The organism is Agarivorans sp. DSG3-1 (assembly GCF_046774965.1).
GTDB lineage: Bacteria > Pseudomonadota > Gammaproteobacteria > Enterobacterales > Celerinatantimonadaceae > Agarivorans.
Window position 1 is genome coordinate 2,820,110 of record NZ_CP177241.1, and the last position, 115,343, is coordinate 2,935,452.

104 protein-coding genes (2 of these 104 running past the window's edge) are annotated in these 115,343 nt (G+C 44.1%); 58 read left to right on the plus strand and 46 right to left on the minus strand.

Features of this window, described 5'->3' with window-relative positions; translation table 11 throughout:
• Positions 1 to 6,540, plus strand: the 3' portion of a protein-coding gene (locus tag ACLD71_RS13150) for a VCBS domain-containing protein (RefSeq protein ID WP_411990976.1). 6,327 nt of this gene lie to the left of the window's left edge; the window shows 6,540 of its 12,867 coding nt (coding positions 6,328-12,867); the start codon falls outside the window, past its left edge; its stop codon occupies positions 6,538 to 6,540.
• 187 nt (positions 6,541 to 6,727) lie between these two features.
• Positions 6,728 to 7,336, plus strand: a complete 609-nt coding sequence (locus ACLD71_RS13155; protein WP_411990977.1) for a hypothetical protein — start codon at positions 6,728 to 6,730, stop codon at positions 7,334 to 7,336.
• On the opposite strand, the gene ACLD71_RS13160 is transcribed toward ACLD71_RS13155, so the two are convergent.
• The 17 genes from ACLD71_RS13160 to yidA all read right to left on the minus strand — a co-directional run bounded on the left by ACLD71_RS13160 (position 7,309) and on the right by yidA (position 21,606).
• Entirely contained in the window at positions 7,309 to 8,547 is a 1,239-nt protein-coding gene (locus tag ACLD71_RS13160) for an MFS transporter (RefSeq protein WP_411990978.1), read from the minus strand. The two genes, ACLD71_RS13155 and ACLD71_RS13160, sit on opposite strands and share 28 nt — an antisense overlap.
• Positions 8,547 to 9,200, minus strand: coding sequence for a DapH/DapD/GlmU-related protein (locus ACLD71_RS13165; RefSeq protein ID WP_411990979.1), 654 nt, complete (start codon positions 9,198 to 9,200; stop codon positions 8,547 to 8,549). Before ACLD71_RS13165 ends, ACLD71_RS13160 begins: the two co-directional genes overlap by 1 nt.
• Positions 9,201 to 9,216: 16 nt before the next feature.
• Positions 9,217 to 9,969, minus strand: a complete 753-nt coding sequence (gene phnP / locus ACLD71_RS13170; RefSeq protein ID WP_411990980.1) for a phosphonate metabolism protein PhnP — start codon at positions 9,967 to 9,969, stop codon at positions 9,217 to 9,219.
• Complete coding sequence (gene phnN / locus ACLD71_RS13175) at positions 9,966 to 10,568, minus strand: ribose 1,5-bisphosphokinase (RefSeq protein ID WP_411990981.1); 603 nt, start codon at positions 10,566 to 10,568, stop codon at positions 9,966 to 9,968. The genes phnP and phnN overlap by 4 nt, the downstream gene beginning before the upstream one ends.
• A complete protein-coding gene (phnM, locus tag ACLD71_RS13180) occupies positions 10,568 to 11,704 on the minus strand; it encodes an alpha-D-ribose 1-methylphosphonate 5-triphosphate diphosphatase (RefSeq protein ID WP_338621741.1) in 1,137 nt (378 codons plus the stop codon). Before phnM ends, phnN begins: the two co-directional genes overlap by 1 nt.
• A 4-nt stretch (positions 11,705 to 11,708) precedes the next feature.
• A complete protein-coding gene (gene phnL / locus ACLD71_RS13185; protein WP_411990982.1) occupies positions 11,709 to 12,410 on the minus strand; it encodes a phosphonate C-P lyase system protein PhnL in 702 nt (233 codons plus the stop codon).
• Between the two features lie 24 nt (positions 12,411 to 12,434).
• Positions 12,435 to 13,259 carry a phosphonate C-P lyase system protein PhnK gene (gene phnK / locus ACLD71_RS13190; RefSeq protein ID WP_411990983.1) on the minus strand — a complete coding sequence of 275 codons (825 nt, stop codon included), beginning with the start codon at positions 13,257 to 13,259 and terminating at the stop codon, positions 12,435 to 12,437.
• Positions 13,243 to 14,142, minus strand: coding sequence for an alpha-D-ribose 1-methylphosphonate 5-phosphate C-P-lyase PhnJ (locus tag ACLD71_RS13195; protein WP_411990984.1), 900 nt, complete (start codon positions 14,140 to 14,142; stop codon positions 13,243 to 13,245). The genes phnK and ACLD71_RS13195 overlap by 17 nt, the downstream gene beginning before the upstream one ends.
• Entirely contained in the window at positions 14,129 to 15,250 is a 1,122-nt protein-coding gene (locus tag ACLD71_RS13200) for a carbon-phosphorus lyase complex subunit PhnI (RefSeq protein ID WP_411990985.1), read from the minus strand. The genes ACLD71_RS13195 and ACLD71_RS13200 overlap by 14 nt, the downstream gene beginning before the upstream one ends.
• Positions 15,250 to 15,849: a phosphonate C-P lyase system protein PhnH gene (gene phnH, locus ACLD71_RS13205; protein WP_411990986.1), complete on the minus strand. Its 600-nt coding sequence runs from the start codon at positions 15,847 to 15,849 to the stop codon at positions 15,250 to 15,252. The genes ACLD71_RS13200 and phnH overlap by 1 nt, the downstream gene beginning before the upstream one ends.
• The gene (phnG, locus tag ACLD71_RS13210) at positions 15,849 to 16,319 is read right to left on the minus strand and encodes a phosphonate C-P lyase system protein PhnG (RefSeq protein WP_338621736.1); all 471 of its coding nucleotides are present in this window, start codon (positions 16,317 to 16,319) and stop codon (positions 15,849 to 15,851) included. The genes phnH and phnG overlap by 1 nt, the downstream gene beginning before the upstream one ends.
• Positions 16,316 to 17,014, minus strand: coding sequence for a phosphonate metabolism transcriptional regulator PhnF (gene phnF / locus ACLD71_RS13215; protein WP_220720870.1), 699 nt, complete (start codon positions 17,012 to 17,014; stop codon positions 16,316 to 16,318). The genes phnG and phnF overlap by 4 nt, the downstream gene beginning before the upstream one ends.
• A gap of 11 nt (positions 17,015 to 17,025) precedes the next feature.
• Positions 17,026 to 17,814: a phosphonate ABC transporter, permease protein PhnE gene (gene phnE / locus ACLD71_RS13220; protein WP_016401278.1), complete on the minus strand. Its 789-nt coding sequence runs from the start codon at positions 17,812 to 17,814 to the stop codon at positions 17,026 to 17,028.
• A gap of 69 nt (positions 17,815 to 17,883) precedes the next feature.
• On the minus strand, positions 17,884 to 18,891 hold the full coding sequence (gene phnD, locus ACLD71_RS13225) for a phosphonate ABC transporter substrate-binding protein (RefSeq protein WP_016401277.1): 1,008 nt from the start codon (positions 18,889 to 18,891) through the stop codon (positions 17,884 to 17,886).
• A gap of 26 nt (positions 18,892 to 18,917) precedes the next feature.
• Positions 18,918 to 19,742: a phosphonate ABC transporter ATP-binding protein gene (gene phnC / locus ACLD71_RS13230; protein ID WP_411990987.1), complete on the minus strand. Its 825-nt coding sequence runs from the start codon at positions 19,740 to 19,742 to the stop codon at positions 18,918 to 18,920.
• Between the two features lie 414 nt (positions 19,743 to 20,156).
• A complete protein-coding gene (locus ACLD71_RS13235) occupies positions 20,157 to 20,447 on the minus strand; it encodes a hypothetical protein (RefSeq protein WP_411990988.1) in 291 nt (96 codons plus the stop codon).
• Between the two features lie 334 nt (positions 20,448 to 20,781).
• Positions 20,782 to 21,606: a sugar-phosphatase gene (gene yidA, locus ACLD71_RS13240; RefSeq protein ID WP_411990989.1), complete on the minus strand. Its 825-nt coding sequence runs from the start codon at positions 21,604 to 21,606 to the stop codon at positions 20,782 to 20,784.
• 300 nt (positions 21,607 to 21,906) lie between these two features.
• On the opposite strand from yidA, the gene ACLD71_RS13245 reads away from it, so the two are divergent.
• The 4 genes from ACLD71_RS13245 (at position 21,907) to ACLD71_RS13260 (ending at position 25,164) form a co-directional block, all read left to right on the plus strand.
• Entirely contained in the window at positions 21,907 to 22,446 is a 540-nt protein-coding gene (locus tag ACLD71_RS13245) for a DUF2059 domain-containing protein (protein ID WP_411990990.1), read from the plus strand.
• Between the two features lie 94 nt (positions 22,447 to 22,540).
• Positions 22,541 to 23,116 carry a YdeI/OmpD-associated family protein gene (locus ACLD71_RS13250; RefSeq protein ID WP_411990991.1) on the plus strand — a complete coding sequence of 192 codons (576 nt, stop codon included), beginning with the start codon at positions 22,541 to 22,543 and terminating at the stop codon, positions 23,114 to 23,116.
• A gap of 149 nt (positions 23,117 to 23,265) precedes the next feature.
• Positions 23,266 to 23,763, plus strand: coding sequence for a GNAT family N-acetyltransferase (locus ACLD71_RS13255; RefSeq protein ID WP_137672771.1), 498 nt, complete (start codon positions 23,266 to 23,268; stop codon positions 23,761 to 23,763).
• A gap of 66 nt (positions 23,764 to 23,829) precedes the next feature.
• Positions 23,830 to 25,164 carry a GNAT family N-acetyltransferase gene (locus tag ACLD71_RS13260; RefSeq protein WP_411990992.1) on the plus strand — a complete coding sequence of 445 codons (1,335 nt, stop codon included), beginning with the start codon at positions 23,830 to 23,832 and terminating at the stop codon, positions 25,162 to 25,164.
• Positions 25,165 to 25,260: 96 nt separating this feature from the next.
• Here ACLD71_RS13260 and ACLD71_RS13265 read toward each other — a convergent pair whose 3' ends face one another.
• Together ACLD71_RS13265 and ACLD71_RS13270 are read right to left on the minus strand one after the other, a co-directional pair.
• A complete protein-coding gene (locus ACLD71_RS13265; protein WP_411990993.1) occupies positions 25,261 to 27,984 on the minus strand; it encodes a glycoside hydrolase family 9 protein in 2,724 nt (907 codons plus the stop codon).
• Positions 27,985 to 28,292: 308 nt separating this feature from the next.
• Complete coding sequence (locus ACLD71_RS13270; protein WP_411990994.1) at positions 28,293 to 29,717, minus strand: YadA-like family protein; 1,425 nt, start codon at positions 29,715 to 29,717, stop codon at positions 28,293 to 28,295.
• 229 nt (positions 29,718 to 29,946) lie between these two features.
• Between ACLD71_RS13270 and ACLD71_RS13275 the strand changes: the two genes are divergently transcribed.
• Positions 29,947 to 30,825, plus strand: coding sequence for a LysR family transcriptional regulator (locus ACLD71_RS13275; protein WP_411990995.1), 879 nt, complete (start codon positions 29,947 to 29,949; stop codon positions 30,823 to 30,825).
• 17 nt (positions 30,826 to 30,842) lie between these two features.
• On the opposite strand, the gene ACLD71_RS13280 is transcribed toward ACLD71_RS13275, so the two are convergent.
• Positions 30,843 to 31,865: a YcjF family protein gene (locus ACLD71_RS13280; RefSeq protein WP_137672775.1), complete on the minus strand. Its 1,023-nt coding sequence runs from the start codon at positions 31,863 to 31,865 to the stop codon at positions 30,843 to 30,845.
• Positions 31,862 to 33,277 (minus strand): YcjX family protein, encoded by a 1,416-nt coding sequence (locus ACLD71_RS13285; protein ID WP_411990996.1) that lies wholly within the window; start codon positions 33,275 to 33,277, stop codon positions 31,862 to 31,864. The genes ACLD71_RS13280 and ACLD71_RS13285 overlap by 4 nt, the downstream gene beginning before the upstream one ends.
• A 353-nt stretch (positions 33,278 to 33,630) precedes the next feature.
• Here ACLD71_RS13285 and ACLD71_RS13290 point away from each other — a divergent pair, with 353 nt between their 5' ends.
• Together ACLD71_RS13290 and ACLD71_RS13295 are read left to right on the plus strand one after the other, a co-directional pair.
• Positions 33,631 to 34,863 carry a MalY/PatB family protein gene (locus ACLD71_RS13290; protein ID WP_137672777.1) on the plus strand — a complete coding sequence of 411 codons (1,233 nt, stop codon included), beginning with the start codon at positions 33,631 to 33,633 and terminating at the stop codon, positions 34,861 to 34,863.
• A 689-nt stretch (positions 34,864 to 35,552) separates the two neighbouring features.
• Positions 35,553 to 37,271, plus strand: coding sequence for a carbohydrate-binding module family 20 domain-containing protein (locus tag ACLD71_RS13295; RefSeq protein WP_411990997.1), 1,719 nt, complete (start codon positions 35,553 to 35,555; stop codon positions 37,269 to 37,271).
• Positions 37,272 to 37,498: 227 nt separating this feature from the next.
• On the opposite strand, the gene ACLD71_RS13300 is transcribed toward ACLD71_RS13295, so the two are convergent.
• Positions 37,499 to 38,659: a 3-phenylpropionate MFS transporter gene (locus tag ACLD71_RS13300; protein WP_411990998.1), complete on the minus strand. Its 1,161-nt coding sequence runs from the start codon at positions 38,657 to 38,659 to the stop codon at positions 37,499 to 37,501.
• Between the two features lie 298 nt (positions 38,660 to 38,957).
• Here ACLD71_RS13300 and ACLD71_RS13305 point away from each other — a divergent pair, with 298 nt between their 5' ends.
• From ACLD71_RS13305 to ACLD71_RS13320, 4 genes are all read left to right on the plus strand, one after another.
• Positions 38,958 to 41,129, plus strand: a complete 2,172-nt coding sequence (locus ACLD71_RS13305; protein WP_411990999.1) for a bifunctional 2',3'-cyclic-nucleotide 2'-phosphodiesterase/3'-nucleotidase — start codon at positions 38,958 to 38,960, stop codon at positions 41,127 to 41,129.
• A 242-nt stretch (positions 41,130 to 41,371) separates the two neighbouring features.
• Positions 41,372 to 41,992 (plus strand): substrate-binding periplasmic protein, encoded by a 621-nt coding sequence (locus ACLD71_RS13310; RefSeq protein ID WP_411991000.1) that lies wholly within the window; start codon positions 41,372 to 41,374, stop codon positions 41,990 to 41,992.
• Between the two features lie 160 nt (positions 41,993 to 42,152).
• On the plus strand, positions 42,153 to 43,025 hold the full coding sequence (locus ACLD71_RS13315; RefSeq protein WP_411994862.1) for a methylated-DNA--[protein]-cysteine S-methyltransferase: 873 nt from the start codon (positions 42,153 to 42,155) through the stop codon (positions 43,023 to 43,025).
• The gene (locus tag ACLD71_RS13320; RefSeq protein ID WP_411991001.1) at positions 43,009 to 43,485 is read left to right on the plus strand and encodes a GNAT family N-acetyltransferase; all 477 of its coding nucleotides are present in this window, start codon (positions 43,009 to 43,011) and stop codon (positions 43,483 to 43,485) included. Before ACLD71_RS13315 ends, ACLD71_RS13320 begins: the two co-directional genes overlap by 17 nt.
• 68 nt (positions 43,486 to 43,553) lie before the next feature.
• On the opposite strand, the gene ACLD71_RS13325 is transcribed toward ACLD71_RS13320, so the two are convergent.
• The 4 genes from ACLD71_RS13325 to ACLD71_RS13340 form a co-directional block, all read right to left on the minus strand.
• Positions 43,554 to 43,760: a cold-shock protein gene (locus ACLD71_RS13325; RefSeq protein ID WP_137672783.1), complete on the minus strand. Its 207-nt coding sequence runs from the start codon at positions 43,758 to 43,760 to the stop codon at positions 43,554 to 43,556.
• Between the two features lie 256 nt (positions 43,761 to 44,016).
• Positions 44,017 to 44,673, minus strand: coding sequence for a tRNA-uridine aminocarboxypropyltransferase (locus ACLD71_RS13330; RefSeq protein ID WP_411991002.1), 657 nt, complete (start codon positions 44,671 to 44,673; stop codon positions 44,017 to 44,019).
• Between the two features lie 105 nt (positions 44,674 to 44,778).
• Complete coding sequence (locus ACLD71_RS13335; protein WP_137672785.1) at positions 44,779 to 45,144, minus strand: hypothetical protein; 366 nt, start codon at positions 45,142 to 45,144, stop codon at positions 44,779 to 44,781.
• Between the two features lie 177 nt (positions 45,145 to 45,321).
• Positions 45,322 to 46,932, minus strand: a complete 1,611-nt coding sequence (locus ACLD71_RS13340) for a glycoside hydrolase family 43 protein (protein WP_411991003.1) — start codon at positions 46,930 to 46,932, stop codon at positions 45,322 to 45,324.
• 169 nt (positions 46,933 to 47,101) lie between these two features.
• Between ACLD71_RS13340 and ACLD71_RS13345 the strand changes: the two genes are divergently transcribed.
• Both ACLD71_RS13345 and ACLD71_RS13350 read left to right on the plus strand, forming a co-directional pair.
• Positions 47,102 to 47,899 (plus strand): helix-turn-helix transcriptional regulator, encoded by a 798-nt coding sequence (locus tag ACLD71_RS13345; RefSeq protein WP_411991004.1) that lies wholly within the window; start codon positions 47,102 to 47,104, stop codon positions 47,897 to 47,899.
• A gap of 125 nt (positions 47,900 to 48,024) precedes the next feature.
• Positions 48,025 to 49,464, plus strand: coding sequence for a DUF2867 domain-containing protein (locus ACLD71_RS13350; RefSeq protein ID WP_411991005.1), 1,440 nt, complete (start codon positions 48,025 to 48,027; stop codon positions 49,462 to 49,464).
• 58 nt (positions 49,465 to 49,522) lie between these two features.
• Here the strand turns inward: ACLD71_RS13350 and ACLD71_RS13355 are convergent, their stop codons facing one another.
• Together ACLD71_RS13355 and ACLD71_RS13360 are read right to left on the minus strand one after the other, a co-directional pair.
• Entirely contained in the window at positions 49,523 to 50,575 is a 1,053-nt protein-coding gene (locus ACLD71_RS13355) for an aldo/keto reductase (protein WP_411991006.1), read from the minus strand.
• 108 nt (positions 50,576 to 50,683) lie between these two features.
• Positions 50,684 to 52,030, minus strand: coding sequence for a hypothetical protein (locus ACLD71_RS13360; RefSeq protein ID WP_411991007.1), 1,347 nt, complete (start codon positions 52,028 to 52,030; stop codon positions 50,684 to 50,686).
• Between the two features lie 192 nt (positions 52,031 to 52,222).
• Here ACLD71_RS13360 and ACLD71_RS13365 point away from each other — a divergent pair, with 192 nt between their 5' ends.
• A complete protein-coding gene (locus ACLD71_RS13365; protein ID WP_411991008.1) occupies positions 52,223 to 54,586 on the plus strand; it encodes a helicase-related protein in 2,364 nt (787 codons plus the stop codon).
• A gap of 20 nt (positions 54,587 to 54,606) precedes the next feature.
• Here the strand turns inward: ACLD71_RS13365 and ACLD71_RS13370 are convergent, their stop codons facing one another.
• Complete coding sequence (locus tag ACLD71_RS13370; RefSeq protein WP_411991009.1) at positions 54,607 to 55,143, minus strand: cytochrome b; 537 nt, start codon at positions 55,141 to 55,143, stop codon at positions 54,607 to 54,609.
• Between the two features lie 206 nt (positions 55,144 to 55,349).
• Between ACLD71_RS13370 and ACLD71_RS13375 the strand changes: the two genes are divergently transcribed.
• The 9 genes from ACLD71_RS13375 to ACLD71_RS13415 all read left to right on the plus strand — a co-directional run bounded on the left by ACLD71_RS13375 (position 55,350) and on the right by ACLD71_RS13415 (position 63,281).
• Positions 55,350 to 56,006: a vancomycin high temperature exclusion protein gene (locus ACLD71_RS13375; protein WP_411991010.1), complete on the plus strand. Its 657-nt coding sequence runs from the start codon at positions 55,350 to 55,352 to the stop codon at positions 56,004 to 56,006.
• Positions 56,007 to 56,013: 7 nt separating this feature from the next.
• Positions 56,014 to 56,961, plus strand: coding sequence for a S1 family serine peptidase (locus ACLD71_RS13380; RefSeq protein WP_411991011.1), 948 nt, complete (start codon positions 56,014 to 56,016; stop codon positions 56,959 to 56,961).
• A 77-nt stretch (positions 56,962 to 57,038) separates the two neighbouring features.
• The gene (queA, locus tag ACLD71_RS13385; RefSeq protein ID WP_411991012.1) at positions 57,039 to 58,085 is read left to right on the plus strand and encodes a tRNA preQ1(34) S-adenosylmethionine ribosyltransferase-isomerase QueA; all 1,047 of its coding nucleotides are present in this window, start codon (positions 57,039 to 57,041) and stop codon (positions 58,083 to 58,085) included.
• A gap of 92 nt (positions 58,086 to 58,177) precedes the next feature.
• Positions 58,178 to 59,302 carry a tRNA guanosine(34) transglycosylase Tgt gene (gene tgt / locus ACLD71_RS13390; RefSeq protein ID WP_303514958.1) on the plus strand — a complete coding sequence of 375 codons (1,125 nt, stop codon included), beginning with the start codon at positions 58,178 to 58,180 and terminating at the stop codon, positions 59,300 to 59,302.
• A 105-nt stretch (positions 59,303 to 59,407) separates the two neighbouring features.
• On the plus strand, positions 59,408 to 59,746 hold the full coding sequence (gene yajC, locus ACLD71_RS13395) for a preprotein translocase subunit YajC (protein WP_137672795.1): 339 nt from the start codon (positions 59,408 to 59,410) through the stop codon (positions 59,744 to 59,746).
• Between the two features lie 28 nt (positions 59,747 to 59,774).
• Positions 59,775 to 61,628, plus strand: a complete 1,854-nt coding sequence (gene secD / locus ACLD71_RS13400) for a protein translocase subunit SecD (protein ID WP_137672796.1) — start codon at positions 59,775 to 59,777, stop codon at positions 61,626 to 61,628.
• A 10-nt stretch (positions 61,629 to 61,638) separates the two neighbouring features.
• Positions 61,639 to 62,589: a protein translocase subunit SecF gene (gene secF / locus ACLD71_RS13405; RefSeq protein ID WP_411991013.1), complete on the plus strand. Its 951-nt coding sequence runs from the start codon at positions 61,639 to 61,641 to the stop codon at positions 62,587 to 62,589.
• Positions 62,590 to 62,638: 49 nt separating this feature from the next.
• A complete protein-coding gene (locus tag ACLD71_RS13410; protein WP_411991014.1) occupies positions 62,639 to 63,010 on the plus strand; it encodes a rhodanese-like domain-containing protein in 372 nt (123 codons plus the stop codon).
• A 1-nt stretch (position 63,011) separates the two neighbouring features.
• A complete protein-coding gene (locus ACLD71_RS13415; protein WP_411991015.1) occupies positions 63,012 to 63,281 on the plus strand; it encodes a hypothetical protein in 270 nt (89 codons plus the stop codon).
• On the opposite strand, the gene ACLD71_RS13420 is transcribed toward ACLD71_RS13415, so the two are convergent.
• Positions 63,278 to 63,811, minus strand: coding sequence for a hypothetical protein (locus ACLD71_RS13420; protein WP_411991016.1), 534 nt, complete (start codon positions 63,809 to 63,811; stop codon positions 63,278 to 63,280). The two genes, ACLD71_RS13415 and ACLD71_RS13420, sit on opposite strands and share 4 nt — an antisense overlap.
• 99 nt (positions 63,812 to 63,910) lie before the next feature.
• On the minus strand, positions 63,911 to 64,714 hold the full coding sequence (suhB, locus tag ACLD71_RS13425) for an inositol-1-monophosphatase (RefSeq protein WP_137672801.1): 804 nt from the start codon (positions 64,712 to 64,714) through the stop codon (positions 63,911 to 63,913).
• A 173-nt stretch (positions 64,715 to 64,887) separates the two neighbouring features.
• Between suhB and trmJ the strand changes: the two genes are divergently transcribed.
• The 20 genes from trmJ to ACLD71_RS13525 all read left to right on the plus strand — a co-directional run bounded on the left by trmJ (position 64,888) and on the right by ACLD71_RS13525 (position 82,154).
• The gene (trmJ, locus tag ACLD71_RS13430) at positions 64,888 to 65,619 is read left to right on the plus strand and encodes a tRNA (cytosine(32)/uridine(32)-2'-O)-methyltransferase TrmJ (protein ID WP_411991017.1); all 732 of its coding nucleotides are present in this window, start codon (positions 64,888 to 64,890) and stop codon (positions 65,617 to 65,619) included.
• Between the two features lie 89 nt (positions 65,620 to 65,708).
• Positions 65,709 to 66,182, plus strand: a complete 474-nt coding sequence (gene iscR / locus ACLD71_RS13435) for a Fe-S cluster assembly transcriptional regulator IscR (RefSeq protein ID WP_137672803.1) — start codon at positions 65,709 to 65,711, stop codon at positions 66,180 to 66,182.
• A 35-nt stretch (positions 66,183 to 66,217) separates the two neighbouring features.
• On the plus strand, positions 66,218 to 67,432 hold the full coding sequence (locus ACLD71_RS13440) for an IscS subfamily cysteine desulfurase (RefSeq protein WP_137672804.1): 1,215 nt from the start codon (positions 66,218 to 66,220) through the stop codon (positions 67,430 to 67,432).
• 31 nt (positions 67,433 to 67,463) lie between these two features.
• The gene (gene iscU / locus ACLD71_RS13445; protein WP_137672805.1) at positions 67,464 to 67,847 is read left to right on the plus strand and encodes a Fe-S cluster assembly scaffold IscU; all 384 of its coding nucleotides are present in this window, start codon (positions 67,464 to 67,466) and stop codon (positions 67,845 to 67,847) included.
• 17 nt (positions 67,848 to 67,864) lie between these two features.
• A complete protein-coding gene (iscA, locus tag ACLD71_RS13450) occupies positions 67,865 to 68,188 on the plus strand; it encodes an iron-sulfur cluster assembly protein IscA (RefSeq protein WP_137672806.1) in 324 nt (107 codons plus the stop codon).
• Positions 68,189 to 68,200: 12 nt separating this feature from the next.
• Positions 68,201 to 68,719: a co-chaperone HscB gene (gene hscB / locus ACLD71_RS13455; protein ID WP_137672807.1), complete on the plus strand. Its 519-nt coding sequence runs from the start codon at positions 68,201 to 68,203 to the stop codon at positions 68,717 to 68,719.
• Between the two features lie 5 nt (positions 68,720 to 68,724).
• Positions 68,725 to 70,578, plus strand: a complete 1,854-nt coding sequence (gene hscA / locus ACLD71_RS13460; protein ID WP_411991018.1) for a Fe-S protein assembly chaperone HscA — start codon at positions 68,725 to 68,727, stop codon at positions 70,576 to 70,578.
• Between the two features lies 1 nt (position 70,579).
• A complete protein-coding gene (fdx, locus tag ACLD71_RS13465) occupies positions 70,580 to 70,918 on the plus strand; it encodes an ISC system 2Fe-2S type ferredoxin (protein WP_137672809.1) in 339 nt (112 codons plus the stop codon).
• A gap of 12 nt (positions 70,919 to 70,930) precedes the next feature.
• Positions 70,931 to 71,131 carry a Fe-S cluster assembly protein IscX gene (gene iscX, locus ACLD71_RS13470; protein WP_137672810.1) on the plus strand — a complete coding sequence of 67 codons (201 nt, stop codon included), beginning with the start codon at positions 70,931 to 70,933 and terminating at the stop codon, positions 71,129 to 71,131.
• Positions 71,132 to 71,174: 43 nt separating this feature from the next.
• Entirely contained in the window at positions 71,175 to 72,464 is a 1,290-nt protein-coding gene (pepB, locus tag ACLD71_RS13475) for an aminopeptidase PepB (RefSeq protein WP_411991019.1), read from the plus strand.
• 67 nt (positions 72,465 to 72,531) lie between these two features.
• Complete coding sequence (gene ndk / locus ACLD71_RS13480; protein WP_411991020.1) at positions 72,532 to 72,957, plus strand: nucleoside-diphosphate kinase; 426 nt, start codon at positions 72,532 to 72,534, stop codon at positions 72,955 to 72,957.
• 156 nt (positions 72,958 to 73,113) lie between these two features.
• Complete coding sequence (locus tag ACLD71_RS13485; RefSeq protein ID WP_137672813.1) at positions 73,114 to 74,232, plus strand: bifunctional tRNA (adenosine(37)-C2)-methyltransferase TrmG/ribosomal RNA large subunit methyltransferase RlmN; 1,119 nt, start codon at positions 73,114 to 73,116, stop codon at positions 74,230 to 74,232.
• Between the two features lie 22 nt (positions 74,233 to 74,254).
• Positions 74,255 to 75,028, plus strand: coding sequence for a type IV pilus biogenesis/stability protein PilW (pilW, locus tag ACLD71_RS13490; RefSeq protein WP_161985121.1), 774 nt, complete (start codon positions 74,255 to 74,257; stop codon positions 75,026 to 75,028).
• Entirely contained in the window at positions 75,018 to 76,049 is a 1,032-nt protein-coding gene (gene rodZ / locus ACLD71_RS13495) for a cytoskeleton protein RodZ (RefSeq protein WP_411991021.1), read from the plus strand. Before pilW ends, rodZ begins: the two co-directional genes overlap by 11 nt.
• Positions 76,050 to 76,064: 15 nt before the next feature.
• Positions 76,065 to 77,156: a flavodoxin-dependent (E)-4-hydroxy-3-methylbut-2-enyl-diphosphate synthase gene (ispG, locus tag ACLD71_RS13500; RefSeq protein WP_137672885.1), complete on the plus strand. Its 1,092-nt coding sequence runs from the start codon at positions 76,065 to 76,067 to the stop codon at positions 77,154 to 77,156.
• A gap of 91 nt (positions 77,157 to 77,247) precedes the next feature.
• The gene (gene hisS / locus ACLD71_RS13505; RefSeq protein ID WP_137672816.1) at positions 77,248 to 78,525 is read left to right on the plus strand and encodes a histidine--tRNA ligase; all 1,278 of its coding nucleotides are present in this window, start codon (positions 77,248 to 77,250) and stop codon (positions 78,523 to 78,525) included.
• 13 nt (positions 78,526 to 78,538) lie between these two features.
• Entirely contained in the window at positions 78,539 to 79,174 is a 636-nt protein-coding gene (locus ACLD71_RS13510; protein WP_137672817.1) for a YfgM family protein, read from the plus strand.
• Positions 79,167 to 80,357 carry an outer membrane protein assembly factor BamB gene (gene bamB, locus ACLD71_RS13515; RefSeq protein WP_137672818.1) on the plus strand — a complete coding sequence of 397 codons (1,191 nt, stop codon included), beginning with the start codon at positions 79,167 to 79,169 and terminating at the stop codon, positions 80,355 to 80,357. The genes ACLD71_RS13510 and bamB overlap by 8 nt, the downstream gene beginning before the upstream one ends.
• Before the next feature lie 84 nt (positions 80,358 to 80,441).
• A complete protein-coding gene (der, locus tag ACLD71_RS13520; protein ID WP_137672819.1) occupies positions 80,442 to 81,911 on the plus strand; it encodes a ribosome biogenesis GTPase Der in 1,470 nt (489 codons plus the stop codon).
• 12 nt (positions 81,912 to 81,923) lie between these two features.
• On the plus strand, positions 81,924 to 82,154 hold the full coding sequence (locus ACLD71_RS13525) for a zinc ribbon domain-containing protein (RefSeq protein WP_137672820.1): 231 nt from the start codon (positions 81,924 to 81,926) through the stop codon (positions 82,152 to 82,154).
• A 44-nt stretch (positions 82,155 to 82,198) separates the two neighbouring features.
• On the opposite strand, the gene ACLD71_RS13530 is transcribed toward ACLD71_RS13525, so the two are convergent.
• Together ACLD71_RS13530 and xseA are read right to left on the minus strand one after the other, a co-directional pair.
• Positions 82,199 to 84,034 carry an alpha/beta fold hydrolase gene (locus ACLD71_RS13530; RefSeq protein ID WP_411991022.1) on the minus strand — a complete coding sequence of 612 codons (1,836 nt, stop codon included), beginning with the start codon at positions 84,032 to 84,034 and terminating at the stop codon, positions 82,199 to 82,201.
• Between the two features lie 214 nt (positions 84,035 to 84,248).
• Complete coding sequence (xseA, locus tag ACLD71_RS13535) at positions 84,249 to 85,583, minus strand: exodeoxyribonuclease VII large subunit (RefSeq protein WP_411991023.1); 1,335 nt, start codon at positions 85,581 to 85,583, stop codon at positions 84,249 to 84,251.
• A gap of 131 nt (positions 85,584 to 85,714) precedes the next feature.
• Between xseA and guaB the strand changes: the two genes are divergently transcribed.
• The 6 genes from guaB (at position 85,715) to rlmM (ending at position 92,948) form a co-directional block, all read left to right on the plus strand.
• Positions 85,715 to 87,175 carry an IMP dehydrogenase gene (gene guaB, locus ACLD71_RS13540; protein WP_137672823.1) on the plus strand — a complete coding sequence of 487 codons (1,461 nt, stop codon included), beginning with the start codon at positions 85,715 to 85,717 and terminating at the stop codon, positions 87,173 to 87,175.
• Positions 87,176 to 87,249: 74 nt separating this feature from the next.
• Entirely contained in the window at positions 87,250 to 88,830 is a 1,581-nt protein-coding gene (gene guaA / locus ACLD71_RS13545) for a glutamine-hydrolyzing GMP synthase (RefSeq protein ID WP_411991024.1), read from the plus strand.
• A 166-nt stretch (positions 88,831 to 88,996) separates the two neighbouring features.
• Positions 88,997 to 90,163, plus strand: a complete 1,167-nt coding sequence (locus ACLD71_RS13550) for an MFS transporter (RefSeq protein ID WP_411991025.1) — start codon at positions 88,997 to 88,999, stop codon at positions 90,161 to 90,163.
• 436 nt (positions 90,164 to 90,599) lie between these two features.
• Entirely contained in the window at positions 90,600 to 91,526 is a 927-nt protein-coding gene (locus ACLD71_RS13555; RefSeq protein ID WP_137672826.1) for a transcriptional regulator GcvA, read from the plus strand.
• Positions 91,523 to 91,894, plus strand: a complete 372-nt coding sequence (locus ACLD71_RS13560) for a DUF423 domain-containing protein (RefSeq protein WP_411991026.1) — start codon at positions 91,523 to 91,525, stop codon at positions 91,892 to 91,894. The genes ACLD71_RS13555 and ACLD71_RS13560 overlap by 4 nt, the downstream gene beginning before the upstream one ends.
• A complete protein-coding gene (gene rlmM, locus ACLD71_RS13565) occupies positions 91,887 to 92,948 on the plus strand; it encodes a 23S rRNA (cytidine(2498)-2'-O)-methyltransferase RlmM (protein WP_411991027.1) in 1,062 nt (353 codons plus the stop codon). The genes ACLD71_RS13560 and rlmM overlap by 8 nt, the downstream gene beginning before the upstream one ends.
• A gap of 70 nt (positions 92,949 to 93,018) precedes the next feature.
• Here rlmM and ACLD71_RS13570 read toward each other — a convergent pair whose 3' ends face one another.
• Together ACLD71_RS13570 and ACLD71_RS13575 are read right to left on the minus strand one after the other, a co-directional pair.
• Positions 93,019 to 94,026 carry an isocitrate dehydrogenase gene (locus tag ACLD71_RS13570; RefSeq protein ID WP_137672829.1) on the minus strand — a complete coding sequence of 336 codons (1,008 nt, stop codon included), beginning with the start codon at positions 94,024 to 94,026 and terminating at the stop codon, positions 93,019 to 93,021.
• A 193-nt stretch (positions 94,027 to 94,219) separates the two neighbouring features.
• Positions 94,220 to 96,106: a methyl-accepting chemotaxis protein gene (locus ACLD71_RS13575; RefSeq protein WP_411991028.1), complete on the minus strand. Its 1,887-nt coding sequence runs from the start codon at positions 96,104 to 96,106 to the stop codon at positions 94,220 to 94,222.
• Positions 96,107 to 96,278: 172 nt separating this feature from the next.
• Between ACLD71_RS13575 and ACLD71_RS13580 the strand changes: the two genes are divergently transcribed.
• Positions 96,279 to 97,100, plus strand: a complete 822-nt coding sequence (locus ACLD71_RS13580; RefSeq protein ID WP_137672831.1) for a LysR family transcriptional regulator — start codon at positions 96,279 to 96,281, stop codon at positions 97,098 to 97,100.
• A gap of 42 nt (positions 97,101 to 97,142) precedes the next feature.
• Here the strand turns inward: ACLD71_RS13580 and ACLD71_RS13585 are convergent, their stop codons facing one another.
• The 7 genes from ACLD71_RS13585 to queF form a co-directional block, all read right to left on the minus strand.
• The gene (locus tag ACLD71_RS13585; protein WP_137672832.1) at positions 97,143 to 98,174 is read right to left on the minus strand and encodes an HlyD family secretion protein; all 1,032 of its coding nucleotides are present in this window, start codon (positions 98,172 to 98,174) and stop codon (positions 97,143 to 97,145) included.
• Between the two features lie 3 nt (positions 98,175 to 98,177).
• Positions 98,178 to 98,684, minus strand: coding sequence for a magnesium transporter (locus ACLD71_RS13590; RefSeq protein WP_411991029.1), 507 nt, complete (start codon positions 98,682 to 98,684; stop codon positions 98,178 to 98,180).
• A 128-nt stretch (positions 98,685 to 98,812) separates the two neighbouring features.
• On the minus strand, positions 98,813 to 99,592 hold the full coding sequence (xni, locus tag ACLD71_RS13595) for a flap endonuclease Xni (RefSeq protein ID WP_411991030.1): 780 nt from the start codon (positions 99,590 to 99,592) through the stop codon (positions 98,813 to 98,815).
• A 27-nt stretch (positions 99,593 to 99,619) separates the two neighbouring features.
• Positions 99,620 to 100,981, minus strand: a complete 1,362-nt coding sequence (gene ppnN, locus ACLD71_RS13600; protein ID WP_137672835.1) for a nucleotide 5'-monophosphate nucleosidase PpnN — start codon at positions 100,979 to 100,981, stop codon at positions 99,620 to 99,622.
• A 93-nt stretch (positions 100,982 to 101,074) separates the two neighbouring features.
• On the minus strand, positions 101,075 to 102,670 hold the full coding sequence (locus ACLD71_RS13605; RefSeq protein WP_303514889.1) for a GGDEF domain-containing protein: 1,596 nt from the start codon (positions 102,668 to 102,670) through the stop codon (positions 101,075 to 101,077).
• A gap of 114 nt (positions 102,671 to 102,784) precedes the next feature.
• Positions 102,785 to 104,962 (minus strand): hypothetical protein, encoded by a 2,178-nt coding sequence (locus tag ACLD71_RS13610; protein ID WP_411991031.1) that lies wholly within the window; start codon positions 104,960 to 104,962, stop codon positions 102,785 to 102,787.
• A 14-nt stretch (positions 104,963 to 104,976) separates the two neighbouring features.
• Complete coding sequence (gene queF, locus ACLD71_RS13615; protein WP_411991032.1) at positions 104,977 to 105,840, minus strand: NADPH-dependent 7-cyano-7-deazaguanine reductase QueF; 864 nt, start codon at positions 105,838 to 105,840, stop codon at positions 104,977 to 104,979.
• 60 nt (positions 105,841 to 105,900) lie between these two features.
• Between queF and syd the strand changes: the two genes are divergently transcribed.
• Entirely contained in the window at positions 105,901 to 106,443 is a 543-nt protein-coding gene (gene syd / locus ACLD71_RS13620; RefSeq protein ID WP_137672839.1) for a SecY-interacting protein, read from the plus strand.
• Here the strand turns inward: syd and ACLD71_RS13625 are convergent.
• From ACLD71_RS13625 to ACLD71_RS13635, 3 genes are read right to left on the minus strand one after another with little or no spacing between them, the layout of a single operon-like run.
• On the minus strand, positions 106,440 to 107,213 hold the full coding sequence (locus tag ACLD71_RS13625; RefSeq protein ID WP_411991033.1) for a Zn-ribbon-containing protein: 774 nt from the start codon (positions 107,211 to 107,213) through the stop codon (positions 106,440 to 106,442). The two genes, syd and ACLD71_RS13625, sit on opposite strands and share 4 nt — an antisense overlap.
• A gap of 2 nt (positions 107,214 to 107,215) precedes the next feature.
• On the minus strand, positions 107,216 to 107,506 hold the full coding sequence (locus ACLD71_RS13630) for a hypothetical protein (RefSeq protein ID WP_411991034.1): 291 nt from the start codon (positions 107,504 to 107,506) through the stop codon (positions 107,216 to 107,218).
• 10 nt (positions 107,507 to 107,516) lie between these two features.
• On the minus strand, positions 107,517 to 108,563 hold the full coding sequence (locus tag ACLD71_RS13635; RefSeq protein ID WP_411991035.1) for a DUF3549 family protein: 1,047 nt from the start codon (positions 108,561 to 108,563) through the stop codon (positions 107,517 to 107,519).
• A gap of 202 nt (positions 108,564 to 108,765) precedes the next feature.
• Between ACLD71_RS13635 and ACLD71_RS13640 the strand changes: the two genes are divergently transcribed.
• The 4 genes from ACLD71_RS13640 (at position 108,766) to ACLD71_RS13655 (ending at position 112,575) form a co-directional block, all read left to right on the plus strand.
• Entirely contained in the window at positions 108,766 to 109,011 is a 246-nt protein-coding gene (locus tag ACLD71_RS13640) for a YqcC family protein (protein ID WP_235836178.1), read from the plus strand.
• Positions 109,008 to 109,769, plus strand: a complete 762-nt coding sequence (gene truC / locus ACLD71_RS13645) for a tRNA pseudouridine(65) synthase TruC (protein ID WP_137672844.1) — start codon at positions 109,008 to 109,010, stop codon at positions 109,767 to 109,769. Before ACLD71_RS13640 ends, truC begins: the two co-directional genes overlap by 4 nt.
• A gap of 420 nt (positions 109,770 to 110,189) precedes the next feature.
• On the plus strand, positions 110,190 to 111,476 hold the full coding sequence (locus tag ACLD71_RS13650; protein ID WP_411991036.1) for a maltoporin: 1,287 nt from the start codon (positions 110,190 to 110,192) through the stop codon (positions 111,474 to 111,476).
• Between the two features lie 91 nt (positions 111,477 to 111,567).
• Positions 111,568 to 112,575, plus strand: coding sequence for a MalM family protein (locus ACLD71_RS13655; RefSeq protein ID WP_411991037.1), 1,008 nt, complete (start codon positions 111,568 to 111,570; stop codon positions 112,573 to 112,575).
• Between the two features lie 118 nt (positions 112,576 to 112,693).
• Here ACLD71_RS13655 and lamB read toward each other — a convergent pair whose 3' ends face one another.
• The gene (gene lamB, locus ACLD71_RS13660) at positions 112,694 to 113,989 is read right to left on the minus strand and encodes a maltoporin LamB (protein ID WP_411991038.1); all 1,296 of its coding nucleotides are present in this window, start codon (positions 113,987 to 113,989) and stop codon (positions 112,694 to 112,696) included.
• A 553-nt stretch (positions 113,990 to 114,542) separates the two neighbouring features.
• Here lamB and ptsG point away from each other — a divergent pair.
• Positions 114,543 to 115,343, plus strand: partial view of a PTS glucose transporter subunit IIBC gene (ptsG, locus tag ACLD71_RS13665; protein ID WP_411991039.1) — the 5' portion only. 633 nt of this gene lie beyond the right edge of the window; only the first 801 of its 1,434 coding nucleotides appear in the window; the start codon lies at positions 114,543 to 114,545; the stop codon falls past the right edge of the window.

Here is a 115,343-nt window from a genome sequence, read left to right on the forward strand (position 1 = left end):
GTGGTTCATGGTCAGAAATTTGTGCTTGAGGATGGCTCACATCAATCTCATGGTTTTGGTGTTAATGACGCATTTCATGGTCAGATTTTTAGTACATCAATGGTGACGAATCACTCTGTAGCCCCCGCTTCTCTTCAACATGCTCCTCTAGCGAATACGGTTGATAAAGATAATGGTCTTGTTATTGATATGAGAATGTCAGCTTCAGGGCAGTTAGTTGATATGACTGGGCACCATCAGCTAACCTCTTTTGGATCGTTAACCTCACATACTGTGTCAGTTGATACAGGAGTCGCTATTCCTAATAGTGATTCTTTACTGAATCTTAGCCCTCATATTGTCGACCCCATTGATCCCGATGACCATATTTCTAAGGTAGAATTACTAGGATTGATTTCAGGCACAGTCATCACCGATGGTACTCCTGGGCACAATCATGTTGTTTCATCAATGACGGATGCTCTCAATATTCAGGGCTGGGATTTGGATCATCTTACCGCGCAGTTACCTGGAGGCAATAATCATAACATGGACATTATTGTCCGTGTGGAGACTACCGGACCAGATGGCGCCACCTCAACCACAGAAGCACACCAGCCTTTAGTGCTTGATCCTACTAAACCGATTCCAAATGCCGTAATTAGCGGCGATGATAATAAGACAACCGATGAAGATACGTCGATATCAGGACAGCTATTAATTACCGATACCGATGCCGCACAAGCGTATTTTGATACTACGCCTATTGATGGCAAGTATGGCCATTTAACGATTGATACAGACGGCCATTGGACTTATGCACCAAATGCTACAGCCAATGCCTTAAATAAAACTGATCATGTACAAGATGCGTTAATTGTTACCTCACTTGATGGCACCCAGCATCAAATTGTCGTTAACATTGATGGCCGTGACGATAACCCAATCGTTACTGAACTTGCAGCACCTAAAACCGTTATAGAAGACGGTGGACATGATCATGTTCGCACTTCAGGAATGCTAAGTATCAGCGATCCAGATACTGGCGACACCCATAGCATTACTGAACAAACCGATGTATTGGGCACCTATGGACATTTTTCAATTGCGGCAAATGGCAGCTGGCATTATGAACTTGATAATGCTTTACCTGCAACTCAAGCCTTAACCGAAGGGCAACACGTTACCGAAACATTCAATGTAGTCGTTAGCGATAATGAAGGTGGCCAAACAACTCACACGATGCACTTTGACGTGCAAGGTAGCAATGAAGCGCCAACAATTACAGCAAGCACAATTTCAGCTTATGAAGATACCGACTATCACTTTACAAAGGCGGATTTTGGGTTTACTGACAGTGATGGTGGCTCATTAGAGCACTTAACGATTACGGAGCTACCACCTAAATCTCAGGGAGAATTAAGCTTAAATGGTCACGCTATAACGGCTAACCAACAAATCAGTAATGCGGACATTCCTAATTTAGTGTTTACGCCAAATCTTAACTTTAATGGAAATGTAAACTTTAAATATAGTGTTAGCGATGGCCATGATAGTTCAGCAGAAGCTCAGGCAACTATTGATGTTGCTTCTAGAAATGATGCACCAACGATAACGCCAAACTCACTGAGCGGTACAGAAGATAATACTTATAGCTTCAACGAAGCTGATTTTGGTTTTACCGATGTCGATAATGGCGATACCCTAAATCACATTACTATTACCGATTTACCAGATATTGCAGACGGTAAACTTACTTTAAATGGTGTAGAAGTTACAACCAATCAACAAATTTCAGCCACTGACATAGGTCAACTTAAGTTTGAACCAAGCGCCAACTTCCATGGTGATGTAGACTTTGCTTATTCAGTCAATGATGGTCATGTGGACTCAGCACCAGCCAGAGCATCAATACATATCGCTTCAGTTGACGATCCATTAATCGATAGCGGTATGCGTGATTTAGGTACAACGGATGAAGATACCACCACACATTTTACAGACGCGCAATTACTCGCAAACTTATCAGATGCCGATGGTGCGTTACATATAAGCGGCGTGCCGACATCAACTCATGGCACAGTAACAGCGAATGCATCAGGAGGGTATGACTTTACCCCGAATGCAAATTACCATGGACCAGCTGAAATTGACTATAAAGTCAGTGACGGAACGACCGAGTACGCCCAAACGGCTCATTTAAGTGTGAGCTCAGTTACCGATACAGCAACGACTTCCTTGTCTGCAGAAGTTCAACGTACAGCATTTGGCCTAACCTCATCAGCTGACCATGGATATATAAAGCCACATGGCGATCAAATTGAATCGGGTGGTGATTTACACGCTTTTACGGCTGAATTCACTTATATCCACGATCCAAAAATCACCATTGGTACTTATCAGGATTTTGTTATGTTTCATGGGGTTAAACCTGATGGCACGCCTGATATGGATGGCGTTAATTTCGGCATGTGGACCTTTGGCGGTAATTTGAAGTTTACCAGTTCACATATCAGTGGTGATAACGGCAACCCTGGAGTCAATTTTAACGATGGGCAAGACCATCGTATAACCATGACATGGGATGGTAAAACGGATACCGCTCTACTTTATGATAACGGTGTTTTAAAAGTCACAGTTCACGGTTTTGCAGGAAGTGATCATATTGCGGCAAATCCATTTTTAAATGTTGGCAGTAAATACGTTCCTGGGCATTTTGCAGGACAAGATAAATTTCCAGGACGATTGCTCTCAACTAGTTTTGCCTCGCAAGCACTTACACCAGAACAAATTCAACATGGCCCAGTCTATGAGTCTGTTAGTAAAAATAATGGCCTATTAATCGACATTCGATCCGACAGTCATGGGGTTATATCTGACCAAACAGGTCACCATCAGCTTGATATTGCTGACTTACATACGTTTACAGGTGAAATGGTCAATATTGGCTCAACGGCTTTAGCACCTGGCGATGTATTACATATGCACCTGTCAGTAGCCGCTCCTATAGATCATGACGATGTTCTCAGCAAAATAGAGGTACTGGGACTTGCGAAAGGCACGATTCTTAGCGATGGCCATCATAGTTTAACTATTGGCTCAGCGGTGCAACATGCGGATGTTACCGGCTGGGATTTAGATAAAGTGACCGCAACATTACCTGCTCATGGCGATCAGAACATGTTAATGCAATTAGTCGCTACCACAACAGGGCCTGATGGAGTAAGTGCAACCGATAATGCAAAACTGCCAATAATATTAGATGTTAATTCCCCGGTTCCTGATGCTGTTATTACCGGAGATGAACACCTAGTAACAGATGAAACCTCTACTGTTTCTGGCCAACTAATTATTACAGATACAGATCCATCGCAAGCACATTTTATTGCTGAAGTGATACCAAGTGCTCATGGTCAATTTACGGTTAAAGCAGACGGAAGCTGGGAGTTCACCCCAAGCAAGGTTGCAGAAACATTGACTCAAAACCATAACGCCACCGATATCGTTACCGTAAAAACTCTTGATGGAACAGAGCAACAATTGAGTGTAACACTCATTGGTAGCGACACCGCGCCAACCACCGTCACCACCGATTTAGGCAAGGTTGAATCTGGCCACTCCCACGACTTTCAAGCAACTGATTTACTTGCGAATGTTACCGATGTTGATACCAGCACCGCGGGATTATCGATTGTGGCAGGTTCACTGCTCTCTCCCCATGGAACGGTAGTAACCAATCCTGACGGCAGCTATAGCTTTACTGTAACCCCAGGCTTTGTTGGTAACGATTTAGCCATTAGTTTCAAAATCAGCGATGGTCATAACACTATTGATGCCAACGCAATAATTGATGTCACGCCGCCTCTGGCAATTACCCGATTAGAATATGATACCGGTGTCAGTGACAGTGACTTTGTTACTAGCGACGGCCACATAATCTTATACGGAACTGGCGAGCCCGGTAGCACTATCATGGGCAGTGGGATTCTCAGCGGTCCTAAAGCAATTGTCGATGCAAATGGTCATTGGAAAATGGATGTCAGCGCAACAGATCGCGCCGATGGTACCTATACGCTGACCGTATTTGAAGTAAAAGCTGATGGCAGCTATGCCCAAGCCCATCATAAAATCACTATAGATACTGCTAAACCAACGCTGTCTATCGACCCTATCTCCAATGACGATTGGGTAAATCATCATGACCATCAGCAGGATTTAACTATTACAGGTGCCACAACCCATGTGGCTGATGGCAATTCGGTTGATGTGATTGTCGCAGGTACACACTATAGCGCCAACGTTAACAATAACCATTGGCAATTGGTCATTCCGGCAAATCAAGTTGCCAATATTAGCGACAGTGCCTATCAAGTCCATGCAGAGGTTATCGCGACCGCAACTGGCGACACAGCTCAAGTTCAACGCCAGCTAGTGGTATCTGCCGATTTAAGCACTCTGGTACAAACTCAGGCAGTAGAAGAGGACAGTAAAACCACAGCCACAGGGACTTTATTTGCTGTAGGCGCGAGTGAAACTGTTACCACTACAGGCGTATTACAAGGCAACTACGGCACTTTACAAATGAATGTCGATGGTAGTTACCAATACACATTGGACAATAACGCAGCCGCTATTCAGCAAATGGGGCAAACCGATAGCCATGCAGATAACTTTTTCATCAGTTACACCAATAACCATGGCGACACCAAGCATGCCGTGGTCAATATTGGTATTCATGGCACCAACGATGCCCCCCTATTAACGGGCACTTTTGAAATATCTCGTTCAATTACGACGGGCTCAATGACCAATACCCATTCCTTTGGCTATATCAATATTGATGACATCGATGCTGGTGATAAACTCAATATTGAATACATTGATAGTCAGGGTGGACACCATCTATTAGATTTTACGCCAGGCAACAGTAATAAAATTGATGTACAAGGCATCGGTCATTTTAGTATCGATGCCGATGGACGATGGGATTTTACCTTCAGTCACAGTGGTCCTGAGCGTGACAAGCTTGATCAAGAAGTGGCCGCAGGTAAGATTCACTCCGAAACAGTCACCCTTAAAGTAACCGATGGCAGTGGGCAGAGTCGGGAAGAACACCTAACAGTACACATTGGCGATGGTAAGACCGGACCACAGATTTTCGGAGCGTCCGAGTCTGTGGTTACCGAAGACAAAGTGACTCAATCCCACGGCTTGCTCGATTTATTGGTCGGTGACGTCAAGGTGGCCAGCGGTGTCACGTGGGAGTTGCAACCTGGGGCTCACCCTCAATACGGTGATTTAACATTAAACCCCGATGGTAGTTGGCAGTATCAAGCTAATAATGGTTCGGCTCGTGTACAAGCCCTAGCTGAAGGTGAGCGACTTGAAGAAACAATAATGGTGACCGCTACTGACTCCCTTGGTCACAGCGTAGATCAAGCAATGAAATTGGTGATCATCGGTACCAATGACGTACCTGTTGTTGGACATGCCCTTGCTAATACGGTTGTTGAAGATCATCTGCTCACTCTGAGTAAAGCTGATTTACTTGCTAATGTTCACGATACAGACGCTAAAGATGTGCTTGATGTAAGCCATTTATCAATAGTCGGTGGTGGTACTATTACCCAACAAGGTGACCATTGGGTTATCAATCCTGGGGTAAATTATAATGGAGAATTACGCTTAAACTATACGGTGACCGATGGTCATGTAGCGATAGATAACAGTATGGCGATTCATGTGTCGCCTGACGCCGATACTCCTACCATGATATTTACTAAGCATGTCGGTGATTTAGCTTCGCCACTCGATACAATGGCGATTTCGGGTAATGAAAATTCTGATTTAGCACTTAATATTAACGTATCCAGTCCAGATACAAATGAAACGCTCACAGTTGAAATTACAGGCGTTCCACCAGGGGCTTCGCTATCTGCGGGGACTGAAAATAACGGCATATGGACACTACAACAAAGCGAGTTAACTAACCTCAAAGTTATTCCTGAAGCTGACTTTCATGGCCATTTTGATTTAAGTGTTTCAGCAATTAGTCATGATGGCAGTGAACAGACTTCGGTTAGTCAAACTATTGGAGTTGATGTACTAGCGGCACCTGTACTCGCTGGAATAGGGCAATCAGATGCTCCACAAAGTGACACTGAAACAGATACGCTGACCTTTAGCTCAAGTGTTGATGCGGATTTCTCCAACGTGGCAAGCACTGGAGTTCTCAATGATCCTATTGCTCCGGTAGACCACTACTTTCAAATGCTGGGAATGAGCAAAGATGATGTACCCACGGAGTCTTTAGCTGGCAGCCAAACAGAATTACTACCGGAAGTTAACGTAGATAACCCGTTAGCTGATGAAGGTGATTTGGCTGGGCAATCGTCGGAGCTGTTTGACAATCCATTGGCTGAAGGTGAGGAACAACATCACCAACTTGATGATGTCCAAGAGCACAATCATAACCAACTCGTTGATAATAGTACTGCTATGGATAGTCATGATGATGAGTTATTACATTCGGCGCTCAATAATATGCATAATCAATGGTAAGTATGGAGAGTGTTTTGTTAGCTAAAGATATTATCTATATATTGCAGTAATATACGGCTATTAGTTAATTTTCAGCAAATTAAACTAAATAGACCTGCTTGATTAGCTTTTTCTCTTGGCGTTAAACAATGCTCATGGCAGAATGCCGCCTTACCCTCATAGATGTTGTTTAGTTAAAGGACTCACCATGAAATTTCGCCTAGCGATTGGCGCTGCAATGTTCGCTGCACTTCCCGTTCAAGCTGATTTACTTGGCCTGACTGTTGCCAGCCACTTAGCTCAAACCAATACCGACCCTAAAGCCTCTTCGGCATGGCAAGGTGATATTGAAGTACGCTTTAAGCATCCTATCCCGTTAATTCCAAATGTTGCTGTTGGCGCTAACAAGCGTAAACAAGGCGATGCGGCTGACGGGTCTAGCTACCAAGGTGAGCTTTACTACAACTTATTTGATACTGCCGGTTTGTACTTAGACTTAGGTGCGGGTTACGAGAGTTGGGACAGTGCTGATTCGTTTTTAGCAGGCACCGACTCTGGCGAGCAAGTATATGCAGTGGGCCGTGTAGCATGGCGTTTCCCTGGTTCAAATCTTGGCTTAGAGAGCGATCTTAAATTGTCGCTAACTGACGAAGATTACAAAGCAAACCGTTTTCGTGCGGGTGTTAACTACGAATTGTTTGATTTAGTGGCGAGCACTATCGACATTTCAGCCGGTTATCAATACGAAGACATTGCAACACGTAGCTACAGCACAAGCGACAGCGGTGCTTACCTAGGTTTAGCAGTTAACTTCTGATAACTGTTGGCAGTGTGTTGGAAACAACATGCTGCCATTGCCATAAATCCTAGGCCTGCACTAAGGCCGACTAAACCAAAAATACCCTGCTGCTGATTTAACTGCCAAGCAAAAGCACCAAGAAATGGGGCACTTGCGCTGGCGAGTAAATAGGGCACGGCCAACATTCCCGATATCGCTCCAAAGCCTTGTTCACCGAGTAATTGTTTGGTTAACACTGGCCGCAAAATACTAGTCACGCCATAAGCACTCCCTTGTAATACGACAAACAGCCAAATAAGGTGCTGGAGATGTTCGAGCTGCCACAACAAACCGGCGGCAATCAGCAAACTGCCAAAACACATCATGGTAATAAGGGTATTCGATAGCCGTTTATCTACACTGAGCATTGCGATGCGCCCAAGCACTTGCATTGGGCCAATCATCGCCATGACTAACACGGCATTATCTGCGCTAAAGTTGAGAGCGTGCATGCTTGGTAGTAAAAAGTTGACCAGTACCGTGTGGTTAAGTGCGCTAAGAGAAAAGGCTAAGGCAATAAACCAGAACACTGCGTTTTTAAGTTGAGCATTTGGCGCGCTCGATTGCTGAGTGCCTGCGATGGCTTTCTTTTTGCGAAGCTCTGAGCTTTGGGCCCCTTGAATTAACTTGGCGCTAATAAACAGCAATGGTGTAGCGATGAGCAAAACAATCAAGGCCAAACTCATGGATGTCATTCGCCAGCCTAAGAGGTCGATAAGGTAATGGCAAAGTGGAAAGCTTAGGGTACCTGCAAAGCCAGCATGTAAGGTGACTTTGGTGATCGCCGATTTAGCGTTGTCCCCGCGATAACGGGTAAGAAAAGCAAAACAAGGTTCGTATAAACACCCAGCGCTAGCGCAGCCTAGCACTAACCAAGCAGCATAAAACTGCCATAAGCTCTGCACTTGGCTAACGGCCAGCAAAGCCATTCCGCCCAGCATAGCGCTGCAGCTTAAAACCCGTGGGCCAAACCCTTTGTCGATTAAACGGCCAATAAATGGCGAGCAAAGCGCAGAAGCGACTAAGCAAATCGTGAATGCTAACGAGACATCGGCAATCGACCAAGCAAGCTGCTGATGCCAAGTGAGCAGCGTGGCAGGAAAGCTATAGTAAAGGCATGCCCAAAGCAGTGTTTGGGCAATGGCCATTCCATGAGTGGCTAAGCGAACTTTCGTTGGGGCTAGTGCCACTAAACGCTTCCGCTTAGCAGTTGTTTCTCATAATGTTCCAGAAAGCTTAAGCAGTCTTCTTGGAACAAGGGAAGGGCCTCGGCAAGCTTTTCATGCGACCAATCCCACCAGGCGAGTTTTTCTAGGCGCTCGCCAGTGCTAGGTTCATCAAAGCGCGGCCTTAATACCTTGGCAGGATTACCCACCACGATGTGCCAAGCGGGTACATCTTTAGTGACAATACTGCCAGAGCCAACAATGGCGCCATTACCAATGTTTACACCCGGCATAATAATCGCGCCGTGACCAATCCATACATCGTGACCAATCTGCACTTTGTTATCTGCACGCCAATCAAATACCTGGTTGTCTACCTTTGCTGCCATTCCATACTTTTGCGGGCGGTAGCTAAAGTGGTGCAGGCTTGGCCGCCACCACGGGTGGTTGCTGGGATTTACCCTTACGCTTGAAGCAATAGAGACAAATTTTCCTACTTCGCATAAAGCAATATCTACGTCATTTTGAGCGTAGCTGTAATCACCAAATTGCACGTTGTCTAATAGGCAGCGCTCGCCGATTTCAGTCCAGCTGCCTAGCTCAGAGCTGGTTACCTTACTGCTATTAGCTACGCTGGGCTGGCTGTTTAAATTTGCGCCGGGGTCTACTATCGCCATGGTTATTCCTTTGAAGTTATAGGCTTAGGCATAATTCATCATGCCCAACCAGCACATTGCTGGGTAAGCAGTTGGGGTGTTGCATGAGGTATTCGTCTAAATCGTGGCCAATGTGGGTGAGCACCCAAGTGCTGTCGGGCAGTGCATGTGCTAACTCAAGCACGTCGCTAAGATTATTGTGATTGCCTGAACGATGCAGGGGAGAGTTACTGCAATCAATCACTACATACTTTGGCGGTTGGCGCAGCAATTGTTGCCAGCTTTGGTCTGGGATCCCTAAGGTATCGGTTAGGTAGGCAATCCGGCCATTTTCGCTGGTAAACAAGTAGCCTAGAGTTGGTTTTGAGTGATTTAACGCTAGCGGAGTTATATTGATACCTGCTAACGAAAAGCTATGCAAGGCCTGCCTAGCTGGCTGAAAATCTAGTAAACCAGGGTGCTTAAACAGGTCATCACAACCTAAGGGATCATCTGGGTGATAAACCGGAATTGGCTCGGCCACTCCCCAGCGTAATTCAAATAAAGCTTGTACATGATCCATGTGAAAGTGGGTGAGTATCATGGCATCAATAGACCCAGCCGGAAAGCGGGTTTGTAACTGCGGATGATTGGCGTCGATAAGTATTCGTTGGCCGTTTACCTCTAGCACCGCTGAGCAAAGTAATCTTGCTTTGCTGGGGTCTAAGCTCGCTCGCTGGCAGGCGAGGCAATCGCAGCCGTACACTGGGCAGCCTGTTACATTACCAGTGCCAAGTAGGGTTAGTTTCATTGGATATATAACTCGGTCGTTTCGGCTTCGATGTATTTGAGCAGCTTGCTCACGGTGCTGTCTAGATTGCGGTTGTTGTCTAAGCGCCAACACTCTTCTGGTAGAGAAGCCTGATATTGTTCGCTGCGGCGCAGCCGTGCTGAGATATCGTGTTCAGATTCACGACCGCGCTTGCGCAGGCGTTCGGCCAATATGCTGGGGTCTACCTCTAAGGCGATTATTCGCAAGCGCTCCCCAAATAACTCTTCAGCTAAGGGGATCTGTTGGCGAGAACCGTTGAAAAGCACCGAGAACCCCATGCTCAACCAAGTATTTACTTCGTTACCCACTGCGTAATTGCAGCCGTTGGCCTGCCAGTCCATCGCAAATAAGCCGCTGTGTTTACGATGGGTGAACTCTGGCACGCTTAAGGCAATGTGATTTTCACCGCTATCATCTACCGCGCGAGTGATGTAGCGATGAGCAATCAGCAGGTTGCTGTCCGCTTGCAACTGGCTACGTAAGCCATTAATTATGCTGTCTTTACCTGAGCCAGAAGGCCCCACCAAGTAAAACAACTTGGCTTCGCCGTTTAGTTCACTGGCAGTTAGCGAAGTCATCAAAATACTCGCTCTCCTTCGCGCCATACTTGCATTACTTGCAAGCGCTCATCATTGGGTTTGGCTAATACCAAGTCGGCCCGTTTACCCTCGCAAATACTGCCTCGGTCGTCCATGCCTAAGGTATGTGCTGGAGTTAGGCTAACCATTTGAATGGCCTGACAAAGATCGTAGTTGTTATCTTCCATGTTAGCCACCATATATGCGGCATCAAGTAAACTGGCTGGATAGTAATCAGACGACAAAATATCCAGCACACCTTCACGAGCCAGCTCCGCCGCGGCAACGTTGCCAGAGTGGGAGCCGCCACGCACAATATTTGGCCCACCCATCATTACCTGCAAACCCGCTTCGTGCGAGGCTTTAGCCGCAGCAACAGTGGTAGGGAACTCGGCAACGGCACAACCTAATGATGCAGACTCAAGGGCGTGTTCAAGTGTGGCGTCGTCATGGCTGGCTAAGGCAATGCCTCGCTCGCGGGCAGAGGCCGCAATGTGTTTACGATTAGCGTCTGACCACTGCTCGGACGCGGCAGTTTGCTCGGCTTCAAAAGCTGCCATTTCTTTATCGTTTAAACCGTATTTACCCATGTAGTAAGTGCGATACTTTTCGCTGTCTACAAACTGGCGTTGGCCAGGTGTATGATCCATTAACGACACCATGGCTACTGGCCCTTGCTCAACCAAGGTTTCGAATATATTGGCGGTATCGGCATTCGGCAGTTCGCAGCGCAAGTGCAGCATGTGCTCGGCGCGATTAACGCCACGTTGCTGGCTATTAACAATGGTGTGTAGCATCCGCTCAAGGTTGGCGAGGCGAGTGCCGTGGTCGTTAATGTAACCTAATGCAATGGCATCAAGCACGGTGGTGATACCGCTGGAAATCATTAAGGCGTCGTGGCTGGCCATGGCCGACCCACTGGGCCAGCTAACCTTAGGCCGTGGGGTGAAAAACTTTTCTAAGTTGTCGGTATGCAATTCAATAAGGCCCGGCAGCAGGTAAGCACCGTCGCCATTTATGGCACTGCTGTGCTGGCTTTGAGTATCACTAAGCGCCACGATGCGGCCTTCACGAACTTCTAGTGACCCTGTTACTACTTCATGTTCCAGAACCATATTTACATTGGTAATAATCATCACACTATCCTGCTAATTGTGCTGGTTGTTGCATGTTGTGTAAGCGGTCTGCGACTAAATCGCGCACCCAAACATCGTGAAATATGCCCACAATGGCTGCGCCGCGTTGCTTGGCGGCCAAAATTAATTCAACCACTTGCTGGGCATTATGCTTGTCTAATGAAGCGGTTGGTTCGTCTAGCAACAATATTGGGTAATCGAGGGCGAAACCGCGGGCAATGTTGACCCGTTGTTGCTCACCACCAGAGAAGGTAGCGGGTGCTAGGCTCCATAAGCGCTCAGGCACGTTTAGGTGGCTTAATAAGGTTTCGGCTTTAGTTTTAGCTTGGCTATCGCTAATGCCATTTTCTAACATCGGTTGCATTACGATATCTAAGGCTGATAAACGTGGAATAACCCTTAGAAACTGGCTTACCCAACCAATGGTATTGCGGCGTAAAGCAATAATTTCTCTTGCTTGAGCGGTCGCTAAATCAAGCCACTGCTCACCTTGGCTAATCAGCAATTCACCTTCATCAACTTGATAGTTGCCGTAAAGGGAACGTAATAAGCTAGATTTACCAGAGCCAGAGCTGCCGTTAAGCACCACACACTCTCCGGCAAAAATCTCTAGATTTTGCTGGCGTAAAACCGGTAAACGCGCAGCCCCTTGATTGTGTAATACAAAGGTTTTATTGATGTTTTTAGCGATCATGATGGGTTTCATGAGGAATCCTTGTAAGCTAGGCGTTTATTGTTGAAGAACCGATGAAACCAACAATTGCGTGTAGGGGTGACTAGGGTCATCCAACACTCGGTCGGTGAGGCCGCTTTCTACCACCTGGCCTTGCTTCATCACCATGATTCGGTGCGCCAACAACCTTGCTACCGCTAGGTCGTGAGTAACAATAACCACTGCGAGTTGCAGTTCGGTGACGAGATTACGAATTAAATCTAATAATCGCGCTTGCACCGATACATCTAAGCCGCCAGTGGGTTCATCCATAAATACCAAACGCGGATGGGTAACTAAATTGCGGGCAATTTGCAGACGTTGCTGCATGCCGCCGGAGAAGGTAAGAGGCATATCGTCAATTCGGCTTTGATCTATTTCTACCGCTTTTAGCCAAGTGAGTGCTTGCTGGCGGATCTCGGCGTAATTGCGCCAACCGTTTTCCATTAAACGCTCGCCAATGTTGCCGCCCGCCGACACCCTTGGGCGAAGCCCATCTAGCGGATGTTGATGCACAATGCCAAAGTTTTGCCTGATTAAGCTGCGACGTTCCGCTTCACTAATTTTGTATAGCTCTGCGGTGTTGCTATCGCTTTGAAAACTAATGCTACCGGTTTGTGGAGCAAGGCGACCCGATAAGGTTTTGAGCAAGGTAGTTTTACCAGAGCCCGATTCACCCACAATGGCTAACACTTCACCGGGATAAAGGCTTAAGTTAACGTCTTCAAAGCCTTTGCCTGGCGCGTACAGCATGCTCAAGTTTTGGGCTTGGAGTAGGGCCGGCTCGGCTTGGTTCGCGGCGTTTGCGCGAGGTTCTTCAAGTTGCTTAGCTAACTGAGTCATGTTCAGCTCCTAGTTGCGCGGCTTGTTGCTTTTGGCAGTAGTCGGTGTCTGAGCAAATGAACATGCGTTGCCCTTGGTCGTCGATCAGCACTTCATCAAGAAAGGTGTCGTGGCTACCACATAGGCTGCAAGGCTCATCCCACTGCTGAATGCTAAAGGGGTGGTCGTCGAAATCGAGGCTGTGCACATCGGTGTAGGGAGGAATGCAGTAAATGCGTTTTTCTCGCCCAGCACCAAAAATCATTAAGGCTTCCGATTGATGTAGCTTCGGATTGTCGAATTTGGGAATTGGCGATGGGTCCATAAGGTAGCGCCCATGCACCGTTACCGGATAAGCGTAGCTGGTGGCGATGTAGCCATACTTCACAATGTCTTCGTACAGTTTTACTTGCATCGAACCGTACTCTTCCAAAGCGTGCATTTTTTTTGTCTCGGTTTCACGCGGTTCAATAAAGCGCAGCGGCTCGGGAATAGGCACCTGAAAAACCAGAATTTGGTTGTTGCTTAGAGCTTGCTCTGGAATGCGGTGGCGGGTTTGAATAACACTGGCTTGTTCGGTTTTTTCGGTAGTAGCAATGTCGCAAACTTTGCTGAAAAAATGACGAATAGATACCGCATTGGTGGTGTCGTCGGCGCCTTGGTCAATCACTTTAAGTACGTCTTGCTGGCCGAGAATCGAGGCACTAAGCATAATGCCGCCGGTTCCCCAGCCGTAAGGCATTGGCATTTCGCGTCCACCAAAGGGAACTTGATAACCTGGAATGGCGACACCTTTTAAGATGGCGCGGCGGATCATGCGTTTGGTTTGCTCGTCTAAGTAAGCAAAATTGTATTGCTGGCTACTATTATCTAGTGCAGTAGCCTGTTGGCTAAAGCTGGTCATGGCTGGCTCCTTGCTGGCGCATTTTTCGTAGCAGTTCTAGTTCGGATTGGAAGTCGACGTAATGGGGTAATTTAAGGTGAGAAACAAAGCCGGCGGCTTCTACGTTGTCGGCATGGGCTAGCACAAACTCTTCATCTTGCGCTGGGCTGCTTACCGGCTCGTTATAGCGCTCGGTTTGCAAAGAGCGGTCGAGCAGGGCAACCGCCATAGCTTTGCGTTCGCTAAAGCCAAAGGCTAAGCCATAACCTCGGGTGAAGTGAGCGTCTTTATCTTGTGGGCTAACAAAGCCATTGACCATTTCACATTCGGTGAGGGTAATGCTGCCTATCTCAACCTCAAACCCTAACTCTTCTGGGCAGATTGCGATGGCTACTTCGCCGCTACGAATCTCGCCAGCAAAGGGGTGGTTTCGCCCATATCCACGTTGGGTGGAGTAGGCCATAGAGAGTAAAAAGCCTTCGTCGCCGCGGCTTAGCTGTTGTAAACGTGCAGCCCGTGAGCAAGGGTAACTAATCGCTTGCTGGGTAATATCGGCGGGCTCTGCGCCACTGTCTGATTCAGGCTCGGCTAAACCTTGTTGTTCTAGTAACGAAAACACCTTGCTAAACGCTTGCTGCTTGTTGCTTGTTAAGGCTTCATCTTCGTTTGGTGTTGGTTGCGAGGTTGAGTGTTGGCTTGGTTGACTGTGCTCCGTTTGTTGCTCGGCCAATAAGCTGAAATCTAATAGGCGGTGGCTATAGTCGTAGGTTGGGCCTAACTGCTGACCGCCCGGTAAATCTTTATAGGTGGCCGAAATTCGCCGTTGCACCTGCATGTTGCCGGTGTTTAAAGGGAGGCAAGTGGCTAACAGCGGTAACGTAGTGCGATAGGCGCGAAGTAAAAAAATGGCTTCTATTTGATCACCGCTGGCTTGTTTGATTGCCAGGGCCGCCAACTCACGGTCAAAAATGCCGCCTTCGGTCATAACTCGCTCTACCGCTAAGCTAAGTTGTTGGCTAATTTGCTCAACGCTAAGCTCGGCAACATTGTTGTCGCCGCGGCGACGTTTAGCTTGCAGTTTATGTGCTGCGGCAATGGCTTTTTCGCCACCTTTTACTGCTACGTACATTAGCGTAACTCCAGCTTGGTGGTGCGACTAATCGCCACCAGTGATTGTTGATGACAAAACATGAAATCGAGACCTAGCGGAAAGCGGTGGCTCGGCTTTAGCAGGTAATTAACGATGCTGGTGCTTAGGTTGCCTAACTGCAGGTTAAGCTTATGTTTGATACCCGGCCCAGATAGTTGAAAGACTGGCCCGGTGCGCAAACTGTTGGTTTGAACTAACACGGTTGCGCTTTGTTCTGGGCTGGAATCCGTACCGGCTTTTAGCTGGCTTAAATCCAGCTCTTCTTGGGCGTCTACTACAACAAAATCGGCTTGATTAATGGGCGCCGAGCTAAGGCCGTTATGAAAGGCTAAGTTGTGTAAGGCTTGTTCGATTGGCTGCTCTGCGTTTTTTGCTAAAGCTGGGCTTAGGTAAAGCGCAGTTTGCTGGTCACATAAACTCATAATAACTTGGCTAGCAGCGGCATTAAGCGGCGCAAAACCTAAGTGGTGTTCAAGTGTTACTTGGCTGCCTGGTTCACTAAGCGCTTTAAGTATTTGTCTAAAACACTGTTGAGCGTTGTGTACGCTGTTAGGAAAGCCCGCTTCAATTGTTTGCATTAGTCTTCTCCTCGAACCACAGTGAAGAAATCTACTTTTGATTCTGCTGCTTGAGCGGCAGTTTTTGCTTGTTCCGCTTGTTGTTGCTCAGCCAAAGGTTGAATCACCGCTTCGTGTAAGCTGGGCGCATGCTCGCCGTTTTGCATTAAGGCATCAATTAAGGCTGAAAGCAGGGCGTGTTGTTTAGCCCGCCCGCGTAAATAGCCGTAACCTAAAGTGCCATCGCTTAAGCGCACAGCAGCGCGAGTGATGGTGGTATCGCCTAGGTTAAAGCGTTCGCCCTTGCCACCGACCCGGCCTTGCAATTTGGCTAAACCGATCTCTGGTTGGCGAATAATTTCACATTCTGGGTCTAGCTTTAGCTGTTGCCAGCGACTAGATAAGTCTTGATAAGAAGCCTTGGCGAGTACTGCCATCCAGTGTTGGCGCGCGGCTACATCTGCCGCTTGGGTAGATTGTTGGGTAGTCATTGGGGGTGCTCCAAGCTGAGCTCTACGAGCTCGGCTCTAATATGGGAGATTGAAAATTCGAAAGGCTGTTGCTGTTGGTCTACGTTAACCGTTTGTAGGGTTAACAAGGGTGTACTGCCATCAATTTGCAAACAGGCGCAGTCTTCTCGATTAGCCATTTGCGCACCCACTACCGTGTGGTGTCGGCGCAATTCAAGCTGGCAATGCTGTTGTAAAAAACCGTGCAGTGAGCCCTGCTGATACTGGCTTAAGTGATTTTCATGCTCGCCCATGCGCAAGTGGTGAAAAACAATACTAATGGGCATTTGGTCGATAAAACGCAATGTTTTGAGCTGCAAAATGGGGCTGGCTAATTCAATGTTTAACCCTTTAGCCACCTGCTGATTGGCGTTGGCGCGGCCAAAGCTTAGTACTCGGCTAATCGGTTTTGCTCCGGCATTTAGCAAGTTGTCGGTAAACTTGGATCCGGCATGAAGTGGGTAGCGAACCGGTTTGCTTAATACCATTACCCCTTTACCTTGCTGGCGCAGTAACCAACCTTTAAGCACTAGTTCGTCGATGGCGCGACGCAAGGTGTGGCGATTTACTTGGTAGCGTTCTGCCAAGCGTTGCTCGGGCGGCAAGTATTGGCCTGCTTGGTAAGCGTGGCTAATTTCTTTTTCTAGGCTTAGCGCGATTTCTTGGTAACGGGGCATCTTAAGCTCGCTTAAATAAACAGTTTTCTAACGCGTTGAGAGATAAAGTCGAGCAGACTTACGGTGACTACAATGATGATCATCACTGCGCAGGTTTGGGGAAACATAAAGCCGCGAATGCTTTCCCACAGAATTACCCCAATGCCGCCAGCGCCTACCATGCCTACAACGGTAGCCGAGCGAACATTCGATTCGAAGCGATATAAGGAGAATGAAATCCACAGTGGCAGTACTTGCGGAATGACCCCATAAACAATTTCTTCCAGCTTGTTTGCGCCAGTAGCTCTTACCCCTTCTACTTGGCCGGGATCGATGGCTTCTACTGCTTCGGAAAACAGTTTAGCCAGCACGCCCGTAGTATGGATGAATAAGGCCATTACGCCGGCAAATGGCCCTAAGCCAACGGTAACCACAAACAGCATGGCAAATACCATTTCGTTAATTGCTCTGGCTGCATCCATTAGTCGACGCATAGGCTGATACACCCATGCTGGAACCATGTTTTCGGCACACATCAAACCAAAAGGAACGGATAAAAAAATTGAGAAAATGGTGCCCCAAATGGCGATGTGCAGGGTCACTAACATTTCTTCGAGGTAGTAATTGATGTCGGTAAAATCTGGTGGAAAGAAATCACTGGCTAACTCGGCCATGTTGCCGGCATCGTTATAGATCTTCATCGGGGCAATTTCGGCGCCTTGCCAGCTCCAAGTTAAACCGGCGATGGCGATGGCCCAAAAAAGTAGGCTTAACCAAGATGGTTTGGAGTTTTGGTTAAGAATTGCGGCTTCGGTAGTCATTTAAAGTTCTCAACATGTCTAGATAAGTTGCCTAAAGAAAAGCTGGGTTTGCACCCAGCTTGTCGTTCGCTATTGGGCCATTGCGGTAATGGCGCTTTGCTGGCGATTTAAATCAGCAAGTTGGGCGTCAATTACTGCTAGCTCAGCGGCTTTTTCGGCTTTCGACAACTTGGTGTCGTTTTCTGTAACAATGCGGTTTTTGAACAATACCAATTGACGAATAGGTAGTAGTTGAAGGTCGCTAGAGGCTTTGAACGGGGCCCACTGTAGCGCTTCTAATACTGCTAGCTCTTGAGCATCACCAGTGGTGCCGTATTCCATGAAGAAGTCATATACTTCGCCTTTCACACTTTCTGGTAGGTTTTTACGCCATACAATTGGGTCTGAAGGAATAAGTGGTGACTTCCAAATAACTTTTAACTGCTCAAACTTTTTAGGTGCAGTAATTTTTAAGCGGTCCATGTTTTCGGTGTTGCCGGTTGCTACATCTACTTGTTTCGCTGCAGCGGCTAAAGCGTTCGCTTCGTGGCCAGAGTTCATGCTGCGTTTGAAGTCAGACACTGAAATGTTGTTTTGCGCAAACACGTAGTACGAAGGTACTAAGAAGCCAGAGGTTGAGTTTGGATCGCCGTTACCAAAAGTAAGGTCACCACGTTTGGCGATAACATCTTCAAGGCTGTTAAGCGGGCTATCTTTATGCGTAACTAATACACTCCAATAACCTGGGTTACCTGTAGCATCAACCGTTTGTGCGAAGATTTCGCCACCGGCGCGGTCTACTGCTTCCATGGCTGATTTGTTGCCATACCAAGCTACGTCTACTTTATCGAAACGCATTCCTTGAATGATGCCTGCGTAATCTGGAGCAAAAAATGCTTTTACCTTGTAACCAGTTTTCTCTTCCATCGCTTTTAAAAACGGCGTCCAAGTGGTTTTTAAGTTTTGCTGAGACTCAGTAGAAATAATCCCAAAGTTGATGGTGTCCATCGCTTTTTCAGCAGCTGAAACCATGGTTGAACTTAACGCTGTCGCAACAACTGCGGTTGCAAAGGCTGTCTGCTTGATTAGCTTTAACATGCCATCTATCTCCTTGTTAGTTGGGTTTAGGCCATCTGTGGCCAAAGTTGTGGTACTGCTTGGTCTTGGTCTTCGGTTGTATCAAGGTTGTCTTTTGAACCGTATAAAGCCGCTAACTGGGCTTCATCTAATTGTTCACTGGGGCCGTCGTAAAATACTTCGCCCAGTTTTAAGGCCACTACTCGTGGGCAATAACGCTTGGCGTAGTCAACTTGGTGTAAGGTCACCACTACTGCGATGCCTTCTTGTTTATTGATGTCGGTGAGTATTTCCATCACGATGCGCGACGACTCTGGATCTAAGGAAGCAATCGGCTCATCGGCTAAAATGATCTTGGCGCGTTGCATTAAGGCGCGGGCAATCGCTACGCGTTGCTGTTGACCGCCCGATAGGGTTGAAACGCGCTGTAAAGCAAATTGCTCAAGGCCTACGCGTTTTAAAGCTGCTAAAGCTTGGCGCTTTTGCTCAAAAGTAAAACGGCCAGTAAGGCTGCGCCAGCTGGGAGTAGCGCTTAGTGCGCCAATCAAAACATTTTGCAAAACGCTAAGGCGTGAAACCAAATTAAACTGCTGGAAGATATAACCTGTTTGGCTGCGGCTTTTACGTACGGTGTTACAAAACTTGCCGTCACGTTGCACTGGCATGCCAAGAACTTCGATGTAGCCTTTGCTGTTTTTGTCACTGCTAACCAAGCCATTTAAGTGGCGCAAAAGGGTTGATTTTCCTGAGCCTGACGGCCCAAGTAATGCCACCATTTCACCTTGCTGAACACTTAAATCTACGCTTTTAAGGGCGTGGTTGTTTTCAAAGTGTTTGTTCAGCTGCTTGACTGTGATTACTTGATTGTTCATTACAGGATCCTGCCGTTGTTTTGAACAATAACTTAGGCTTGTAATGTGACAGTTAGCTTATCTAGACATGTCAGTTGGGTGACTTATTTGTGGCGATTTGGTTGCAAAGTGTTCAGAATTTAGTTGGCTAAGTAGGCTGGAAGATTTTTCTGGGAACTTGCTTATAAGCAATAAAAAACTGTTTGATGGTGTTATACCAATGAGGAAGTTGCAGCTTTAGGGTTAAACAATGACGGGTTAGTTCCTCAATGCTTCTACTAAATATCGAGGGCTTGTTTATAAGCACCAAAAGAAAGGTCTTTTTTGAATTTATTGAATAATCCGAGTAGGCATACTCACTCGGATTTATTATTGAGTTTACTTAATCGAATGCTCTCTAGATAAATGGAATTAAGTGAGCATTGTTGATTTAAATTAAGCTGCTTTAGTGTTTTCTTCAGTGGCGGTTTTTAGCATGTAAACACCACCTACAATGGCTGCAATACCAAATACAACAAACCCATAAGCTTTGTTTTTTTGTGCTTCTAATGCCGCATCTAAACCTAGCCCGCCCAGTAAATCATTCCCAGCACCACCAAATAAACCGCCTAAGGCTTGCGCTTGTTGCTCTGCGACTGCGATGTCATTAAGGCTAAAGCCACCAATAGCAATTAGAATCACACCAATTACTGCCACAACGATACCTACGGTTTTCTTAGTGCTCATTTTAGAATTTCCTTATTAATCAGTTATCTGAGCGCGAAATATAGCATGGGTAAAACTAATAACAATATGCCGAGAATCGGATGCTTGTTTGCTGTTCGTATAGCTGAAATAACTAAAAAAATTCGTTGGATTTTGTAAGGCTTGTGACTTATTTGTCTTGTGTGATGGTGTTTATTTGCTGTTGTTTTTATAAAGCTTATAAATTAACCAAGCTGATTTTGAATGGAAAGTTTAGGGTTTGTTTTTACCAGGAATGAGAACGGTATTTTAATAGATAAAGGCGAAACTAAGGGTTTTAGTTTCGCCTTTGTTACTGTTTGCTTACCAGTTTAGCTTAATTGGTTGGGCAAAGCGTATTTAGTACGTTTTCTTCAATGGCTACAGCAACCCCATCTTCTTTATTGCTTGGGGCTAGGTAGTTAGCCATTGCTTTAATTTCAGGATCAGCGTTCGCCATCGCAACTGCTAAACCCGCGTATTGCAGCATGTGGCGGTCGTTGTCGGCGTCACCAGCACACATTACCTGAGACGCATTTAAACCTAAGATATTGGCTAGCTGTTCTACACCCACACCTTTGTTGCTGTCACGGTGTAAAAACTCTAAGAAAAACGGCGCACTGCGCACTACTGTGTATTGTTCGCGTAACTCAGCAGGCAAGTTGGCAATAGCCTTGTCTAATACGCTTTCTTCAGCAACAAACATAATTTTGGTAAGTTCATCGTTGGCATCTAAACTAGCAAAATCAATTTCTTTTACGTCCATGCCATTAATTGATGATTCAATGTCTGTCCATGGGTTGTGTTGCTGGGTAATGAGGCCGTGTTCAGCCGAAAAGGCATGAACAAAAACGCCCAACTGTTCAGCAATGCGAGCTAAAGAAATACCGTCGGAACCGAGTAACGTGGTTTTATGAATCACTTCGCCACTGCCCACTCGCTGCACTAATGAGCCATTGTAAGAGATTACAAAGTCTTCATCACTGGTCAGTTCTAGTTGCTCAAGGTAAGGGCGCAAGCCTTGTAGTGGGCGGCCAGAGGCAAGCACTACTTTTACACCCGCTTGTTTAGCTTGTTGAATAGCTTGATAAGTACGAGGGGTAATTTTTTTCTCGTCATTGAGAAGTGTGCCGTCCATATCTAGGGCAATAAGTTTAATCATATTTGGGGCAAACCTTTGGTAAGAGCTAAACCAGACAGCGTTAGCTAACAGCGAACATTACATAAACGAGCGGCGATTTTACACTAAAAATATGACGACTGTATAAACTAGATCAATGCTTAATAATTCAGTATTGGTAACTGCTGTATTCTCTCTTAACTTTCATTGTTCAATAGATTCGCAGTTGATAGTTTTCCGAAAATTAAGATACCCTAAACCTTATTGATTTTTCTACTTTATCTTTAATTCTAATCAGATTATTTTTTCTTGGAAATGAGGCTTCATGCTTAAGGAAAGAACGTGAGTAAACTACTCGCCATTGGATTGGCATTTGCTGTGGTCAGTTCGTGTGTTAACGCAACTGAAACAAATAGAAAATCGGACGAGTTAATACAAGTCCTTCAATATGATGTCCAGATTCAAATGTTTATAGATAGCTGTTTTGAAGGAGCTGTTCATACTTCGCCAGAAGACTTGTTGAAGAGCAACCCGTATTATTTTGGTGGCTATAATCCTGATTCGCCCGAGTGGCCGCGGGTTGTAGATATTTACAATCAGTATTACGAGAGAGCTTGTGAGTATGTGGATGGTGAATTGTTCAAAAAAACCGCCTCAGATGAGTTTGCCTTGGCTCTAAGTAATGCCGAGCTAAATGAGGCTATAGCGTTTTATTCTACTCCTGTAGGGCAAAAAATTGTTAAAGCTTCAGCTAGAGCTTCAAAAGCATTTAATGAAGTTGCTCAGATGCAGTATTCGAAGTACTTTCGTAGGGCCACTATCTTGTTTCAGCAGGAGTTAGCTGATTTGGTTCGCGAATCTCAGTTAAAAGATCTAGAGTGAAAAATTAATACTTTTGCTCACTAGCTCGTTGTTGGGTATTTATGGAAAACATGTCGCAACTGCGTAAACAACTATCCCAAAGAGACCTTCATTTATGCCTGAGGCAGATTCATTGAACACTATGTCATTTGCTACACCCCAAGAACTTGGCGACTGGCTGCGACTTAACCACGATTTCAAAACCGAACTTTGGGTGAAGATATTCAAGAAAAATAGCGGAATTGAGAGCGTGACATGGAATGATGTTGTTATTGAGGCGCTATGTTGGGGATGGATTGATGGTATTAAGAAGTCCATCGATGAGCAGGCTTATATTCAACGCATTACACCTAGAAAGAAACGCAGTAACTGGTCTAAAAGAAACACCGAGCATGCAGAACGCTTGATTGCGGAAAACCGCATGATGGAAGCTGGGCTTGCGCATATTCGGGATGCTAAAGCTGACGGGCGCTGGAAAAGCGCTTATGTGGTAAGTGAAATGGAAGTGCCAATAGATTTTCTCGAAGCACTAGAGGACAAGCCTCAAGCGAAAGCGTTTTTTGATACCCTTACTAAATCGAGTCGTTATGTTATCGCTTATGGATTAATCAGTGCCAAGAAATCTGACACCAGATTAAAACAGTTTACTAAGTACATGGACATGCTTGTTCACAAAGAAAAGCCCAAGTAACCGTTATTCGACTTACCAAGTGTCGAACGGATGTTGTTGCAAAAAACCGCATGCCTATTCTTAGTTATCGACACCGAATGACTTCACCATCGTGATTCAACTCATCTCTACCAAGTTAGCGAGAAATCCGCATTGCAAAAGGAAATATCATGACCTTATTCCCAATTAGCACTTCGCAAGATATTCAAACAGTGGCTGCGCTGGCCAGAGAGATTTGGCTAGAGCACTTCACGCCGATTATTGGGAAAGACCAAGTGGAGTATATGCTGGCCAACTATCATTCTTTAGACAGAATTAGTGAGCAAATTAAATCTGAGAATTACCACTATTACTTATTGCAACATAATGGCGATACCGCGGGGTATCTGGGTATTCAACTGACAGGAAGTGGTTTATTTTTGAGTAAGCTGTATGTGCGTCATTCGGCGCGTGGTTTAGGTGTGGGAAAAGCGGCAATGGCGTTTGCTCAGCAGTTTGCCAAAGACAATGGTGCTTCAAACGTAAATCTTACAGTAAACCGACATAATCACGACTCAATTGCTGCTTACTTAAAAATGGGCTTTGTTAAAGTAAGAGAAGAATGTGCAGATATTGGTCAAGGTTACGTGATGGATGATTGGATTATGGAACTGAGTATTAAGCCATAGCGTTGTTTTGTGTAGTTGTTTAGCCACGTAAAAGTATTACTGCTTAGCCTATAACAAGGACTTATTGTGAAAAGTATTGCTGATGATTTATTGCTTCAACATAGCTGGTCTGAAGAATACCGAGCAACGGTTGCTGAGCTTTACGAGCAGGCTTTTGGACAAAAGTTTGCTTTGGCGATTAACCAACAGAGTGTGCGGGTTAGGGTATTAGCAGAGGCGTTTAAGCCTGAATATTCGTTTGTTGTCATGCATCAACAAAAAGTGGTGGCTGTCGCGGGTTTTCAAACACCGCAGGGTAGCTTTACGTCAGGCATTGCTTGGGCTGGTTTATCCCGAATTCTTGGCTCGATTAAAGGGCTTTGGGCTGCAGCGGTGTTTAGTTTTTTTGAACGTAAAGCGAGCGCAAAAACCTTAGTAATGGACGGAATTGTTGTTGCCGAGGGGTATCGTGGCTTAGGCCTTGGCTCTATGCTTCTCGATAAAATTGTTGAGCATGCTACAGAGCTAGGGTTTGAACGGGTTCGTTTAGACGTTATTAATAGCAATCCAAGAGCCAAAAAGCTTTACCTAGCAAAAGGCTTTGAAATCGTTAGCTCTGATTATTACCCCTACCTAAAATGGTTACTGGGTTTTAGCGGTTCTAGCACATTAGAATACCTAACAGCTGCACCCTCTCTTTCTCCACAAACAGAGCCATTGATGAACAAACCAGCAATGTATTCTACTTATGCCAAAGAATACGATGTGGCTATTCAAAACAACATTTATAACGCCCATTACGAGCGACCTTCTTTACAAGCCATGTTGGGAGATGTGCAGGGTAAACATGTGCTTGATTTAGGCTGTGGCTCTGGCGTTTATGCTGAATATTTACTAACAAATGGGGCGAGTGTCACCGCGATTGATAATTCAGAAGAAATGGTGTCACTGGTTAAGCAAAAGCTGGGATCGCAGCTTAAGGTGTATCAACAAGATTTAGCCAAGGGCTTGCCGCAAGAGCAAGATCAGCAATTTGATGTGGTGATTTGCCCACTGATGCTTCATTACTTGGAAGATCTAAATCCGCTGTTTGCCGCTGTTAAACGGGTACTTAAACCGCAAGGGTGTTTTGTATTTTCAACTCATCATCCATTAATTGATTTTGAGGCCAGCCCCAGTGGGAACTATTTTGCGACAGAGCTGATTACCGAAGAGTGGGATACAGTAGGTAAACTGGTTTCTGTGAGTTTTTACCGCCGCTCTTTATCTGCCTTAATCTCAGCCCTTACCAGTAACGGTATGTTGCTGAGTGAGCTTAGCGAGGGTAAACCCTGCGAGGCTTTAAAAGAATTATCTCCAGAGCATTACTTGCGCTTTTCTCAGCATCCGCGGTTCATTTTTGTAAAGTGTATTTTGGCTTGATGTTGACTTTAAAAAGGCCGCCAATAGGCGGCCTTGATTAGGTTTTCGTTTCAGCGTTAGCGAAATGCTATCTGAAATTAGGGTTAATCTTTTGGATTACTTTACGCTACAGCTAGGCCTAACAAAGCTCTGATTAGCATCGTAAGTTCCTTGGAAGCCAAACTCTGTTACGCCGTTGGCTGCAATGATCCCGTTATAGCTTTTGTTGCTTGCCGTTATTGACGTAGCCTCACTTTCAAAATCAGCATTCCAGCTATTGTTTACCGCCACAGGCAAAGCAAAATCCACTTGTACCTGCCAGTTTTTACTGGGCTGCTTGCCTTGGTTATTTACTTCAACATAGGCCACAAATCCGCCAGTCCAATTGTCAATTCGCTTGACTGTACAGCCGATAAGCGGGTCTGTTGCTGGGTCAACTGGGTCAACTGGGTCAACTGGGTCAACTGGGTCAACTGGGTCAACTGGGTCAACTGGGTCAACTGGGTCAACTGGGTCAACTGGGTCAACTGGGTCAACTGGGTCAACTGGGTCAACTGGGTCAACTGGGTCAACTGGGTCAACTGGGTCAACTGGGTCAACTGGGTCAACTGGGTCAACTGGGTCAACTGGGTCAACTGGGTCAACTGGGTCAACTGGGTCAACTGGGTCAACTGGGTCAACTGGGTCAACTGGAGCTATTGGGCCTGCGGGCTCACTTCCCCAAATTACCTTGCCTTCAGCATCGTAAAGTACAATGTATTCAGCAGGGCTAAAGCTTTCTGCGTTTAAGCCTTGGCTTGACGGATCGTTAGTAAAATCCCAACCGCTTTGAACGTAATCACCCATGTATAACTCTAATTGAGCGCTTTTTTGACTGTCGCCTACCGGAGAAATTACCCCTCCTAAGCCCTCAATATAATACAAGCCATTTTCACTTCCCCAGGCATGTAGTAGGAAGCTCTTGTTCAGTTGGTTTGAGTCATAGTAAGCCGATACCACTAATTGCTCGGCACTAAAACCTTTGGCTATTTCATCGCTCATATCAAAGTAATAGCGAAAACGGATATCGCTTAACTCTTGAGGAGGGTAGGCCGTTTCATTAGTTAGTCGCAGGTTGATTAAAGCGCCAGAGGTATTGCCGTTACCACTAGGGTAAGCAATTTTTGCGTCTATTCTCGCTCCGCTGTTGCCTCGTGCTTCAGGGGTAGGGAAATCAACTAAACCTTGGCCACCATATAGATTTACCATACCGGCTAAAGCGCCGGTAAACCCTGCATTCATATCGGTGGCTACTTCTGTCATTGGGAAGTCAGCGCGATCACTTGAGAAGTTGTCGTTATCATCAGGCCCACCCGCTAATGCGCCATACAAAATGTGTTTGGGAATAGTGGGGTTGTTAATATCATTGGTGCTGCTGCCATGCGACGAGCGGTGGTGTGCTGCGGTTTGCCAGTTGTCGCCGTAACCCACCATGTAGCTAATTTTGTATGGGTTATCACCCAAAATGTAGTTGATTTGATTGGTGGCGAAGTCGGCGAGTTGTTGCTGAAAACCAAGTTGTTGCTGAGTCTTGTCTAAATAGTTTCTATGAACCAATGCAAGCATAGCCGCCATTGCCGATGCGCGCGCCGAAGCAAAACCATCCAGATAGACCATGCCGCCGGGAGTATAACGTTTGTTATTTAGCATTTGCTCAAGGTAGTTAGTGCTATGCAGCTGGTAGTCATAAAAGCCATTAACTCGGTCACTGGCACTAAGGCTTGAATCCTCAAGGTAACTGTCTTTAGTGGCAACGGTTTGCATTAAGTAATAAACCGCGTTGCGAATATCATCCCAAGCTGGGTACCAAGCAAAGTGGCCAGTGTTGTCGGCAATCGCGTTATAGCTGGCTTCAGCCTTATGTAAATAGTCGACTTTTTGGGTCGCCAAATATAACCAACCTGCCGCCCACGGGATCTCATCTTTAGCACCAGACGTTGAGTTATAGTAGCTTTCTGCGTAGTTGTTCCCTAGGTCGTCTACTAATGATTTGGTGTAAGTGCCTGGATTACCTTTACCATTGTGATCAAAGTCTTTAGTGGCATAGGCGAAGCTAAATAGTTGCTCTGCGTGTTTAAGTAGCTCGGCAGCATATTCAGCATCTTTGGGGTTGTTGATGCTGTTTTTCTTAAAAATGATTGAGGCAATAGTGAGTGCCGCAGCCGTTTGCCCCACCAAATCAGCGCCCGGTTTTTCTAAGGTAAGTTTTAATGCAGGGCGGTAGCTTTCTTTGCCATGAAGGCGTTTTAACTCTGCCCCTTGAACCTCTGGTGGAGCCCACAAAGAGTGGTCTATTTGGCCATCACCCACTTGAGCGTAAAATTCGTTCTCTGCTACGTGCGCTTTAAGAAAGTAATCACTTACCCAGCGCATGTTATCGAGTGCATAAGGGAGCTGGCCTGATAGTTCATAAGCATCCCAAAACTCCAAGATACCCCAACCAAAAACACTGGCAGAAAATGCCATAGGTAAACCAAACTTAACGTGGTCGCCAGCATCACTCCAACCACCGGTTAAATCGAGCGATATTTGCTGTTTGAATTGGTTGTATTGGCCATCATCTAAATAAGAATCGCCGCGCCATTCTACTCGGTTGGGTAAAAAGCCATTATGGAGGGGGTTAGCAAGAAAGTTGTTATCTTGGCGGGGAAGGGGGCCAGAGCGTTGGGTATCGTAAAAGTATACGGATTTTTGTAGTGCTTCGGCGTAGTTATGATTTGCGTCGACGGCGTATAACGAGAAGCTACACATAGTGAAACAAGTACTGATAATCGCAGGGATTACCTTTGGTAAAACCGACATTCGAAAACTCCTTTTAATAGTTCAGCCCCAATATTATTGACGCTAATAGTGATACAAATTTACTTTGTGCTATTAAAAAGAAAGCTTATTGATTTTTTTGTTTTTAATGGTATGGGTTTATTTTTAGGCTTGCAAGAATTAGTTTCGACTAAAAGGCTGATTGAAGTCATTGAGGTAAATTAGCGGGTGTTTTTTAACGTGGAGTTAACAAAAATGTCTTATAGATGAGATGTTTGCCTCTGCTTTTTCTCGGTTTATCTCAAAAAGAATAATAGTGAGCAGCCTGGTTTAGCTGCTCACTTAGTGGTTTAGCGGAAGCTGTAAGTCACACCTGCGCCAGCCATGGTATCTGATTGGTTGCCACCTTTACTGGTTTGAGAGTGGCTTAATGAACCTCGTAACATCCATTGATCTTCACTGCCAAAACTGTAGCCCGCGCCTAGTGCGATCGCGTTTGAACCATTAAACGACGCAACACCTACACCTACGCCAGCACCACCATTAAACTGCATTTGACTCATGGCGCTACTCATTGCCACACCATTCGATAAACGGCCTTCCATCACATCAATTTTATTGTCTAAGCGATTTATATCTTGCTGAGTTTTAGCTTGTAAGTTTTCAATGCTTAAGCGGTTATCTTCAATAGAGTTTCTATTGGCGTTAATCGATGAGGCATTTTTGCTGATGTCGGTGGTCATTTTTCCCGCAGCGCTTTCTGCACTGCGATTCCAGTTAGACTGCTCTTTCTCTGCTTCAGCGTTCCACTTACGTTGCTTCTCAACTTCGGTATGAATTGAGTTTCGGTTGTTACCGATTTCGTCGCCAGCCCCTTTGCTTATCTCATCTAAGCGACTTTTGTTGTTTTCACCCAGTTTTTTATTATCTGAAATGTCTTTAGTGTTTTTATCAACGTTTTCGCCGATGCTTTTTTGCTTGTCTTCAATTTTGCCAATTTGCTTGTCTTGCTGGTTATTGCGGTCTTTCTCAGCGTTAATAGCATCTTTGTTTTTGTTTATTTCGCTGCTGTTTTTATCAACGTTTTCGCCAATGCTTTTTTGCTTGTCTTCAATTTTACCAATTTGCTTGTCTTGCTGGTTGTTGCGGTCTTTCTCGGCATCAATAGCATCTTTGTTTTTGTTGATACCGTTGCCGTTTTCTATTGAGCGCTGTTGGTTGTTATCTGCTTGGTCATTCCTACGATCAACTTCACCTTGGATTATCTTGGCGTTGGCATCCATCCCTTTCGCTAACGTATCTCTATCGTTATTTGCTCTATTGATGACACTACCTACAGTTACATCGTTTCCGGCTTCATCTTTTATGATTGTGTCGCGAGTAATCCCACTATTTTTGTCATTTACTAAGTGAGACAGGCCATCAGCCACTAGTGATGAATGAAGATTTTGAGCCTGTCCATCCTTAAACTTGGCGTAGAAACCACTTGCCGCGTCAATATCACCATCGGTAATGGTGCCATCAGCTACTCCTTTCACATACTCTGCGGCCATAGCTCGGCGCTCTGCCACTGGTTTTTCGTGGTCCATGTAACTGCGTAAGTTGCCTCGAACAGACTTGTCTGCAATGCCAGCGATAACCTGCGAAGATGCTGCTCCAACGCTCTCTTCTATGTCTTGAACGATACATCCCCAAAGTGGGTCGCAATTACCTGCCCAAGAAAATGAAGAGGCTAGTAAAGTTGAAAGTGCTAATGCAGTTAATGTTTTTTTCATGGTTTTCTCTCTTAGTTATAAGGCCTCCTTGGCGGATTTATTGATAGTCATTTATCAAGTTTTTCTTAATGTTTTAAAAGTCAATTAACAAAGGACGTTTGGTGAATTTAATTGTTTGTCACTGCCCGTTTTTGTTTACAGGGGCTATTTTATTTATCTAAAAAAAATGCAACACTTTTATGAGAAGGGGATAACCCTGTTATGAGCGTTTAAGCGAAAAGGAGAGCCTATGAGTTTGTCTCTAGAGCAATTAGCGGCTTTTGTTGCCACAGCAAGATCGGGAAGTTTTAAACAAGCAGCGGAAGATTTGCAGAAACACTCGACAACTGTTGGTGAGCAGGTATCTAACCTGGAAATAGACCTTGGTTTGAACTTGTTCGACCGGCAAGTAAGAAAGCTTACATTGACGACAGAGGGTAAAACGCTGTTGGCGTATGCGGATGCAGTGCTAAACGAAACCAAGCATTTTCAAACAAAGGCTGAATCATTGCAGGCTAAGGAGCCTGATGTTTTCCGTTTGGCAGTAGATACGACCATTAGTAGTATTGATTTGGCTCGCTGCTATAAAACGGTTTCCGATACCTTTCCTGCTCTAGAATTTAATGTTAAAAATGGTGACCCGTTTCAAGTATTGGAATGGGTGAGAAAGGGCGAGGCTGAAGTAGGCGTGCTAACGTCTAACTTTATGTTTCATAAAGATATTACCCAAACACGTTTGTTCAATTTTGAAGTGGTGAATATTCTTGCTAGTGATTACCCAACTAGTGATGCATTGTTGCCCGACCAAGAGGTGAGGAACATTACTCAAATAGGTTTTGAATTTATTCGAGATGGCCAAGTGAGCAAACAACACTTAATTAGTAATCATATTTTCTACGCAAATAACGTTAATGAAATCATCAAAATGGTGATCAATGGTTTAGGTTGGGCAAGGGTACCGAGGTTTATCGCTGAACCCTTTATAGGGCAGGGCTTACTAAAAACATTTAAAATTGAGAGTAATCAACATAGTGAGTGGTTTGTAGAAGCGATTCGACGTACCAATTACTACGCCAATCCGGTGATTAAGTTGTTCTTAGAGGAAGCTAAAAAGCTCCCTCACCGATAAGTTTTTATATGTTAGCTTCAAGCACTCAGTTTTTGTTTTACTCTTTCAATCAAAATGCTCTTGAGTTGCTTGGTTTTAGGTTTGTTATTTAAAGTCCATGGTACTGGCCTGCATTGTTCCATGGTTTTGAAGCCTAGGCGTGCAGTAAGTAAACCTGCGCCAATACCTTGTGCGGCTTTACCCGAGAGCTTTGCAGTAAGCTCGGCACCTAACAGGTCACTGCCCACATCGGTGATCACCTCGCTTGCGGCGGCATAAATCATATTGGCAAACACCGATTTAATTAAGCGGATCCGGCTTAAGTAGCCCAGCTCAATGCCGTATATTTGAGCCACTGACTCAATCATTTTTATGTTACGCCAAAAAATGATAAGCATGTCTACCAAGGCTAAGGGGCTTATTGCCACTAGCACTGCGGCTTCGCCAGACCATTTACTTATGGCTTGTTTAGCACGGTTATCTAAAGGTGTTAGCACGGTGTCGCTGTACAAGCTGACTATTTCACTACTGCTATGGCTGTCGTTTAGCCAGTTTTTCCAGGTTAGGTATTCTTGGCTATCACTTAAGCCTTGTAGCTTAGCGAGGTTTTCACAATAGGTTCTGGCTTTGCTGCTGTCGCTAGTTGCTTGTTCTAGGTAATGTTCGCCAAGTTGATGCTCTTTTTGGAACTTTTTTAAACGGCGTAATTTAGCCAACTCTCTCACTGCAATGGTCAGTAATCCGCCCACAATACTGGCTAATACTACGCTATAAATGGCGGCGCGAGTGGGCGAGCTTTGCCATAGTTCAGCAAGGCTTAAGGCGAGTTCACCTATTGCAATAACGACGGCTGCGCCAAACCCATATTTTAACCAAGGGCTGGTTTTTTGTGGCGTGAGCTCTATATCTAAGGGCTCTAGGTCGGCAATCTCGGGATCTTGTTGCCAATCTGTATCATCGATGACTTGTTTGCTGGCTAGGGGCGCATCTTCCTGATTGAGGGGAGTGTTTGTATCTTGTTCTGCGTTAAGCACTTGGCGCTGTTTAATCGGCGGATTCATTTAAATTTATCTCCTAGCAAAAACTCAATGGCTTGGTCGATGCGAATATGGGGTAACGCTTGATAAGGGTTAGCTTGCGGCGGCTGAAACGGGCTAAATTCAAACCCTTGTTGCTGCCAAAATGTGTGTTTGGGCAAACTGGCCGGCACTTCTCCGGGAAACAAAGTGGTTAACTGCTGGCTATCGACATCATTTTGTAAAATGCCCTTAATAGCGTTAATGGTGTTGCCATTGAGTTGGGCTTTGCCTGTTTGGGTGGCTTTGATAGACGCCAGCGCCATAATCTCGGTATTAATGCCTTCAAATTTTACGTGGCGTTTTCCTTCGGCAACCACTTCGCCGAGTAGGTTCACCAAGTGTTGATGCTGCTCGGGGGTTACGTGATCTGCTTTGGTAGCGGCAAACAACAGTTTATCTATTTTGGGGGAAAATAAGCGCCTCAACACCCCTGATTGACCGTAGTTAAAGCTATGTAGAATTTGGTTTACTGCTAGCTGCATATCGCAAAAGCTATCGTGACCGCTGTTTAGTGGGCTAAGGCAATCTACCAATACGATTTGGCGGTCAAACTTTACAAAATGCTGTTGATAAAACTGTTTCACAACATGTTCTTTGTAGTATTCGAACCGCTTAATCAACAAGGCCAAATTGCTGTTTTTATTGGTTACTTTTGCCTTAGCAAGTTCTGGTGAAATGGGGAAAAAGGCGAGTACGGGCGCACCGGCTAATTCTCCGGGCAATACAAAGCGGCCAGGTTGAATATGATGCATGCCTAGCTCGGCTTTGCATTGATGCAAATAATCTGTGTAGTGCTGGGCTATGTCTGCGAGTTGGCTTTCATCGGCATTATCGTTAAGCGCTAAGGCTTGAGCCATTGCTTGCCATTGCTCGGCTAATTGAGCTTTGCGTGAATCTTTGAGGCTTAAAGCAATATGCTCACACCACTGGGCGTAATTCATATTTAACAGCGGTAAATCTAATAACCATTCACCAGGATAATCGACAATATCAAGATTAAGCGTGGCGGTGTGGTTGAGTTTTCTCCATACCAACGATTGCGGCTTGTAGCGCAGTTTCAATCTAATTTCACTTACCCCATGAGTTGGCGAGGGCCAACGAGGAGGCTGGCTTTGTAGCGCATCCATTCCGCCTTGATAATCAAAACTGGCTAAATGTAAGTGAGGTTGTGGAGTACGTTTCGAACCCAAAAAACGGTGTTCACGCGCCAGTTGCCAGAGTGGCAATTGGTGGTTTTCGGCTCCCAATAATAGCTGGTTAACTAAAGAGGTGATGAAGGCCGTTTTGCCTGCGCCACTTAAACCTGTTACCGCTAGGCGCAACTGTTTATCCATGGTGAGTTTGGCTAAGTCATCAGCTTTAGTTTTGATGCTCGATAGTCGAGAAAGATTCATGAATGCAGCAACAACCTTTATTAGAGTGATTAACAGTCAATATCGGGGCGAAGTGAACAAGAATCAAGTTAGCAACAAACGGCACTGGCCTTGCTCAATAATGCCTAGGGGGTAAATGTATCAAATATTAACAAATGATTAGATTAAACTTTGTTCATGTTGTTTTGAGTCAATGGCTTTGTGTTGTGGGCTAAGGCCTTGCGCTGTTGGTTGTCTACAGATACTTGGTGGTATTTATTTCGAATTAATTGGAAATATATTTTGACATTGTGGTCTTGTAAATCTATATTTCTGGAATATTCGAAATAATGGTTGGTCACACACCGTATTAACGCCACTAAACGGAGAAACACATGTCTGTATTTAACGATTCATCAAACTATGGTGAAAACGGCTTTATTAAAAACAAAGCCGAGATGCTCAATAATTTTTACGGTACTAGCGATGTTTTTCCTTATTGGGTTGCTGACATGGATTTTCAGGTAGCAAAACCGATTAGCCAAGAGCTACAACGCTTAGTGGAACGTGGCGTTTATTCTTATGAATTTAACGAAAGTGCAGTATTTCGCGCATTGTCGGCTTGGTATCAAAAACGTCATAATTTACCCCTGAATGAAGCTAATTTTGCACAAGTGCCCGGAGTGTTGTCGGGTATCGCCCTATTGCTACGTCAATTTACGCAAGAGGGTGATGGAGTATTGATCCACACTCCGGCTTATCACCAATTTGCTAACTTAATCAATAAGGCGAATCGCAAGGTCGTGAAAAGTGAATTAGTAAGCGATGGTTCTCGCTATCAAATAGACTTTGAGGATTATGAGCGCCAAATTGAGCAACACAATGTTAAAGCTGTCATCTTCTGTAACCCACATAATCCAACTGGCAGAGTGTGGAACAAAGCTGAATTAGCCCAGTTAGTTGAGATTTCGCAGCGCCATAATGTTCTGCTAATTAGTGACGAAATCCATTCTGACATTATTTATTCTGGCCAAGGGTTTACCAGCTTAACGAGCTTTGATTATGCCAACGTTATTGCTTTGATTGGCTCGCCTGCTAAAACCTTTGGTATGCATAGCATTGCTAACGGGTATATTTATAGCAATAACTCAACGCTGCTGGCGAATGTTAAGCAACAGGTAGCAGCAATGTATCTTGATCATGGTAATGCCTTTAGTGCGTTTGCCACTGTTGCAGCCTTTGAAAAAGGCGAAACATGGTTAGATGAAATGCTGGTTTATTTAGAGCAAAGTGTTAGTTGGATCAGTGGTTTTATTGAACAATATATTCCCCAGATAAAAATGTACCAGCCTGAAGGGACCTACCAAATTTGGTTTGATTTTTCAGACCTTGGTTTACCGGAAGAGCAATTGAAAACCTTAGTGTTTAAACAAGCCAAAATGGGTTTGACCCCAGGAAGTTGGTTTGGTGCTGAAGGTGTTAACTTTATGCGAATGAACATTGCCACTTCTCGTGAAAACATCATCGAGTCTTTTGGATTACTCAAGAAAGCGCTTGAGGATGCTAAGCCAAACCAATGCAACCTAAAGGCTGCTGGTGAGGAAAAACCTAGTCAATCTTGTTGTTGATGACCCGCAGAGGTCTGTTTTATTGCAGGCTTTAGCGCTCAGTCACTAATGTTTTTTCATTCCGTCTCAATGCAGGATTACCTGAACAACATAAGCCCTAGTTTGGCAGAAGTACGCAGTTTATGTCGCTTAAACGCGCACACTGCGTCGATCCCATTTGTATGGCGATTGCAGAGTATAATACTAACAAAGGGCGCATTTTAGGGTTAGGTGCTTTTAAAGAGGCATGTTGTTTACTCAAACTAAACGTTACTCTGGTTTGTCCAGTATCACAAATGTAAGCCAGAGATGAGCCTTATCACACTGTTGGCTCACACTTTAGAACATCCTTTTTTCCCTCCATTGACACCAATTCATGAGTTAGTAAATTACCCCGTGTTGATGTTTTGTTGATTTTTATCGGTTTCAGCAAAGCGTTCAACAACATTTGTAACATACGCTAGATTGACCTCAAGGACTGATGATTTGCGCAGGAATGGTGGGGATCTCCACAATACTGACAGTATGGTTTTATTGGTGTTCATGTGAGCAACTGACATGATTTTATAAATAGTAAACACCAAATTTCAACTGAGCTAGGTATTGATGCTCCTATTGTTTCGAAAGATACATTTAAACTAAACGCGCATTCTACCAATCGGTCTTTGTGTTCATTCAATATAGTAATCAAGGGAAAGGATATACTAATAATGAAATGTAAAACCAAAGCGAATGCAATAAATACGTGCTTACTTGGCACCTCACTGGCTGTGTTTTCACAACTGGCTAGTGCAGATGTAATTTTACATGCATTTGATTGGCGATATTCAGACGTTGCTGCTAGAGCAGCAGAAATCGCAGAGATTGGCTATACCAATGTATTGGTGGCGCCACCATTAAAATCTGATAGCAGTAACTCACAGTGGTGGGCCCGTTATCAACCACAAGATTATCGCGTGATTGACAATAACCGTGGTAATAAAGAAGATTTTCAGAACATGATTAACGCATTGAATGCTCATGGGGTTAACACCTATGCAGATATTGTGATTAATCAAATGGCCAATGAGCGCGGTAATTCTACCTACTTCCCTGGCTCAGAAACGCTCAGCGAGTATTCAAATAACAGTGAGTACTGGAATCGACAAAAACTGTTCGGTGATCTAAGCAATAACTTATTTACTCCCGGCGATTTTCACGATGGTTTCTGTATCACTAATTGGACCAATGTTTGGGAATCAATGAACGGCCGTATTTGTGGCGGTAATGGTGACCCCGGCTTACCAGATTTAGATCCAAGTAACTACGTGCGTGAGCAGCAACGCAACTATGTTCAAGCCATTAAAAACATGGGCGTAAGTGGCTTCCGTATTGACGCCGCCAAGCACATGACCACTTGGCACATAAACCAAGTGTTTAACGATACTATTAAACAAGATATGTACTTGTTCGGTGAGATTATTACTGGTGCCGGTGCGGGTAATGCTGATTACGATACCTTCTTAGAACCTTATTTACGTGAAACCTCACACAGTGCTTATGACTTCCCACTACTAAAAACATTACGTGATGCATTTGACGTAAATGGTAGCTTAGAGGCATTAGCCAACCCTAAATCTTGGGGTGGAGCGATTGACGGCATCCGCGCCTTAACTTTCACCATCACCCACGATATTCCAAGTAATGACGGCTTCCGCTATCAAATTATGAGTGAAGGCAATGAACATCTTGCTTACGCTTATATTCTTGGGCGTCAGGAAGGTGTGCCAATGGTATTTAGTGATGCAACTGGAGTTGACGGTGGCCGCTGGGTTGATGACTACAAACAAGATAACTTGAAAGCTATGGTGAAATTCCACAATGGCGTTCAAGGGGCCGATGAAGAAGTATTGTATACCGATCAGTGTGCAATCGTTTTACGTCGTGGCCAGGCTGGCCTGCTAGGTATTAACAAGTGTGGTTATGATAAAGACATTAGCGTTAACGCGAGTAACTTAAATCACTCTAAAAACTATGTTGACGTATTCACCGGCTCAAGCTTCCAAGCAAGCGGTAGCAATTATACCGTTAATGTACCTGCTGGCTCAGCAAGAATGTGGTTAGCAGAAACTGGTGTGATTATTGACCCAACAGATGACGTTAATGTGAGCTTTACCTGTAACAACGGTAATACCAACATGGGTGATAGCGTTTATGCGGTAGGTAACAATAGTGCATTAGGTAACTGGCAAGCAGCTAATGCAGTGCAGCTAAGCCCTACTAGTTACCCAACTTGGACAGCTACTATTAAGCTTCCTAAATCAACAGACATTGAATGGAAGTGTATTATTCGTAACGAAAGCGATCCTAGCAATGTGATTCAGTGGCAATCGGGTGGTAATAACTCTGTTAATACTGGAACAGGTGCATCAACAACCGGGAGTTTTTAATCTCCTCGATGCTCGTTAGCGAAAATGTAGAAACTTAAGCGAGACACGCTAGCCAATAGGCTGGTTTATCGAGCAATTACGTTTACATTATCGCGCTAACATTGATTTAAAGATAAAAAATCCGAGTGTGCTTAGTGGCACTCGGATTTTTTATAGGCGTGAATCTAGGGGGCAGCGCTTTGTTGGTGTAGCAGGGCTTGTGTTATCAATAGGGTCGTCGACTAGCCTTAACGGTTAACATTGGCCGAACGTGCGTTTAGCAATAGCAGCGGTATTGCTAAAGCAGATAAACCACCCATTATTAGGAATACACCAGAGCCCATTGGTTCGTATAAAGCACTGCTCAAAAAGGTGAGTAGCGCAGTCCCCATGTTTAAGGCGATAGCTGAGTATAAAGCTTGTAGTGGAATAGCTTGAGAGCTTGGCGCTTCTGAAGCTATGTACTTAATAGCCGCCAATTGGGTTAGTGCAAAAGTAAGGGCGTGCATGCCTTGTGACAGCATCATTAATGGCAGTATTTCGGTACTACCAAATATTCCCCAACGTAATACGCCACCGATAGCTGCAAGCAAAAACATTTTGTTGGCATTCCAATGTTTAAACCATTTACTGCCAAAAATAAGAATGCTCATTTCGAATACCACCCCAATCGACCATAAATAACCAATGGTCGACTCTGCATATCCAATACTTTTCCAATACAGTGTGCTGTAGGCGTAGTAAGCGGCATGTGAGCCTTGGATTAAGGCGGTGACAGTAATAAATAGCAGGGTGTTTTTTTGTTTTAGTACCGCCCATAATCGGTGGTTAGCGGGTTCGTTTTCACTGGTTTCATCCACTAAAGGTGAAGCTGGGGTGAATAAACTAAGGCCCCACATTAATACTAGCGAGCCGATGGTGGCATACAAAATGAGCGAGTGAGAATAATAGGTGAGCCCAATACCCAGCAGCGTAGATGAAACAATAAAGGCGATAGAGCCAAATACTCTAACTCGACCGTAATCTAAGCGCAGTTGGCTAACCCATTTGGTGGCAACGGCATCACCTAAGGGAATGAGTGTAGCAATAAAAAAGTTTGCCGCTAGGGTGAGTACCGTTAGCCAGAAATAACCCTCTAACCAACACAAACCTGATACCACTAGAATGCTGGCGAAACTCACCCAGCGGATCCCTGGGAGCAAATGTTGCGCTGATTTTATTCGTGGCATAAGTAACATATTGCCCATGAATCGGGCCAGCATACTAAAGCCTAACAACAAACCAATTTGGCTAGGATCTAAGCCTTCACTTTCTAACCATAAGGCCCAAAAAGGTAGAAATACTCCCCAGGCAAAGAATAATCCTGAAAAATACAAACTTATCCAACTGGCTGCTTTGGGTTTAATCACTTTGCCGAACCTTATACTGCTTAGTGGCCGCATTATAGCCTTTATCTCCAAATAACATAGCGGATATTAAGCGAGATTTAGTCGCTAGTTTGCATCACCGTATTGATATTGATTTGATGGTTTTGTGTGGTCGGATCTATATAGGGTACGCAACTAGGCTTTCTAGTCGCTATAGCTGGTGATGCCATTAATCTAAAACTTATATTTCAAAAATACTTTATTTATCAATTAATAAAACTGAAATGAGCTCTACATAAGGTGTAGTCGTTTTTTACACTACCTTAACTTAGAGATTGAAATGGATAATCATTTTCCGCTAAAAAAGATGTTGATTGCTTCGGCCATTGCCGTGAGTTTAAGTGCTTGTTGGGATAACTCTAGCAACAATTCTTACAACGAATTGTCGATGGAGCTTCGTTTAATGGAAACGACCGACCTCCACTCAAATATGAAACCTTACAACTATTTCGCCTCTCCAAAAGACAATGCCTTAGGTCCTCAAGACTACGGTCTGGCTCGCACTGCCGTGTTGATTAAAGAAGCGCGAGAAGAAGCCCAAAACAGCATGTTGTTTGATAACGGCGACCTAATTCAAGGTAGTCCGATGGGAGATTATGTCGCTAATTTAGGTACCTCATACTTAGAGAGAAATATTCATCCAGTGTACAAAGCGATGAATTACTTAGCTTACGATGTAGGGAACATTGGTAACCATGAGTTTAACTACGGTTTAGATTATTTAGCTGCGGCTATCTCGGGAGCTAACTTCCCGTATATTAATGCCAATGTTTATCAGTTTGAAGGGAAGCAAACAACTAACAATGTGACGATTAATGCAGAGACCTGTGCGGTAGATATTGATAAGCACTTTGCTGGTAACTATGCTGCCTTCTTTGAGCAATTTGAACCTTACTTTACTCCTTATGAGATTCTAGAGCGTAACTTTACCGCTACCAATGGCACTACTCATTCGGTAAAAGTAGGGGTTATCGGTTTTACGCCACCTAATATTCTGAACTGGGATAAACGGTACTTGGAATGTAAGGTGATGTTGGCAGATATTAAAATGACTGCTGAGCATTATGTTCCCAAAATGAAAGCGGAGGGGGCCGATATTATTGTGGCGATTCCTCATTCTGGGTTGTCGGGTGGCGATCGTGATGGCGAGTTTATGCACAATGCTTCTTGGCAGTTAGCTCAAATTGATGGCATTGATGCTTTAATGTTTGGCCATGACCACAACAACTTCCCAACCGATAGTAATACTTATGATGGGATGGAAGGTGTAGATGCACCCAACGGTAAAATATTTGGCAAGCCAGCGGTTATGCCGGGATTTTGGGGGAATCATTTAGGTGTGATTGATTTAACCCTAAGAAGCTCCAATGGGGGGGAATCATGGTCGGTGAAATCGAGTAGCGCTAGTTTACGGGCACTTAAGGATGACCCCAACCTGCAAGATGAAATGATTAACTACTTAGTCAGCTCAGATCACGATGGCACTTTAGATTTTATGGCTGAAGAAATTGGTAACATTGACGAGCCAATAAACAGTTACTTTTCAGCCGTTGAATCAGACATATCTGTGCAAATTGTAAACGAAGCGCAGTATTCGCAAGGCTTGGCGTGGCAAGAGGCTGGCGTGTTGGATGCAAGTATTACTATGCTATCGGTTTCCGCTCCCTTCAAAGGAGGTCGTGGTGGTAGAGAGGATTACACCAATATTGACGGTGATGCGCTAACTCGAGCCAGTGTTGCTGACTTATATGTGTTTGATAACAATACACCAGCGGTGCTTGAACTGACGGTGGCAGATCTTATTGAGTGGATGGAAGTAATTGTTGCTCAGCAATATCAAACCGTAGCAGAAGACGGCGACAGGTTATTGCACCAGCAATTTCGCAGTTATAACTTCGATGTGTTTTTCGGTGGCTTTGATGCCGATGGAGAAAGCTTGTTAACCTATGACATCGATGTCAGCCAAGCTCCTCGCTACCAAGTAAACGATTTAGGTGAGTTGGTATACGATGAAAATGGCGAGTTAATTCAAACCAATAGACGCCGTATTGGCAATGTTCAATATGCTGGTGAAAATTTAGCAAACCAACTAACCAAAAAGCTGTACGTGGTGACCAACAACTATCGAGCTTCGCAAAGCTGGATGCCGGGCGTTGCTAACGCCACCGTCGCTCATGAAGATGAAGTAGAGTCTAACCGCGATTTAGTTAATCACTACTTGAATGCTAAATCGAACGATTTAAATGACCCTAGTGATATTTTGGAGTTTCCAAATGCTCACAACTTCAATTTAGTTGGCCCTGTTGGCCTTAGTGTTGAGTTTCTATCATCACAGTTGGAAGCTGCAGAAGGTTTTGCTAACCAGTATTTGCCGCGGGTAACACCCACGCAAGAGTTTGATGATGTAGCTGATAACGAGGGTTTTAGAGTGTTTACCTATACCTTTGATTAAGTGTATGTAATGACTTAAAGGTTTAGCCCCAAGTAAAATAGCAAAGGCGCTCAGAAGTGCGCCTTTTTTGTAAGAAAATTGCCAAAGGCTAGTCTAGTATTATTGTAGAACCTGCTGTTTTTATCATTAAGTAAAGCAATAAAGGGAGCGGCTGCATTCGCAAATTTACTTTTCTCTTAAGCCTATTATTTTGTTCTTCTGTTTTAGCTGAAGGGCCTTATAGGTATGCGGCTATAGAGCATTTGTTTGAACAAAAAGTGGGTATTATTGTACTTGATGCTGTTTACAAGAGGCTTGGGCTGAGCATTGATGTTAACTCCTTACCAGCCAAGCGAGCTCAGTCAGAGGCAAGTAATGGTTTGCTGGATGGTGAAGTCATGAGGATATGGAGTTATGGAGAACGAAACAGCCAATTAATAAGGGTGCCTACACCTTATTACTCATTAAATACCACTGCGTTTTATCTAACCGAGCGGGATTTGGCGGTGTCTACCTTGTCAGACTTAGCGCAATACAAATTGGTGATAGTAAGAGGGGTTAAACATACTGCCGATGTAACCGCCAGTTTTAGTGAGGTTGAGAAACTCAGCAATACCGATAAGTTACTAGAGTTTGTGAGTCGTGGAAGAGCTGACGTTGCGCTCACCAATAAAATGGACGGATTAATTGCTCTAGAGCGGTTAAAGCTAAACGAGCAAATTACCTCTTCTGAGCCACTGGCTGTATTTCCTCTTTATCATTACATTCACCGCCGAGAGTTTCATCTGGTTAAGAAGGTCGATAAGGTCATTCAAGATATGCTTAAATCTGGCGAGTTAGCCCAAGTGATTGAACAGGCTGAACAGAGGGTGTTGAGCCAATAACCTTAAAGACAGTTCCTTTAGCTCAATGAAGTGTCCCACAGTAGCTGTAAACCCAACAATATAGACATGAAATAAAGACGATGTTGGCTTAAGCAAATATCGGGTCGAGTCAGCGATCTATTTCGGGTAGAGTGGCGCTTAAACTATAGGAGGATAAGTGATGGAGCAATACTCACTGCAATCACACCGAGAGTATCAGCAAATTAGCCAAGCTATGGCCTATTTGCTTGAACATCAACAGCAACAGCCTGAACTTGCCGAACTATCTGCAACACTTGGTTTTAGTGAGTCACATATGCAGCGTTTGTTTAGTCGTTGGGTGGGGGTTTCTCCTAAACGCTTCTTACAATATCTTACCTTGCAGCGAGCGCAGCAACAGTTGGCTGAGTCTAACTCGGTGTTAGAGTTAGCTTACGATTTGGGCTTGTCTAGTGCTGGGCGTTTATACGACTTGTTTGTGAATATTGCCGCAGTGACTCCCGGTGAAGCAAAGAGCTTAGGTGCAGGTATTCAAATATTTTATGGTTGGGGGCTGACCCCTTTTGGCTGGGCGTTTGTTGCCAGCACAACAAGAGGCATTTGTCAGTTAAGTTTCTGTGAAACAGAACATGATTCAGCTCCCTTAGAAGAGTTGAATAAAGCCTGGCCCAAGGCGCAATGTTGTTTAGATGAGACGCTTAGTCAGCAACTATTATCTCAAGTGTTTGACGGTGGAAATAGTCAACAACCCTTGTCGTTATGGCTAAAGGGAACAAACTTTCAGTTACAAGTTTGGCAAGCCCTACTTAAGCTACCTTTTGGCAGTTTGTGTTCTTACCAATTTTTGGCTGAACAGGTGAGTTCTAGTAATGCGACACGTGCAGTCGCGAGTGCGGTGGCGAAAAATCCGATTGCTTTTATTATTCCCTGCCATAGAGTGATTCGCAGTAGTGGAGCCTTAGGAGGTTATCGCTGGGGCTTAGAACGTAAGCAACTAATGATGGGCCGAGAAGCCGTGTTTAGTGAGAGAGCATTGAATGACCGAGCGAGTTAAATTACAAACTATTAGTAGTGAGTTGTTACCCGAATTATTGGCATTGCAAGTAGATGAAGCACAACAACATTTTGTTAAGCCGATTGCGCGGGTTTTAGATGAATTAAGCGCCCAGCAAACGGCACATTTAATCTTAGCTAACAAGCAGGTGGTGGGCTTTTTTGTTATTGATACCCAATACCCTTATCAGGCTGAGTTACCCTTACAGCAAAGTGTTTTATTACGTTCATTTTTTGTGGCTAGTCAGTTTCAAGGCAAAGGTTATGGCTATGCAGCAGGCGCGCAATTAAGACCTTATGTAGCGGACCTAAATCCGTCTTTTCAACATTTGGCGCTTACCGTAAATTGTCGAAATAATGGGGCGCAAGCCTTGTATAAAAAGTGTGGTTTTGTAGACAGTGAAAAGTTGTATAACGGCGGGCCAGCAGGGCCACAACATCTTTATTTTTTGGATTTATAATAAGGATGGGATAGAAGGAAAATAGGAAGCATAACCTAATCCCAGGTTATGCTTCTTCTTGAAGTTACTTAGGCAACTTCAACATTGGCGGCTTGTGGGCCTTTTTGACCGTCTTCAACGTCAAATGCTACTTTCTGGCCTTCTTCAAGTGATTTAAATCCATCCCCCAAAATTGCACGGAAGTGAACAAACACATCAGCGCCTGACTCTTGAGAAATAAAACCAAAACCTTTCTTTTCGTTAAACCACTTAACGGTACCAGTGCTCTTAGACATTGTGTCTCCTGAAACAATTGAAATATTACTCTATTTTTTTAGTTTGCTTGGGTTTCGCAGCACTTAGTAATTTGTACAAATTATGCGCTGTCTCTTCAAGCGCAATCATCATAACAACAACTTATGGGCTAGGCATAGTGACAAAAGTAAGCAAAACAACTTTTGCTTGATAACGTTTTCAATCACGTGATGCATCTCACGAAAGTGGTAGATGAAAAGGCCTGTAAATTGAGTAAAAACTGGTGGATTTGGCTACTTAATGATTTCGTCCAGCAAGGGTTTGTTGAGTAAAAGCATTAAAGCGCTGTTCTAAAAGTTTAGCGTTGCTTTCTTCGCCACTCATTGCCAATAATTGAGCCGCTACTTCGGCGGTGGCCCATTGGCCTTTTATTGGTCGAGATCGCAAGCCGTAACGGGATGCTTGTTCAAGTTGAATTGAAATAACTGGAAATTGATCAAGCCAGGGGCTCTGATGAAACATTTTGCGTGCTTCGCGCCAACTGCCATCAAGCATTATAAAGAGTGGTTTTCGTTTTGGCTCCAGCTCTACTTGGTAATGTACTCGCTCAGGCTGGCTAAAGCTTGCAGGGAATACCACATAGGGTTGCCAATGTGCTTGTTGGCACAACGCAAGTAGACTTTGGCAAGGCTCTTTGCGTTGCCAAATAAAGGCGTGGGTATCTGGAATCAAATCGGCAATAAATCGGCCAGTGTTGCTTGGGCGCAGTACTTCCATGTTGTGCATTAACAAAGCAAAACCACATTCACTATTTTGCAAAATAGCTTGCTCACAAAAGCAGTGTTGCTGAGGCATTTGGCAGCTGGCGCAGCGCACTCGGCGAGCCCCTCGGCCTTTAAACTCGGTGGTGGCGGCAGCTTTACGTTGAGCATAGAGTGTTAGGAAACGATTCACTAAAAAATTCAGATGGCAGTTAAAAGGTGGCTAAGTATACCCGAGCAAGTGGGCTATCTCTATCCTGACGAAAACAGAATAACGTAGAGCGTTTGTTCGAGAGGTTTAGCGAAACAGATACTGCCTTGGGTAACCAAAATAGCGGCGAATTCGGTAATGCTGAAATAACATGGCGCTAGCAAAATGTAGCAGTGCGACTACGCCTAAAATAGCAGCCATTCGCAGCCAAGGTTGGTCGTATGCGCTGCGAATTACGTAAATCTCTGCCAAGGTATTAATCCATTCTGCAGTGAGCAATAACATGGCGCATTGGTTTAAACGTAAACAAATGGGGTGTCGAATTAACACGCTGAAGAAGCCCATTACACAAAGGATTACGTAGATTTGTTGTTGGGCATAGTAGAAATGAGCAGCACTAAGCAAAAAACATATGCAGCAGGGGGCCAAAAATAAACGAATGGAAGATTGCATAACAAACTGCTCAGTGGTTAAAAATGATGCAGCGAGTGTGTCAATGTATAGCTAGTGAGATAATGATTTAAATCAACTTAAAGATTTTTAGTTGCATTGAATGAAAAAAGTAAGAGTTAGATCGCACTACCTAAGACAGCTTAAGTAGTGCGTTAAGCTAATGATTTATAAACTTAATTAATCTAAGCTCTTGTATTCAAAGTAATCAAAATCTGCAGCGATATGCTTGCCTGTTAAGTCACAAGCAAACAAGCCAAGCAGAGTACCGGTGAAGCGGAACACGTCTTTACTGCCTTCGTCAGATAGCTCGGTGGCATTAAGTGGCTCACCAATGTTTAGCCATGTTGTGCCATCTAAAGAGTAACTAAACTGATACCAATGGGTGTTGAGTTCCAATCGCATGTAAACACGCTCACAGTTACCAATAACGATTTCATCGGTGTACTCAAGGTACTTGTCATCAATATCACCAACAAGTTGAATTATTTGTTCACCTTGGTCATTAGCGGAGGTTTTTAGGAAGTAATGGCCGCCACGTGAGTAATAGGCTACTAAGCCAGCCATTTGCCTTGGCGACCTTGGCCTAAACTCTACTGCGGTCTCGCTCACACAGCTAAATGCAGTTAGGCGCTGTGCTAGCATACTTTGATTGTAGCGAGAGTATAAGTAGTCGCGACCGACTAAACGTGCATAACCTGGACGTTTGCTTAATGATATCCATGATTCTTCAAACGGGTCTTTAAGTGACTGGTACTTAGGTGCCAATTGGGTTTGCTCAAAATCATCACGGCTTGCTTCCACCGGCCAAGGGTGTGCGGCTAGTTTAGGCGCTTGAATCTCTACGCGTGGTGTTGTGCCACCTACAACGTAAGGCCATCCGTCGCGCCATTCTACATTTTGCAAGGCGGTTTCGCGGCCAAGAGTACAGCGCCCTTGCCCATAGTCCATAGAATAGCTTGGGTTTTCTGGGTCGTTAATTGGGCGACCGCATAGGTGAGATAAGTACCACTCACCATTTTGAGTTTCTACTAAAAATCCGTGGCCTGCGCGCTGAAGTTCTGCTTCATCTTGATGACGAGAGGTAAGAATAGGGTTTTGTGGGTGAATATCGTAAGGGCCCCAAACGCTCTTAGAGCGACATACCGTGACGGCATGATCATAAGATGTACCGCCTTCGGCTGTAATGAGGTAATACCACCGCTCTTTTTTAAGTATTTGGGGACCTTCAGTACAGCCTAACTTAGTGCCGCCGAAAACTATCTTTTCTTCGCCGACCAACTCACCTTTATCAGCATCAAATTCCTGAAGAATAATCCCACCAAAGTAGTCGGTCTTTTTACGCCCGTCCCACACCATGTTTACCATGTACTTTTTGCCGTCGTCATCGTGAAACAACGAAGGGTCAAAACCGTAGTCTCCAATAGAGACGGGTTTGCTCCAAGGGCCTTCAATATTTTCTGCACTGACTACATAAGCGGGAGTAGACATCCAAGTGCCGCCACGGCAAGAGCGAACATTGGCGAAACAGCACCAAAATTTTCCGTCAGCGTAACTTAAGGCTGGGGCGTAAACTCCTTCAGAATTATCCATGCCACGCATATCTAAATGCTCTACGGTATTCAGCACGTGGCCAACTATTTGCCAGTTAACCAAGTCTTTTGAATGGTGAATCATAATGCCGGGAAACCATTCAAAGGTAGAGGTAGCAATATAATAATCATCACCCACACGGATGATGGAAGGGTCTGGTCGAAAACCAGTAAGGATAGGGTTAGTTATCGTTGCCATAATTACTCCTGAAGTCTGTATTGTTAATTTATTGCTTTAAGATGGGGTAATATGTAAGGTTTGAGCTTGTTTATATGAAATTATTGCTACTATGCCTGCGCACGCTCTCAGTTTTGAAAACATTCACCTGCCACAAGGCAAACCTTATTATTTAAGGCGCTTTCATATTGTGGATGAACAGAAGATGGTTATTCCTACCCATTTTCATATGTTGGGCGAGATCATGCTCTTCAAAAAAATTGCGGGGCAAGTGGAGATAGATGGTCAAGCCATTGAACTAGGCCGTAACGTTTTGGTGTTTATTCCTTCTTTAGGTATGCATGCAATAGACATGGACGGGGACGACCGTGAATTTAGTTTATTGCAGTTTGAGCGCTACTTGTTAAGTGAGCTAAACCTACTGGAATTCACTAGCCAACTAGAGCGCCCATTGGTGATCCAACTCGATGAGCAACAAGCGGGCTTTTTGCATAGCCAGTTTGAGTGGCTAGAAAATGCCGATGCTAAGAGTGAAGATAGAAACTTAGCCTATAGTTTGCTGCATACCATCTTTTTGTTTCTTGCTCAGCAGCATAAGGGATGTTTGTTTAACGCCGAGCAGTCACTGGTAGCGGCGAGGGAAAACAAAGGTCTCTCTAAGTTAATTCCCTTGTTACACCACCTCGAAAATCAGCAAACCCTTAACTTGAATTTGCAGCAGGCCGCCGATATATGCGGGATGTCTAAGTATCACTTTTCTCGCTTATTTAAATCCTTGTTTGACCAAAACTACAAAGATTATATTCTTAAACGCAAAATCAATACTGCCGTAGCGATGCTTAGTGAAAGCCGCCAAAGCATCACTCAAATTGCTTATGCCTGCGAATTTTCTGATAGCGCCTATTTTTGTGCCAAATTTAAACAGGTAATGGGAATGTCACCTGGCAAGTTTAGACAATCAACCCAAACGGTTCTGTCATTCAATTAGGCTTTTAGTCATTACCTTTAAATCCTATTTTATTTAGATAGTTATTTGAGTTACTGAGCTCCTTACTGTGAAAATCAACTACGCTAGTAATGAGTTTAAGTTAATGAGAATTGGAGTTAAAAACGATGCGGATTTTGGTGATTGGCGCCTTTGGCACTATTGGCAGAAAGTTAGTTCCTGCATTAGTAGTGGCGGGTCATCAAGTCAGTGTATCTTCTCGTGACCCTCATAAAGCGGCTCCGTGGCAAGAGCTTGATTGTCCTCGCTTTACTTTAGATTTACTTGAGCCAGATAGTCTGCCAGATGCCTTAGCCAAGGTAGAATTAGTTTACTACTTAATGCATGGCATGAGCGACGGGCAAGCGCATAGTGAGCTTGAGGCCATTGCGGCTAACAACTTAGCAAATGCCGCCAGTAAAGCCGACATTACACGAATTATCTATATGGGCAGCTTGGTATCGGCTAAACCAAAATCTGAGCACATGTTAGCGCGAGTGGCCACTGGCCAAGCGCTAGCCTCTAGCGGAGTGGCTGTTACCGAGTTGCGTGCAGGCATTATTATCTCTCCAGGCTCTGCCGCTTTTGAGGTAATGCGAGACTTAGTTGGCCATATGCCGTTGGCTTTTGTGCCCAAAGCGATTGAAACCAAGGCACCACCTATCGCCTTAGAAAACGTGCTTTATTATTTGGTTAAATTAGCTGAGATGCCAGAAACCGCAGGCATGGTATTGGATGCTGCTGGCCCAGAGTGGTTGAGCTATCGCGAGTTGATGCTAAAAATTGCTAACCATTTGAATAAAAAAATAAAGATTATGGTGTTACCGGGTTTGCCTATTAAGTTGGCCTGCATGGTACTTGGGGTAATAACGTCGGTACCCCAAAGTTTAGCTAAGGCCTTAATAGCAGGCTTAGCTGAGCAACTGCAAGCAAACCCTGAACCCTTGCGTGTGTTAATTCCACAACCGCTGATTAGTTTGGATCAGGCCATCGAGCAATTGCTAAATGAAGAGCAAGTACACACTTACCCTAAGCGTTGGCAAGATGGGGTTCCTACTTTTCGTAACTTTTCATCTTTACACGGCTTTTATGCCAAGGCCGCAAAGAAAGTGGTTACGGTGAAAGCAAGTCCGCAAGCCCTATGGCAAGTGATTAACTTGCTAGGGGGCAAGCATCGCTATTTTTACTTAAACAGTCTATGGGCAATGCGTGAGTGGATGGATTTTGTTGTGGGCGGTAAAGGTCGAGAACATGGCCGAACCGATTATCGGCAGCTAAAAGTGGGTGATAGAGTCGATTCATGGACGATTTTAAGCGCGGAAGAAAACGACTGTTTAGTGATGCGCTTTGGCATGAAAGCACCAGGCGGGGGCGGCATGCAATTAAGTATTGAAGCCTTGGATGCCGATACCTGTCAATTAGAGGTGGCGTTGTATTGGCACCCTGCAGGCTTTTGGGGCTTGGTCTATTGGTATTTTTTTGCTCCTTGGCACAGTTGGTTATTGTATGGAATGACCAAACAAATGGGTAAGTTGGCTGAGGATATTGAACAAAGGCAGTCTGCCTAATAAAAAGCCACCTATTAAGGTGACTTTTTTGTTGTGACGTTTTGTTGGGCGAGGGGGACTAATAAGGTGCTGGGTAGCGTTTAAATACGTCTGCTATGTCGGATAACGCTCGCTCACTTAATGGTTGCGAAAATGCATCAATATCTTCTTTTAGCTGGGCTACGCTGGTGGCGCCAATAATGGTAGAAGTCACACCATTGACTTGGTCACACCAAGCTAGCGCTAATTGCGCAGGAGTATAATCATACTCTGCAGCAATTTTTGCGTAATCAGCTACCGCTTTGTGGGCTAACTCCGTATTGCGGAAAATACCATTGCGCTGCATTAAGGTCCAACGGCTGCCAGCAGGGCGTGCACCATCAGCGTATTTACCACTTAACATACCGCTGGCCAGTGGTGACCAAGGCAAATAGGCAATATTTTCTTGCACGCAATTTTCAATTAAGTAAGCCCAGTCTTTAGCGTGTAGCAAACTAAATTCATTTTGAATCGATACCATACGTGGCAAGTTATGTTGCTCACTCAGCTTCAAATAGGTGTTAATGCCCCACGGTGTATCGTCGGACAAACCGCAGTGGCGAATCTTTCCTGCTTCAACACAGCGCTGTAAGCCTTGGAGTATGTCTAGCATCTGCGCTTGATGATCTGCAGCATCTAATTCAGTGGGAGTAATTTGATTGGGCCAATGTTTACCAAAGTGCGGGGTAGAGCGGTTAGGCCAATGTAGTTGGTATAAATCGATATAGTCGGTTTGCAAGCGTTGTAGCGATGCATCAACCGCTGCAACGACAGCATCTCCGGTAATGGGCCCGCCATTACGCACCCATGGTAATCCAGCACCAGCAATTTTGGTGGCTATCACCACATCTTTACGCTGCTGCTTATTGGCTGCTACCCAGTTACCTATAATGCTTTCGGTTTTGCCATAGGTTTCAGCGGAAGGCGGTACTGCGTACATCTCAGCTGTATCAATAAAGTTTACGCCCTGGCTAAGGGCATAGTCGATTTGCTGGTTAGCATCGCTTTGGTTGTTTTGTAAGCCCCAAGTCATGCTGCCTAAGCAAACTCGTGATACCGATAAATTACTGCTTCCAAGTGTAGAAAAATTCATGTCGATTCCATTAAACAACGTTAGCGAAATAAGGCGTTAGCTTATGTTAAAGCCTGTTTCATTTGCAAATATAAGGAGTAAGAATTTACTTCTATAAAGTAACCCCATTTAGTAAAAAAAGTATTCTGCGGCAACAGGGAAAGAAGAGCATGTTTCATGGCCAAAAACATCGTTGATGGTGGCGTAGTATGCTTGGTTAGTTAATGCGCCTTCTTGAAATTCCACATTTAGCCAAATTTCGTCTAGGCTGACGCTGTAAAGTCTAGAGTCAACTATAGACTTGTCTGCACCTACAATTTCAAGGCTTACTTGTTGAGGGCTAACGAGAGTAGGCATAATAGCTATTCTAGCCGTTTTTTGGGGCGAGCTAACTAGTACTTGTGTCGAGAGGCTTTGAATACAAAAAGTAGCTTCAAGTCCAACAGGAGCCTCGTAATAATTATCTTGGGACTGCCGCTTAGATAATCGGTTGTTTCGAGCAGTAAAACTTAACCTATGCTCTCTGTTATTAGGAAATACGTAATTAGCCCTTGAAAAATTATGAGTATATGCACCATAGTTTTCGACTTCAGCGCTTATTTTATAATTGGCTTGGTAGTCTTCAACTGCGTATTCAGTGGACTCATCCAATTTTATATTGATCACAGAGTTTAGGTTGTCGACAAACTCTACTTCACCTGCCGTTACCCTATTACGTATTGTTGTAACAGGTGTAATAGTGTTAATTGAAGCTTGATTTATGCCATTGTAGCCGTTTGATTTAAGAAGACCATTGTAGCTAACAGTATGCTGTCCTAAGCGATAATCGAGTTGTCGAACTATAGCTAGTTCTTCAAATGTAACTGTTGCAGGTAAAAGGTCATAGAGTTCAACATATAGGGCAAGCGGGGTAGTGAAATTGACTTCAGTGGAAGAATTATAGCTATCGTTGCTGTATTGGCTTATTTCGGCACTATAGTCCGTAAAGCTCTTAGCTACTTTAGAATCACTGTGACTATATGCCAAATTTTTTACATCGAGTTGTCCTGAAAAATTTAGGATGAAACCATTTAAACTAGCGTCGTCTAGTTTTAGGTCAATATCACCGGTAATTCGATAAAACGAATCTAAACCTTCGCCTAAGGTGCATTGCTGAAAACTGGCGCTAAACATATCATTTACCAATGACAGTTCAATTTTTGGCTTGTCTACAGTTGTGTGCTGGGAGGAAAGGCATTCGATATGAGTGAGGCTTGGATCTTCTATTTTTTTATGTAGCGCGGCTATCACGGTATCAATGAGATAAAACTGAGAATTAGCTTCGTTAAGAGATCTCCCAGTATGTATATAGCTGTCGTGCACGCTACTATTAACTTGCTGCTCGGATAATTTCTCGGTTGAGCTATTACAAGCGCTAAGGCTTAAGATGGCTATACTCAGTAAACTACTAATTATGATTTTATGGTGAGATGGCATAACTTTCCTTGTTGGATTTTTATCAATTTTTCAATGATTTATTTGTTTTTTTGCATCTTATAAAGTTATATGTCATTTGTCTATGAAGGCTTTGGTCATACTATTTTATTGTGTGAAATGAATAGCGATTTAGCTTTGCTGAACAAGAATAAAAATCTATTATCGAACCATCTTTCCTCACTACTAGACAATATGTCCCCCAGAGCTGAATTACCGATTGATTCAATTAAATCCCCGTTTGTTAACCAGCTGGCAATCTCACACTTAGTTGTTGAAGCTGCCACCGGCTCGGGTAAGTCAACCCGTTTACCGCGTTGGGCGACAAGTTTGGGCAAGGTGTTGGTGGTTCAGCCGCGTCGAATTGCTTGTGAAGCCTTGGCTAGTTATGTTGCAGAGCAAGCTAAGTTGGCAGGAGAGCCTCATAAGGTGGGTTACTCGATTCGCTTTCATTCAACGGTAAACGAACATACCAATATTGCTTTTGTTACTCCAGGAATCGCCTTGCGCTGGTTGGCGGAAAATAAGCTTGGCGAATTTGCGGTGATTATTATTGATGAATTTCATGAGCGGCGTTGGGACTCAGATTTATTACTGGCTCTAGTAAAGCAACTGCCGATTCGAGTAGTGGTTACCTCAGCGACTTTGGAAGGTAATAAGCTCTGTGAATATTTAGCGGCGAAACCATTGAAAACTGAAGGCCGTGAGTACCCGGTAAGTTTAAGCTATGAAGCGCGGGAATCGCATCACTTGCCAGATATTACTCGAATCACGGATGCCATAAAAAGCGCCGTGAATAAGGCAATGAAAAAAGATGATGGCGATATCTTGGTATTTTTACCTGGGCGTGGAGAAATTCAACGTAGCCTTGCGAGCCTAGCGGATATAAATGCCGAAGTATTGGCCCTTCATGCCACGATTAGCGCTGAGCAACGTCGATACCTATTGGATGATTCATCGACAAAAGCTCGGCCTCGTCGAGTGATTTTAGCCACTAATGTGGCTGAAACCAGTTTAACTATTCCCCGAATAAGTAGTGTGATTGATTCTGGTTTAGAGCGCCGCACTAAACAACGAGCAGGGCGAACGGTGTTAAGTCTGGAGCGAATTTCTCGAGCCAGTGCCGAGCAGCGCAAAGGCCGAGCGGGCCGAGTGAGAGCTGGCCATTGTTACCGTTTATGGGGGGAGTTTGCGCCGCTTGAACAGGTCACTCCACCTCAAATGCAGCGTGAAGAACTACTTGAACCTATGTTGTTTGCTGCTAGTTGTGAGCAAGCGTTAGCTAACTTAGCCTTTTTAGAAGCCTTGCCAGAGAAGTCTCTAAACATTGCGACCGAGCGTTTAACAAGTATGCGAGCGCTTACCAGCCCTGCGAAGTTGAGTGAACATGGGCAACGTTTGTTAGCGCTGCCTATTGATAGCTATTTTGCTCATCTTGTGAATCTTATGTCGTCGCAAGCAGAGCGCGAAGCCATGTTGGATCTCGCGGCGGCACTCAGTATTAATAAGGCGATTTTTCAAAAACCTAAGTCGGAACACGGTTTAAAGCAGCTGGGTGAATGGCAGCCGCTGCATTGTGATATGACATTATTGCTGGATTTAATGCGTGGCAAAACTTGGCCAGAAGAGCTACCGGTTAATCAAGAGGCATTACATCAAGCTCAAGAGTTAGCCGAGCAGCTACGCAGTGTAATGGCAATGAATGATTTGGCCGAAGCCACACCTTATCAAAGAGATAAGCTTATCACGGCCATCTTAGTCGGCGCTAAGGAATTAGTATATGTGCGACGAGAAAAACGCCAAGACGCCATGGGGAACGGGTTTTCTGAGCTACAAATTGGCCGAGAAAGCCTGTTGGCTAACGAGCAGTTGGCAGCAATAGCCTTTGATGTTTACAGCATGCCCGGTCGAGGCCTTAAGCAATTAATGAATATTGGTTTGTGTTTAGCTCCTGTACCTATCACCCTGTTAGTGGAGCACCAATTCGGTGAACTGGAGGCTAAAGGACATATTGATAAACAAGGGCGCCAACCAGTGCAACGTGTTTATGCTGGACGAGTGATTGCTAATGAAACCTTAGCCGCTAACCCTGAGCAGTATCGACTCGGTTTGGCTAGGCGTTTATTGACTAAACAGCAAGCGAGGTTTAAACAATTAAGTCTACAAAATGACGTAGACGCTTGGAACTTGTGGGTTAGTCTTGGTGTTAAGCATGGAGGTGGTGAAGGCGAGGTAATTGAAGCATTAAACTGGCTGAGTGATTACTTGCTGCAACTTGGTGTTGAAAACGCCGAAGATTTAGAGCTAATAGAGCCTAGTGACATCGTGTTTGATGGTATTCCTGAGTGGCAACGATCAGATTTCGAACAACGCTTCCCTCAGCATTTGGTATTAGCTGATATCAAACTCGATGTGGAATACCTAGGTCGCTCTAAACAAGTGATTGTTCACTATCACTCTGGCGCTAGAAAAGGCGGACCAAAACGTTGGGAGCTGCCTAACTGGAGCGGTTGGCGGATTTTCTATAAAAAGGCCAGCAAACGCGTGGCCTTAAATTAGCGTATTTAGAAACAGCTGCGCTATTTAGACGTCATACGTTTTATGGTGTCGTCTTTTAACAAAAAATGGTGATAAAGCGCGGCGCCAACATGAGCGGCTAGTGTCACGTACAAAGCTTGCGCAGCGTAATAGTGCACCTCTGAGGCAATACCATTTAACCATTCGTTTTTCTCAGCAAAGCCAGCAATGGTGAATAAGTCGAAGAAGTTAATTGCGTGGCCGCCGGCTAATGACATGATCATGCCCGAAATAGGCATTGCCAACATCAGCAAGTATAAGGCTAAGTGTCCGGCGTGAGCCATTTTCAGTTTAACGCCTTCACCAATAGGTGAGGGCACCTTCGTTATGCGGTGCCAAATAATTCTTAAGAAGATAGAGGCTAAAGCAATAACACCCAAGCCTTTGTGGAGGGAAAATAGTTCAGATTTTTCTGCTCCCCTTGGTAGCGTGTCCATATATAAAGCGATAGCCACCAAAGCGATGATAAGTGCCGCCATAAGCCAGTGAATAAGCTTACTGACTAATCCAAATTGCGTTGAGTTGTTTTTTACATTCATGGTTAATTGCCATTAAATTTTGTGTGGGTAAACTAACAAAATTGCAACTATTGTAAATTGCCTTTACGCATTTTTACGATCCGTCTCAGTATAGGCAAGATATTGTAGCTTGGGCACTTTTGGCAAATGGCTTGGGTGATGTTTGGTTGGCGGCAATGGCTATGCTAGCATGGCTGAATGAGTAGTAGATGGTCGGAGATTAAGCATTGAAACGATTCCTTAGCGTAGTGTTGCTGATGGCTATCGTCATGCTTGTGGGCTTATTTGCGATAGACCGCTATATCTCTAATCAGGTCTCGGGCCAGTGGTTTCGAGATATGCAACAAGTCCCCGCGCAACCAGTGGCTTTGGTGCTTGGCACCAGTAAGTATGTAGGTAAACGCCTCAACACTTATTATACTTTTAGAGTAGAAGCCGCAGCTAAGCTCTATCACACCAATAAGGTTCAAGCCTTAATCCTCAGTGGCGATAATGCTACCCGCTATTATAATGAACCTGTAACGATGCTAAATGATGTACTGCGTTTAAACGTACCCAGAGAGCATATTGCGTTGGACTATGCTGGCTTTAGAACCTTTGATTCCATTGTTCGGGCACAACAAGTGTTTGGCCAAAACGCAATCATAATTGTGTCGCAACAGTTTCACGTAGAAAGGGCGCTATATATTGCCAATCAATATGGCATAGAAGCCTACGGTTATGTGGTGGATGATGCGCCTAGAGAGTTTCACTGGCGGGTGCGTTTACGTGAAGTACTCGCAAGAACCAAAGCCTTAATAGATCTACATATATTAAAAACTCAACCGCATTTTTTGGGTGAGCCTGAACAAGTTAATACTCGTAGTCCAGAACGTGAAGTATAGGTGTGTTATGAATCTAAGAATGTGGCTACTGGCCATACTGTGTGGTTATAGTTTCAGCTCTTTCGCGAGTTCTAACACAGAGATCACCCCATTTATTGTTGGTGGCAATGATGCGACTCAAAACTATCCGTGGATGGCTCAGGTATTTGTTGGTAGCCAGCGCTGTGGTGGTGTACTGATTGGTGAATCATGGGTGCTTACTGCGGCGCATTGCACCTATGATGTAAATGCTGATGAAAAACACCTTGCCCCGTCTCAAGTGAAGGTGGTACTGGGTGTTTATGAGATGGTTAACAGTAGTCACGCCGGTGCTGTAGCCGTAAGTGAAGTATATCAGCACCCTAATTATGTGAGCCCATCTAGCTCGGGAGCGGCATTTGATTACGATGTTAGCTTACTGCGTTTAGCTACGCCTCAAACTATTACTCCACCGCTTATCAATGCGAGTCAGGTTACCGATGCCTTAAATAGTGGTGGCTTTATGAGCGTTATTGGTTTTGGGCGGGTTAATAGCGATCCATCAAACCCTGAGTATCCAGAAGTGCTGCAACAAGGTAATTTAAGCCTGTATGATACCTCGTCTTGCGCTAGTCGATGGTCCAATTCCACCATAACCGAACGTATGTTTTGTGCCTATGGTACTGATCAAGATGCTTGTTCGGGCGATAGTGGTGGACCGGTGTTTGTTCGTGAAGGCAGTGACTATAGCTTACTCGGTTTAGTCAGTTGGGGCAGTATTGGTTGCCAGAACCGACCTGGCGTTTATGCCGATGTAGGTACAGTGTGCACTTGGGTGACCGATACCGCCAGCTTAGCGGGTGACAATAGTTTGCAATGTAATCAAACTCAGCCAGCTGTTTCTAGCGGAGGAGGAGCAAGCTTTTGGTTGTTATTAATGGTCTTTCCACTTGCCTTGATTCGCTATCGATTCCCACGCCACCTTTTACTGCGCTAATCCTTGCTATTGCTGGCCGCAATCACTAAAATTGCGGCCTTGATAATAATCCAAAATCCCACAGAGTTTTGAGTCCCATGCGTGTTGCCGATTTTTCTTTTGATCTTCCTGATGAGCTAATTGCTCGATACCCAAAACAGCAACGCCGTGACAGTCGTTTACTTTACCTAAATGGCAACTCTGGTGAGTTACAGCATCAGCAATTTCCTGATTTACTCGATCATATTCAAGAAAATGATCTTTTGGTGTTTAACAATACTCGGGTTATTCCGGCGCGTTTATTTGGCCAAAAATCCACTGGTGGTAAATTAGAAGTATTAATCGAGCGCGTATTAGACGATCACCGCGTGCTTGCGCATGTTCGCTGCTCTAAATCACCTAAACCTGGCAATCAACTGCGTTTAGCTGATGCTTTTGATGCAACTATGATTGCACGCCACGACGCCTTGTTTGAGTTGCGCTTTGACGATACTCGCACTGTGTTAGAGCTATTAGAGAGTTATGGCCATATGCCGCTTCCTCCCTATATTGACCGCCCTGATGAAGATGCAGATAAAGAACGCTACCAAACGGTTTATAACGAAAAGCCCGGCGCTGTTGCTGCACCTACTGCTGGATTGCATTTCGACGATGCATTGATGCAACAAATAAAAGATAAAGGGGCCGACACTGCTTTTGTTACTTTACATGTTGGTGCAGGAACTTTTCAGCCAGTAAAAGTTGAATCGGTTGATGAGCATGTGATGCATTCAGAGTACGCCGAAGTTAGTCAAGAAGTAGTGAGTAAAATTGCTAAGACTAAAGCGGCTGGTGGCCGAGTCATCGCTGTAGGCACAACTTCGGTTCGCTCTCTGGAGAGTGCCGCTAAAGATGCCAAATCAAAAGCTGTAGAGTTGCAAGCTTATGCAGCCGAGACCGATATTTTTATCTTCCCTGGCTATCAATTTGAAGTGGTAGACGCCATGGTGACTAATTTCCATTTACCGGAATCCACGCTAATTATGCTGGTATCGGCTTTTGCCGGTAAAGAGCATGTCGCTCAAGCTTATCAAGCGGCAATCGACAATCAATATCGCTTCTTTAGTTACGGTGATGCCATGTTCATTACCCGTAAAGACGCATAACAAGACCTATGTTGAATTAGCTTAAATCAACATTGTAAAACAACACACTAACTCAATCTGAATCGGACTGTTTTTCCGATCTGAGGTGAACTATGAAATACCAATTATTGGCTCAAGACGGTAAAGCCCGTCGCGGTCGTTTAGAATTTGAACGCGGTAGCGTAGAAACGCCAGCATTCATGCCTGTAGGAACTTACGGCACCGTTAAAGGCATGACCCCTGAAGAGGTGAGTGAAACCGGTGCAGAAATCTTACTAGGTAATACTTTTCACTTGTGGCTACGTCCTGGTCAAGAAGTGATGAAAGCCCACGGCGACTTGCATGACTTTATGAACTGGCAGGGGCCTATTCTTACCGACTCTGGTGGCTTCCAAGTATTTAGCTTGGGTGATATTCGCAATATCACCGAAGAAGGTGTGCATTTTCGCAATCCTGTAAATGGCGATAAGATTTTCTTGACCCCTGAAAAGTCGATGGAAATTCAAAACGACTTGGGGTCAGACATTGTGATGATTTTTGACGAATGTACGCCTTATCCGGCGACTGAAGCAGAAGCGGATAAATCAATGCAAATGTCTTTGCGTTGGGCCGCGCGTTCGCGTCAGCGTCACGATGAGCTCAACAACAAAAATGCGCTGTTTGGGATTATTCAAGGTGGTGTTTACGAACACCTGCGTGATGTTTCCCTAGAAGGCTTAACTAACATTGGCTTTGACGGTTACGCCATTGGTGGTTTAGCTGTAGGCGAACCTAAAGAAGATATGCACCGTATTTTGGATTATGTTGCACATAAAGTACCCGCCGATAAGCCTCGTTATTTAATGGGGGTGGGTAAACCAGAAGATTTAGTGGAAGGTGTACGCCGTGGTGTAGACATGTTTGACTGTGTAATGCCAACCCGTAACGCGCGAAATGGCCACCTTTTCACCGGCGAAGGCGTGGTTAAAATTCGTAATGCGCGTCACCGAGAGGACACTAATCCACTAGATAAAGAGTGTGATTGTTATACCTGTCAAAATTATTCTCGTTCCTACTTGCATCATTTAGATAAGTGTAATGAAATCCTTGGCGCTCGTTTGAATACCATTCATAACTTGCGTTACTACCAGCGTGTAATGGAAGGTATACGTGAAGCGATTGCCGCTGGTAAGTTTGACGATTTTGTAGCAGATTTTTACGCCAAATTGGGTCGCGAAGTACCACCTTTGGCGGAATAATACCCGATTGACCAAGCAAAGCCTTGTTTTTGCTCGGTCAGTCTCCATTTAATAAGATAGTTGTATTTTAATCTTAAGTTTTTTAATTTTTTAGTGAGGGTAACAATGAGCCTATTTATTTCTCCAGCATTCGCCGAAGGCGGCGCAGCATCATCAGCTGGCGGCGGCATGGAACTGATTTTCATGATGGTCATCTTTGCGGTGATTTTCTACTTCATGATTTACCGCCCACAATCTAAGCGTGTAAAAGAGCATAAAAACTTGATGACCTCGTTATCGAAAGGTGACGAAGTGCTAACAACGGGTGGTTTAGTCGGTAAAATCATTAAGATTTCTGAAGAAAACGACTACTTCCAGTTAAGCCTAAGTGATGACACAACAGTTACACTTAAAAAGGACTTTGTTTCAGCGGTTTTGCCAAAGGGCACGTTGAAGTCTCTGTAGTTGTAACTCGGTCACTAGGGATAAGATTTTGTTAAACAGATACCCTTGGTGGAAGAATGTGATGGTGGTCGCTTTGATTGCCATCGGTTTTCTTTACGCCATGCCAAACTTATACGGTGAGGATCCTGCCGTACAAGTTTCTGGCACTCGGGGCGCTCAAGTAGAGCTTGCCCAACTAGATAATATTCGCAACCACCTAACAGCACAATCTATCGACTTTCGCTCGGTTGGCTTTGAAGATGGATTGGCGTTAGTACGCTTACGTAACGATGCCGACCAACTTAAAGTAAAGAGCTTATTACATGATTTGTTAGGTGATGATTACATTGTTGCCTTAAACCTTGCCCCCGCTACACCGGGTTGGTTAGATGCCATTGGCGCGGCCCCACTAAAGTTGGGCTTGGACTTACGTGGTGGTGTTCACTTCTTAATGGAAGTGGATATGGACGCTGCGATAAGCAAAGCGCAAGAAGGCATGATTCAAGATTTTCGTAGTGACTTACGCGAAGAAAAACTGCGTTATGCAGGGGTTCGCGCGCAAGGTGACGCGGTAGTGGTTCGTTTTCGTGATGAAGCAACCCTTGATAAAGCGATTAGTTTCTTAGACCGCAAATATAACGAGTACCAGTTTAGTGATGCTAGCCAAGGCGACCAATTCCGTCTAAGCGCTAAAATGACAGAAGCTAAACTAAAAGAAACTCGTGATTATGCACTTCAGCAAAACATTACCATTATCCGTAACCGGGTAAATGAGTTAGGTGTTGCTGAGCCACAAGTGCAGCGTCAAGGTTCAGAACGTATTGTTGTTCAGTTGCCAGGTGTTCAAGACACTGCGCGCGCCAAAGAGATTTTAGGTGCTACCGCTACGCTTGAATTTAGAATGGTAAATACTGACGCCGATTTACGTGATGCCGCGGCTGGTCGTGTTCCTCCTGGTTCTCAGTTAGCTAAGCGTGTCGACGGTTCGCCAGTAGTATTACGCAATCAAGTCATTTTAACTGGTGACCATATTGTTGGTGCTCAATCTGGTTTTGATGAATACAGTCGCCCACAAGTAAATATCAGCCTTGATAGCCAAGGTGGCAGTAAAATGGCTGGCTTTACTAAAGACAATGTTGGCCAATCTATGGCTACTCTGTTTATTGAATACAAACCTACCGGTGAGAAAGATGCCGAAGGTAAATCAATATTACAGCGCCAAGAAGAAGTGATTAACGTTGCGACTATTCAGTCTCGTTTAGGCCGAAGCTTCCGTATTACCGGTATTGATTCGCCTTCAGAAGCGCAAAATTTAGCCTTGCTATTACGTGCTGGTGCCTTGATTGCACCGATTCAAATTGTTGAAGAACGCACCGTAGGTCCAAGCTTGGGTCAAGACAACATCGACAAAGGCTTTATGGCCATTGTGATGGGCTTGTTGGCGCTGCTTGTATTTATGCCTTTGTACTACCGTAAATTTGGTTTAGTGGCCGACTTAGCCTTAGTGGCGAACGTAGGGGTAATTATTGGCTTTATGTCGATGATACCAGGCGCAACACTCACCTTACCGGGTATGGCGGGTATTGTTCTTACCGTAGGTATGGCGGTTGATGCCAACGTGCTTATTTTTGAACGTATTCGTGAAGAGCTAAAAGATGGACGCAGTCCTCAGCAGGCTATTCACCACGGTTATAGCAACGCGCTTTCAACTATTTCTGATGCTAACATCACCACCTTTATTACCGCGCTTATCTTGTTTGCGATTGGTACGGGTGCTGTAAAAGGCTTTGCGGTAACGCTAGCTATTGGTATTGCCACTTCGATGTTTACCGCTATTGTTGGCACCCGTGTGGTGGTTAACTTGGTTTGGGGCGGTAAGAAAATAGACAAATTGTCTATCTAGGAGCGACGACGTGTTTTATTTGTTTAAACCTAAAGACACTGTGCGTTTTATGTCGCACCGAAAACCATTTATTTGGTTTACCGTATTGCTAATGATTGCCTCTGTAGCAAGTTTAGCGATTAACAAAATCAACTGGGGCTTAGACTTTACTGGCGGTACCTTAATTGAAGTAGAGTTCTCACAACCTGCTGATCTTACTGAAGTCCGTGACGTAATGAACAACAATAGCTACCCAGATATTGTCGCTCAGTACTTTGGGTCACAAACCCAAGTATTGTTGCGTATGATGCCGCGCGAAGGTGTTGATAGCGAACACCTTGGCGATAGCATTATGGGTTTGCTGCGCTCTGAAGTAGATGCCGACGTTGAAATGCGCCGTATCGAATACGTAGGGCCTACGGTAGGTAAAGAGCTAGCAGAGCAGGGTGGTTTAGCCATTATTGCCGCGTTAGGTTGTATTTTACTTTACGTTGCAATGCGCTTTGAGTGGCGTATGGCACTAGGTGCTGTATTAGCCTTGGCACACGATGTTATCGCAACATTGGGCTTGTTCTCGTTGTTACAGTTAGAGTTTGATCTAACGGTAATCGCCGCCTTGTTGACGGTAGTGGGTTACTCCTTGAACGATACCATTGTTGTATCCGATAGGATTAGGGAAAACTTCCGTAAGTTACGTAAGGGCGACCCGGAAGAGATTATCGATGTATCGTTAACTCAAACCTTTAACCGAACTATTGTGACGTCATTAACTACCATTATGGTATTGATTTCGCTCTTCCTATTAGGTGGCGAACTTATTCATAACTTTGCAACAGCATTGTTGTTTGGTGTGTTTATTGGTACTCACTCTTCTATATATGTTGCTAGTACGCTAGCGCTCTATTTAGGTATTAAGAAAGAAGACTTTATGCCCAAAGAGTTGGAAGAGAAAGAAGGCGCCGACCAAGACCCAATCATGTAAATATCAAAACCCGCTTCGGCGGGTTTTTTGTTCTTAAGGAGAAGATAACATGGCCCATAATCCCCGCTTTTTAGCCTTAGTAGACGATTGCCGAACGCGTATTAAGGAATGTGATGTTCACCAAGTGCAGCAATGGCTAGCGCAAGGTCTCGAGTTCAAACTGATTGATAATCGCGAGCAAGACGAATGGCAAAAGAGCCGCATTCCTGGTGCCCAATACATGGGGCGTGGGGTGTTGGAACGTGACGTTGAAACATTGATCCCAAATCTGGATAGTATGATTGTGATTTATTGTGGTGGTGGCTTTCGCTCTGCATTAAGCGCAGATAACTTAGTGAAGATGGGGTATACCAATGTTATCTCTATGGATGGTGGCATTCGAGGCTGGAAAGACGCTAACTATCCTTTAGAAGGGGCATAAAATGAACGAGCTTAGCCACTTAACGGTCCACTCTTTCGATATAGCTGAGAATACTCACTATTTCTTAGACAAAGCTCAAGCTGATTTAGCCTATCAACACGCTGAAGATAAAAACGATTATCCAGAGTGGCGCGAACCTACTCCAGTGTTGCAACTGTTGGAGATAAAAGATGCTTTGTTAGGCGAGTTTGCTAAACGTATCGCTTTTCTTGAGCTGCAACTAGAGCGCGTCGAGCTAGGTTCCGATAGTTTCGATTTGGGGGCTAGTTAGTCGTCTAAGTCCCAGCCCAATTCTTGGTTAAATTTATCAAGGTGAGGTTTAACCAAGTCTATATCGCTTTGTGGAACAGCTTCTAGCTGAGTGATCCACTGATCGCTAACCTCAAACATTTGTAGCATTTGTTGCTTCTGCTCAGCACTTAGTTCGGGATTATCTAGCAGCTCTTGTTTCATGGTTTTGTATTGCTCAAGTTGCGCCATATTGTCTTCAGCGCTAGCAGCCATGGCAGCAAATACCACTTGCTCAGTAGTTTGTGCCCAGCTTTCAATGTTTAAATCATGTTTAGATAGTATCGCTGTCACTTCATCACTTTTACTACTGCGGCTTAATTGACTCGCCATTTCATCAGCAAACTGACTCGGGTTATTAATATCTTGGAAAGTATTTTCTTGTTCTATTTGTTCAATGACGGGCACTAGCTGTTTGCTGGCACTAAACCAACTGTTTAACTGTGACTCGGTAAGGTTCGCCGCATGGGCAATACCGCTGACAAAACACAATAAAGAAAAGAGGAATTTCATACCGTTACCCTAAATTTATACGTTGTATATAAGGTAGAGGCATTGCAGATAAAAATAAAGCGGGCATTGCCCGCTTTATTTTCAGTATTGGTTTTTCGCTTAACCTTTTAAAGCGTCGGTTAAGTGAGGGCGGAATGTAGCAAGCATGTGCTTGAGTACTTTAGGGTTAGCACAAACAACATTACCAGTTTGGTAGAAATCTGTATTACCCGCGATATCCGCAACAATTGCACCGGCTTCGCGAGCCAGTAGTTCACCAGCGGCTACTTCCCATGGCTTGAGGTTTAATTCAAAGAAACCGTCGTGACGGCCAGCAGCAACATAAGCTAAATCTAATGCTGGGCTTCCACTGCGGCGAATGTCGCTACATTCAGCAAAAACAGCACCAAACATGGCTAAGTAGCTTTCGGTGTAATGCTTGCGGCGGTATGGGAAACCCGTGGCGATTAAGGTGCCTTCTAAATCTTTGGTTTTATTTACTCGTAAACGGTAACCGTCTAACTGAGCACTTTTTCCGCGAGAAGAAGCAAACAGCTCATTGCGTAAAGGATCGTACACTACGCCGTGTTCGGTTTTTCCTCGAACACGTAAGGCAATAGATATAGCAAAGTGGGGAATACCTTTAATGAAATTGGTGGCTCCATCCAGTGGGTTAATAACCCATTGGTATTCGTCATCCGTGCCTTTGCTCAAACCATTTTTCTCTGTCACGAAAGAGTGCTCAGGGAAAGCGTTACGTATGGTGTCGACGATGCTTTTTTCAGAAGCCGCAACAACGTTTACTAGATAGTCGTTAGCGCCCTTTGGCGTTGCGTCAACTTTGTCTAATTGCTCATAAGCTTGAGTTACAACTTTACCTGCGTTTCGCGCAGCGCGAACCGCTATGTTTAGCATAGCATGCATGAATTACCACCAATTTGTAGAAAGAACATAAAAAATAACCGCCGGATTATAGAGAATAGTGTGTGCAAACACAATTTATTATAGACAACAGATTTAAACTTTTTCCAATCTAGCGACTAACGCTAGGGCTATGTTACAATCCTGCGCATTAAATTTAGGGTGAAGTAATACTAATGTTGGAAAATGTTCGAGTGGTTTTAGTCGGCACCAGCCATAGTGGCAACATTGGTTCGGCAGCACGCGCCATGAAAACCATGGGCATCACTGATTTATGTTTGGTTGCTCCAGAAGCTGAAATAGACGGCAAGTCGGTAGCGTTATCGGCAGGTGCCTCTGATGTGCTAGGCGGAACCACTATTGTAAATGAGTTGTCTGAAGCTGTAGCTGATTGTCAATTGGTGATCGGTGCTAGTGCTCGCTCACGTACATTAGATTGGCCAATGCTTGATGGACGTGAAGCTGGTGTAAAACTGGCTGGCGAAGCCCAAGAGGCCAAGGTCGCCATTGTATTCGGTCGAGAGAATAGTGGATTGAACAATACTGAGTTACAGCAATGCCATTTCCATGTCTGTGTGCCAGCCAATCCAGAGTACAGTTCGCTTAACCTTGCTATGGCGGTTCAGTTATTAAGCTACGAAGTTAGAATGGCATTTTTGGATCGACAAAACGTCCACCCTGAAAGCCCCGTTGAAGACTACCCGCATGCCGATGATCTAGAGCGTTTCTATCAGCATTTTGAGCAGAGTATTGCCGATAGCGGCTTCATCATTAAACCTCATCCGGGTAAAGTAATGGAAAAGGTTCGCCGAATGTTCAACCGTATTCGCATGGAAAAACAAGAGCTTAACGTGATGCGTGGGATACTCACTGCGTATGACAAACACATCTCTAAACCAGAAAAATAAACCCGACTAATTTACTGGGTTTTATACTTGACTAAATTAGTCGGATATGGAAAGATTGTGACCAAGTTCACGCGATAAATGGGTTGGATATGCGCTTAACTTCTAAGGGACGCTACGCGGTTACAGCAATGTTAGATGTTGCTCTTCATATGGAAGAAGGGCCGGTTTCTCTAGCTGATATTTCTGAAAGACAAGGTATCTCGTTGTCTTACCTAGAGCAACTTTTTTCAAAATTACGTAAACATGGCTTAGTCACTAGTGTACGTGGCCCTGGCGGCGGTTACCGACTAGGTATGGATGCCGATGATATTGCAGTGGGTATGGTGATTCACGCAGTTGATGAGTCTATTGACGCTACGCGCTGTCATGGCTCAGCAGATTGCCAAGGTGGTAAACCTTGCTTGACCCACTCGTTATGGAATGACTTGAGCGAGCGTATCGCCGACTTCCTCGATAATATTAGCTTAGGCGGCTTGATGCGCGAGCGACAAATTGTAAATGTTGCTCATAACCAAGACCAGCTTCAGCATGTTGATACCAACACGATACAAATTAGTTTATGACGCTCGCTTTCACCGAGTAGTAACGGAGAACTTTAATGAAATTGCCAATTTATCTTGATTACTCAGCAACTACCCCTGTAGATCCACGCGTTGCTGAGAAGATGATGCAGTACCTTAGCGTAGACGGTATCTATGGTAACCCGGCTTCACGTTCACACCGTTTCGGCTGGCAAGCAGAAGAAGCGGTAGATATCGCTCGTAACCAAATTGCCGAATTGGTAAATGCCGACCCGCGCGAAATTGTGTTTACTTCTGGTGCCACAGAATCAAACAACCTTGCAATCAAAGGCGCTGCACACTTTTACAACAAACGCGGTAAACATATTATTACCTGTAAAACTGAGCATAAAGCAGTACTCGATACTTGCCGCCAGTTAGAGCGTGAAGGTTATGAAGTCACTTACCTTGACCCTGAAAGTAACGGCGTAATTAGCTTAGAGAAACTAAGCGAAGCCTTACGTGAAGATACGGTGCTAGTGAGCATTATGCACGTTAATAACGAAATTGGCGTGATTCAAGATCTTAACGCAATTGGTGAGCTTTGCCGTTCACGCAAAATTTTATTCCATGTAGATGCGGCGCAAAGTGCCGGTAAAATTGAAATTGATTTACAAGCCTTGCCAGTAGATATGATGTCGTTTTCTGCGCACAAGGTTTACGGCCCTAAAGGCATTGGCGCGTTGTACGTGCAACGTAAACCACGTATTCGCTTAGAAGCACAAATGCATGGTGGCGGCCACGAACGTGGTATGCGTTCAGGTACTTTACCAACTCACCAAATCGTGGGCATGGGCGAAGCGTTTGCCATTGCTAAGCAAGATATGGCGAAAGACAACGAACATATCCACGCTCTACGTGACCGCTTTTGGGCTGGCATTAAAGACATAGAAGAAACTTACGTTAACGGCGACTTTGAGCAACGTGTAGTGGGCAACCTAAATGTCAGTTTTGCTTACGTAGAAGGTGAGTCATTGATCATGGCGCTTAAAGACCTTGCTGTATCGTCAGGGTCTGCGTGTACTTCTGCCAGCTTAGAGCCTTCTTATGTGCTACGAGCCTTAGGTTTAGATGACGAGCTAGCGCATAGTTCAATTCGCTTCTCGTTTGGCCGTTTCACTACAGTAGAAGAAATTGATTACGCAATTAAAGTGATTAACGAAGGAATTGGCCGCCTCCGCGAGATGTCTCCATTGTGGGACATGTTTAAAGACGGAGTGGACCTAAGTCAGGTCGAGTGGGCTCACCACTAAGTATTATAACTAACGGATTTGGAGAGATATCATGGCTTATAGCGAAAAAGTAATCGACCACTACGAAAACCCACGTAACGTAGGTGCGTTTGAAGATAAAGAAGACAGTCACATTGGTACTGGTATGGTTGGCGCACCAGCTTGTGGTGACGTAATGAAGTTACAACTTAAAGTAAGCGATAGCGGTATTATTGAAGATGCGCGCTTTAAAACTTACGGTTGTGGTTCAGCTATCGCGTCTAGCTCATTGGTTACCGAATGGGTAAAAGGCAAAAGCTTAGATGAAGCGCAGTCGTTAAAAAACACTGATATTGCTGAAGAACTAGCTTTACCACCCGTTAAAATTCACTGCTCAATTTTGGCCGAAGACGCCATTAAAGCAGCGATTGCAGATTACAAAAAGAAAAACGCCTAGAGCTTTAAGGATCCGTTATGGCTGTATCACTAACCGAATCAGCGGCAACCCATGTTGGCCAGTTCTTGAATAACCGCGGCGCAGGCGCTGGGGTTCGCTTAGGTATAAAAACCTCAGGCTGTTCGGGTATGGCTTATATTCTGGAGTTTGTTGACCAACTCGCTGATGATGATCAAGTTTTTGAAAGCCACGGTGTTAATGTCATCGTAGATGAAAAAAGCTTGTTGTACATCGACGGTACTGAGCTGGACTTTGTTAAAGAAGGCCTGAATGAAGGTTTTGTATTTAACAATCCGAATGTATCCGGCGAGTGTGGTTGCGGAGAGAGTTTTAGCGTTTAAATGGAACACGCTATGAATCATTTTGAATTATTCTCTCTACGCCCTTCATATCAGCTAGACCTGCAAGGTTTAGCTGATTGTTATAGAGAGCTACAACAGAAATACCATCCTGATAATTTCGCTGCCGATGCCTCTGAGAATCAAGCTCAAGTTATGCAAAAAGCCGCGCAAATTAATGATGCTTATCAAACCTTGAAAGATCCCCTTTCACGCGCCCAATATTTGTTAAGTCTGCAAGACATAGAGCTTGGTGGAGAGCAACAAACCATCAACGATATTGAGTTTTTGATGGCGCAAATGGAGCTTAGAGAACAGCTAGCAGAAATCGAAAATGCTGCTGATCCTGAGCAAGCTCTTGAGGATTTTTCCAAGCTACTCAAGCAGCAACGAAGTGACTTGAGCTCTAGCTTTGAAAAAGCCTACAATGAGCAAAATTTTACTTTTGCTGCGGATCAGGTTCGTAAGCTCAAATTCTATGCACGTTTGCAACAGCAGTTGCTCCAACTCGAAGAGAAGATTTTAGATTACTAATCTATATGGCATTACTACAAATTGCAGAGCCTGGGCAATCGGCTGTTCCTCATCAACATAAACTCGCTGTAGGTATCGATTTAGGTACGACTAATTCTCTGGTTGCTACGGTTCGCAGTGGTAAATCTGTTACTTTAGCTGATCATGACGGCGGCATTCTTTTACCGTCAGTCGTCCGATATCATGCGCAAGGCGTTGATGTTGGTCAGTCAGCTAAAGCCCACGCTGTGACTGACCCTAATAACACTATTACCTCAGTTAAGCGTTTATTAGGTAAAGATATTTCTGATATCGACCTTAGCGGATTACCTTATAATTTTACCGAGGCTAGCTCACCTCAAATCAAAACGGTAAGTGGTGTCGTTAATCCTATTCAAGTATCTGCAGAAATTCTCAAAAGCTTGGCTAAGCGAGCTACCGAATCTTTACAAGGCGAGCCTGATGGTGTGGTAATTACCGTTCCTGCTTACTTTGACGACGCTCAGCGCCAAGGTACCAAAGACGCAGCCCAATTAGCCGGTTTACATGTACTTCGCCTGCTTAATGAACCTACTGCAGCGGCTATTGCTTATGGCTTGGACAGTGGTGATGAAGGCGTTATTGCTATTTATGATTTAGGTGGCGGAACCTTTGATATCTCTATTTTGCGTTTATCAAAAGGGGTGTTTCAAGTACTCGCTACTGGCGGCGATTCTGCACTAGGTGGTGATGATTTTGATGACGCTTTGGTTGAGTGGATTGCTGAGCAAGCAAAGATAACTGGCCAACGTTCAGCCCAGTTACAACGTGAATTGTCGCGCATTGCTAACCAAGTAAAAGTAAACCTATCGGAACACTCACACTCTGATATCGAATTAGATATTGATGGAATTCATTGGCAGGGTTCTATTAGTCGTGAATTGTTTGACGAGTTAATAGAAGGTTTAGTTAAACGTACTATTCGCGCTTGTCGCAGAGCATTACGCGATGCCGAGGTTGAGCTCGAAGACGTTAACAATGTAGTAATGGTGGGGGGCTCTACGCGGGTACCTAAAGTACGTAGCGATGTTGCTAACTTCTTTGCTAAACCGCCATTAACGAATATTGACCCTGACCAGGTGGTGGCTATTGGCGCGGCTATTCAAGCAGATACCCTAGTAGGCAATAAAAAAGACGGTGAACTGTTGCTACTGGATGTAACACCACTATCTTTGGGCATTGAGACCATGGGCGGTTTGGTGGAAAAAGTGATTCCACGAAACACCACTATTCCTGTGGCGCGAGCTCAAGAATTTACCACTTTTAAAGATGGTCAAACGGCCATGGCTATTCATGCAGTGCAGGGTGAGCGTGAATTAGTAGATGATTGCCGCTCTCTCGCCAAGTTTGCCCTTAAAGGTATTCCGCCTTTAGCTGCTGGTGCAGCGCATATTAGAGTGACTTTTCAAGTAGATGCCGATGGTTTGTTATCGGTAACTGCTATGGAAAAATCAACGGGTGTACAATCCTCTGTTGAAGTTAAGCCTTCCTATGGCTTAGAAGATGCAGAAGTGGCGCGCATGCTGAAAGATTCAATCACCAACGCAAAGCATGATGTTACGATGCGTATGTTGCGTGAACAACAAGTTGAAGCGGCTCGCTTTATTGAAGATATGAGCGCAGCGTTAGCGGAAAGTGGTGAGCGATTACTGGATGCAGCCGAGCGTCAGCAAATTAAACTGGCAGTAGACGCGTTAGCTGTTGTAGCTGCCGAAGATAGCGTACCTGCGATTGAGCAAGCCATTAAACGATTAGATAGTATCAGCCAAGATTTTGCTGCAAGGCGAATGGATGATTCAATTAAACAGGCTTTAACAGGCCAGCAAGTAGATAGGATTTAAGATGCCTAAAGTGATTTTCTTACCCAATGAAGATTTATGTCCAGAAGGGTCTGTTGTAGAAGCCAAAGAAGGCGAAAGCGTACTTGATATTGCATTGCGCGAAGGCATAGACATTGAACATGCTTGTGAAAAGTCGTGCGCCTGTACTACATGTCATGTAATTGTTCGCGAAGGGTTTGATTCTTTGGAAGAAAGTGACGAGCTGGAAGATGATATGCTAGATAAGGCGTGGGGTTTAGAGCCTGAGTCACGTTTAGGTTGTCAGGCTTTAGTTGCCGATGAAGATTTAGTAGTAGAAATTCCAAAATACACGATTAATATGGTGTCTGAACAACATTAAGGAAACTTGCTAATGGGGTTGCGTTGGATAGATGTAGAGCAAATAGCGATAGAACTGGCCGAGCAATTTCCTGAGCAGGATCCGAAACAAGTTCGGTTTACCGATTTACACCAATGGGTTTGTCAGTTGGACGATTTTGAAGACGAGCCCCAGCATAGCAACGAGCGCATTTTGGAAGCAATTATTTTAGCCTGGATGGATGAACTAGACTAAATTCCGGTGGCTTGTTGTCAATTAGTCAAATGAGGAAGTATTGATGACCGCCGTAATGGATCTCGTATTATGTGCAAAACCAGCTGCAGCCCACTGGGGCGATAACGCGCTGATAAGTTTTGAAGCCAACCAAGTAAACGTTCATGTTACCTCTCAAGGCGCTTCCCGCCTGCAAGATATTCAAAAAGCTGCTCGTAAACTGGATGCCCAAGGTTTAAAACACCTTTCATTTATTGGCGACAGTTGGGATGTAGAAGCCTGTTGGGCTTTTTACCAAGGGTATTACAATGCCAAGCAAGATAACCAGCTAGAGATAGTTGTGCTAAGCGATGCTGACCTGGCTAAGTTTAATGCACTAAAAGCAGCTGCAGACTGGACCCGTAAAACTATTAACCTTGGCCCTGCGGCTATCTATCCTCAAACCTTATGTGAATCGGCAGCTAAGTTTTTAACTGAGCTAGCACCTGAGCGCGTATCTTATAACATCATTTCTGGCGAGGATTTATTATCAGAAGGGTGGGTAGGCACCTACCAAGTAGGTAAAGGCAGTAGCCAAGCGCCTGCCATGTTACAGCTTGATTATAACCCTTCAGGAAACCCAGATGAGCCTGTAGCTATTGCGCTGGTAGGTAAGGGCATCACGTTTGACTCTGGTGGCTACAGCATTAAACCATCGGATGGCATGTCGATTATGAAAAGCGACATGGGCGGAGCTGCAACCGTGACTGGCGGCTTAGGATTGGCTATTGCAAACGGCTTAAACAAGCGCGTGAAACTGTTTTTATGCTGCGCCGAGAATATGGTGTCGGGTGATGCTTACAAACTGGGTGATGTTATCACCTACAAAAACGGCGTAACGGTAGAAGTACTAAACACTGATGCAGAAGGTCGTTTAGTGTTAGCCGATGGCTTAATCGCCGCGAGTGAATTAAAACCTGGAAAAATTATTGATGCTGCAACGCTAACTGGCGCGGCAAAAATGGCGCTTGGCCGAGATTATAATGCAGTGTTTGGTTTTGATGATGACTTAGTTCATCAAGCTCTACAAGCTGCTAAAGCTGAAAACGAAAAAGCGTGGGCATTGCCATTGGAGCCATTTCACAAAGGCCAAATTGGCTCTTCATTTGCGGATATAGCAAATATATCCTCTGGTGAAGGCATGGCTGGCGCTTCTACTGCGGCAGCTTTCTTAGCTCACTTTGTTGAAAAATCAGAACAAAACTGGCTGCACTTTGATCTGTCGGGTTCTTACCAAAAATCGGGTAACGCACTGTGGGCAACGGGTGCAAAAGGTCACGGTATTCGTACCATTTCACGGTTGTTAAGCGAGTAGAGCTACTTTATCATTCTTAAAGGTTACCAATTGACTGGTATCACTAATTTTACAATGGAGCTAGTAAATGGCGTTAGAACGTACTTTTTCTATACTTAAACCTGATGTAGTGGCTAAAGATGCGATTGGTGCGGTATACGCTCGCATGGAGTCTGCGGGTTTACGGTTAGTAGCAGCTAAAATGTTGCATTTGTCGCAAGAACAAGCCGCGGGGTTTTACGCGGAGCATGACGGCAAACCATTTTATGCACCTTTGATTGAGTTCATGACCTCGGGTCCAATTATGGTTCAAGTACTTGAAGGCGAGAATGCCGTACAACGTTACCGCGATTTACTGGGTGCGACTAATCCAGCAGAAGCTGCGGCAGGTACCTTACGCCACGATTTTGGAACGGCTATGCCGCCAAATGGCACCCATGGCTCTGATTCACCGGAGTCTGCGTCTCGAGAAATAGCTTATTTCTTTGAAGACAATGAAATTTGTCCAAGATAATAAAAAGGGGCTTAGGCCCCTTTTTTAATAAGCGGATAAAAGGTGATTGATTAATAGTTAGCTATTTACGCTGAGTACCGAGATTAACTAGCTTTCTGTTGTCATAATTTGTACAATTCGGCGCTTTTTTTAAATGGTCAGTCGTGGAGTTAAGCGATGAGTGAAAACAAAACAAATTTACTTGATTTGAACCGAGACGGATTACGTAAGTTTTTCGCAGAGATCGGGGAAAAACCTTTCCGTGCCGATCAAGTAATGAAGTGGATCTATCACTTTGGCGTAGACGACTTCGATCAGATGAACAATATCAATAAAGCGCTGCGCGAGAAGCTTAAAAAACAGGCCGAAGTAAAAGCGCCAGAAATTAGCACTGAACAACGCAGTGCCGATGGCACCATTAAGTGGGCTATGTTGGTGGCAGGGCAAGAAATTGAAACGGTTTATATCCCAGAGGGTGACCGAGCAACTTTGTGTGTATCTTCACAAGTAGGCTGTGCCTTAGAATGTACTTTTTGTTCTACCGGGCAACAAGGCTTTAACCGTAACCTAAAAGTGTCTGACATTATTGGCCAAGTATGGCGCGCAGCGCAGGTAATTGGTCATAAGGGTGTTGAAGGTAAGCGACCTATTACTAACGTGGTTATGATGGGTATGGGTGAACCTCTGCTAAACCTGAGTAACCTGGTACCTGCTCTAGAGCTGATGCTGGATGATAATGGTTACGGCTTAAGTAAACGTCGCGTTACTGTTAGTACCTCTGGTGTAGTACCTGCCTTAGATAAACTAGGTGATCAGATAGATGTAGCCTTGGCGATTTCATTACATGCTTCTAACGATAAACTTCGTAGCGAAATTATGCCGATCAATGATAAATACAACATTGAAGCATTTCTAGCCGGCGTTAAGCGTTACATTGATAAGTCTAATGCCAACCGTGGCAAGGTAACGGTTGAATACGTGTTGCTAAATGGCGTTAACGATTCAATGGAGCAAGCGCACGAACTTGCCGAAGTGTTGCGCGATACGCCGTGTAAGATTAATTTGATTCCGTTTAATCCATACCCTGGGTCTCCATTCACCAAACCAAGCAACAGCCGAGTGGATCGCTTCAGTAAAGTATTGATGGAGTATGGCTCTACTGTGGTAGTGCGTAAAACTCGCGGAGACGATATTGACGCCGCTTGTGGGCAGTTAGCGGGTGACGTTGTCGACAGAACCAAAAGAACAATGAGAAAACGGATGCAACAGCAAGAAATTTCAGTCACAATTCAATAACTAACCTTATCGTAGGATGGATATGAAACGCTGGTTGTACTTGTTTTTGGCGGTGTTTTTAGTGACTGGTTGTGTCACTGAAACTCGCGTTGATGGCCAAGAAGTAAACAATAAAAATAATCAACTTGATAAAAATGCGGCGGCAAAAACCCGCATTAGCCTTGCACTCCGTTACCTTGAAGCTGGCGATGCCGAGCAAGCTAAACGTAATCTTGAGTTAGCTCAAGAGCTTTCCCCTAATTTGGTCGATGTGTACATTGCCCAAGCTCACTTTTATCAGCGGGTTCGTCAACCCGACCGAGCGCTTGACGCCTATAAGCGCGCAAAATCGATTGAACCAAGAAATGGTGACGTATTAAATAACTACGGCGCTATGTTGTGTCAGCAAAAGAAATACGATGAAGCTGAATCACTATTCAAACAAGCATTAGCTAATCCAGAATATGTGCAAGTGGCGGGTACTAATGAAAATGCCGGTTTATGTGCGCTTAATGCTGGCGATTTAGACAAAGCACTAAAATACTTCACTAGTGCACTAGCTTACAATATTCGTCGTCCTGCATCATTGCTTGGTGCGAGCGAGATTTACCTGCAAAAAAATAAACCAGAGCAAGCCCGCTTATATCTACAACGGTATGATAGTATGGCTCAAACTACTGCTGAGAGTGCCTTTGCTTGGGTTCGCCTAGAAAGCGCTGCTGATAACTTCGCAGAAGAAGCGCGCTGGGGATTAACGCTTCAACAGCAATTTCCTAAATCTGAACAGACTAAACGATATATAGCTAATGACTATTAAAGCCGAAATTGAGCCAGCTGAGCTAAGCGAAGACATTGAAGTTGTTAGCCCTGGCCAAATGCTACAAGAGGCGAGGGTGGCCGCTAAGTTGAGCCAAGGCCAAGTAGCCGAGCGCTTAAAGTTACGTTTGCAGGTAATTGTAGACATTGAAGCCGATAGTTTTGATAGTGGGCTGTCTACCACCTTTGTGAAGGGCTACTTGCGAGCGTATGCACGTTTGCTGAATGTATCAGAAGATTTAGTATTGTCTAGTTATACCCACCTACATGATGCTCAAGAGCAACGCACTGAAATGCAAAGCTTTTCGGGACGTATCAAGCAAGAAACTCACGATAGCCGATTAATGAAGTTCACTTATTTAGTGGCTCTTGGCATCGTTGTGTTATTGGTCATGTGGTGGTGGCAAGAAAAGAATCAACAAAGCTTGTTTGATTCGCCTGAGCCGTCTGTGGTTGAAACCAGTGACAGCTCGATAATAGATCCGATTGCCCCCACTCTTGAAAACCAAGATGTATTAGAGCCCCAATCAGAAAATTTCTTAGAACCTCTGCACAGTGAGACGCTATCTGAAGAATCGGCGAGTGTTGAGCAAGTTACAGAGCCTGTTGAAGTAGAAACTCGAGCTGAAGCAGCACCAGAGCAAGCTAAGTCTGAGAACACTCCGGTTAACGATACAGATCAGGCTGAACCACAATCTGCTGAACTTAACACTGTTGTTGAGCCAGCCAATGAAGTGCAGTCTGTGGCGGCAGAAACACAGCAAACACCGGCCGCTAACTTTACCGCACTTACCATGAGTTTTGACAATGAATGCTGGGTGGAAGTGCGCGACGCCGATGGCAAACGCCTAGTAGCTGATATTAAAAAGGCAGGCCAAAGCCTGTCAGTGAGTGGTCCAGCACCTTACAGCATTGTGTTAGGCACAAATGCTGGCGTTAGTGTGAAATACGGACAAGAGAACATCGATTTATCGTCATTTAAAGGCGGTAAAGTGGTGCGAATGACAATACCTAACAACTAAGACCTTTCGAGTATGATGAACCAGCCAACTCCAATTAAACGCCGTAAATCAACTCAAATTATGGTGGGTAATGTACCTGTAGGCGGAGGCGCGCCTATTACTGTGCAGTCTATGACTAATACCCGCACCGACGACGTAGCTGCTACGGTTGAGCAAATAAACCGTATTGCTGCAGTGGGCGGTGATATTGTTCGCGTATCGGTACCCACTATGGATGCTGCAGAAGCCTTTAGAAAGATAAAGCAGCAAGTGTCTATTCCGGTGATTGCAGATATTCACTTTGATTATCGTATTGCCCTTAAAGTGGCTGAATACGGCGCTGATTGTTTACGTATAAACCCAGGTAACATTGGTAACGAACAACGGATCCGCTCAGTGGTCGATGCCGCTAAAGACCGTAATATTCCGATTCGTATTGGTGTAAATGGCGGTTCTTTAGAAAAAGACCTCCAAGAAAAATATGGCGAACCTACGCCAGACGCTTTGGTTGAATCTGCCATGCGCCATGTTGATATTCTTGACCGCCTTAATTTTGATCAATTTAAAGTAAGCGTTAAAGCATCAGATGTGTTCTTGGCTGTTGGTGCTTATCAAGGTTTGGCTTCGCGGATTGACCAACCTTTACATCTCGGCATTACCGAAGCTGGCGGCTTGCGCAGTGGTTCAGTTAAGTCGGCAGTGGGCTTGGGCATGTTATTGTCGCAAGGCATTGGTGATACATTGCGTGTATCGCTGGCAGCTGATCCCGTTGAAGAAATTAAAGTCGGTTTTGATATTCTTAAATCGTTACGAATACGTGCTCGCGGAATTAATTTTATTGCGTGCCCAAGCTGTTCACGCCAAGAGTTTGATGTAATTGCCACGGTTAATGCCCTAGAGCAGCGCTTGGAAGACATTGTAGAGCCAATGGATGTGTCTATCATTGGTTGTGTAGTGAATGGGCCAGGCGAAGCGCTTATCTCCGATTTGGGCATTACTGGCGGCAATAAAAAAAGCGGCTATTACCAAGATGGCGTGCGTCAAAAAGAGCGTTTTGACAACGACGACTTAGTGGATGCGCTAGAAGCAAAAATACGCTCGCGCATCGCTGTTAAAAACATTAGCTAGTCGCGCAACCGCAAATAATTTACCTCTATGGTTAAAGGCCCTATAATCGAGGGCCTTTAATAGTTATTGACCTGTTTTATTCGAGATTAATGTGGCTAAACAAATACAAGCAATACGTGGCATGAATGATTGCCTTCCAAGTGATACACCTGCTTGGCAAAAGGTAGAATCAGTTATCCGTGAAGTGGTTGCCGCTTACGGTTACAACGAAATTAGAATGCCAATTGTTGAAAGTACAGATTTGTTTAAGCGCTCTATCGGTGAAGTAACCGATATCGTTGAAAAAGAAATGTACACTTTTGACGACCGCAATGGCGACAGCTTAACCCTGCGACCAGAAGGTACAGCAAGTTGTGTACGTGCAGGTAATCAAGCAGGTTTACTGTATAACCAAGAGCAACGCCTTTGGTATATGGGACCAATGTTTCGCCATGAGCGACCGCAGAAAGGCCGCTATCGTCAGTTCCATCAAGTAGGTATTGAGTCGTTTGGTATTGCAAGCGCTGATATAGATGCTGAAGTGATTATGTTGTCGGCGCGTTTTTGGAAAGCCTTTGGCTTAGAAAAACACGTTACACTGGAGCTAAACAGTTTAGGCTCTAACGAAGCGCGCGCTAACTACCGTGATGCTTTAATTGCTTACTTAGAATTACATAAAGACGCGCTCGATGAAGATGCTAAACGTCGTATGTACGATAACCCATTACGTGTACTAGACAGCAAGAACCCAGAGGTTCAAGCGGCATTAGCTGATGCACCAAGTTTAAATGAGTACCTCGACCAAGAAAGCGTAGAGCACTTTGATAAATTACGTTCTTTGCTTGATAACGCGGGTATCGAGTACACAATAAATCCTCGTTTAGTACGAGGTTTAGATTATTACAACCGCACCGTATTTGAATGGGTAACCAGCAGCCTGGGTTCACAAGGTACTGTGTGTGCTGGCGGCCGATACGATGGCTTAGTTGAGCAACTCGGTGGTAAAGCCACTCCTGCTGTTGGTTTTGCCATGGGTATGGAGCGTTTAGTATTGCTGTTGGAAACGCTGGAACTATTGGGTGATTTACCGACAGGCGCCGATGTTTATGTGATCAATGCTGGAGAAGGGACACTTGGAGCAGCATTTTCATTAGCTGAACAATTGCGAGATGCGTTACCCTCTGTGCGGGTGATGAGCCACTGTGGCGGTGGTAACTTTAAGAAACAATTTAAGCGTGCTGATAAATCAGGCGCGAAAGTAGCGCTAATCATCGGCGATGATGAGTTAGCCAATCAGCAGGTTACTGTTAAGTACCTGCGTCAAGATATTCAACAGCAGTGCATCGCTCAATCTGAGTTAGTTGCTTTGCTTAATACCGTATTAGTTTAGTTAAGGAGAGACAGTGGACATTTATTCTACTGAGGAACAGCAAGTTCAAGCCATCAAAGACTGGTGGAAAAAGAATGGAACATCAGTGATCGGCGGTTCTGTATTAGGTTTAGCAGCAGTATTTGGCTGGCGATATTTTGGTGAGTATCAGGTTAGTCAGCAAGAAGCTGCTTCAGATGCCTACGAGCAAGCTGTTACTCAACTAGCGCTTAATTCAGAAGAACTCACTCCTTTAGTTAATTATGTCGCTGCTAATCAAGGCGACAAGAATTATTCAGTGTTTGCTTCTTTGTTGTTAGCCAAAGAATTAGTGGCTAAAGAAGATTTTGCGCAAGCCCAAACACAACTTCAGTTGGCTTTAAATGGCGCACCAGAAGAGCTAAAAGGCATGGTTTATACACGGTTAGCACGTGTACAAGCTCAACAAGCTGCATTTGATGACGCGCTAGCAAGTTTAGAGATGGTTAGTGACCCAGCTCTAGTGGCTACTGTTGAGATTATTAAAGGTGATATTTATCTTCAACAAGGTGAAAACGCGATGGCTCGTCAAGCATACCAAGCAGCAGTCGCTGCCGGTGCCGCAGAGCAAGACCCTAGCGTAAACCTTAAATTGAACGACCTAACTGAAGTTGAGGCCGCAAATGGTTAAAGCTTGGCGTAGTGTCAGCTTAGCTTGTTTACTTGTTGGTTTGTCAGCTTGTTCTTTGTTCAACTCTGAAGAAGATGTTGTACAAATGGCACCAGTGCCAGAGTTTAGCAACCAGTTTACGGTGGCTAAGCAGTGGGAAACTCGAGTAGGCGATGGTGTAGAGAAATACTTTTCGGCCTTGTCGCCGGTGGTGGCTTACGATTCAGTATTTGCTGCCTCCCGTTTTGGCGAGATCCGTGCTTTTGACTTAAATGGTAAACGCCTATGGCAACAAAACCTTTCCAAAGTTGAAAGTAACAATCGCTTTTCTGGTAATACGCCTAATGCGCGTATTTCTGGCGGTTTAACTGCAGCTTACAAACGTATTTATCTTGGCACTGAAAATGCTGATGTATTTGCCTTAGATGCTGAAACAGGCGACATTGTTTGGCAAGCCGCCGTGTCTGGCGAAGTACTAGCAAAACCTGCTGTAGAAGATAGTGTGGTAGTGGTGATGACCAGCAATGGTCATTTAGTGGCTCTTGATGCGCACAGTGGTGAGCAAAAGTGGGACATTAAAATCGACCAACCTTCGTTGTCATTACGAAGTAAAGCGGCAGCGGTTATTTCTAATGGTGCAATCATTTTAGGCCGCAGCGACGGTAAGATTGGTTTGTATTTGCTAGAAAGTGGCCAGTTATTATTTGAAAGCAAGCTCGCTCAGCCTAAAGGCTCTACTGAAATTGACCGCATTGTCGATGTAGATAGTCGACCGGTGTTAGTTGGCTCGCAGCTATACGCCGTAGCGTACAACGGCAACCTTGTGTCGGTAAATTTACGCAGTGGTGAAGAGCAATGGAGACGTAGTTACTCAGCCTACCAAAATTTAGCAACTGCGGGCTTAAGCTTGTTTGTTACCGATGTGAGCGACAATGTTTATAGCATTGAGCGCAATAATGGTGTTGAACAGTGGACCCAAGGTGCGCTGTCTTACCGCATTGTTACCGCACCAGCGATAGACGGTAATCAAATCATCGTTGGCGACAGCGAAGGTTACTTATATTGGATAAACCGAGAAACTGGTGAATTTACTAGCAAAATGTTGGTAGATAAAAGCGGCTTATATGTTGCGCCTGTGGTAACCTCCGACAAAATTATCGTTCAAACACGAAATGGTAAGCTAATTGCGCTAGATCGCAGTTAAGTTGTTATAATTGTGTACAAAAGGCTCATGATTAATTGATCATGAGCCTTTGTCATGTCATGTATTCTAAAAAATGAGGCCCTTATGCTTCCTGTTGTAGCCTTAGTGGGACGCCCAAACGTTGGCAAATCTACATTATTTAATCGCCTTACGCGCAGCAGGGATGCGCTAGTAGCCGACTTTCCTGGGCTTACTCGCGACCGCAAGTACGGACAAGCTAAAGTAGCCGAGCAAGAATTCATTGTTATTGATACCGGTGGTATCGATGGTGATGAAGAAGGTATCGATGCGATGATGGCGCAGCAATCTTTGCAAGCCATTGAAGAAGCTGACGCCGTATTATTTTTGGTTGATGCTCGTTCGGGCATGACAGTTGCGGATGAAGCTATTGCGCATCATCTGCGCAAGCAAGAAAAGAAAATTTTCTTGGTGGCCAATAAAACTGACGGTATTGATGCTGATGCAGCCTGTGGCGAGTTTTACGCTTTAGCCCTTGGTGAAGTTCACCACATTGCAGCCGCTCATGGTCGTGGCGTGAACATGCTACTCGAAGAAGCTTTACGTCCGTTTGTTACCGAGCAGGCAGAGCTACAATCTGATGAATTAGAGCCTAGCTTAGATGAGACTCGTGAGATGAGTGAGTCTGAACTGGATGAGCTCGCTCAGAAGTTTGCTGATTTGCCGATTAAGTTAGCGATTGTGGGTCGCCCGAACGTGGGGAAATCTACGCTAACAAACCGGATTTTAGGTGAAGACCGGGTTGTTGTTTACGACATGCCGGGTACCACACGTGACAGTATTTACATACCGATGCAGCGTGAAGACCAAGACTACATTTTGATTGATACGGCGGGAGTACGTAAACGTGGCAAAGTGACAGAAGTTGTTGAGAAGTTCTCAGTAATTAAAACGCTTAAAGCCATTGAAGATGCTAACGTCGTTATGTTGGTGATTGATGCTAAAGACGGTATCTCTGATCAAGACTTAAGCTTGTTAGGTTTTGTACTTAATGCTGGTCGTGCTTTAGTTCTTGCAGTGAACAAATGGGATGGTTTAGACAACGACCATAAAGAGCGTATTAAAACAGAATTAGATCGCCGTTTAGGCTTTATTGATTTTGCACGTGTTCATTTCATCTCTGCTTTGCACGGTACTGGTGTTGGTCACTTGTACGAAAGCGTTCAAGAGGCATACAGTAGCGCCACTAAGCGCGTTTCTACTTCGATGTTGACACGTATCATGCAAATGGCTCAGGACGACCACCAGCCGCCGTTAGTGCGCGGTCGTAGGGTTAAATTACGTTATGCTCACGCAGGTGGTTACAATCCTCCGCGCATTGTGGTTCATGGTAATCAAGTAAACTCGTTGCCCGATGCATATAAGCGCTACTTGATGAATTATTACCGTAAAGCTTTAGAGATTATGGGTACCCCTATTCGCGTAGAATTTAAAGAAGGCGAAAACCCATTTTCAGAGAAGAAGTCAAAACTTACTCTGGCGCAAGAACGTCGCCGTAAAAAGATGCAAACTGTAAGTCGGTACAAAAAGAAATAATTGGAGTTAGCCATGAGTATTGAAATTGCTTGCCCAGAATGTGATGGTGAACTGCAGCACGAACACGACCATTGGTTGTGTGGCGCTTGTCATCATCAATTTTTACAACGAGTGCACTGTGATAAATGTGATGCCGAGTTGGAAAAGTTAAAAGCCTGTGGCGCAGTGGACTACTTTTGTAATAGCTGTAATGAACTGAAGTCTAAGCGAGCCGTGATACGGCGGTTTGAGCGTTTAGCTTAATAAAAAAGACGGCCATGGCCGTCTTTTTTATTGTTTGTTTATAACTAGCTTTTTCGCTTGGCAATACTTTCTAAGATTGCAGGCCAATGTTGATAAATCATGTAATGGCCTAACTCAGGTATCACCTCTAAACGTGCATTTTTTGCTCGAGCAATAAAGCGTTCTGCTAAGGTTAGCGGTATATGTTTGTCGTTTTCGCCATGAAAGAGTTGGGTAGCTACTTTTACATCTTCAATCTCAAAGCCCCAAGGTGCCATTACTTGGCGAACCTCGTCCGAAAAAGCATTACCACCTTGGACTTTCGATTCCATTAAATAACGGCCAAACTTTTCTTTGAACATAGGGCTTTCAAACAGCTCTACATCGGTTCCCTCTAAATCCCGCGCGAGCACCTTAAACAGTTTGTTAGGATCTTTGTGTAGACCTTTGTCCAAAATATTGGTGAATAAGCGGTGCATATTAGGGAAGTCACGCGCTAGCTTCATGTGCATACGATAAAGCTTAGCGGTAGCTTTATAATCACTATCATAAGTTAGCGCATCACCCGAGCTAACGATAGTTAAATGGCTAACCATGTCAGGAATTTTAGCTGCGCTACAGGCCGCATAAACCCCACCAGTGGCATACCCCAATAGCTCAACCTTATCGAGGTTTAAGTGCTCTAGCAGTGCTTTTAGATCAGCAGTCCATTGCACAAAACTGTAACTCTCATGATAGTCAGAGCCGCCAAAGCCCGGTCTGTCGATAGAAATCAATCGAATTCCCAGTTGAGCAGCGATATCTACTTGGTCAAAAAAGTTTTCTAAGCGACAACCTAAGATACTGTGGCAGTACACCACGGGTTTGCCTTTTGGGTCACCGAACTCTTGATAACAAAGTTTGCGCTCATCAGGGAGTCTGAAGTAGCGTGCATTGCTGTCTTGAGGTGTGCCGAAATCAAAATGACGGCTACTTTGAGATAGCATTCCCCATGGACCAGTTAACACTAAACTGGCAAGTTCACTTTGGCTGCTTACACCGGTTTTTTTGAATACCGATTTTAGCTGCGTTCGGACCGTGTTGTAGCTTACAAATATCTTGTCAGCAATGTCGGGTGGAGACATACCTTGGGCGATGTAATTAACAATTCGCGCTTCTTTAGGCGTGAGTTTGTAACCATCGGCAAAGGCGGCTAAATCGAGCTCTACATCTGGCCGCGAAGGCGAAATAAATACCACGACACTGGCATTACGCTCAAGTAAGGGATCTTGAAGGTGATTGACTGGGCTTAAAATAACCATGGTTTGCACGTCGGTCTCGTTGTTTACCTGAATAGGCAAACCTCGACTGCTTGATTCGTTAGGCCCTAACGAAGACAATTCTTCAACATATTGCTTAAGTAACTCAGTAGATTCGCTTTGCTGGGTCACCAAGTTTTTATTCTTTTGATATAAACCTTGGCCAAGCTGCAGGGTTTCCTCTGCCAGCTCGTTGGTAAGCAAAATTTCACTTTGAGCGTTAACTAAAATCACGCCGACCGGAATATGATCAAGTAGCGAGTTTAGTGAATGATTTTTTTCTTCAAGCTGATAAATGCGTTTAGCAATGTTTAAGGCTTGATTGAAGTGCTCTAACAGCAGTTGATTGCGTTCAGAGTACTGGCTTTGGGCCATCGAGAGTTGCGGCGAGACTGCGTCCAACATTTGGCTCAGTTTTGCCGAGGAATTATCGTGCTTACCAGGGGCTTCAGTTCGCTGAAGTTCTGGCATCATATAAAGGTGCTCTAGCAGGTCAGGCCAATATTCAGGTTCTGCTGCCGCTCGATAAATCATACCGATCAACTGTTCCCTGTTATCAACGCTGGTTAGCTCACGCTCCTTGGTGCTATCCAATGAATTCATAGTATTGCTGCTAATTTTCTTTATTTAATGGCTAGTTAGTTACCAAGAATGGTCGCTTCGCCTCTTTAGCGGGCTTGGTCGTCCTTCCAGTTACACTTCAAACCAACTAGATGTCCGGTTTAGTCCCCCTAATCTTATGCCAGTTCTAACTATAATCCCATTAATTTTGACATTTGAATCACTAGTTGTGAGCTAGTGTTTAAAACAATTAGTGTTAGGAGCAAATAGTCGCATTAAGGTTATCGTCCGAAAATTTCAGTTTTACTACATCGCCATGTTTAAGCTCTGCCGCATGCTTAACCAATTTGTCTTGTTGAGTCACCAAGGTAAAACCGCGGTCTAGCACCTTTAATGGGCTGAGATTATCTAATTGGCGACAAATGCCGGCGAGTTGCTGCTGCTGTTGGTCAATCAGTTGTTGGCTAGCGTTAAGCAATCGCTGGCGCTGCTCATATAAACGTTGCTGCTGTCGTTCAACTTTTCGTTCAAGTAGCGAGTGTTTTAAACGCGCCTTGAGTTGGCTATAACGAAGCTCACCATTAGAGACTTGTTGATTAAGTGAAAGGCTTAAACGATGTGCTAGCTCATCAAACCTTTGCTGCTGCTGTTCTAATACATGAACTGGCGATAAGGCCTGAATACGATGATTGAGCTGTGCCAAACAAATTTGCTGTTGTCTAAAACTGTGCATGGCATGCATTGCTAGTTGTTGCTTTAAATGCGTCATACGCTGAGGGATGTGACTGGCTTGCTGGCTTACAATTTCAGCTGCCGCTGATGGGGTGGCTGCTCGTACATCGGCCACCAAATCACTAATGCTGTCGTCTACCTCATGGCCTACCGCTGAGATAATCGGTATGTTTGAATCAAAAATAGATCTGGCCAGTTGCTCATCATTAAAAGCCCATAAGTCTTCTTTAGAGCCTCCACCGCGGCCAACAATGAGTATGTCGGTTTCTTCTCGCTGATTAGCCAGTTCTATCATCTCAATAAGCTGTGGAGCCGCTAGCTCGCCTTGCACTAATGCAGGATACACAATCACTTTGGTTGCTGGCGCACGGCGCTCTAACACCGTTAAAATGTCTTGTAACGCAGCCCCTGACGCTGAACTAATTATACCTATGCAACTAGGGTATTCAGGGAGCGCTTGTTTCTCGGCATCAGCGAATAGCCCTTCGGCGGCTAGCTTCATTTTTAGCTGTTCGTAAGCCTGTTGCATCGCACCATCACCCGAGGGGTGAATAGCTTCTGCAATCAGCTGATAGTCACCACGAGGCTCGTACATTGTTATTTTGGCTTTCACCAGCACTTTCATACCCGACTCGGGCTTGAATACTACCTTGCGGTTAGCACCTTTAAACATTGCACAACGCACCTGCGCTGAGTGGTCCTTTAAACTAAAATACCAATGCCCCGAAAATGGCGTAGAAAAATTAGATATTTCACCTTCTAACCAAATCGTACCGATAGAATTTTCTAGTAAACGCCTAACTTGCTGGTTTAACTGACTAACACTCAGAACATTATTGGTTATTTGACTAGATTTCATCAGTTAACTCGAAGGAAAGTAGAAAATAATGTAAGAAAATAACATTTTTCGTTTTACCTTGGCCAGCTTTATACCTATAATCCGTCCGCAATATTTTACCTCTTTATTAACTGATTTAGGCGAATGTTGCTATGTTGAGAATTTCCAAAGAAGCCTTAACCTTCGATGATGTACTACTACTTCCTGCTCACTCAGAAGTACTTCCAAATACCGCCAATTTGGCGACACGTCTAACCAAAGATATTCCGCTAAGTATTCCTATGGTATCTGCCGCTATGGATACTGTAACTGAAGCAAACTTTGCTATTGCACTCGCTCAAGAAGGCGGTGTTGGCTTTATTCACAAAAATATGAGTATTGAGCAGCAAGCTGCTGAAGTGCGCAGAGTGAAGAAATTTGAAGCGGGTATTGTACTTGAGCCTATCACCGTAACGCCTGATTTAACCTTAGGACAAATTGCTGAGCTACGTCAGATACATGGTTTTGCTGGTTTTCCAGTGGTAACAGAAGCAAACGACTTAGTCGGTATTGTTACAGGGCGTGACTTGCGTTTTGAAACTGACTTCACTAAAACCGTTTCTCAGGTTATGACGCCAAAAGAGCGTTTAGTTACTACTACTGATACCTCACGTGATGTAGTTGAAAAAATGATGCACGAGCACCGCATTGAAAAAATGTTGGTGGTTGATGATGCATTTAAATTGACCGGCTTGATTACCGTAAAAGATTTCAAAAAAGCGGAGCGTAAACCAAACGCGTGTAAAGACAGTTTTGGTCGCTTGCGTGTTGGTGCTGCTGTTGGTGCTGGTGCGGGTAACGAAGAGCGAGTAGATGCCTTGGTTGAGGCTGGCGTAGATGTATTGCTGATAGACTCTTCACACGGTCATTCTCAAGGCGTGCTCGATAGAATTAAAGCCACTCGAACTAAATACCCTGATCTTGCCATTGTTGGCGGGAATGTAGCAACGGGCGCAGGTGCTATAGCCCTAGCAGATGCTGGTGTAAGTGCCGTTAAAGTAGGTATTGGCCCAGGGTCAATTTGTACTACGCGCATCGTGACCGGTGTAGGTGTGCCTCAAATTACTGCTGTATCTGACGCAGTAGAAGCACTAAAAGGCCGCGATATCCCGGTTATTGCTGATGGCGGCATCCGTTTCTCTGGTGACATCGCTAAAGCCTTAGTGGCTGGTGCGTCGTGTGTGATGGTTGGCAGCATGTTTGCAGGTACTGAAGAAGCACCTGGCGAAATTGAGCTGTATCAAGGTCGTTCGTTTAAGTCTTACCGCGGAATGGGCTCTTTAGGGGCTATGTCTCAAGGTTCATCAGATCGTTACTTCCAAACCGATAACGCTGCCGATAAATTAGTGCCAGAAGGCATTGAAGGTCGAGTAGCTTATAAAGGCCCTGTTAAGGCGATTATTCATCAACAAATGGGCGGTTTACGTTCATGTATGGGTCTAACTGGTTGCGGCACGATTAATGAGCTGAATACTAAAGCTGAGTTTGTTCGCGTAACCAGCGCTGGTATGGGTGAGAGTCATGTTCACGACGTTACCATTACTAAAGAAGCCCCTAACTACCGTATGGGCTAAGTCCGTTACCTTATATGCCACTAAGCGCCGTCAGGCGCTTAGTTTTATCAGCCTCTTTTAAAAAGTAAGTGATTATGAGCAGAGATATCCACGAACATCGTATTCTAATTTTAGATTTTGGATCGCAATACACCCAACTTATCGCACGTCGCATTCGCGAAATTGGTGTTTACTGTGAATTATGGGGATGGGATGTTGAAGAAGCCGACATTCGCGAGTTCGCACCAAACGGCATAATTTTAGCCGGCGGACCAGAAAGTGTGACCGAAAATAACTCGCCACGCGCGCCAGAATACGTGTTTAACGCGGGTGTGCCAGTATTAGGCATTTGTTACGGCATGCAAACCATGTCTGAGCAGCTGGGCGGTGCGGTAATCCAAGGCGAAGGCCAACGTGAGTTTGGTTACGCACAAGTTGAAGTGGTAGCTGAATCGTCATTGTTTAAAGCCATTGAAGATGCGGTAGCGCCAAATGGTAATGCCTTGTTAGACGTATGGATGAGCCACGGCGACAAAGTATCGGCTATCCCTGAAGGATTCACTACTGTAGCGCAAACGCCTAGTTGTGAATTTGCGGCAATGATGCACCCAGAAAAGAACTTTTACGGCGTGCAATTTCACCCTGAAGTTACGCATACCCGCCAAGGTTTACGTATGCTTGAGCACTTTGTTAAAGACATTTGTGCTTGTGATGCTTTGTGGACGTCTGAATCTATTATCGAAAACGCAATTGCTCAAATAAAGCAGCAAGTGGGTGATGACGAAGTGATTCTTGGCCTTAGTGGTGGGGTAGATTCGTCGGTAGTGGCGATGCTTATTCAACGTGCTATTGGCGATAAGCTTACCTGTGTATTCGTAGATAATGGATTACTGCGTTTAAACGAAGGCCAACAAGTCATGGACATGTTTGGTAACCACTTCGGTCTCAATATCGTTCACGTAAACGCTGAAAGTCGCTTTTTAGAGGCAATGGCCGGTGAGAGTGACCCAGAGAAGAAACGCAAGATTATTGGCCACGTATTCATTGATGTATTTGATGAAGAATCGAAAAAGCTAAAAAATGCTAAGTGGCTAGCACAAGGTACTATTTACCCAGACGTTATTGAGTCAGCGGCTTCTAAAACCGGTAAAGCACATGTGATTAAGTCTCACCATAACGTGGGCGGTTTGCCAGACGATATGGACATGGGCTTAGTAGAACCTTTACGCGAGTTGTTTAAAGATGAAGTGCGTAAAATTGGCCTAGAGTTAGGTTTGCCTTACGACATGTTATACCGTCACCCGTTTCCTGGGCCTGGTTTAGGCGTTCGTGTATTAGGTGAAGTGAAGAAAGAGTACTGTGACTTATTGCGCCGTGCAGACGCTATCTTCATTGAAGAGTTACACAAAAACGATCTTTACAATAAAGTAAGCCAAGCTTTCACGGTGTTCCTACCGGTCCGTTCGGTAGGAGTAATGGGTGATGCGCGTAAATACGATTGGGTAGTATCGCTACGAGCTGTAGAAACTATCGACTTTATGACAGCGCATTGGGCACACTTGCCTTACGACTTCTTAGGTCATGTGAGTAACCGAATTATCAATGAAATAGACGGTATATCACGCGTGGTTTACGACATCTCTGGAAAGCCACCAGCTACCATTGAATGGGAATAATAACTCCCTATTAAAACAGGCGCCTTAAGGGCGCCTTTTTTATATCTGTTGACTCTCGGGCTAAGTATTGCTGAGCTAACAAACAGTGGCTTTCAGGATTGGGAAAGAGTGCGGTCTTCGTCTAACAATGTTCTATAGTGATGGCTTAATTGCAGGGAAGGGTAGTTTGAACATATTTGTATGGATGTTGGCTATATGCCAAGCCTTGCTCACTACGGGCAATATATTATTAGTAGCTGTAACTGGCTTGATTGGCCAACAGCTCGCGCCTTCCGCTGGGTGGGTAACCTTTCCTGTTGCTATGCAGTTTATGGGGTTAATGTTAGCGACCATTCCCGCCTCTCTTATTATGGGCGTTACTGGGCGAAAGAAGGGTTTTGTACTGGGTAACTTAGTGGGTATTAGCGGGGCAGTGTTGGCGGTGTATGCTCTGCACCAACAGCAATTTATGTTGTTTAGCTGTGCGACCTTATTACTTGGGATAGGAATTGGCTTTGGAATGCTTTACCGCTTCGCAGCAGTAGAGCTTTGCTCTGAGGGGCAACAACCAAGAGCCATTTCTGCCATTATGGCTGGCGGTGTTATTGCGGCAATCATAGGGCCGAGCCTCGCAGTTTATAGCCAGGCCTGGTGGCCTAAGCGGCCTTTTATTGGCGCTTTTGTCGGGTTGCTTGGTCTTTACATTATTGCCTTAATTTTGCTACTGATGATTCGCTTCAATGATGAAGCAGCTAGCAATCAACACTCAGTAGCCGCTCGGCCCTTAAGGGACATTATTGGCTCGGCGAATTACATAGTGGCAGTGGTGGCGGGCGTAGTTAGCTACTTTGTTATGAACTTACTAATGACAGCAACGCCTTTAGCGATGCATCACCATGGCTATCATTTTGCTCAATCTGCTTCCGTTATCGAGTGGCATGTATTGGGTATGTTTGCTCCTTCGTTTATCACTGGGCGTTTGATACTGCGTATTGGCTTGTTTCCAACCATGTTATTGGGATTAGGGCTAATGGTTGCTTGTGTTTTGGTGAATCTTCTAGGGACTAGTTTTAACCACTTCGCTATTGCCTTAACCTTGTTGGGCGTTGGTTGGAACTTCATGTTTATTGGCGCTACCCAAATGCTTACTCAGTGTTATCAGTTGAATGAAAAAGCGAAAGCGCAGGCAGTTAACGAGTTTGTGGTGTTTTCTTTGGTGGCAGTGTCGGCTTTATCAGCTGGTTGGTTAGAGCAAAGCTTTGGCTGGCGAGCGGTGAATTACAGCGCTTTGCCTATTTTGTTAGTTGGTTTGCTGTGTTTGGTTTTTTACCAACGTCAACATAAAGGGCAATGATCTTTTAAGCGTTTACAGCGCCGAGCGTTTTCATGCGTAAAATCAAAGATTATTTTTTTTAATGCTAAAGCCTTATGAATATTGTTGGTTTAGTTTGCTTAATAAGATAATTAGTTTTTTCATGCCCTTGAATTTTAGGCAAAAAAAAGCCATCGCATAAAGCAATGGCTACAAATTCTTTTTGACAGACAGGGTCAAAATAAGAAACAGGGAAGTCAGCAAAAGGCCGACAAATGCAAACACAACATAGCAATCAAAGTAATTACAAATCCGGTAACTACTTAAAGAGGCCTGACATAACACCTTGATATTAGGCGCTCTGTCAGACCCCTTCGCTTGATTGCGTGTGCATATTAATCTGCAACTGGTCGTACAACAATAGATAATTTATAATGCCTATAGATTAGAAAAACTTATCCGTTAATAGGATGTTAATATGGCGCGTCGTTTGCCCCCCTTAAATGCATTAAAAGCGTTTGAAGCTGCTGCTAGGCACCTCAGTTTTACTCGAGCTGCAGAAGAGTTATTTGTGACTCAAGCCGCAGTCAGTCACCAGATCAAAGCCTTAGAAGAGTTTTTGGGTTTGAAACTTTTCCGCAGAAAAAACAGAGCCTTACTGTTGACCGAAGAAGGCCAGGGCTATTTTCTTGATATTAAAGATATTTTTATATCGTTAACCGAAGCGACCGATCGGCTACTTGCTCGTGGCGCTAAAGGAACGATAACAGTTAGTTTACAACCCAGTTTTGCCATTCAATGGTTAGTACCACGTTTATCCCAATTTAGTGAGATGCATCCCGATATTGATGTTCGAATAAAAGCGGTAGATTTGTACGAAGGCTCATTAACCGAAGATGTCGACGTTGCTATTTATTATGGGCGAGGTAACTGGTCTGGTTTACGCGCCGATAAGCTTCACACTGAGTATTTGGTTCCAGTATGTTCGCCGAGCTTATTGGTGGGCGATAAAGCCTTAACCAAGCCTGAAGATTTGCAGTTTCATACGTTATTGCATGATACCGCCCGCCATGACTGGAAGGAATGGTTTAAGTTGGTGGGTTTGCGCCAAATGAATGTTAACCATGGACCTATTTTTTCTCACTCAACCATGGTGTTGCAGGCAGCAGTTTATGGGCAAGGTGTGGCGCTGGGACACAGTGTGCTGGCTAAGCCAGAGATTGAAGCGGGTCGCTTGGTATGTCCTTTTGAGCAGGTTTTACTGAGTAAAAATGCCTATTACATGGTATGTAAACCGAGCCAAGCAGAGCAGGGCAAGTTAGTGGCGTTTCGTGAATGGATGATTTCGCTGGTTGAGCAAGAGCAGCAGGAATTTGCGAATGAAGGTTTGGTAGACGCAGAATGAGCAATCAAATTAACGCCAGTTGGCCAATTCGTTTATTACTCGCGATAAGCGGCGGATTTACCGTGATAATGGGGGCGGGTGCCGCGCATGGCTTTAGTCGGTTTTTAGGTGACGCACAGCTTGGCTGGATAGAAACGGGCGTGTTCTACCAGCTTATTCATTTAGTGGCGGTGGTCGCTGTGCTGAATAAGTATCGCCTTAGTGCAATATTGTGGATTATTGGTGGTTGGTTATTTGCCGGTAGCTTATACTGCTTGGCTTTTTTCGGCGCTAAAATATTTGGGCCAATGACTCCGCTCGGTGGAGTGGTGTTGATTATTGGCTGGTTGTGTTTAGCGTTACCTACAAAGAGTATAAGTAATGAGTAGTATCATCCTTTATTGTCGCTCTGGTTTTGAGAGTGACTGTGCCGCCGAAATCCAGTTTCATGCCGAGCAGTTAGGCTATTTCGGGTTTGCCAAAGCAGGTGATGGTAAAGGGTTTGTAGAGTTTAGCTGTTTCCAAAGTGAGCACTCAGTAAGTCTTTATCAAAGCATAGATTTTCGCCAGTTGGTATTTGCTCGGCATTGGTTTTTAGCCTTGGCAGAAATGCAGTTAGATGAAGCGAACCGAGTGGCATCTATTTTAGCGCTAGAGCAGAAGTTGCCTCGGTGCGGGAGTTTGCGTTTAGAGTACCCAGATACTAACGACGGAAAAGCACTATCAAGCTTTTGCAAAAAATTTACTCGCCCGTTAGAAAACGCGCTGGTTAAACACCAATGGTTGACTAAAAAAAACAATCCAAAACTACCCGCTATGCAGCTGTTTTTTGTTAGCGGTACCCATTGTTGGCTAGGTTATTCTGATACTCGTAATGGTAATGCTCAGCCTAATGGCATTCTACGTTTAAAATTTCCATCTGAAGCGCCTAGCCGCTCAACCCTAAAGCTTGATGAAGCCTTTATGGTATTGCTGAATGAACAAGAGCGCGAGCAGTACATTGAGAACGGCCAACATGCGGTTGATTTAGGGGCTTGCCCAGGTGGTTGGACTTACCAGTTGGTTAGGCGAAATATGTTTGTAGCTGCAGTGGATAACGGCCCTATGGCGCAGTCTTTAATGGATACTGGCCAAGTGCAGCATTATCGAGAAGATGGGTTCAAATATAAACCTGAGCGTGACAATGTAAGTTGGTTGGTGTGTGACATGGTTGAGCGCCCGGCTAAAGTATCGCGATTAATGCTTAAATGGTTAGCCAATGGTTGGTGTCGCTACGCCATGTTTAATTTGAAATTGCCAATGAAGCAGCGATTTACTGAAGTTAATCAAGACTTGGAACTATTGCGAGAAGGCTTGAGTGAGTTAGGTTTCAAACATGAAGTAAGAGCCAAGCAACTCTACCATGATAGGGAAGAAATCACGGTTTTTGCACGAGTTTATTAAAACATCATTGATGCAGTGCTAAGCGATAAAAAAGGCAGCCTAGGCTGCCTTTTTTGAATCGATAATAAGTTTATAAACGATCTAAAATCGATTGGGTAAACTCTTTGGTGCCGGCTGTGCCACCTAAATCACGAGTGGTTCGGTCACCACTTGCTATTACTTCGGTAAGCGCTTTTAGAATGTTAGCGGCTTTGTCTTCCATACCTAGGTATTCAAGCATTTGAATACTGGCTAAAATAACCGATGTTGGGTTAGCAATATCTTGTCCTGCAATATCAGGTGCGCTGCCGTGTACCGCTTCAAAAATTGCTGCACGTTCACCAATATTAGCGCCAGGAGCCATACCTAAACCGCCCACTAGGCCAGCACATAGGTCAGACAATATGTCGCCAAATAAGTTGGTGGTAACCATTACGTCAAAGCGCTCTGGGTACATTACTAGGTTCATACATGCGGCATCAACAATCATTTCTTCCGACTCAATATCGGGGTATTGCTTAGCAACTTCACGTGCTACTTCTAAAAATAAACCAGAAGTAGATTTCATGATGTTAGCTTTATGAATGGCGGTGACTTTCTTACGGCCTTCACGGCGCGCCAATTCGTAAGCAAATTTTACAATGCGCTCTGCCCCATCTTTTGTAATAACACTCATCGCTTCGGCGCTAGTGCCGTCTTCGCTACGTTTCTGACCAATACCGGAGTACATCCCTTCGGTGTTTTCGCGAACGGTGATGATATCAATGTTCTCGTAACGTGCTTTAGTACCCACAAAAGAGCGTACTGGGCGAATGTTAGCGTAAAGGTCGAAATGTTTACGCATTGAAACGTTGATAGAGGTGAAGCCGGTACCCACTGGTGTTGTGAGTGGGCCTTTTAGTGCGATGCCATTTTGTTCGATGAGTTGTAGGGATTTCTCAGGTAACAGGCTGCCATCACTTTCTAACGCAGTAAGCCCTGCGTTGGCAAAATCATATTCAAAACCACAACCCGCTTTGTCCATGATAGCGATTGCACTTTCGATAATACTAGGGCCAATACCATCTCCTGGTATTACGGTGATTCGTCTTGTTGACATATCTCTTCCTAAATTCGTAGGCATTTTTTATTATCTAAGGGGAGGAGGTAACACTCCGTGTTATTGCCCGACAATTGAGGTCTTCGGGCAACACACAGTTTACATTTTTTTAACTCAATACTCAAAAGGATTCAGCTAATACTAAGGTATTAGCTTGATTTTAAGACTAAATTTCAGCCAGCTTTGTTAAGACTTATAATTTGAAAACCTCAATGGATTTATTCAGTGTATTGGCAATTTCAGTGAGCTCCTCAACCATTTTGGTATTGTTCTCTGAGCTATCGAAAGTACTTTTTGCTAAATCGTTGATGCCGACAATACTGGTGTTAATTTCTGCCGCCACTAGGGTCTGTTCTTCAGCGGCTGTGGCAATTTGAGTATTCATGTCATGAATCACTGATACTGAGCTACTTATGGCCTCTAAGGCTTGATTTGCTTGGTCTGATTTTTCTGCGGTGAGTTGAGCATCTTTGGCGTTGGTTTGCATTAATGATACGGAGTTTTTCGCCTCGGTTTGCAGCTTGGTAATCATCTCTTGAATTTCATTAGTGCTATCTTGAGTCCGATTAGCGAGATTACGCACCTCATCGGCAACCACCGCAAAGCCTCGACCTTGTTCGCCTGCGCGTGCTGCTTCAATCGCCGCATTAAGCGCTAGTAAGTTGGTTTGTTCAGCAATGCCGCGAATTACCTCTAATATTCGGCCAATGCCCTCTGTTTCCATTTCTAGCTTGTTAATCACCTCCTGAACTTTCTCAATACCGCCAACTAGCAAATTAATGTTGTTGTTCATTTCGTTGACTACGCTAATGCCTTGCTGGGAGTGTTCGTTGGCTTCAGTTGCTGCCGTTGAGGCTTGAAGTGCGTTACGTGCTACTTCATCTACAGTTACCGTCATTTGGTTCATTGCCGTTGACGTTTGCTCCAATTGCATCATTTGTGATTCAGAGCTGGTGTTTACCGTTGAGGCTGACTCGTGAATAAGGGAAGACGATTTATTTAATTGCTCGGTGGCGGTGTTAATGCCGGTAACGATGCTGGTGAGGTTTTTGACCATTGCCAACACTGCATGATAAATCCCGGTTTCATTTCCAGTTTGCTGCTCCGAATAGCGTAAATCACCTTTGGCAATGTTTTGCACAATGGTTTCTATGTCTGAGGGTTCGCCGCCAATCGGGGCATACATTAATCGGATGACCACAAAGTAAGTAATCACTAAGGCGACAATAATTAGCACTACCGCGAGAGAGGCTGTGATCAAAAGATTACGGTTGGAGGCTTGGTTTATACTATCCCATCGGTCCCACGCCCATACTGTCCAGTTTAGTGTGGATGCTTTTGCTGATACCACGGAATACTCGTTACCATCAAAATCATAGTCATGCTGGCTTGAGTCCATTGTATTGTACTGTTTATAGGAGGGGCGTAACTCAAACAGGTTTTTGCCAATGTAATCAGTATATTTAGCCGCAATAATAAAACCGTCTTCTCGGCTTACAAACAGCTGGTTTTGTTCCGATAAGCCATCAATAAACGTTGTTATCTGATTTAAGGCAAGGTTAACCGCCAAAATGCCTATCGCTTTGCCATCGCGCTGCACTGGAACAGCTACCGCCATTACAACATCACCAGTGCTGCTGGTATAAGGAGTGGTAACAATTTTAGCTTCATTCGCCATACCACGGGTATACCATTCGCGATTAAGCTTTTTAGCGTTGAAGTTAGGAATAATGCCATTATTGCTGGCAGCGTAAGTGTCTCCATTAGCCAAACCGATGTAGGCATTAAGCACGCCTAATTTGTTCTTCATCGCATGTAGCGACACCATTAGTTGTTTTTCATCTACTTTGCCAGAGGCACTGACTGGAAGTTCGGCGGCCTTTAAATCCAAGGCATCAAAATAACGGTCCATTTTTTGTTCAATCGCTTTCGCGATAAGGAACGCTTGATCGTCCAATTGGGCGGTGTAATTGACTACAGAAGCGGATTTAAAGTTAATAAATCCAACGGCGGAGATGAGTAGAATTATAATGGAGAACAACAAACCCATTAAGTAGAGGATCTTTGCCTTGGCGCTCATTTATATTTCCCTATATTTATTTTCATCTTCTGCAAAAGCTTGGCCTTATTGGACAAACTAGTATGCATGCGACTAAATAAACTATAGATCAAAAAACTACTTTGAATGGTTTAGCCAAGAAGACTTTTTTAAGGTAGCTTTAGCTAAATGTTATGGGATAACCAGAGCTTAGATGAAAGATTTAAATGCTTTACACGTTTTTTTAGCGTTAATGCACACTCGTTCTACCACTAAAGCCGCGCGGAAATTAGGGCGGTCACAGTCTTATGTTTCAAAGGTGTTGGCTCAGCTAAGAGAGCAATTAGATGATCCCTTGTTTGTGAGACATGCTGGAGATTTACAACCTACTAGTTATGCCGAATCCATTGCTCCTAAATTAAAGCGCGCTTTGGTAGATGTAGATCTTGCTCTTGAACCCGATGAATTCGATCCATCAAGTGTCAGTAAAGTGACCTTGCATATTGTTGAGCCTTATTTGATTACCTTAGGCAAACAAATCATCGACGCGATAAGAGAGCAAACATCAGCAGTGATTGAGATGAGGCAGTGGGGCGCTAATAGCGAATCGCTTATTTTACGCGAAGAAGTAGACCTTGGCTTACATGTTATCAATGATAAACCTCAGTCTTTTTACCAAAAAAGAATTCACTCTGGGGCGGGCTATTTTCATGGTAATCAATCTGGGGAGTATGTGAAGTTTCTAATCTCGGGAGTGAACGAGCATCAAGACCATTTCAGGGCACTAGATCCCACAATAGAAGTGGGAATTATTGTTGATAGCCATATATTATTAGATCAACTGATGGGCAATTGTTTTACTTTAAAGTACGAACCTTACTATGAAAAAAGCCAACAGCATCAATTGAATATTGATGTTGCATTGATAATGAAAAGCTCGCTTCGTTATTCGGCTAAACAACAATGGCTATCAAATCTGATTTCGTCAATTATCGATCGACACAATAGCGAATGGTTAGCCTTACAGGGCGAGTAGTAGAGTAGCGAAGGGATCGCTACTCTACGTTTGTTGTGGCGTTTAAATCGCCGACAAATATGATTTAAAGGCTTTTAAGCGTACAGTTGCCCCACCAATAATATCCATAAAACCAAGCGCTGGATGTGGTTTGTTAGCCGAAACCCAGCCAGAACCGGTAGCGCCAATAGGCACGTTGTAACCTTCTGGCTCTTCGAATTCGATGACAATGGTTCGACCGTGTGAGCCCATGTTGTTACCCACGTGTCGGCGAACTTGCTGTGAGCCGTTTATTACTGAAACGCGCGCTTCACCAGTACCCGTTGTTAAGCTATGCACTCGACCGCGGAATATTTCACCGGGGTAAGCATCAACATAAAATTCAGCAAACTGACCCACTTGTATGCCGCGGTACGTTTGGTCGGCGATTCGCATTTCTACAAATTTCTTGTTGGTATCGTATAAGTGCATATTACCTACACGCGTGCCGTTTACGATATTGGTAATCGATAACTGACCATCAAATGGCGCACGAATTTCACGACGTTCATTCTGCCAATTAGCATTGGTCATTTGCGCATCTAAGCTTAGCATTTGGGCTTTTACCGACAATACGTTCGCTTCGGTTTGTTCAATTTTGGTTCGTAAATCATCACGTTGATACTCTTGTGCAAATTCACTTAAGTTCTCTAAACGTTGAAGGTTTTTCTTGTCGTTATTGATTTGGTAAATCAAAGCCAGTATTTCTGCTTCGGCAGCTTTCTTCTGCGCTTCTAAACCGATAACTTGAGATTCAGTATCTTCGGTTTTAAGGGTGTAAATAAGATCGCCTTTCTTAACCATTTGGTTATGTACAACAAAAACTTCTTCTACTTCTTGGCCAAATAAAGGGCTTAGCACGGCGTGTGGTGCTTTTACGGTTGTACTGTCTGTAAGGTCGGCCGGTGACCAAAAACGGTGTGCTGTAAACAAGGCTGCTGCCAACATTACGCCGATACTAACGGTGATAACCGCATTACGTAATGTCCACTGAATAACCCCTGTTTTTACCAGTATCCAACAGATTAAAATATACGGGAGCATAATCTCTTTCATGATTTATTCCTCCACACGCTTAGTGATAGCGCGACCATTGCGAATAATATTAGATAGCTCTTTAGCTAATACGTCCCAACGCGCAAAGGCGATGATGATAGCGAGTACCCACCAGGTTTTATCGATGAATAAACCACACAGAGAAAGAGCAAAAATGATTTGGGTATGGGCGCTCGACATTTTGGCTGCTTTATGTACAGCGACCTCATGTAGGCACCAGAATAAGTAGGCAAGGTAAACCAAAATTGCCACTGTGACGAAAAAGACAAAACCCATGAATATTTCAGAATCGAGTAACTTCAAGATGGTTGGATAACCTTGAGAAAAATAGTCCTCTGGTAAGGCTTTACCATGAATAGTTGCTAGTTTAGATAACAGCACTGATGAGCCAATTAAAATACCTAGGGCCGCAGCGGTTTTAATAAGACTTTTGCAGGTTTTTATCCCAATCCTTAAGAGTTTTTTTGGCAACGATTCATTTCGTTGTATATGAGTTGAATTATTAGACATCTAGCATTTGCCTTTAAAAGATAAAATCATCTAAATCTTATCTAAAGGGTAGGGTTTATTTGGAATATCCAATATTCCAAATAACCTTATTCAAGGTTTAACAAATACTTGGTAGTGAACGATGATGCTTAGGGAGTAGAAGCTTGATAGCGAAGTTGCTTGAGAGAGAAGCCTAGTTTTAAGTCTGTTTTAAGACTAAGAAGCTGTTTAGCTAATAACAACGCTTTGCTATTGGCTTGTACCTTGGCGACTAATTTGTCTGGCTGGGCTTCTGCGAGGATATCTGCGGTGTTAGTGTAGCGTTCCAATAACGTTTGAGCGCTTTTATTGCCAACACCCGGAACACCACTTACGTTTACGCTATTAATGCCGACTAAAGACCAGTAATCACCGAGCTGATTTATTTTAATACCAAACTTTGTTTCAACCTCATCGATGGATACATAGTCGCGGCGAAAGTAGTCGTACAAACTTATACCTTGGGTAAGCAACGAATAGTAACCACGATCTGTTGAGATTATGGTAACAGGGTAGTTTGCCTTAGCGGCTTTACTGGCTAGGGTGGCACAAATATCATCAGCTTCCTCATTAGGGGCTGAAATGGAGTCGATGCCTATGTCTAGTAAATGGTCTTTTAGCGTTTCAAGTTGCTCGGCGAGCGCTATTGGCATTGGCGAGCGGTTTTGTTTATAGGCAGGGTATAGGTTTTCACGCCAAGCACAGCGGTCACCGTCAAACACGGCAATAATGTGTGACGGTTTTAGAGTTGTGATGATTCGCTTACAGGCGCTGGTTAGCGCTTGCTCTGTCGCTTTGGCTAAGGATGCATCAGGTGTACGTTGCTGCTGCACCGCATAAATACGACGAATCAAGTTTAAGGCATCAATAATGACTAGTTGCTTAGCCACGCTGATGCCCCTGTTGCCAAGGTGCTATCACTTTGCTTTACCTATTTTATAACAAGGTTCATAGTGGCTACCGGGTAGTTTCATTCGATGTTGAGCAACGAAGTCCTGTAGTAGTTTGTCTAACATTTTCATTATTTTAGGGTCACCGTCAATAATAAAAGGACCATGTTTTTCGATTTGTTTTATTCCCTCATCTTTGACATTACCACTGACAATGGCAGAAAACGCGCGCCGTAAATTTGCTGCCAAATCTTGCGGCGCTTGATCAAAGTGTAAATTAAGCTTCTCAACATTTTTGTGTAAAGGCTCAAAGGGATGCTGGAAATCGCTATCAATTTTTAAACTCCAGTTAAACGAGTAAGCGTCGCCTATCGCCCGGCGATAATCCTTCACTTTTGGCATCATTTGTTTGATGACTTGAGCAGCTCGAGCAGAATCGTCAATGATGATTTGATAGCGTTGCTGAGCTTCATGACCTAAAGTTTCGCCAATAAACTCATCAATGCTTTTAAAGTACTCTTCACTAGATTTAGGGCCGGTTAAAACTATAGGTAGCGGTTGGCGGGCGTTTTCTGGGTGCATCATAATGCCAAGTATGTATAGCAGTTCCTCAGCGGTTCCTGCGCCCCCTGGGAAAATGACAATGGCATGCCCCATACGAACAAATGCCTCTAAGCGCTTTTCAATGTCGGGCAATATGATGAGTTCGTTGACGATAGGGTTAGGTGGCTCAGCCGCGATAATACTTGGCTCTGTTAAACCAATATAACGGCCATCATTTACGCGTTGCTTAGCGTGGCCTACAGCAGCACCTTTCATTGGCCCTTCCATAGCGCCAGGCCCACAGCCAGTGCAAATATTTAACTCCCGTAAACCCAATTGGCTGCCAACCTCTCGAGTATATTGATACTCAACTGCATTTATAGAGTGCCCCCCCCAGCAAACGACTAAGTTTGGCTCGGTGCGAGGATGGATAACCCGCGCATTACGCAGCATTGAAAACACTAAATTGGTGATGTGGGATGATTGGTTTAGATCTAAGTGAGCTTGTTCTTTGATTTCGTTAGAGACATAGAGAATGTCGCGTAACACGCTAAACAAGTGTTCTTGAATACCACGAATAATTTCGCCATCTACAAAAGCATCTTCTGGCGCATTGGCAAGTTCTAATTTAACCCCTCGCTCGCGGCTCAGGACGTTAATTTCAAAATCTTTGTAGCGTTCTAAAATTTCTCGGCTGCTATCTGTTTTACTACCAGAGTTGAGCACAGCAAGGCTACAGTTTCTATAAAGGAGATAAATATCTTCGGAGGCACTTAAGGTGAGTTGGTCTACTTCAAGCTTCGACAGTAAGTTCATGCTGCCTACAGGATTTATATGGGTAATCATCAACACCTCACGGGTAATTTTGCAATTTGCATATTACAGTATAGCGTGAGGTGTGATGTAAGCGTTGTGTTATTCCTCTTTAGTCGAAACTAACTAGCTGATTATGTTAACTTTGTCACGGCCGCTGCTCTTGGATTCATACAAGGCTTGGTCGGCGCGTTCAAAAGCATCTAAGGGCTTGTCACTTTCTTTGAACAGGGTTGCGCCAATAGAAACAGTAATCGATACTTGTTGGTCTTTAAATCTAAAGGGTAGGGCTTTTATTTGCTCTCGAATATTATCTAATGGCACTAGTACAGCGTCGGGCGAGATATTTGGCATAAGTAACACAAACTCTTCACCACCAAAGCGAGCTAAGAAGTCTGTGTCTCGTAAATTATTTTGCAGAGCGCGGGCAATCACCTTAAGCGCTTTATCACCAGCCATATGCCCAAACTTATCATTAATAGATTTGAAGTGGTCGATGTCAATAATTGCCATGCCTAAGTTGTAGCCGTAACGCTTCCAACGTTTGTACTCGAGTTCCAAGCGTTCGTCTAAAGCTGCGCGGTTGTAGACCTGGGTGAGGCTGTCGATAAATAGCTTATGTTTATGAGCATTTAAGCGCTTTTTGTACTCGTGAGTTTCTTCACGCACTAAGCGTAGTTTTAGCTCAACATCAGTCAGTTGTTCGAGTAAATCTGTAGTTTTTTGCTCTAGTTGTTCTTTTTCTTTAAAGACGTCGGCAATTTGAATTAGTCGGCTTTGAATTGAGTTTTTTAGGGCGTCTAAGTCGTTACTTGAACGTACTTCGGCTCCCAACTCTAACAAGCGGCTTTTAAGTAAGCCATCGCTTTGCTTTTGATCTTTATGAATTGATTTAGATTGGCTTAGTGAGTCATTAAACTGATCGTGAACCCCTCCTAAACTTTCGTTTAATGAGTACAAGAACTCTTGCGAAGCCTTGCGTTCTTCACGGCTACCTTCAATGACGAGCTGAATAACCTTAATGCACATGCTTGGCAGTTCATCAGGCTCTACACCTACCAGTAAATCGGAACGTACTTGGCCAAGTTTGGTGCCAACATCGCCACTGTAATCAAGCTCAGTAATTAAGCGCTGTAGGTCATCACAAATTCGCTTGTGTAAGCGACTATTAAGCACACTCTCTTTGGGTTTTACTGATGCAACATTATCGGTGCTTCCTGCTGGAGCTCCGCCAAAAGCTGGCTTGTTCAGTAAGGCTTGATAATAGTAATTTAACAGCTGCTCTAAGCGTTGCTGATTATCACCATGTGAATAAGCGGGTTCTTGTTCCAAAAAATCAGTGAGTTTGCGACGCAGCTGGGGCGGTAAGCCGTTAATGCGTTTTAAAGATTCACCAGAAGATTTAATGATTCGTTGATTATGAGCGAGTAGAGTTTTTAAAGTCTCGCCGTGTTGTTTAAACAAGCCATCTAATTCGTTTTGGTATTGAGAGATAGCCGACAGGTCATCGTTTTGTTCAACGTCTTCGATAAGTTGTTGAAGTTTTTGATCGAGCTGTTCGTCTAGGCCATAACAAATTTTTGATAGGCGTGAAATTAGCTGGCTTATTGCTTTTTTTTCCATTCTAACCTTTGCATCTTGGTCTGAAGGATTGTTGTTGGAACTGTCTATTTCGTTTCTCACCAACGCAAGTCGCTTCTTAATAGTGATGATATCGCTCATCGTTAAAACCAATACATCCTAGCGTGCCTAACATAAAAATTTAGCATAACACGAGATATTCGATAACTACAGATGCTAACAAGTCATTAATTGTAATTGAGTGTTATCAAAAGTTTACCAATTAATGAGGCTCTTATCAGCAGATGCGTTCACTTTCACCAAGCCTTTAGAAATGGCTTGTTTTACATCTTGAGTCACATCGCTACAAAAGAATGCGGCGTGTGATCCACTCATTGCAGTGAGCTCGACCCATTGATTATTATTTGTTTGTGTACAGAGTTGCTGGGCACCTTCAAGCGCTAACCATACAACTTCAGTCATACCTATATCGTCAATTGCATCTTCAGCTTTAGTTAAAAATGGCAACATACAGCTACCAATAGCTAAGATTAGTTCAATTTTTTGCGTTTCAGCGCATTTTTCAGCGCGCTCACTTAAATGTTGACTCAGTTTTTGAGGCGTATTACGACCTTGCTCGATACACAATATTATTTGTTTATCGTTAATGTGCCCTAGGTGGAAATCGCCGTCCAAATCAGTAATAAGCTCTTCAACAAACAACTTAATTAAGTCTCGATGAGATTTAAAGCCCAGCGTTTGATGGTTTACTAAACCGATTTTTTCGATAGATAACATGAGCAAAATACGGGGCTGCTGTTTGTTTTCTTGATTATCGCGCAAGCACAGTAAAGGCGTTTCACTATGCGCTAACTGTTGCCAACCGGTAATAGGGTGGTGATTGAGTTTTAATTTCAGCTCTTTGAGTGATGCATTGCGGCTTAATAGCTTTTGTCTTGTGACTAAAAATAAGAACAGCAGCATAATGCCAAATACGCAGACCAAGACTAAAATGAGCTGCTGAAAGTTACTTTGTTGCGAGATAATGGCTTTCTCACGAGTTAAATCAGATAGTTGCTGGGCTTGTTCTATATATTGATAGTGTTGCTTGAATTGTTCTCTTTTTAACTCATTTCGAATTTGCTGATAACGCTGATTTAAGCTGTGATAAACCTTAAATTGCTCTAAGGCTAGGGCGTAGTTACCATTTTCTTCGTAGGCTTGAGTGAGTAACTTATACACTTTACTGTGGCTGCTGGTTAAGCCCATGGTATTGGCGAGTTGTTCGGCTTTTTCCAGCTGCAAAATGGCCAAGCCATTCTCTTTATTGTTGATGTGTAGTTCACCCAATAGTAAAAGGCTGCGTAACAGCTTATTGGGTTGATTCAAAGTGGTATAAAGCTGTCGCGAAATCTGCAGGTGCACTAAAGCTGGCGTATAGTTCGACAGTTCCATATAGGTTTGACCTAATTGCAGTTCTACGTCGGCTAGTAAATGGAGGTTATTATTCGCTTTGGCAATATCTTTAGCGTTGAGGTAGTGCACTAAAGCTGCATCAATATCACCGGTTAACTCTGCCATGTTACCCAGTGTGGCGATCTCTTCAGCTTGTAGGTCTAGGTTGCCAAGTGTTACTGCGTATGCGATGGCATCTTGTTGAATTTGTTCCGCAATGGCCAATTCGCCTTGGCCTAAATACACTCGGGCAATATTGGCTTTTAATAAGCTGCTTAGGAGCAAGGCTTCATTGGTTTTTACATCCGCGTCATCAAGTTCAGCCTCACTTAAATGACTCAGTGCTAATTCTGGCTGGTTGTTTATTAGGTAGTAGTTGGCCAGCAAAGCTTCTGACCAAGCTCTTAAAATGACTGATTTACTGGCGTAAGCTTCTTCTTTTGCTTTTAGTAAGTAGCTTTTAGCTTCGTTGCTTTTACCTTGGCTTTGATAAAACAACGCCAGTACTTTTTGTAGCTGGAAGCGCATGTTTGGCAGTGGAAAAATCTTTAGCTTTTCAAGGTTAGATTGCGCTAATTCAATGTAACTTCGCGTCTCTACTGCTCTATTGGGATCGCCACTTAATACCAACGCGGCAATAATATAGGCTTGGGTTAGATGGGCTTGATGCTGTTGTTGTTTTGCTAGATAAATGGCGTGGTCAATATAGTTTTGAGCCTGTTTGGTATCGCTAATACGATAAGAACATAGCGCGCCAAGTTGTAATGTGAGCAGTTCAATGCTCTTCGACTCAGGACTTTGTTTGGTGCTGTTTTGCTGTTGCTCTAAGCGCTGTTTAGTTTGTTGTAGACACATTCTAGGGTTAGCAATGAGTAATTGGCGTAGCGGCTCTAAGGCTTTTGGAACATGTACAAATCCATGTTCGTAAGCCTGGGTATTAGCCGACAGTATGCCGCAGATTAAAGCCAATAAACGCCAAATACTAAAATGTGCTTTCAAGAAACTAAATATCCTCATTGACGAAGCAAGCGCCAATTTCCTAAGCGAGCGGTAGCTTCAGGATCGTTACTTCGCATAGGATTAATATCTAAGCCGCCGCGGCGCGTATATCGAGCATAAACGGTAAGCTTGCTAGGTTGGCAATAATGCATTAAGTCGGTGAATATACGTTCCACACATTGTTCGTGAAATTCGTTGTGCTGACGAAATGATATTAGGTAGCGAAGCAGCGCCTCTTGCTCAATTTTAGGTCCATTATAATGGATGTAAACACTGGCCCAGTCTGGCTGATTAGTGACTAAACAGTTAGATTTTAACAAATGGCTGTTTAGTGTTTCCGTTACTCGCTGATGGTGGTCGCAAGCGTTTTCTAACAAGCTTGGATCCAGTTCATAGTTGTCGATAGCGATATCTTGATTATCGATATTATCGCCAGGCATCGCTGAGTTATCCATTGCGCTTGAAATGGGCAAAATAGTCACGTCTACTTCACCTTCAGCACAGTGGCTTAAATCTTTTTCCAGTATTTTCTCTACAGCAGAAAAGTCACTAAAGTGGCTTTGATTAAAACTGTTTAAATAGAGTTTGAAAGACTTGGATTCAATTAAGCAACGCGAACTAGCAGCAATTTTAACTTCAGCTACTGCAACAACAGGTAAGCCATTATCGTTTAGCCACGATAGTTCGTATAAATTCCACAAATCGTACCCTTTAAAAGGCAAGTCTTGGCTTTCGTCTAGGCGTATTTGTTGGCGATTAAGTGTACGTGGCACACCTTGCAATAAGCTGGGTGAGTAATGGCTAATATAGTCGGTAGGTTTACCGAGGCTCAAACTGTCTTTTAACTGTTCTGAAGTGTTTAGGGGCTGCTTTTTCATGGTGTTGTTACATCGAATTGGTTAGGCTTAGTCTATCTCAATTCTAAGTGAAACACATCTATGAGCAGCGTGATATCAAAGCCTTTAACAGCAGTTTTTTCCAAGTTTGAGCGTGAGTGGCAAAATTCGTCTTATCCACAAGTTGAATACGATAACGATTGGTTGTCTCCTTGTACCGTGGGTGAGCCTGTTGATGAGCAAATACATTGGCACCCGGTACTAAGGGAGCAAACTGGGGATTTTTCTGGGATTGAAGCTGCGCTTGAGCTAACTCTTCACCCTAGTATTCAAGCGTTTTATGGTGATTACTTTTCTGAAACTCTAGCGGTTGATTTTCAAAATAATCGTATTGAGCTGGTACAGGCTTGGAATGAACAAGATTTTGATATGCTGCTCGAAAACATTATTGGCCACGTGTTAATGCAACGCAGATTAAAGCAGAATGAGACCGTATTTATTGCTAGTACTGACGATGAAATGCAGGTTGTGAGTATCAATAATGATTCGGGTGAAGTGGTGTTAGAGCAATTGGGTAAAGGCATCGACCGTGTATTAGCGAGTAGCTTAGACGACTTTTTAGCCCAATTGACCCTAGCGAGTTAACGTTTGAAATCCCATGATATATTTGACACCAAGCGACAGCTATCGCATTTAAAATCAAATATATCATGTTCAACCTCTTCTAATTTCCATTGGCCTCCACAACTTGGGCAAGCTCTAGCCTTCTCAGTAGATAAGCTTTCACCGCCAACGCGATACAAGTATAAGTAAGTGGGGGTTTTAGTGAGGTATTCCAGCCGCTTGCATAAGTTGCTACCACGTTTAAACAAGCGACTTTTGGTACTGCTCATTTCCATTAGTGCACCATGTTCAAGAATGCTGCCATTCATTTGTAATTGATCGCAAGCTGACCAGTCCTCTTGCCATTTTACTAATTGTTTGTGATCGCCATTGGCTACTGCGGGTAGGTGATACAAAGGAATAGGCGTGAAATGGTCGCCACAACGCAGCGGTGAACAGCTTTGTAAATAGTTGGTATACAGCACTTGCCAAGAGGGCGATTCACATAAGTCGCTGTCATCAGAGTTAATATCTCGGCCCAAACTTTTTATCTTGGGGCTAAGTAAACCTACATCACTCAAGGCTTGTTTAGCACGTTTAACCTGAGCGCTTTGGTGGCTTTCTAGCAAACTATTTTCTTCAGGGCAAACAACTCGAGTACTAAAGGTTGCGTCTTTTATCACCACTGGGAATTCTCGGCCGATAATTTGTCCGTTATAGCGCCAGCAATCGAGTACTTGGTTTATGGCTTTTTCAGCTTGGCTAATAGTGGTATCTGCAAAACACTCAAACTCTAAGGTCGTTAAATACATGCTTAGTGATTAGCTTCTAGTTGTGTTAGGCGTTTTAGTAAAAATGCTACTTGAGACTCAAGCTCCGCAACGCGCTTTTCCAAAGATAGAGTATTGGTAGAAGCAACAATAGTTGGCTCTGCTGGGGTCAAACCCTCAATAATACTAGGGTCGCGTTTATAGGCATTTATTGCCTCAATGACCAATGGCATGGGTTGTCGAGAACTTAAACGGCCTTTTACTAAAGCCAAAGTAGGTTGCTTATTATCATCCACTAAAGATTTAATGGCTAACAGAACAATTTGTTGAGACATCTATGTTTCCCTAATGGCGGACAGGTTTTTGGTATAAGTCTAGTAGCTGCTGAATAGCGACTTGTAGCTCAGGAGAATTACTTGGATCTCTAAGCTGTGCCAATACAAAACTACGTAGACTTGGAATAAATACTAAGTCTGTAAAGATCTGTTGAAACAACTCAGGATCTTGTTGTTTGGATAAGGCTTCAAGAAACGCTTTAAGTATGTTTGGTTCAGCGAGTTGTTGCCACAAACGACCTGCCACTGCAATAAAACTATGAATTGACGTAGCATTTTCTAACTGAAGCATAATGGATTTGTTGATTAGTTGCGTAACTGACGACCCAGCTAAGGCTCTTAAATATAGGCTAGCTAATTCTTCATCTTTTTCTAATTGTTCAGCATGGCTTTGGGCTACGCATTGGCTCAGTTGCTGATCGATGCTGGCATGCTCTAGCAACTCTAGCGTTTTATTAGCCACTTCAATGGGCAACTTATGGAATGCCGAGCTTAATAATTTACTATTCTCATCTCTATCTAAACGCGCAATGACATCTGCCAGACCTTGCAGGGCAAGGGTTTGCCAGTTATCCCACGAGCTATCCGCACTTAAGTAACGGCGAACGGCTAGGTAATGCTCTGAAGGTGGTAACTGACAGTCTTTCTTATATACAGCATTAAAATATGCCAGCTTTTCTTCCATAGGTTTGTAGATGTATTGATTATTGGCTAATGCCTGCTGTTGCTCTTCCGTCGGTTCTTGGTTGAGTTGATGACCCATTGCATCAATCACTCGTTGTATAAACTCATCACGCGCTCCTAGGCTAATAAAGCCTTGTTCATCAACCGGAAGCTGTAAAAACCATATATAAGGTGTATCAGATTGCTGCTTTTGCCAAAAGCATAAGGCAAAGCGGGCTTGCTGCTTAATAGGGGTAGGGTACGGCTGTTTTGCTGTTTCTATGTGATAGAAGTCTTGATTGGATATGTGATGTATCTGTCGACCCATTTCATAAACGCGTAGCTCACTCCCCGAGAGCTGGAGGATTTCGCTTAATGTAGTTATTTTTTTCATGTTCTTAGGTTTCAGTCATCAATGTGGCGTAAGTATCCACATTTATAGGCTTTAGGGCAATCAATAGGCTTAACGGTGCCAGCTGTGTAAAGCAGTGTTACAATGTTGCTTTTAATAGAAGCTTCTTTTAGTTATGCCTGACTCTGTTTTACTGTGCCTAAATCAATTAGAAACCAGCCTCAAGAAATGTAATTGTTGGCAGATGTCTGAGCCAAGCGCAGCCGCTCTCGCAAGTTCGCAACCTTTTTGCGTTGATACCTTAAGTTTGCCGCAGTGGTTGCAGTTCATACTCATCCCTCGAATGCGTGCGTTGATCGAATCTGGTAGCCAATTACCGCAGAAAGTCGACATTTACCCTTATGCCGAAGAGTCTGTTAAACAATTAGATATTGATACTGGTGAGTTACTCACCAGTATTAAGGCTTTTGATGAGTGCTTTCCTCAATGAATAACATTATTGAAACTGCTGAAGATCACATCGAGCCCATTCCCGCTGAGTTAGATATTTTGTATCAAGATGAACATTACGCAGCGATTTATAAGCCTGCGGGTTTACTTGTTCATAGAAGTTGGATTGCCAAAGAAGCCACTCAATTTGCGATGCAAATGCTGCGTGACCAGCTGGGCCAATATGTTTACCCGGTTCACCGTTTAGATCGACCGACTAGCGGTGTGCTAATAATGGCTAAATCTTCAGACGCGGCGAAACATTTATCAGTGTTATTTGCCGAACATGCAATAAGGAAAACCTACCTTGCTGTAGTGAGGGGCTATATAGAGGGTGAACATTTACTCGATTACCCGCTAAAAGAAAAGCTAGATAAAATGGTAGACGGTAAAGCTCAGCAGGATAAGCCTGCTCAATCAGCCATTACTCACTATAAAGGCTTACAAAAATCTGAACTTCCATACCCCTCAGGAAAATTTACAACATCTCGTTACAGTTTGGTGGAACTTAAACCGGAAACTGGAAGAAAGCACCAGCTTCGTCGACATATGCACCATTTAAGTCATCACATCATCGGCGATACCACTTATGGCGATGGCCGCCATAACCGCTTATTCCGTGATTTGAACCATGCCGGTTTATGGTTAATTGCTAATCAACTAAGCTTTGTCCATCCCTATACAAAGCAGAATATCAGCATTGTTTGTCCCCGACCTGAGCGGTGGAAACAGATGTTTAAGCTAATGAACTGGAAATAGTTCCACTTTTATTGGTGATCTACATCACATTAATGAAACCAAAATGGAACTTTGAAAAGGGTTTCAAGGTCGTGTAAAAAAATTACTTTTTTCATACCTTAACCTTAAATATTAGTCGATATTTCCTGTTTTTTTAGTAATTAACCTACTGAAAGCCTTTTCTTTGTGATTGAAAGCATTTTCATGGCTTTTCTTATGGTCATTTGATGATGTGATCCACAGCTTGTTTTTAGCTGTGAAACCCCTGTTTTCAAGCGATTTTCAGAAAAAGCATTCTGTGATCAGGTTCAAAGTTGTGTCTGTGCAGCCTCCCTATAATCCATCTCAGTTAGCGGATATAAGCACTCTTAACAAATGCACCGCTGGCTCTTACTTAAAAAGGTAAGGGACTTAGTAGTTCTAAAGGAAAAGGAAAGGATTATGAAACTGAAAACACTTGCTGTTGCAGTTACTGCGGCAACAATATCTTCAAGCGCTTTCGCTCTTGATTTCAATGGTTACTTCCGTGCGGGCTTCGGCTTGAACGCTGACGGTGGTTCACAGTACTGTTATGGCGACGGTGGCCCTAACGCTCACGTTGTTGGTCGTTTAGGTGATGAGTGTGATACTTACGCTGAATTATCTTTGAGCCAAAATGTTGTTGAACGTAATACTGGTGAAAAATTCTCTATTCACACCTTGGTTGCTTACGGCACTCAAGAAGGTAATACAGACCAACGTGGTAACTCTTGGCAGGGCGTAGGTGAAGCTACAGACCCTTGGTCTGGTCAACGTTTATCTTTCCGTGAAGCCTACGCTAAATACACTATGGCTAGCGGCACAGAAATCTGGGCAGGTAACCGTTACTACGGTCGTAAAGATGTTCACATCAACGATTGGTACTACGTAAATGGTTCTGGCTACGGAGCTGGTGTTGATAGCATTGATCTAGGCTTCGCTCGTTTGGGTGTGGCTGTACGTCATAACAAATGGCATGATGTAGGTGGTGACGATAGCCAACCTTACACATCAACTCCACAATTGGACGTTCGTTTAAGCGGCATCGATATCGGTTTAGGTTCTATTGACCTAATCGCTATGGGCGGCAAAGCTAACCTAAGTGATGCTCAAGAAGATGCTCAAACTGATGACAGCTACAACGACAAAACTGGTGTTCAGTTAACTGCTGAGTGGGCTGTTGGTCTACCTGGTGGCTTCAACAAGTTAGTTGCTCAGTACTCTACTGAAGGCTACGGTTGGTCTGGTTACGGTATGAACAACCACTTAGGTGATTCATACAACATCGGTGGTGGCGGTGACTTAGGTCGTAAATCATGGCGTATCATTGACCACGGTGTGGTTAAATTTGGTAGCAATGTAGATATGGGTTGGTCTGCTTTTTACTCGCAACTTGATCAAGACGACGCGGGTGATAACAACAAGAGCGATGGTACTCGTTACGGCGTAACAGTACGTCCACGTTACTTGTGGAACAACACCATGAGCACAATTCTTGAAGCTGCATACTATAATGCAGAAGACCCATGGATGAGCGAAAGTGCTGACCTTAACAAGGTTGCATTAGCTCAAGCTTGGTCTCCTCTTCAAGAGAAAGGTGGTTTCTGGGCACGTCCTGAAATCCGTATCTTCGTAGCGAAGTTCGGTGGCGACATGGCTCAAGAGAAAAATGACCTAATGTACGGCGCTCAAGTTGAAGCTTGGTGGTAAACACCGCATTTTAACTTAATTAGTTAGAACGCTAGTCAAGACCCTTAAAATACTCTATTTTAAGGGTCTTTTAGTTTTTTAGGAGGTAGTAATGGGAACTAAACTTGGTGTTGTAGTTTTAGCGTCGATGGTCGGTTTAGCTGCATGTAGTTCGGGAACAGATGACTCTTTGCTATCTGTTAGTGCCGATACTCGCTATCTTTACGCTGATACGCTTGTTACTGAGCGCACATTAGATGCTGCACCAGTTTGTTGTAATAGTTTCGAGCAAATTGATTTCAAATCGATTAACTATGATTACCAATCTGAAGAAGCAATCGATAACTCTAGGCAGGCTTTTCAGTTTAACTCTGGAAAAAGCTTTATCGTAGCTTATGAGTTGCCGCGTTTAGGTGAAGACATTCCAGTAACTTTAGAGGCCGAAATTGGAGAGACAGTTTTTGCTCCAACCGTTGTGCTTTTGAATGAAAATTTCCAAGTATTACGTGTGCTGCCATCAGACTTTTTTAAGTATGTTGAAGCAAAACACTTTAAACCGAACGTATTAGCTGGTTCATTTAAAGTTCGTTTGGCTTCAGGCTTACCGGAGGAGCGTGAGCGGTATATGGTAGTTTATACTACTGACCAATCACTAAGCGAACAGACTCAAATTGTTCACCCTGCGAGAACCTACGCAAAAGCTCAAGCTAAAGCCGATCCTGGATTACCTGATCCATTAATTCCGCACTCCGTAATGGGTATGCTTAGTGTTGCGTTTAACTCTTCTGCTTCTACCGTTTTTTCCGACAATGCATGGTTTGGTGGTAAGAAAGAGGAACCATTACCGGCACCATCAAACGATGCCAGTGTAGCCGCAGTTAGTGCAACTAGCACCGCAGCAGTCACATCATCCAGTAACTCTGCGAATGCGGTAGCAGTAGACAGTCGTAGCCTGAAAAAAGCGATGCTACCTGAAACCGAATCTTTCTATAACAATCTTATCGAAGATATGGTGTCTAGAGACGAAGTGGAAAAAGCACTGAAGTTAGTAGAAGAAGCCGAGTATGCCGGTTCACGTTCAGCGCGTAATGCCTTTATTGAGGCAGTTAAGAACAAGTAAAACTGTTCTATTGTAACGTTTAATTAGCCAGCTAATGTAGCTGGCTTTTTTGTGCTTATTAAGTATAAAAAAAGCCCTCTTTCGAGGGCTAAAAATAGGCATTTTTTAGTTTATTGGCTTACCACCAAGCTTCAGCTTGGAAACCAAAGGTCACTTCATCTTTCGAGCTTGAATCGCGCGAGATGTATTGGTCAGATTTTGCGTAAGTAGCAAATGCTCGTAGGGCAGGGCGAGCGAATACATTTGGACCCGCTTGCCATTGTTGCGCCACGGTAATTTTAGCTAACTTGTTGTCTTCACTACCATTAGCGATTGCTGCATCTTGAAATTCAACGATGTCGTAGCCAAGGTCAAGGATAGTAGATAGGTTGTTGTTCCAGTTGTACTGAGGGCGAACACCTACAGTGAATAGCGTAGAACCTTTATTGTCATCTTTATCGTAGTTTTCGTAGTTAACCACATAAGAAAGTGCGGCTGCTTCTGTTAAGTCTACAACACCCCAGTTTAAGATACGGTACCAGCTACCTTGATTGCTTTCTGCCAGGTAAGAACCGCTATCTAAAGGCGCAGCTTCTACTTCTTCGTAAGAGAAGCCTCGAAGTTGACCACTTGCACCAATGCCTGCCATTGCATCTGAGGCATAGGCTACAGAGAGTTTATTGAAACCACCGAAGAAGTTACCTTGGGTGTGCTCAGCCATCAAGAACACACCGCTGTCTTTTTGGTTCTCTACGCGGAAGTCTTGGTCATCTGCTTCTGAGTAAGTGCCGTAGATACCAACAAGTCCTAACTCGCCATTGCTGTTAGTATTAATGCCGTCTAAGCGTAAATCTAAGTTGTTGCCAGAGAACTCAGCCATCTGCTTGCCTTCACCGGCAATGTTCGCATCAAACAAAGCTTCAGAGGTATTTCGTACCCACGCTGCAGATAGCTTAGCAAAGCCTAGGTCGATGTTTTCAATACCCGCACCGGCACCTGCATTAGCTAGGTAGTAGTAATCGATTTGGTGTACGTCACGACGTTGGTAGAAACGCTTACCAGCCCACAGGTTAGATCCTTCGAAAGACTCAACCATGTTTTGACCAGATACGTACATTTCACGTACCGCAGATGGGCTCTCTTCCCAATCGTTACGTTGGTCTACTGAATGGGCTAGAAGTGTGTGCACACCCATAGATTTGTTGCCTTCTTCATACAAAGGCGCAGAAAGGGCTATTTCTGCATAAGTTTCACATTCGTTACCCAAGCGGTGCTTATACGGTGAACCGTCTGCTTGAAAGCACATTTGGTCGCCGCCAGATCCGGTTGCGCCAATTCCTGAACGCATGTAGCCGTTAAACTCTGGAGTTGCTGCAATAGCTTGAGAAGACATCGCGGCAGTAGCGATGGCAATAGAAAGTGTTTTTAATTTCATTACATAAACCTTATGTGTATTAATTTCCAAATATGGACATAAATAAGCACCCTGTTCTGTAAATTCCAATTCCTGTGGAACATTATGTCGAAAGTATTGTCGCAGTAGTTTTTGATTTTGTCGTGTGAGATTCCTCACATTGATAGCATGAAAATGCTTTCAGGTGCTTTTGTGGTTGATTTATACGAAATTTTATTTCTTATTTTTACTTTATTTTAATGTTTTATATCGCCATGGTTTTTCTGGATGGATGTGCGGAAAATTACTTAAGGAAGCAGGGAAACGCGGGATGTAAACAGAGTTGTTACCAGATGTAGGCTTTATATCGACAATGAAAATAAGTGTTACAAAGCGTTACAAAAAGTGCGGGTTAACTTGTGCCAAATCGCATTTTTCTGTTGCGTAAGACCCTAAACTAAGCCCTGAAATCGTAATAAAACGAATTTAGCGACTACTTCATAATAATTAACTATAAGTCGCTCTAAAATTGGCCTTTTTAAGGAAAATGGCTAAGGCTTTATTCAGTACACTATCAGCCCACTAGGAGCTAACTATGTTTGGAAATTTGTTTGCACAAGCGCAAAAGGTAGGAAAGGCACTGATGCTACCCGTATCAGTACTACCTGTTGCGGGTATTTTACTAGGAGTCGGCGCGGCTGACTTCAGTTGGATGCCGCATATCGTATCTCAGTTAATGATGAACGCAGGTGATGCTGTATTTGGTAACATGGCATTATTGTTTGCCGTAGGTGTTGCCTTAGGCTTTACCAACAACGATGGTGTTGCCGCATTAGCAGCGATTGTTGGCTTTACCATTATGGAAAAAACATTGACCGTTATGGCGCCAGTTATGGACGTTGAAACGATCAATACAGGTGTGCTTGGTGGGATTCTAGCGGGTGCCGTTGCTGGTTGGGCATTCAATCGCTTCTTCCGTATTCAATTGCCTGCATACTTAGGTTTCTTCGCCGGTAAGCGCAGTGTGCCAATTATCACAGGTTTCCTCACTATTTTCCTAGGTGTGTTGCTTGCGTTTATTTGGCCACCGATTGGTAACGGCATTGCTGCATTCTCTCATTGGGCTGCAGAACAAAACCCAACCTTAGCCTTTGGTATTTATGGCATCGTTGAACGTTCATTGATTCCATTTGGTTTACACCATGTATGGAACGTTCCATTCTTCTTTGAAGCGGGTCAATGTAAAACTGCTGCAGGTGATATAGCTAACGGCGTATTAACTTGTTACTTGCAAGCTGATGAGGCATCTCGCGCTGCCGGAAATGGCTTTGGTCAACTAGCGGGCGGTTACATGTTTAAAATGTACGGCCTACCTGCTGCAGCTATTGCAATTTGG

Coding starts and splice junctions, on each gene's coding strand:
- ACLD71_RS13585 (WP_137672832.1), bottom strand. CDS start 98,174: ATGAAAGAGATTATGCTCCCGTATATTTTAATCTGTTGGATACTGGTA.
- ACLD71_RS13575 (WP_411991028.1), bottom strand. CDS start 96,106: ATGAGCGCCAAGGCAAAGATCCTCTACTTAATGGGTTTGTTGTTCTCC.
- queA (WP_411991012.1), top strand. CDS start 57,039: ATGCGTGTTGCCGATTTTTCTTTTGATCTTCCTGATGAGCTAATTGCT.
- ACLD71_RS13380 (WP_411991011.1), top strand. CDS start 56,014: ATGAATCTAAGAATGTGGCTACTGGCCATACTGTGTGGTTATAGTTTC.
- iscX (WP_137672810.1), top strand. CDS start 70,931: ATGGGGTTGCGTTGGATAGATGTAGAGCAAATAGCGATAGAACTGGCC.
- ACLD71_RS13165 (WP_411990979.1), bottom strand. CDS start 9,200: ATGGCGATAGTAGACCCCGGCGCAAATTTAAACAGCCAGCCCAGCGTA.
- hscB (WP_137672807.1), top strand. CDS start 68,201: ATGAATCATTTTGAATTATTCTCTCTACGCCCTTCATATCAGCTAGAC.
- ACLD71_RS13640 (WP_235836178.1), top strand. CDS start 108,766: ATGTCTGAGCCAAGCGCAGCCGCTCTCGCAAGTTCGCAACCTTTTTGC.
- ppnN (WP_137672835.1), bottom strand. CDS start 100,981: ATGATTACCCATATAAATCCTGTAGGCAGCATGAACTTACTGTCGAAG.
- ACLD71_RS13195 (WP_411990984.1), bottom strand. CDS start 14,142: ATGACCAGCTTTAGCCAACAGGCTACTGCACTAGATAATAGTAGCCAG.
- phnH (WP_411990986.1), bottom strand. CDS start 15,849: ATGCAAACAATTGAAGCGGGCTTTCCTAACAGCGTACACAACGCTCAA.
- rlmM (WP_411991027.1), top strand. CDS start 91,887: ATGAGTAGTATCATCCTTTATTGTCGCTCTGGTTTTGAGAGTGACTGT.
- der (WP_137672819.1), top strand. CDS start 80,442: ATGCTTCCTGTTGTAGCCTTAGTGGGACGCCCAAACGTTGGCAAATCT.
- ACLD71_RS13440 (WP_137672804.1), top strand. CDS start 66,218: ATGAAATTGCCAATTTATCTTGATTACTCAGCAACTACCCCTGTAGAT.
- tgt (WP_303514958.1), top strand. CDS start 58,178: ATGAAATACCAATTATTGGCTCAAGACGGTAAAGCCCGTCGCGGTCGT.
- guaB (WP_137672823.1), top strand. CDS start 85,715: ATGTTGAGAATTTCCAAAGAAGCCTTAACCTTCGATGATGTACTACTA.
- iscA (WP_137672806.1), top strand. CDS start 67,865: ATGGCTGTATCACTAACCGAATCAGCGGCAACCCATGTTGGCCAGTTC.
- phnM (WP_338621741.1), bottom strand. CDS start 11,704: ATGATTATTACCAATGTAAATATGGTTCTGGAACATGAAGTAGTAACA.
- xseA (WP_411991023.1), bottom strand. CDS start 85,583: ATGAAATCTAGTCAAATAACCAATAATGTTCTGAGTGTTAGTCAGTTA.
- ACLD71_RS13235 (WP_411990988.1), bottom strand. CDS start 20,447: ATGAGCACTAAGAAAACCGTAGGTATCGTTGTGGCAGTAATTGGTGTG.
- ACLD71_RS13315 (WP_411994862.1), top strand. CDS start 42,153: ATGGAGCAATACTCACTGCAATCACACCGAGAGTATCAGCAAATTAGC.
- ACLD71_RS13320 (WP_411991001.1), top strand. CDS start 43,009: ATGACCGAGCGAGTTAAATTACAAACTATTAGTAGTGAGTTGTTACCC.
- ACLD71_RS13255 (WP_137672771.1), top strand. CDS start 23,266: ATGACCTTATTCCCAATTAGCACTTCGCAAGATATTCAAACAGTGGCT.
- ACLD71_RS13365 (WP_411991008.1), top strand. CDS start 52,223: ATGTCCCCCAGAGCTGAATTACCGATTGATTCAATTAAATCCCCGTTT.
- ACLD71_RS13420 (WP_411991016.1), bottom strand. CDS start 63,811: ATGAAATTCCTCTTTTCTTTATTGTGTTTTGTCAGCGGTATTGCCCAT.
- ACLD71_RS13285 (WP_411990996.1), bottom strand. CDS start 33,277: ATGAATCTTTCTCGACTATCGAGCATCAAAACTAAAGCTGATGACTTA.
- ACLD71_RS13325 (WP_137672783.1), bottom strand. CDS start 43,760: ATGTCTAAGAGCACTGGTACCGTTAAGTGGTTTAACGAAAAGAAAGGT.
- ACLD71_RS13590 (WP_411991029.1), bottom strand. CDS start 98,684: ATGTCTAATAATTCAACTCATATACAACGAAATGAATCGTTGCCAAAA.
- ACLD71_RS13335 (WP_137672785.1), bottom strand. CDS start 45,144: ATGCAATCTTCCATTCGTTTATTTTTGGCCCCCTGCTGCATATGTTTT.
- lamB (WP_411991038.1), bottom strand. CDS start 113,989: ATGAAATTAAAAACACTTTCTATTGCCATCGCTACTGCCGCGATGTCT.
- ACLD71_RS13485 (WP_137672813.1), top strand. CDS start 73,114: ATGAGTGAAAACAAAACAAATTTACTTGATTTGAACCGAGACGGATTA.
- phnF (WP_220720870.1), bottom strand. CDS start 17,014: ATGCCCCGTTACCAAGAAATCGCGCTAAGCCTAGAAAAAGAAATTAGC.
- fdx (WP_137672809.1), top strand. CDS start 70,580: ATGCCTAAAGTGATTTTCTTACCCAATGAAGATTTATGTCCAGAAGGG.
- phnK (WP_411990983.1), bottom strand. CDS start 13,259: ATGACTCAGTTAGCTAAGCAACTTGAAGAACCTCGCGCAAACGCCGCG.
- ACLD71_RS13265 (WP_411990993.1), bottom strand. CDS start 27,984: ATGTCGGTTTTACCAAAGGTAATCCCTGCGATTATCAGTACTTGTTTC.
- ACLD71_RS13155 (WP_411990977.1), top strand. CDS start 6,728: ATGAAATTTCGCCTAGCGATTGGCGCTGCAATGTTCGCTGCACTTCCC.
- phnD (WP_016401277.1), bottom strand. CDS start 18,891: ATGTTAAAGCTAATCAAGCAGACAGCCTTTGCAACCGCAGTTGTTGCG.
- ACLD71_RS13635 (WP_411991035.1), bottom strand. CDS start 108,563: ATGAAAAAAATAACTACATTAAGCGAAATCCTCCAGCTCTCGGGGAGT.
- ACLD71_RS13280 (WP_137672775.1), bottom strand. CDS start 31,865: ATGAATCCGCCGATTAAACAGCGCCAAGTGCTTAACGCAGAACAAGAT.
- guaA (WP_411991024.1), top strand. CDS start 87,250: ATGAGCAGAGATATCCACGAACATCGTATTCTAATTTTAGATTTTGGA.
- ACLD71_RS13340 (WP_411991003.1), bottom strand. CDS start 46,932: ATGGCAACGATAACTAACCCTATCCTTACTGGTTTTCGACCAGACCCT.
- ACLD71_RS13360 (WP_411991007.1), bottom strand. CDS start 52,030: ATGCCATCTCACCATAAAATCATAATTAGTAGTTTACTGAGTATAGCC.
- ACLD71_RS13370 (WP_411991009.1), bottom strand. CDS start 55,143: ATGAATGTAAAAAACAACTCAACGCAATTTGGATTAGTCAGTAAGCTT.
- pilW (WP_161985121.1), top strand. CDS start 74,255: ATGAAACGCTGGTTGTACTTGTTTTTGGCGGTGTTTTTAGTGACTGGT.
- ACLD71_RS13200 (WP_411990985.1), bottom strand. CDS start 15,250: ATGTACGTAGCAGTAAAAGGTGGCGAAAAAGCCATTGCCGCAGCACAT.
- ACLD71_RS13295 (WP_411990997.1), top strand. CDS start 35,553: ATGAAATGTAAAACCAAAGCGAATGCAATAAATACGTGCTTACTTGGC.
- yajC (WP_137672795.1), top strand. CDS start 59,408: ATGAGCCTATTTATTTCTCCAGCATTCGCCGAAGGCGGCGCAGCATCA.
- ACLD71_RS13415 (WP_411991015.1), top strand. CDS start 63,012: ATGAACGAGCTTAGCCACTTAACGGTCCACTCTTTCGATATAGCTGAG.
- ACLD71_RS13290 (WP_137672777.1), top strand. CDS start 33,631: ATGTCTGTATTTAACGATTCATCAAACTATGGTGAAAACGGCTTTATT.
- ACLD71_RS13275 (WP_411990995.1), top strand. CDS start 29,947: ATGAGTTTGTCTCTAGAGCAATTAGCGGCTTTTGTTGCCACAGCAAGA.
- phnP (WP_411990980.1), bottom strand. CDS start 9,969: ATGAAACTAACCCTACTTGGCACTGGTAATGTAACAGGCTGCCCAGTG.
- phnL (WP_411990982.1), bottom strand. CDS start 12,410: ATGAAACCCATCATGATCGCTAAAAACATCAATAAAACCTTTGTATTA.
- queF (WP_411991032.1), bottom strand. CDS start 105,840: ATGAAAAAGCAGCCCCTAAACACTTCAGAACAGTTAAAAGACAGTTTG.
- suhB (WP_137672801.1), bottom strand. CDS start 64,714: ATGCATGCTATGCTAAACATAGCGGTTCGCGCTGCGCGAAACGCAGGT.
- ACLD71_RS13650 (WP_411991036.1), top strand. CDS start 110,190: ATGAAACTGAAAACACTTGCTGTTGCAGTTACTGCGGCAACAATATCT.
- ACLD71_RS13625 (WP_411991033.1), bottom strand. CDS start 107,213: ATGTATTTAACGACCTTAGAGTTTGAGTGTTTTGCAGATACCACTATT.
- iscR (WP_137672803.1), top strand. CDS start 65,709: ATGCGCTTAACTTCTAAGGGACGCTACGCGGTTACAGCAATGTTAGAT.
- ACLD71_RS13355 (WP_411991006.1), bottom strand. CDS start 50,575: ATGAATTTTTCTACACTTGGAAGCAGTAATTTATCGGTATCACGAGTT.
- truC (WP_137672844.1), top strand. CDS start 109,008: ATGAATAACATTATTGAAACTGCTGAAGATCACATCGAGCCCATTCCC.
- syd (WP_137672839.1), top strand. CDS start 105,901: ATGAGCAGCGTGATATCAAAGCCTTTAACAGCAGTTTTTTCCAAGTTT.
- ACLD71_RS13350 (WP_411991005.1), top strand. CDS start 48,025: ATGCGGATTTTGGTGATTGGCGCCTTTGGCACTATTGGCAGAAAGTTA.
- rodZ (WP_411991021.1), top strand. CDS start 75,018: ATGACTATTAAAGCCGAAATTGAGCCAGCTGAGCTAAGCGAAGACATT.
- phnE (WP_016401278.1), bottom strand. CDS start 17,814: ATGACTACCGAAGCCGCAATTCTTAACCAAAACTCCAAACCATCTTGG.
- trmJ (WP_411991017.1), top strand. CDS start 64,888: ATGTTGGAAAATGTTCGAGTGGTTTTAGTCGGCACCAGCCATAGTGGC.
- ndk (WP_411991020.1), top strand. CDS start 72,532: ATGGCGTTAGAACGTACTTTTTCTATACTTAAACCTGATGTAGTGGCT.
- ACLD71_RS13555 (WP_137672826.1), top strand. CDS start 90,600: ATGGCGCGTCGTTTGCCCCCCTTAAATGCATTAAAAGCGTTTGAAGCT.
- ACLD71_RS13630 (WP_411991034.1), bottom strand. CDS start 107,506: ATGTCTCAACAAATTGTTCTGTTAGCCATTAAATCTTTAGTGGATGAT.
- ACLD71_RS13560 (WP_411991026.1), top strand. CDS start 91,523: ATGAGCAATCAAATTAACGCCAGTTGGCCAATTCGTTTATTACTCGCG.
- ACLD71_RS13530 (WP_411991022.1), bottom strand. CDS start 84,034: ATGAATTCATTGGATAGCACCAAGGAGCGTGAGCTAACCAGCGTTGAT.
- ACLD71_RS13270 (WP_411990994.1), bottom strand. CDS start 29,717: ATGAAAAAAACATTAACTGCATTAGCACTTTCAACTTTACTAGCCTCT.
- ACLD71_RS13570 (WP_137672829.1), bottom strand. CDS start 94,026: ATGTCAACAAGACGAATCACCGTAATACCAGGAGATGGTATTGGCCCT.
- phnG (WP_338621736.1), bottom strand. CDS start 16,319: ATGACTACCCAACAATCTACCCAAGCGGCAGATGTAGCCGCGCGCCAA.
- bamB (WP_137672818.1), top strand. CDS start 79,167: ATGGTTAAAGCTTGGCGTAGTGTCAGCTTAGCTTGTTTACTTGTTGGT.
- pepB (WP_411991019.1), top strand. CDS start 71,175: ATGACCGCCGTAATGGATCTCGTATTATGTGCAAAACCAGCTGCAGCC.
- iscU (WP_137672805.1), top strand. CDS start 67,464: ATGGCTTATAGCGAAAAAGTAATCGACCACTACGAAAACCCACGTAAC.
- ACLD71_RS13605 (WP_303514889.1), bottom strand. CDS start 102,670: ATGAGCGATATCATCACTATTAAGAAGCGACTTGCGTTGGTGAGAAAC.
- phnC (WP_411990987.1), bottom strand. CDS start 19,742: ATGAACAATCAAGTAATCACAGTCAAGCAGCTGAACAAACACTTTGAA.
- ACLD71_RS13305 (WP_411990999.1), top strand. CDS start 38,958: ATGGATAATCATTTTCCGCTAAAAAAGATGTTGATTGCTTCGGCCATT.
- hscA (WP_411991018.1), top strand. CDS start 68,725: ATGGCATTACTACAAATTGCAGAGCCTGGGCAATCGGCTGTTCCTCAT.
- ACLD71_RS13655 (WP_411991037.1), top strand. CDS start 111,568: ATGGGAACTAAACTTGGTGTTGTAGTTTTAGCGTCGATGGTCGGTTTA.
- ACLD71_RS13580 (WP_137672831.1), top strand. CDS start 96,279: ATGAAAGATTTAAATGCTTTACACGTTTTTTTAGCGTTAATGCACACT.
- ispG (WP_137672885.1), top strand. CDS start 76,065: ATGAACCAGCCAACTCCAATTAAACGCCGTAAATCAACTCAAATTATG.
- yidA (WP_411990989.1), bottom strand. CDS start 21,606: ATGATTAAACTTATTGCCCTAGATATGGACGGCACACTTCTCAATGAC.
- ACLD71_RS13410 (WP_411991014.1), top strand. CDS start 62,639: ATGGCCCATAATCCCCGCTTTTTAGCCTTAGTAGACGATTGCCGAACG.
- ACLD71_RS13250 (WP_411990991.1), top strand. CDS start 22,541: ATGCCTGAGGCAGATTCATTGAACACTATGTCATTTGCTACACCCCAA.
- ACLD71_RS13525 (WP_137672820.1), top strand. CDS start 81,924: ATGAGTATTGAAATTGCTTGCCCAGAATGTGATGGTGAACTGCAGCAC.
- phnN (WP_411990981.1), bottom strand. CDS start 10,568: ATGACTTCGCTAACTGCCAGTGAACTAAACGGCGAAGCCAAGTTGTTT.